The organism is Embleya sp. NPDC055664 (genome assembly GCF_053618075.1).
This window is the reverse complement of sequence record NZ_JBSHGZ010000018.1, coordinates 57,672-173,014: the sequence shown is the minus strand read 5'-3', so window position 1 is coordinate 173,014 and position 115,343 is coordinate 57,672. Positions and strand designations below refer to the sequence as shown.

67 protein-coding genes and 3 pseudogenes (2 of these 70 cut by a window edge) are annotated in these 115,343 nt (G+C 72.2%); 45 read left to right on the top strand and 25 right to left on the bottom strand.

Annotated features, from left to right (window positions below; all coding sequences use genetic code 11):
• Both ACWGR4_RS26950 and ACWGR4_RS26945 read right to left on the bottom strand, forming a co-directional pair.
• Positions 1-282 carry the start of a SagB family peptide dehydrogenase gene (locus ACWGR4_RS26950; protein ID WP_452132084.1) on the bottom strand. 1,185 nt of this gene lie to the left of the window's left edge, so the window shows 282 of its 1,467 coding nt (coding positions 1-282); its start codon is at positions 280-282; the stop codon falls past the left edge of the window.
• Positions 283-463: 181 nt separating this feature from the next.
• Positions 464-2,764, bottom strand: a complete 2,301-nt coding sequence (locus tag ACWGR4_RS26945; protein ID WP_452132083.1) for a TOMM precursor leader peptide-binding protein — start codon at positions 2,762-2,764, stop codon at positions 464-466.
• Between the two features lie 469 nt (positions 2,765-3,233).
• On the opposite strand from ACWGR4_RS26945, the gene ACWGR4_RS26940 reads away from it, so the two are divergent.
• The 10 genes from ACWGR4_RS26940 to ACWGR4_RS26895 all read left to right on the top strand — a co-directional run bounded on the left by ACWGR4_RS26940 (position 3,234) and on the right by ACWGR4_RS26895 (position 11,865).
• Positions 3,234-3,614, top strand: a complete 381-nt coding sequence (locus ACWGR4_RS26940; RefSeq protein WP_380000406.1) for a hypothetical protein — start codon at positions 3,234-3,236, stop codon at positions 3,612-3,614.
• Positions 3,615-3,838: 224 nt separating this feature from the next.
• Positions 3,839-4,198 carry a hypothetical protein gene (locus tag ACWGR4_RS26935; RefSeq protein ID WP_380000404.1) on the top strand — a complete coding sequence of 120 codons (360 nt, stop codon included), beginning with the start codon at positions 3,839-3,841 and terminating at the stop codon, positions 4,196-4,198.
• Positions 4,199-4,265: 67 nt separating this feature from the next.
• Positions 4,266-5,381, top strand: coding sequence for a hypothetical protein (locus ACWGR4_RS26930; RefSeq protein ID WP_452130289.1), 1,116 nt, complete (start codon positions 4,266-4,268; stop codon positions 5,379-5,381).
• A 78-nt stretch (positions 5,382-5,459) separates the two neighbouring features.
• Positions 5,460-7,529, top strand: a complete 2,070-nt coding sequence (locus tag ACWGR4_RS26925) for a radical SAM protein (protein WP_452130288.1) — start codon at positions 5,460-5,462, stop codon at positions 7,527-7,529.
• Positions 7,530-7,538: 9 nt separating this feature from the next.
• Entirely contained in the window at positions 7,539-7,688 is a 150-nt protein-coding gene (locus tag ACWGR4_RS26920) for a hypothetical protein (RefSeq protein WP_380000398.1), read from the top strand.
• A gap of 105 nt (positions 7,689-7,793) precedes the next feature.
• Positions 7,794-8,525, top strand: a complete 732-nt coding sequence (locus tag ACWGR4_RS26915; protein ID WP_380000396.1) for a response regulator transcription factor — start codon at positions 7,794-7,796, stop codon at positions 8,523-8,525.
• A complete protein-coding gene (locus ACWGR4_RS26910) occupies positions 8,522-9,418 on the top strand; it encodes a sensor histidine kinase (protein WP_380000394.1) in 897 nt (298 codons plus the stop codon). Before ACWGR4_RS26915 ends, ACWGR4_RS26910 begins: the two co-directional genes overlap by 4 nt.
• A gap of 141 nt (positions 9,419-9,559) precedes the next feature.
• Complete coding sequence (locus ACWGR4_RS26905; protein ID WP_452130287.1) at positions 9,560-10,093, top strand: DUF3060 domain-containing protein; 534 nt, start codon at positions 9,560-9,562, stop codon at positions 10,091-10,093.
• An 82-nt stretch (positions 10,094-10,175) separates the two neighbouring features.
• Positions 10,176-10,685: a GNAT family N-acetyltransferase gene (locus ACWGR4_RS26900; protein ID WP_452130286.1), complete on the top strand. Its 510-nt coding sequence runs from the start codon at positions 10,176-10,178 to the stop codon at positions 10,683-10,685.
• A 451-nt stretch (positions 10,686-11,136) separates the two neighbouring features.
• Positions 11,137-11,865 (top strand): polysaccharide deacetylase family protein, encoded by a 729-nt coding sequence (locus ACWGR4_RS26895; RefSeq protein ID WP_452130285.1) that lies wholly within the window; start codon positions 11,137-11,139, stop codon positions 11,863-11,865.
• An 87-nt stretch (positions 11,866-11,952) separates the two neighbouring features.
• Here the strand turns inward: ACWGR4_RS26895 and ACWGR4_RS26890 are convergent, their stop codons facing one another.
• Positions 11,953-13,518: an MFS transporter gene (locus ACWGR4_RS26890; RefSeq protein WP_452130284.1), complete on the bottom strand. Its 1,566-nt coding sequence runs from the start codon at positions 13,516-13,518 to the stop codon at positions 11,953-11,955.
• Between the two features lie 53 nt (positions 13,519-13,571).
• Here ACWGR4_RS26890 and ACWGR4_RS26885 point away from each other — a divergent pair, with 53 nt between their 5' ends.
• The gene (locus tag ACWGR4_RS26885) at positions 13,572-14,213 is read left to right on the top strand and encodes a TetR/AcrR family transcriptional regulator (RefSeq protein WP_380000382.1); all 642 of its coding nucleotides are present in this window, start codon (positions 13,572-13,574) and stop codon (positions 14,211-14,213) included.
• 60 nt (positions 14,214-14,273) lie between these two features.
• On the opposite strand, the gene clpX is transcribed toward ACWGR4_RS26885, so the two are convergent.
• Positions 14,274-15,545 carry an ATP-dependent Clp protease ATP-binding subunit ClpX gene (clpX, locus tag ACWGR4_RS26880; RefSeq protein ID WP_452130283.1) on the bottom strand — a complete coding sequence of 424 codons (1,272 nt, stop codon included), beginning with the start codon at positions 15,543-15,545 and terminating at the stop codon, positions 14,274-14,276.
• A 175-nt stretch (positions 15,546-15,720) separates the two neighbouring features.
• On the opposite strand from clpX, the gene ACWGR4_RS26875 reads away from it, so the two are divergent.
• Positions 15,721-16,827 (top strand): TetR/AcrR family transcriptional regulator, encoded by a 1,107-nt coding sequence (locus ACWGR4_RS26875; RefSeq protein WP_452130282.1) that lies wholly within the window; start codon positions 15,721-15,723, stop codon positions 16,825-16,827.
• 36 nt (positions 16,828-16,863) lie between these two features.
• Here ACWGR4_RS26875 and ACWGR4_RS26870 read toward each other — a convergent pair whose 3' ends face one another.
• Entirely contained in the window at positions 16,864-17,883 is a 1,020-nt protein-coding gene (locus tag ACWGR4_RS26870; RefSeq protein ID WP_452130281.1) for a 1-aminocyclopropane-1-carboxylate deaminase/D-cysteine desulfhydrase, read from the bottom strand.
• Between the two features lie 117 nt (positions 17,884-18,000).
• Between ACWGR4_RS26870 and ACWGR4_RS26865 the strand changes: the two genes are divergently transcribed.
• The 4 genes from ACWGR4_RS26865 to ACWGR4_RS26850 are packed head-to-tail and all read left to right on the top strand — an operon-like array spanning position 18,001 to position 22,056.
• Positions 18,001-19,083 (top strand): iron-siderophore ABC transporter substrate-binding protein, encoded by a 1,083-nt coding sequence (locus ACWGR4_RS26865; protein WP_452130280.1) that lies wholly within the window; start codon positions 18,001-18,003, stop codon positions 19,081-19,083.
• 20 nt (positions 19,084-19,103) lie between these two features.
• Complete coding sequence (locus ACWGR4_RS26860) at positions 19,104-20,120, top strand: FecCD family ABC transporter permease (RefSeq protein WP_452130279.1); 1,017 nt, start codon at positions 19,104-19,106, stop codon at positions 20,118-20,120.
• Positions 20,117-21,205, top strand: coding sequence for a FecCD family ABC transporter permease (locus tag ACWGR4_RS26855; RefSeq protein ID WP_452130278.1), 1,089 nt, complete (start codon positions 20,117-20,119; stop codon positions 21,203-21,205). Before ACWGR4_RS26860 ends, ACWGR4_RS26855 begins: the two co-directional genes overlap by 4 nt.
• Positions 21,202-22,056, top strand: coding sequence for an ABC transporter ATP-binding protein (locus tag ACWGR4_RS26850; protein WP_452130277.1), 855 nt, complete (start codon positions 21,202-21,204; stop codon positions 22,054-22,056). The genes ACWGR4_RS26855 and ACWGR4_RS26850 overlap by 4 nt, the downstream gene beginning before the upstream one ends.
• Here ACWGR4_RS26850 and ACWGR4_RS26845 read toward each other — a convergent pair.
• Positions 22,022-22,558, bottom strand: coding sequence for an anthrone oxygenase family protein (locus tag ACWGR4_RS26845; protein WP_452130276.1), 537 nt, complete (start codon positions 22,556-22,558; stop codon positions 22,022-22,024). The genes ACWGR4_RS26850 and ACWGR4_RS26845 overlap by 35 nt on opposite strands.
• A 275-nt stretch (positions 22,559-22,833) precedes the next feature.
• Positions 22,834-24,027, bottom strand: a complete 1,194-nt coding sequence (locus tag ACWGR4_RS26840) for an MFS transporter (RefSeq protein ID WP_380000362.1) — start codon at positions 24,025-24,027, stop codon at positions 22,834-22,836.
• A gap of 215 nt (positions 24,028-24,242) precedes the next feature.
• Here ACWGR4_RS26840 and ACWGR4_RS26835 point away from each other — a divergent pair, with 215 nt between their 5' ends.
• The gene (locus ACWGR4_RS26835; protein WP_380000360.1) at positions 24,243-24,671 is read left to right on the top strand and encodes a helix-turn-helix domain-containing protein; all 429 of its coding nucleotides are present in this window, start codon (positions 24,243-24,245) and stop codon (positions 24,669-24,671) included.
• A gap of 242 nt (positions 24,672-24,913) precedes the next feature.
• Here the strand turns inward: ACWGR4_RS26835 and ACWGR4_RS26830 are convergent, their stop codons facing one another.
• From ACWGR4_RS26830 to ACWGR4_RS26815, 4 genes and pseudogenes are all read right to left on the bottom strand, one after another.
• A complete protein-coding gene (locus tag ACWGR4_RS26830) occupies positions 24,914-25,501 on the bottom strand; it encodes a ClpP family protease (protein WP_380000358.1) in 588 nt (195 codons plus the stop codon).
• The gene (locus ACWGR4_RS26825) at positions 25,498-26,127 is read right to left on the bottom strand and encodes a ClpP family protease (RefSeq protein ID WP_380000356.1); all 630 of its coding nucleotides are present in this window, start codon (positions 26,125-26,127) and stop codon (positions 25,498-25,500) included. Before ACWGR4_RS26825 ends, ACWGR4_RS26830 begins: the two co-directional genes overlap by 4 nt.
• Before the next feature lie 137 nt (positions 26,128-26,264).
• Positions 26,265-26,747 (bottom strand): annotated as a pseudogene (locus tag ACWGR4_RS26820) (sensor histidine kinase); the annotation flags it as partial.
• Between the two features lie 123 nt (positions 26,748-26,870).
• Positions 26,871-28,076: a trypsin-like serine peptidase gene (locus tag ACWGR4_RS26815; RefSeq protein WP_452130275.1), complete on the bottom strand. Its 1,206-nt coding sequence runs from the start codon at positions 28,074-28,076 to the stop codon at positions 26,871-26,873.
• Between ACWGR4_RS26815 and ACWGR4_RS26810 the strand changes: the two genes are divergently transcribed.
• The 16 genes and pseudogenes from ACWGR4_RS26810 to ACWGR4_RS26735 all read left to right on the top strand — a co-directional run.
• Positions 28,075-28,755 (top strand): TetR/AcrR family transcriptional regulator, encoded by a 681-nt coding sequence (locus ACWGR4_RS26810; RefSeq protein ID WP_452130274.1) that lies wholly within the window; start codon positions 28,075-28,077, stop codon positions 28,753-28,755. The two genes, ACWGR4_RS26815 and ACWGR4_RS26810, sit on opposite strands and share 2 nt — an antisense overlap.
• 188 nt (positions 28,756-28,943) lie before the next feature.
• The gene (locus ACWGR4_RS26805) at positions 28,944-29,516 is read left to right on the top strand and encodes a flavin reductase family protein (protein WP_452130273.1); all 573 of its coding nucleotides are present in this window, start codon (positions 28,944-28,946) and stop codon (positions 29,514-29,516) included.
• A 40-nt stretch (positions 29,517-29,556) separates the two neighbouring features.
• Entirely contained in the window at positions 29,557-30,519 is a 963-nt protein-coding gene (locus ACWGR4_RS26800) for a LuxR C-terminal-related transcriptional regulator (RefSeq protein WP_452130272.1), read from the top strand.
• A 546-nt stretch (positions 30,520-31,065) separates the two neighbouring features.
• Positions 31,066-31,926, top strand: coding sequence for a 3-hydroxyacyl-CoA dehydrogenase family protein (locus ACWGR4_RS26795; RefSeq protein WP_452130271.1), 861 nt, complete (start codon positions 31,066-31,068; stop codon positions 31,924-31,926).
• Positions 31,926-32,597: an O-methyltransferase gene (locus tag ACWGR4_RS26790; protein WP_452130270.1), complete on the top strand. Its 672-nt coding sequence runs from the start codon at positions 31,926-31,928 to the stop codon at positions 32,595-32,597. Before ACWGR4_RS26795 ends, ACWGR4_RS26790 begins: the two co-directional genes overlap by 1 nt.
• Before the next feature lie 15 nt (positions 32,598-32,612).
• The gene (locus ACWGR4_RS26785; RefSeq protein ID WP_380000340.1) at positions 32,613-32,936 is read left to right on the top strand and encodes an acyl carrier protein; all 324 of its coding nucleotides are present in this window, start codon (positions 32,613-32,615) and stop codon (positions 32,934-32,936) included.
• Entirely contained in the window at positions 32,929-34,029 is a 1,101-nt protein-coding gene (locus ACWGR4_RS26780; RefSeq protein ID WP_452130269.1) for an acyl-CoA dehydrogenase family protein, read from the top strand. Before ACWGR4_RS26785 ends, ACWGR4_RS26780 begins: the two co-directional genes overlap by 8 nt.
• Before the next feature lie 25 nt (positions 34,030-34,054).
• On the top strand, positions 34,055-35,146 hold the full coding sequence (locus ACWGR4_RS26775; RefSeq protein ID WP_452130268.1) for an HAD-IIIC family phosphatase: 1,092 nt from the start codon (positions 34,055-34,057) through the stop codon (positions 35,144-35,146).
• Positions 35,147-35,289: 143 nt separating this feature from the next.
• On the top strand, positions 35,290-37,278 hold the full coding sequence (locus ACWGR4_RS26770; RefSeq protein ID WP_452130267.1) for a BTAD domain-containing putative transcriptional regulator: 1,989 nt from the start codon (positions 35,290-35,292) through the stop codon (positions 37,276-37,278).
• 7 nt (positions 37,279-37,285) lie between these two features.
• Positions 37,286-43,678, top strand: coding sequence for an SDR family NAD(P)-dependent oxidoreductase (locus ACWGR4_RS26765; protein WP_452130266.1), 6,393 nt, complete (start codon positions 37,286-37,288; stop codon positions 43,676-43,678).
• A 32-nt stretch (positions 43,679-43,710) separates the two neighbouring features.
• Positions 43,711-53,211: an SDR family NAD(P)-dependent oxidoreductase gene (locus ACWGR4_RS26760; protein WP_452134254.1), complete on the top strand. Its 9,501-nt coding sequence runs from the start codon at positions 43,711-43,713 to the stop codon at positions 53,209-53,211.
• Between the two features lie 15 nt (positions 53,212-53,226).
• Positions 53,227-56,127: an aminotransferase class III-fold pyridoxal phosphate-dependent enzyme gene (locus tag ACWGR4_RS26755; RefSeq protein WP_452130264.1), complete on the top strand. Its 2,901-nt coding sequence runs from the start codon at positions 53,227-53,229 to the stop codon at positions 56,125-56,127.
• A 68-nt stretch (positions 56,128-56,195) separates the two neighbouring features.
• Complete coding sequence (locus tag ACWGR4_RS26750) at positions 56,196-57,707, top strand: DHA2 family efflux MFS transporter permease subunit (protein WP_380000328.1); 1,512 nt, start codon at positions 56,196-56,198, stop codon at positions 57,705-57,707.
• A gap of 186 nt (positions 57,708-57,893) precedes the next feature.
• Positions 57,894-59,096 carry an acyl-CoA dehydrogenase family protein gene (locus ACWGR4_RS26745; RefSeq protein ID WP_452130263.1) on the top strand — a complete coding sequence of 401 codons (1,203 nt, stop codon included), beginning with the start codon at positions 57,894-57,896 and terminating at the stop codon, positions 59,094-59,096.
• Between the two features lie 235 nt (positions 59,097-59,331).
• Positions 59,332-67,773 carry a type I polyketide synthase gene (locus ACWGR4_RS26740; protein WP_452134253.1) on the top strand — a complete coding sequence of 2,814 codons (8,442 nt, stop codon included), beginning with the start codon at positions 59,332-59,334 and terminating at the stop codon, positions 67,771-67,773.
• A 56-nt stretch (positions 67,774-67,829) separates the two neighbouring features.
• Positions 67,830-73,265 (top strand): annotated as a pseudogene (locus tag ACWGR4_RS26735) (SDR family NAD(P)-dependent oxidoreductase); the annotation flags it as partial.
• A gap of 84 nt (positions 73,266-73,349) precedes the next feature.
• On the opposite strand, the pseudogene ACWGR4_RS26730 reads toward ACWGR4_RS26735, so the two are convergent.
• From ACWGR4_RS26730 to ACWGR4_RS26720, 3 genes and pseudogenes are all read right to left on the bottom strand, one after another.
• A pseudogene (locus ACWGR4_RS26730) lies at positions 73,350-79,730 on the bottom strand (thioester reductase domain-containing protein); the annotation flags it as partial.
• An 80-nt stretch (positions 79,731-79,810) separates the two neighbouring features.
• Positions 79,811-81,202: a PucR family transcriptional regulator gene (locus tag ACWGR4_RS26725; RefSeq protein WP_452132838.1), complete on the bottom strand. Its 1,392-nt coding sequence runs from the start codon at positions 81,200-81,202 to the stop codon at positions 79,811-79,813.
• A 258-nt stretch (positions 81,203-81,460) separates the two neighbouring features.
• Positions 81,461-82,693, bottom strand: a complete 1,233-nt coding sequence (locus ACWGR4_RS26720) for an acyltransferase family protein (RefSeq protein ID WP_452132839.1) — start codon at positions 82,691-82,693, stop codon at positions 81,461-81,463.
• 352 nt (positions 82,694-83,045) lie between these two features.
• Here ACWGR4_RS26720 and ACWGR4_RS26715 point away from each other — a divergent pair, with 352 nt between their 5' ends.
• Positions 83,046-84,368 (top strand): acyltransferase domain-containing protein, encoded by a 1,323-nt coding sequence (locus tag ACWGR4_RS26715; RefSeq protein WP_452132840.1) that lies wholly within the window; start codon positions 83,046-83,048, stop codon positions 84,366-84,368.
• A gap of 101 nt (positions 84,369-84,469) precedes the next feature.
• Here the strand turns inward: ACWGR4_RS26715 and ACWGR4_RS26710 are convergent, their stop codons facing one another.
• From ACWGR4_RS26710 to ACWGR4_RS26700, 3 genes are all read right to left on the bottom strand, one after another.
• Positions 84,470-84,985, bottom strand: coding sequence for a hypothetical protein (locus ACWGR4_RS26710; protein WP_452132841.1), 516 nt, complete (start codon positions 84,983-84,985; stop codon positions 84,470-84,472).
• The gene (locus ACWGR4_RS26705) at positions 84,982-85,461 is read right to left on the bottom strand and encodes an RNA polymerase sigma factor (RefSeq protein WP_452134252.1); all 480 of its coding nucleotides are present in this window, start codon (positions 85,459-85,461) and stop codon (positions 84,982-84,984) included. The genes ACWGR4_RS26710 and ACWGR4_RS26705 overlap by 4 nt, the downstream gene beginning before the upstream one ends.
• Before the next feature lie 258 nt (positions 85,462-85,719).
• Positions 85,720-86,148, bottom strand: a complete 429-nt coding sequence (locus ACWGR4_RS26700; RefSeq protein ID WP_452134251.1) for an LAETG motif-containing sortase-dependent surface protein — start codon at positions 86,146-86,148, stop codon at positions 85,720-85,722.
• Positions 86,149-86,493: 345 nt separating this feature from the next.
• On the opposite strand from ACWGR4_RS26700, the gene ACWGR4_RS26695 reads away from it, so the two are divergent.
• Positions 86,494-86,925 carry a hypothetical protein gene (locus ACWGR4_RS26695; protein ID WP_452132536.1) on the top strand — a complete coding sequence of 144 codons (432 nt, stop codon included), beginning with the start codon at positions 86,494-86,496 and terminating at the stop codon, positions 86,923-86,925.
• On the opposite strand, the gene ACWGR4_RS26690 is transcribed toward ACWGR4_RS26695, so the two are convergent.
• Positions 86,912-87,670, bottom strand: a complete 759-nt coding sequence (locus ACWGR4_RS26690) for a DUF4328 domain-containing protein (protein ID WP_452132535.1) — start codon at positions 87,668-87,670, stop codon at positions 86,912-86,914. The two genes, ACWGR4_RS26695 and ACWGR4_RS26690, sit on opposite strands and share 14 nt — an antisense overlap.
• Before the next feature lie 697 nt (positions 87,671-88,367).
• Between ACWGR4_RS26690 and ACWGR4_RS26685 the strand changes: the two genes are divergently transcribed.
• Positions 88,368-88,886, top strand: a complete 519-nt coding sequence (locus ACWGR4_RS26685; protein WP_452132534.1) for an RICIN domain-containing protein — start codon at positions 88,368-88,370, stop codon at positions 88,884-88,886.
• 952 nt (positions 88,887-89,838) lie between these two features.
• Positions 89,839-90,270 carry a winged helix-turn-helix domain-containing protein gene (locus ACWGR4_RS26680; protein ID WP_452132533.1) on the top strand — a complete coding sequence of 144 codons (432 nt, stop codon included), beginning with the start codon at positions 89,839-89,841 and terminating at the stop codon, positions 90,268-90,270.
• 105 nt (positions 90,271-90,375) lie between these two features.
• Here ACWGR4_RS26680 and ACWGR4_RS26675 read toward each other — a convergent pair whose 3' ends face one another.
• Genes ACWGR4_RS26675 through ACWGR4_RS26655 form a run of 5 tightly spaced genes read right to left on the bottom strand, consistent with a single transcriptional unit; the run spans position 90,376 to position 100,489 of the window.
• Positions 90,376-91,761, bottom strand: coding sequence for a hypothetical protein (locus ACWGR4_RS26675; protein WP_452132532.1), 1,386 nt, complete (start codon positions 91,759-91,761; stop codon positions 90,376-90,378).
• On the bottom strand, positions 91,758-94,904 hold the full coding sequence (locus ACWGR4_RS26670) for a non-ribosomal peptide synthetase (RefSeq protein ID WP_452132531.1): 3,147 nt from the start codon (positions 94,902-94,904) through the stop codon (positions 91,758-91,760). The genes ACWGR4_RS26675 and ACWGR4_RS26670 overlap by 4 nt, the downstream gene beginning before the upstream one ends.
• Before the next feature lie 13 nt (positions 94,905-94,917).
• On the bottom strand, positions 94,918-98,025 hold the full coding sequence (locus ACWGR4_RS26665) for a phosphopantetheine-binding protein (protein WP_452132530.1): 3,108 nt from the start codon (positions 98,023-98,025) through the stop codon (positions 94,918-94,920).
• Complete coding sequence (locus tag ACWGR4_RS26660; protein WP_452132529.1) at positions 98,022-99,437, bottom strand: condensation domain-containing protein; 1,416 nt, start codon at positions 99,435-99,437, stop codon at positions 98,022-98,024. The genes ACWGR4_RS26665 and ACWGR4_RS26660 overlap by 4 nt, the downstream gene beginning before the upstream one ends.
• The gene (locus ACWGR4_RS26655) at positions 99,434-100,489 is read right to left on the bottom strand and encodes a threonine aldolase family protein (protein ID WP_452132528.1); all 1,056 of its coding nucleotides are present in this window, start codon (positions 100,487-100,489) and stop codon (positions 99,434-99,436) included. The genes ACWGR4_RS26660 and ACWGR4_RS26655 overlap by 4 nt, the downstream gene beginning before the upstream one ends.
• Positions 100,490-100,820: 331 nt before the next feature.
• Here ACWGR4_RS26655 and ACWGR4_RS26650 point away from each other — a divergent pair, with 331 nt between their 5' ends.
• Positions 100,821-101,027, top strand: coding sequence for an MbtH family protein (locus ACWGR4_RS26650; protein ID WP_439673554.1), 207 nt, complete (start codon positions 100,821-100,823; stop codon positions 101,025-101,027).
• Positions 101,028-101,144: 117 nt separating this feature from the next.
• On the top strand, positions 101,145-103,730 hold the full coding sequence (locus ACWGR4_RS26645) for an AMP-binding protein (RefSeq protein ID WP_452132527.1): 2,586 nt from the start codon (positions 101,145-101,147) through the stop codon (positions 103,728-103,730).
• Positions 103,731-103,837: 107 nt separating this feature from the next.
• Here the strand turns inward: ACWGR4_RS26645 and ACWGR4_RS26640 are convergent, their stop codons facing one another.
• Entirely contained in the window at positions 103,838-104,605 is a 768-nt protein-coding gene (locus tag ACWGR4_RS26640; protein WP_380000286.1) for a thioesterase II family protein, read from the bottom strand.
• A 155-nt stretch (positions 104,606-104,760) separates the two neighbouring features.
• Between ACWGR4_RS26640 and ACWGR4_RS26635 the strand changes: the two genes are divergently transcribed.
• The 6 genes from ACWGR4_RS26635 to ACWGR4_RS26610 are packed head-to-tail and all read left to right on the top strand — an operon-like array spanning position 104,761 to position 112,644.
• Positions 104,761-106,089, top strand: coding sequence for a cytochrome P450 (locus ACWGR4_RS26635; protein WP_452132526.1), 1,329 nt, complete (start codon positions 104,761-104,763; stop codon positions 106,087-106,089).
• On the top strand, positions 106,086-109,475 hold the full coding sequence (locus ACWGR4_RS26630; protein ID WP_452132525.1) for a condensation domain-containing protein: 3,390 nt from the start codon (positions 106,086-106,088) through the stop codon (positions 109,473-109,475). Before ACWGR4_RS26635 ends, ACWGR4_RS26630 begins: the two co-directional genes overlap by 4 nt.
• Before the next feature lies 1 nt (position 109,476).
• Positions 109,477-110,490 (top strand): GHMP family kinase ATP-binding protein, encoded by a 1,014-nt coding sequence (locus tag ACWGR4_RS26625; RefSeq protein WP_452132524.1) that lies wholly within the window; start codon positions 109,477-109,479, stop codon positions 110,488-110,490.
• Positions 110,487-110,690: a hypothetical protein gene (locus ACWGR4_RS26620; RefSeq protein ID WP_380000277.1), complete on the top strand. Its 204-nt coding sequence runs from the start codon at positions 110,487-110,489 to the stop codon at positions 110,688-110,690. The genes ACWGR4_RS26625 and ACWGR4_RS26620 overlap by 4 nt, the downstream gene beginning before the upstream one ends.
• Positions 110,687-111,910 carry a thioester reductase domain-containing protein gene (locus tag ACWGR4_RS26615; RefSeq protein ID WP_452132523.1) on the top strand — a complete coding sequence of 408 codons (1,224 nt, stop codon included), beginning with the start codon at positions 110,687-110,689 and terminating at the stop codon, positions 111,908-111,910. Before ACWGR4_RS26620 ends, ACWGR4_RS26615 begins: the two co-directional genes overlap by 4 nt.
• Positions 111,907-112,644, top strand: a complete 738-nt coding sequence (locus ACWGR4_RS26610) for a class I SAM-dependent methyltransferase (RefSeq protein WP_452132522.1) — start codon at positions 111,907-111,909, stop codon at positions 112,642-112,644. Before ACWGR4_RS26615 ends, ACWGR4_RS26610 begins: the two co-directional genes overlap by 4 nt.
• A 75-nt stretch (positions 112,645-112,719) precedes the next feature.
• On the opposite strand, the gene ACWGR4_RS26605 is transcribed toward ACWGR4_RS26610, so the two are convergent.
• Positions 112,720-115,343, bottom strand: the 3' portion of a protein-coding gene (locus ACWGR4_RS26605) for an amino acid adenylation domain-containing protein (protein WP_452133987.1). Its footprint extends 406 nt past the window's final position; the window shows 2,624 of its 3,030 coding nt (coding positions 407-3,030); the start codon falls outside the window, past its right edge — the gene reads right to left on this strand; it ends in the stop codon at positions 112,720-112,722.

Genomic DNA, 115,343 nt, shown 5'->3' with positions numbered 1-115,343 from the left:
CTGGAGCAGCGCGGGCAGTTTCAGCAGGGCGCCCTCGCCGTCGCGGTCGAGCACGGCCCGGTGCAGGTCGTCCTCGCTGCTCGGGCGGTCGGCGAGCAGCGCGACGGCCGCGGCGACCCCCGGGGTCAACACGCCCAGGGACAGTCCGCGCGGCCCGAGGAAGAGCAGGGTGGCGCCGGCGTCGTTGGTGCTCGCCCGCGCGTTCGGATGCAGGGCGATGCGTTCCACCGGCACCGTCGTCGCGGCGCCGGCCGCGTTCGGCGGGATACCGAGGCTGGTCATGGAACCTCCGGGGCAGGTCGGGCCGGGCCGGATCGGTTACGCGGCGGGAGCGGCCCGGACGGAGCGGGCGGAGCAGGCGGTGCGGGCGGAGCGGTGCGGGGCCGGCCCGGCCCGGCCGGGCCGACCGGGCGCGAGCGCGCCGACGGTCGGCCCGGACCCGGGCCATGGGCACGGGAGGTGCTCAGAAGAAGACGCTGTACGGGTTGAGGTCGGCCTCGGGCACCGGCGCGGCCAGCCAGCCCAGCCGCACGGGCGTGTCGTACATCCGTCCCGGACCCAACCGGCGCCAGAAGTGCCGCAGCCCGGGGACCATCACCTTGGCCACGTTCAACTCCAGGTCGGGCAGGGTCTGGTCGAGCACGATCACCTCCAGGTCGACCGCGCGCAACCGCTCCACCGTGCCGCGGATGTCGCGCGCGATGTCGCCGCTGTGCAGGATGCCGTAGCCCTCCAGCGTGGTCTGCGGCAGATGCCGCGCGGGCAGCGCCCACGGCTCCGCCTCGGCGGTGGCGGTGTGCAGCCAGGCCAGGGTGTGCGGGTCGTCCTCCCAGTAGGCGGTGCTGCCGTCCGGATTGCGGTTGATCACCGCGGGCAGGAACTGGTTCACCTCGGTGAGCGCGCGCAACACCGCGATCCGCACGTCCAGGTGGGCGCCGAAGCCGAGGAGGATGTCCTCCACCGGGTGGTCGGTGCGCCGGGAGACCGCGGCGAACGTGGGCACGCCCAGGTCGGTGGTGATGTCGACGACCTCCAGGGTGCGCTGCATCCCGGCGTAGAAGTCGCGCAGGCTGTCCACGTACGGCTCGTGCAGCGAGTCCAGGTCGAAGCCCGGGCGCAGCGCCCGGTTGTACCACCACAGGCCGACCGCGTCCCGCTCGCAACTCTCGAACAGGCCCTGCATGATCGCCTCTTCGAGGGTGTTCCCCGAGGCGTTGCCGTTGCCGTCGCTGAAGCAGTAGAAGTGCTCGTTCAGGTCGGGGTGGCCGAACCAGGAGTAGCCGGCCGGCACCAGGCGGGGCCGGTCCTCGGTCAGCGACCAGGCCCGGGTCCAGTTCAGCCGGCGCTTCTCGTCGAATCGTTCCGGCACGATGTGCAGGCGCCCGGCCGACTCGCGGTTCCACTCCTCGCGCGTCTCGTACTGGGTGTCGGAGTAGAGCAGCAGGTCGTACGGGTGCACGGCCAGGTCGGCGCCCAACTCCTCGAACGAACCCGGCTCGGTCCGGCGGTCGCCGCGCCACACCCCCGAGTAGCGCTCGATCGCCTCACACACCCCGCTGACCCGGGCCTGGACGTCGCTGCGGCCCTTGCCGCCGCTCTGGCCGCGCAGGTTGCGGCGCAACATGCCGATGTTGGGTCCGGGTACGGCGAAGTTGTGGCTGGCCGAGTAGCTGAAGGTGACGCCGTTGTCCACGTCGTTGAGCAGGCGCAGCGCGCTGACCGCGCCGAGCAGTCGGCTGATGTGCTTCTCCAGCCGCTTGAACGTGTCGTCGGGGCGCATCGTACGATGCCCGCCCTCGTCGTCGAACCGCACCGCCTGGTCCACGAGTTCGACCCGCGGGTCGCGGTCCAGGAGCAGCGTGGGATCGCCGCACGCGGGGCACTGCGGCTGCCGGATCAACCGGTGTTGCTCCAGCCGCCGGCTGGGTACGTGCAGCGACACCAGCACACCCTCGTAGCCGGAACGCCCCTCCGCCGCCAGGAGTTCGGCCGCGGCGGCGGCGACCAGGTGCGCGGACAGGCCCACCGACCAGGCGGTGGCGGCCACGGAGGTGCGGATCGGCTCGTCGTCGACGGTGCCGTCGGGGCGCCGCCGCAGGAAGGTCTCCACCTGCTGGTTGCCCGCCAGACGGTGGGCCAGACAGTGCCAACAACCGGTGCGCCCGGGGACCAGGTAGGGGCCGGTCCACACATCCGCCCCGGTCGGCTTCGCCGGCAGCCAGGGCAGCCCGGCGGCCCGCAACCGGGCGTCCATCGCGGCCAGTCGCGGATCGAGGTAGTCGTCGGTGAGCACCACCGTCAGGTCCGGCCCGCCCTCGGCGGGCGCCGCGCCGGTCTCCGCCGCGGTCACCGGGGTCACCGCCGCGCCGATCTCGCGCAGCGCCGCCACCACGGCGGCGGCGTCCACCGCGCCGAGCGCGGCCACCTCGATCCGCGCCCCCCGCAGCCGATGGGCCGCCTCGACCGCGTCCAGGCCCAGGCTCTCCCAGGCCGCGGCCCCGGCCCGGTCGTCGCTCGCCGCGCCGTCCACGAGGTGGCCGAAGCGCTGGAACTTCGAGATCGCGAACACCACTTCGCCCATCGTGAAGCGCTCGGCGAGCTTCTCGGTGATCTCGGCGATGGTGTGCGTGCCGTCGAGATACGGCAACACGGCCGCGACCGCCTTGCCCTGGACGAGGTAGTGGCCCTCCTCGCACAGGAGGAAGACCCGATCCGTACCGAAGGGGCGAGGGACGAGATGTGCCTTGAGTCGAGGCAGGTCCACGAATTCTCTCCCGGCGTAGTCGAATTTCCGGCAGCTTTTCCGGCAGCGGTGCCCTGCGGCCGTCGCCCGGTAATTGTTAGCGGCGTCCCGGGCGCCTGGACAAGGTCGTTCCGGCGAAATTCCGCTGTTTCTCCGGTGTGTTCGTATTGGGCCAGGGGGGTGCCCGGGTGAGCTCTATCGGAGGTGCCCGCCTAACGTTGGGGGGTACCCCGTTTGTCCTGCCGGTAGGCGGTGTTGGGCTACGGGAGGCGGGACGCAGTGCTTGGGGCAGGGGTGCCGAAATCCTGGGATCCGGCAATTAGGAGTTCGGGCATTGACGGTTCCTCGGCGCGCTCCGCATGCTTCCGGTATTGCAGCCGAACCGATCCGGACCCGATCCGAACGTGCCTCGAATCCATTGTGAATCCGAAGGCCGAGCGGGCGGAATTCGCTGCAGATCCCGAAGTCGGACCCAACGAGGGAGACTCAGATGGAGCCCAGGGACAGGGCCGCGTTCGTCAGGTCCTACACGAAGGTGCTCACCGCCGCGTGGTCGGACGACGAGTACGCGAGCCGGCTGGAGAACGACCCGCGCGCCGCGCTCGCCGAACACGGCCTCGAACTGCCCGCCGGCGCCTCGGTGCGCATCATCCGCAACGTCGAGGGTGAGCCCGACCTCGACGGCCAGGTCACCCTGTGGGAGGCCGGCACCGTCTCCGGCACGTACGAGCTGCGCGTGCCCAACTCGCCGCAGATCGAACTGCGCGAACTGTCCGAGGCCGACCTCGAATCGGTCGCCGGCGGCACCATCGAAACGCGCGACGACACCACGTACTGCTGCTGCTGTTCCCCGTGCTGCTGCTGCACCTGACGGCGCGCCGCGGCACGGCTCAGGGCGTGTCTTCACACCCCCGTCGGGCTCCGCGACGCCCGGCACCGCACCTCGCCGCCCCGGAGAAACAGGCGAATGGAACCACTGTGCACCTGCTTCTCCGGCACGCCGATGCACGGCATCCGCCCTTCGGGCTCCTCGCCGCGCTCACGCCGCGGAGCCCGACGGGGGTCTGAAGACACGCCCTAGCGAGAGGACGGCTCATGGAGCCCAGGGAAAGGGCCGCGTTCGTCAGTTTCTACGCCAAGGTGTTGACCGCGGCGTGGTCGGACGACGAGTACGCGGCCCGGTTGGAATCGGACCCGCGAGCCGCCCTCGCGGAGATGGGCTTCGAACTGCCCGCAGGCGCCACGGTGCGCATCACGCGTGAGGCCGGAGGAGAACCCGACCTCGAGGCGCAGGTGCACGCGTGGGCCGAGGGCACGAAGACCGGTCGGTACGAACTGTGGGTCCTGGACTCGCCGTTGCTGGAGACGCGCGAGCTGTCCGAAGCCGATCTCGACTCGGTGGCGGGCGGCGACGCGTACAGCTGCTCCTGCTCACCGTGCTGCACCAGCACCTGATCGACCCGGCCCGGGGACGTCCCGCCACCCCGGAACTCGACCGGCCACTGACCCGAGGTGGAGACCCATGCCCGGACCGACCGCGCCGGACGCGCGCGCACCGCACCCCTTCGGGGCACGCGTGACCCACCCGCCCGTCGGCCCCCGCCGCCGGGCGACTTCGGCCGTTCGCCGCCGGGCGGCCACGCTCGCCTGTGCCCTGCTCGTGGCCGGCGCCGCACTGGCCGGATGCGGGGACGGCACCGCCGACCCCAAACCCGCGGCGCCCCAGGCCGACGCGCCCCCCGTGGGCGTGGAACAGGCCACTCGCCTGCTCCAGGAGTACTCCGCGGCCAACACGCGGATCAACACCGCCCTGGACCCCGCCGGGGTCGACGCGATCGAGATGCCGCCCGCCTCCACCGGCAGCAAGGCGGGCCTGCAGGTGGCCAAGACCCAGGCGGTCGCGGTGCCGACGACGGGATACGTGCATCCGCGCTTCGTCTTCCCGCGCCAGAGCGGATACCCGAAGTTCTTCGTGGCGATCACCCAACTGCTGCAATCCGACACGGTCTCCCCGTCACCCAAATACCTGCTGTTCGTCCAGGAGCGCGACGGCGCGCCGTGGAAGGTCGCCTACTACCCGTTCGTCACCGACCGTTCGGAGATCCCGGACCTGGACCAGGACGCCGCCGGCGGCGCCCCCGCCGTCACCGACGGCGCCGGACTGCTCGCCGACCCCGCGGCCCTCGGCCGCGCCTACCAGGACTACGCCCAGGGCAAACGCGACCCCAAGGTGCCGCTGTCGCCCACCAAGACGCTCACCGGACAACTCACCGGCGGATGGACCGCCGGCGTCCAGGCGCTGCGCGCCAAGGGCGGCATCCTGGAGCGCGCCATTGCGCCCGACGCACCCCAATACCCGACGTATCTGCTGCGCACCCGCGACGGCGGCGTGCTGGCCTTCACCGCCGTCCAGGTCCGGGACACGATGACCTCCTCGGGCGGCAAGGACGGTGTGCCGCTGGACGCGGGCAGCCGGGAGGCGGCGCTGGCCGGCAGCCCCGAAGGAGCCCGGGCGGCGCAGTACGTGATCACCCGCCTGATTGTTTCGCTCAGCCACATCCCACCCGCCTCGGCGCCGGGCACCGGCGTGCAGCTGATCGCCTACGGCGACTACGCCCTGTCGGTCGCGGCCGGCTGAGCCCCGACACGGATCCCGAGCCCCCGTCCCGCACGCCGCAGCGCGCCCCCTTCCACCACGCCGCAGAGAGGACCCCGGATGTCGTCGCCCGCCGCACCGGCCCGCCGCCGTGAGGTCCACCTGGTCGAGCTGACCGTGATGCCGGGCGTGCGCTACAGCGCCGTGCTCGGCCAACTGCACGCGGCGGCCCGGGCGGACCCGGAACTGGCCGCCGCGGTGACCTTCCACAAGCACGTACACCTCCAGCGCGGCGCCGACGATCGGGACCGCGTCGCGCACGCGGTCCTGGACCGGCTCGACGACCCGCTCGTGATCGCCTTCACCGTCTACTTCTGGAACCGGGCGCGCACCCTGGAACTGGCCCACCGGGTCAAGCAACGCTGGCCGCGCTGCCGGGTCGTGGTCGGCGGCAACGACGTCACCCACCAGCAGCGCGCGCTGTTCGCCGAGGCGCCGTGGGTGGACGTACTGGTGCACGGGGAGGGCGAGTTGCGCTTCCGGGACCTGCTTCGGCACTTCGTCGCACACCCCGACGCCCCACTCACCGACCCCGCCCTGCGGGCCGCGCTCGGCGAGGTGCCCGGGATCAGCCTGCGCGGCCCCGACGGCGCGCCGATCGACACCGCCGACGCGCCGCGCGTGAGCGACCTGGACGCGCTGCCGTCGCCGCTGCTCGACCCCGAGGTGTGGTCGGACCGGGATTTGGCCGCCTCGCGGATGATCGTCTACGAGACCAACCGCGGCTGCCCGTACTCCTGCGCGTTCTGCTACTGGGGCGGCGCGACCAACTCCAAGGTGCGCCAATACTCCCTGGACCGCATCCGGGCCGAACTGGAACGGATCGTCACCCACGCCGGCAACGGCACCCAACTGTTCATCGCCGACGCCAACTTCGGCATCCTGCCGCGCGACACCGAAATCGCCCGGCTCCTGGTCGAGTTGTGCGCGAGCCGGCGCAAACGCCTGCTCGTGATGACCAACTGGGCCAAGAACACCAACGGCCGCGTGGTCGAGATCGCCACGATCCTGCACCGCGCCGGCCTGACCGGCGCCATCACGCTGTCGGCGCAGTCCTTCGACGCCGAGGTGCTGCAACTCGCCAACCGGACCAACATCCGGGTGGACAACTACCGGCGCATGCAACGGCAGTTCCGCGATCGCGGGATCCCCACCTACACCGATCTGATCTGGGGCATGCCGGGCGAATCGTTGGCCACTCACCTGGACGGTGTCGAGGAGGCGGTCGCCTCCGGCGGGTCCCCGGTGGTGTATCCGCTCCTGCTGCTGAACAACACCGACTACACCCACGCCCGCTTCCGCGACGAGCATGCGCTGACCACCCGCCGCATGCCGTGCGATCCCGGCAATACCGACCTGATCGCCGACGTCGTCACCGGACACTCCCGGATGGACTTCGCCGACTGGCTGCGCGGCATGGAACTGCGCATCCCGCTCACGCTGTTCCACAAGTGCCTGCTCCGCTGCACGCTGCGGGTGCTGGCCCAAGCCGCCGGCGCCCGCACCGTCGACCTGGTCGCCACGCTCGGCGAACACCTGCGCGCCGGTGGCCCGGACCCGATCGCCGCCTTCTGGTACGCCGACTACACCCGCTCGTGGCGCGAGCCGGACCGCTTCCCGCGCGAGGCGCTGTACGCCGAACTGGGCACCGAGCCGATCCACGAGGAGGTGCACTATCAGGTGATCCTGCACCGGATGGTGCGTACCCCCGAGCGCGCCCGCCGGCACGCGCACGCCGCCGTCGACGTGCTGTACGAACACCTGGGCGCCGCCGCGCTGCCCGACCGGGCCGACCTGGACGCGGTGATCGACCTCGACCTCGCCGCCGCCGCGGTCTTCCGGGCCGGCATCCACCAGGTGGCCGAGACCCACGAGTTCGCGGTGCCCGCCGCGCTGTGGGCGATCCTGCGCGAGTACGGTGACGTGCCCGAGGCGACCGGCGAGGAAGGCGCCGGCGACTTCGGCGCGGCCGTGGTCCGCGGCACCGTCACCGTCCCGGCGTTTCGCACCCACTATCCGTTCAGCCCCTACGCTCTGTCGGTCTGGCACGGCAGCGGACGCCCGATCCACGACTGCACGACCACCGCCGTCGCCACCCCCGCCGAGGCCGTCGAGCCCGCGCGCCACTGAGGGATCGCCATGACCCGCAACGTCCGTGCCGCCCTACCGATGATCTACGCCGTCGCCATCGTGGTCGGCTTCCTGATCGACACCCGGGTCGGGATCGCCGTCTGCATCGTCGGCGGCATGCTCGTCGGCCTCGCCTACACCATGCTGCGCCGCTCCTGAGCCCCTGCGGCCGTCGACCCGGAGTATGTGACCCACGACCGCCGGAATGCCGTCGCCCGCACCGCCGCGTCGCCTATCCTCGTCCCGGATACGGGGGTGGGCGCGGTGACAGTGGACGAGACGAAGCGGCCCGCGGTGCTGCTGGCCGACGACGATGTCGCCATCACCGCGCAACTGGGGCCGCTGTTGGAACGCTCCGGATTCGACGTCCGGATCGTGCACGACGGCGCGGCGGCGCTCACCGCCGCCGGCACCGCACCGGTCCCGGACGTGATCGTCCTGGACGTGCTGATGCCGCTCCTGGACGGGCGCGAGGTGCTGCGCCGCATTCGGCGCTCCGGCGCGTGGATCCCGGTCATCCTGCTGACCCAGGTCGGCGAGTCCACCGAGCGTGCCATGGCCCTGGAGGAAGGGGCCGACGACTACCTCAACAAACCGTTCGACCCGTACGAACTGGTGGCCCGCATGCGGGCGTTGTTGCGCCGCTCCGGACGCGGACTGCCACCCCTCGCCGGCGCGCGCACACTTAGGGCCGGCGCGTTGCGGGTGGACCGGACCGCCCGCCGGGCCTGGCTGGGCGAGCGGGAGCTGACGCTCACCCCCAAGGCCGGTGCGTTGCTGGACTACCTGGTCACCCACCCCGACGAACTGCTCTCCCGCGAACGGCTGATGGAGGTGCTGTGGGGCTGGGAATCGGCCAGCACGACGCGGGCGGTGGACAACCGGGTGGCGGAACTGCGGCGGGTGCTCGGCGACGACACCGCGGCGCCGCGCTGGATCGAGACGGTCACCGGCGAGGGATACCGCTTCGTCGCGCGCGTCGAGGCGGCCGGGTGAGCCGCCGCCGACGGATCGTCCTGCTCGGCGCGGCGGCGGCGGCCTACCTGGCCGCCGTGACGGCCGCCGCCGTCTTCGCCGGTGACCTGCGCGTCTACGTACGCTTCGCCCCCGTCCTGGGCGTGGCCGTGCTCGGTCTGCTCGCCGCCGGCGCCGGCGTGCTGGTGATCGGGGCCCGCCGGCGGGTCGCCGAGGCCGCGGAGCGCGCCCGCGCCGCCGCGGCGGCCGAACACCACCGCTTCCTGCGCCGGTTGGACCACGAACTGAAGAATCCGCTCACCGCGATGCGCCTGGGCCTGGCGAATCTCGCCGCCGACAAGGACACCGGCCCCGACGGTCCGCTCGCCGGCGTGGGGGAGCAGGTCGCCCGGCTCGCCCGGATCACCGGCGACCTGCGCAAGCTCGCCGACATCGAATCCCGCCCACTGGAGCGGGTGGCGGTGGACGTGGCCGTACTCCTCGACGCCGCCGGCGAGACCGGCCGCGACCTGCCCGGCGGCGCCGACCGGCGGATCACCGTCTCGGTACCGCGCGTGCCGTGGCCGCTGCCCACCCTGGCCGGCGACCCCGACCTGCTCGAACTGGCGTTGGAGAACCTGGTCGGCAACGCGGTCAAGTACAGCGACCCGGGCTGCGCGATCGAACTGCGCGCGTTCGAGGAGGACGGCTACGTGGTGGTCGAGGTCGCGGACACCGGACGCGGCATCCGCGCCGACGAACTCCCCAACGTATGGGAGGAGTTGGTCCGAGGCAGCGACGCGCGCGGCACCCCGGGCAGTGGCCTGGGGCTGGCCCTTGTGCAGGCCGTCGTGCTGCGCCACGGTGGTCGTACCGAACTTCGCAGCCTGCCCGAGTCGGGCACCGTGGTGCGCCTTCGGCTGCCCACGTCGTGAGGGTGTATCGGAACCGGGTACCCGTGTCGCAGATCCGGTAGACGGTTGCCACACCGCTGCGACGGACGGTCTCTACCGTAGTGAGCACAGGCCGAACCGGCCCTTCGGAACCGGCCTTTCCACATGGGGGAGAGAACCGAGATGCGTATTCGTACCGTGCTGCCCGCGATCGTGCTGACCGCCGGCGTCGTCGTCGGCGCCATCGCCTGCGAGGCGGGTGTGGAGAAGAAGGACAAGGCCGCGCCGGCCACCACCGCGCAGGGCACCGGGTCGCCGGCGCCGACCTCGGCGAGCGAGCGGCCGAGCACCTCGTCCACGTCGAGCACGCCGGTCGCGCCGCAGACCGGTAGGACCGCCCCCTCGACGCCGGCGGCGCCGGTCACGCCGAAGGGGAACGACACGATCGTGTTCACCGGCAGCGGCGAGAAGCCGACCACCGACTGCACCGGTCGTGACGTGCGGATCGAGGGCTCCACGATCGCGCTCACGCTCACCGGCTTCTGCAAGAGCCTGACGGTCACCGGCGGCGACGGCGACAGCATCGAGGTGGCCTGGTTCGACAAGATCACCGTCTCCGGCACGAACCACCTGGTGATGTACGGCACGAAGCCGGACGGCAGCGTGCCGCAGATCAACGACAACGGGTTGAGCAACCGGATCACCAGCAGGGGATGAGACGACGGGCGGCCGCGACGGTGGGGGACGGCCGCCCGTCCCGGAAGGGGTTCGGCTCGGCGCGTGTGATTCGCTGTTCGTCATGAGCATCACCTGGATCACGCGCGTCGAGACCGACGCCGACATCGCCGCCGTCCGAGCCATCGTGCGGGCCGCGTTCGGGTCACCCGCCGAAGCCGATCTGGTCGATGCGCTGCGAAGCGATCCGGCCTGGATCCCGGGCCTGTCGGTGGTCGCCGTCGACGGCGACAACCGGCCGGTGGCGCATGCGCTGCTCACCCGCTGCCACATCGACGACCGGCCGGCGCTGTGCCTGGCGCCGGTGGCGGTGTCGCCCGAATACCAGAAGTCCGGCGCCGGCTCGGCGGTCGTGCGCGCGGCGCTCGCGGCGGCGAAGGAGCTGGGCGAGCGGCACGTGGTCGTACTGGGGCACCCGGAGTACTACTCGAGGTTCGGGTTCACTCGGGCATCGGAGCACGGCATCGGTCTGACCATCGAGGTCCCGGACGATGCCCTGATGGCGCTGACGTTGGACGCCGACGACCCGCTGCCCGGCGGGACCGTCCACTACGCGGGGCCGTTCGGGATCTGATCGGTCTTCGATCGGTCTTCGATCGGTCTTCGCCGTATTCGGCGCCCTCTCTTCGGAGGGGGCGCCGTTTCGTCTTTTCGGGGGTATTTCGCTTTTTGATTTCCTGGGGAAATGGTGAGGAAACGTTTCTCTTGATGATCGATACAGTCGATTGATGTTCGATCATGCACGATTATGAACGATGCATGATTGCCCGGTCAAGGCTGTGAGCAGGTGGAATACCACACAGTCAGAGATCGAACACATACAGCTACGCTGAATCCAGGCCGCCGGTGTCGGAACCGAAAGGCTCTGCCCTGTGTGTGTTCCGGATGGATTCCGTTCACGGGCGGTTCATTCCGTCGATTCCGCGCCCATGCGGTTCCGCTATTCCGCCGCGGCGATATCCCGGCCGGAAAAAACGTCACTGCTGCACGACGATCCACGCTCCATCGAAAGGAACGACCCCGCGATGCGTAGTCTTCACACCGGTCACCCCCGAGTACGCCGTCGTCGCCTGGCGACCCTCACCGCGTTACTCGTGTGCGTGGCCACCGCCTGGATCGGTTCCCCGGCCGCCACGGCGGCCCCCGCTGCCGGGCCGGTGAGCCCGGCCCTGGTCACCACGACCGCCCACCCCGGCAACCAGGTGGCGCTCACCTTCGACGACGGGCCCAGCCCGCAGTACACCCCCCAACTGCTCCAGGTGCTGAGGAAGCACCAGGTCAAGGCGGTGTTCTGCCTGGTCGGCGAGCAGGTCGAGTGGCAGCAGGCGCAGGTGCGCGCGATCGTCGCCGACGGCCACACCCTGTGCAATCACACCTACCGCCACCGCGACCTCACCACGGTCTCCCCGGCCGAGATCGAGGCGGACATCAAGCAGACCGACGCGCAGATTCGCGCCGCCGTGCCCGGTGTGGAGATCCCGTACTTCCGGGCGCCGTACGGTAATTGGGGCCAGTCGCCGGCCGTCGCCGCGAACCTCGGCCTGCGTCCGCTGAGTTGGACCCTGATGCCCGGCGACTGGGAACTGCCCGGCACCGACGTGCTCCTTCAGCGACTGCGGGACGGCATCACCCCGACCGGGGTGGTCACCCTCCACGACGCGGGCGGCGACCGGCAGCAGACCGTCGACGCGGTGGACCGGCTGATCCCCGAATTCAAGGCCAAGGGCTGGAACTTCGACCTGCCGGCGCGCTGATCGCCACCCCTTCCAAGGCCCGGTCCGGCGTCGAGCGTGAGCGGGCACGCTCGGCGCCGAACCGCCGCCCGCCGCCGATCCGGGCGCTCAACCTGCGGCGCGGTCCGCCGTCGTCCGGATCCGCAGCGCCGTCGGGACGGCGATCAGCGCCAGCAGGGCGGTGAGGCCGAACGTGACGCCGAGGGCGGTACCCAGGCCCGCGCCGTGCGTGTGGGCGAGGGCGACCGCGCCGCCGCCGAGGCCGCTGAGCACGGCGACGGCGAAAGTCTGGGACAACTGCAACGCCGCGCCGGTGCGGCCCTGTTGGTCCGCCGGGGCCTGGGCGAGCACGGCGGCGGAAGACGCGTTGTACGCCACGCCCATGCCGAACCCGCCGATCGCCCAGCCCACTACGGCCACCAGCGGCGGGATCGTGTCCACCAGAACGGCGCACGCCAACAGCGCGATGCCCGCGCACAACACGATGCTGCCCAGCACGGCGTGAGTCGGGCGCAGTCGGGCACCGTGCCGGTCGTCCCAGCGGGCCTGGAGGGCCGATCCGGCGACCCAGGTCAGCGCCCCCGCCGACAGCCCCAGGCCCGCTTCGACGGTGCCAAGCCCGCGCAACTCGGTCAGCCCGAGCGGTAGGAAGGTGTCGGCGCCGAAGTAGGCCCCCGCCAGCAACCAGCGCATGGCGACGCCCGCCGGCAGCCCGCGCCCGGCACGAATGGTCCCCGGCGGGGTGAGGGCGCGATAGGCGAGCACGGCGACGACGGCGCCCAGTACCGCGAGCACGATCACCGGGACCAACGCCGCGAACTCGAACGCCGCGATCATGATCCCGGTCCCGGCCGCGAGCACCAGGCTCAGGGCGAGATCGGGCAGCCGTCGCAATCCGCGCCCCCGCGCCGCGCCGTCGGCCGCACCCGCGGTTTTCGCCGGTTCGTTCCCGGACCCGCCCAACCCGTGCAGCGCGGGCAGGGTGAGCAGCGCCGCGAGCACGACGGGGATCGGCAGCAGCAGGAACAGCGCCCGCCACGAGAGCCGATCGGCCAGCGCGCCGGCCACGACCGGGCCGACCAGCGCGGGCAGCGTCCAGGCGGAGGAGGTCAGGGCGACCATGCGGGCCTGCAGGTGGTCCTCGTAGGCCAGACCGATCACCAGGTACGCCAGACCCATCACGGCGCCGACGCCCAGGCCCTGGACGAATCGGCCGGCGACGAAGACCCACCAGGTGGGCGCGACCCCGGCCAGTACGCAGCCGGCGGCGAGGAGCGCGAGGGCCACCGCCAGGGGACGCCGGGGGCCGAGCCGGTCGCCCGCCCCGCCCGCGACGACCGCGCCCAGCACGCTGGCCAGCATCAATGCGGACAGGCCCCAGCCGTACGACTCCAAACCGTCGAGGCTGCGGGCGATGCGGGGCATGATCGCGACGACGCCCATCGCCTCGAAGGCGACCAGACCCACCGAGATCAGCAGGCCCAGGGACAACGGGCGATGCTCGCGGTCCCAGGCCCCGGCGCGCCCCGGGGGCTTCGGGGGCGGGGCGGCCTCCTCGGGAGGTTCGGGTGTGCGCGCCGCGGCGAGGTCCGCCGGGTGTGGGTCCGTGTGGGGCTGCGGTTCGAGTTCGCGTTGCCGTTCGGCTGCCAAGGTCGGCTCCCGGGTCGATTCCATTTATGTTCCGTTCCGGAACAGAACGATATTAGATCCGATCTATACTCGTGACCATGGCCACCTCCGATGTCCGACCGATCACGACCGGTCGCGGTCGCCCCCGCGACCACCGCATCGACGAGGCGGTCCTTGCGGCCACCATGCGATTGCTCGAAGAGGGCGGCTACGCCGACTTCACCCTCGAAGGCGTCGCCGTGATGGCCGGCACCACCAAGCCGGCGATCCGCCGCCGCTGGCCGTCCCGCCGGCACCTGGTGATCGACGCCTTGGTGACCGCGATGGGCGATGCCCCCACACCCGACACCGGATGCACACACTGCGATCTGATCGTCGGGATCGCCACCCTCACCACGGCCTTCGCCGGACCGGGCACCCGGCGGGTGTGGCCGGCCCTTGTCGCGGACCTGGCCGCCGATCCGGCGCTGGCCCAGACGTTCTTCGCCCGACTGTTCGATCCGCGCCGCGCCGCCACGGCGGCGGCGCTGCGGCGGGGGATCGCGCGCGGCGACATCCGGCCGGACACGGACCTGGACCTGCTCCTGGACCTGCTGGCCTCCACCACCTACTACCGGGCGTTGTTCGGCCACCTGCCGATCACGGACACACTGGCCGAGGACATCGTGATGATCGTGATGTCCGGCGTGGCCACGGACGCCTGGCGGGCGGAACACCGGCCTTCGCACACGCACGGCTGAACACCCGGGCGCGGCGGGCGGTACGGGTGCCGGGTATTCGTGATGGGCGACGAACCGCCGCTACGCGGACTTCTCGTGCGGGGGTTGCCGCAGGACCACGATCGGCTCGACGCCGTCGGTCACCGTGCGCTCGTTGATCACGACCTTGGCCACGTCCGTGCGACCGGGGATGTCGTACATGATCGGACGCAGGACGAGTTCCATGATCGCGCGCAGCCCCCGGGCGCCGGTGCCGCGCAGGAGGGTCCGATCGACGATGGCCTCCAACGCCGAGCGGCTGAACTCCAGTTCGACGTCGTCCATCAGGAACGACTTCCGATACTGCTTCACCAGCGCGTTGCTCGGCTCGGTGAGCGTGCGTAACAACGCGGTCCGGTCCAGGCCGGTCACCCGCGCGACGATCGGCAGTCGGCCGACGAATTCCGGGATGAGGCCGAACGCGATCAGGTCGGCCGGCATGACACCGGCGAACACGTCGCCTTCCGGGACGGCGGACCGGGTGGGTCCGGCGGGCGGTTCGGCGGTGAAGCCCATGCCGCGTTTGCCCACGCGCTCGTCGATGATGCGCTCCAGTCCGGCGAACGCGCCGGCCACGACGAACAGCACGTTCGTCGTGTCGATGTGGATGAACTCCTGGTTGGGGTGCTTGCGTCCGCCCTGGGGCGGCACCGCGGCGACGGTGCCCTCCAGGATCTTCAGCAGCGCCTGCTGCACACCCTCGCCGGAGACGTCGCGGGTGATCGAGGTGTTCTCGCCCTTGCGGGCGATCTTGTCGATCTCGTCGATGTAGACGATGCCGGTCTCGGCGCGCGGGACGTCGTAGTCGGCCGCGCGCAGCAGTTTGAGCAGGATGTTCTCGACATCCTCGCCGACGTAGCCGGCCTCGGTGAGGGTGGTCGCGTCGGCGATGGCGAACGGCACGTCCAGTAACTTCGCCAGGGTCTGGGCGAGGTAGGTCTTGCCGCAACCGGTGGGGCCGAGCAGGAGGACGTTGGACTTGGCCACCTCGACCGCGCCCGCCCGGTGGTCGCCGGCCCGGACCCGCTTGTAGTGGTTGTAGACGGCGACCGCCAATGTGCGCTTGGCGGCCTCCTGTCCGATCACGTAGCGGCCGAGGAAGTGGTGGATCTCGGCCGGGACCGGCAGGTCGCCGCTCCGGGGCGCGTCGTGGTCCGGGACCGGCTCCTCGTCGATCAACTCGTTGCACAGGCCGACACATTCGTCGCAGATGTACAGGCCGGCGGGTCCGGCGACGAGTTTTCGCACCTGCTTTCGGGTCTTCGTGCAGAAAGAGCACTTCATCAAGAATTCACCGTCGCCGATGCGTGCCATGACCTCGGACCCGTCCCCTCCGGCGCGCGGCCGAATGTGCTCCGTGCCGGCGTTCGGACCCGGCCGGCGCACGTCAAGTGGTCGCAACAGATGGTCTCACCATCCGGATAGTACGGTACTTTGACCGTCGGGGAACGGCGGTGCGCCTGGGCGGGGCGTCCGGACAGGGAGAGCGATGGCCCGGCTGAGCAGGGCGGAGACGCAACAGCGCACGCGGGGCCGGGTGTTGGCCGCCGCTCGCGCCGAATTTGCCGAATTCGGCTTCCGCGCCGCCCGGATCGATGCCATCGCCGAACGGGCCGCACTCACCCGAGGCGCCGTCTACTCCAACTTCCCCGGCAAACGTGCGCTCTACCTGGCGGTCCTTGCCGAACTTGCCCAATGTCACGGCGAGTTCGTTTCGGCGCCGCCGGGCACGACGATGCGCGAGGCGTTGGGCGCGCTCGCCCGGGCCTGGGTGGCGCGGCTGCCGCACGCCGACACCGATCCGCACGACCTGGCCCGGCTCGGGTCGGACCTGATCCCCGAGGTGTTGTCCGACGAGCGCATGCGCCTGCCGTATCACCAACTGATGAACCTGGACGCGCTGTTGGTGGCGCTCGCGCTGGAGCGCCTGGACCCGCCCGAGATGGTGCCCGGGGCGCCGCCGGTGCGGCGCGTGCGATTGGCGGAGACGGTGCTCACCGCGCTGCACGGGGCGAGTCAAATGGCCGCCGTGGCACCGGGGTTCGTGGAGCCATTCGACATCGTCACGGCCTGCGAGCGGTTGGCCGGCCTGCGGCTCGGCGACTGGTGGTCGCCGCCGGCCGTGGTCGCGCCCGCGCATCGGGTGGACGAACGTTGGGTGCCGCCACCGGCGTTCGACCTGGTTCGGGCCGAGCCCGCCGATCTGCTCGACGCCGGTCTGGTGGCGATCCTGGGCCTGCATCGACTCGCCGCGGCCGAGCAGGCGGTACGCTCCACGCCGCCCGGCGCGGCGGTGACCCTGGTCATGGTCACCGGGGATCCGCAGGAGTTGACCCCGCTGGCCCGGTTGATCCTCGCCGAGTTGTGCGACTGTCTGCGGCGGGCGTTCCCGCGCGCGGCCTGGCCGCGACTGCGAGTGGTGTGCGACGAATCGGGCGCGGTCGCGGCGGCGGCCGGGGTGTCCGCGGTCAGCGACGCGACCGAGACGGCGATCCGCATCGATGCCGGCCGGATCCTCACCCGAGCCGAGGGGGCCGGCGCCTGCCACGCGGCGGCATCGACCGTGCCCACACCGACACCGTCCGCCACCGGCTAGCGCGGGTCCGGCCGCCACTCGGCGCCCGCCGGAGGGTCAGCGCGGCCCGTGCGTGTGCAGGTACAACACCGTTCCGTCGCCGAGTCCGCCGCGTGCGTTCAGGTCGCGCAGGGCCGCCAACGCCTTCGCGGTGTAGACCGGTTCGAGTTCCGGGCCGCCGATCCTTCGGCTGTCGCGGATCATGCGTTCGCCCTCCGGTGTCGGATGCCCGTAGCCGGCGCCCAACCATTCGCGGGTCATCGTGACGTCCTCGGGACGCAGGCCCTCGACCCTGAAGTCGCCGGTCCGTCTGCGCAGCAGTCGAGCGGTCTTGTTCGCCATCTTGGTGATCCGCTCGGCATCCAGGGGCAGTTGATCGTTGACCACGACCCCCGTCACGCGGGTGCGCAGGCCGGCCAGGCGCAGTCCGACGGCGAGGCCCGCGGCCGTACCTCCGCTGCCGACCGGGAGCACGACGTGCGACGGTTCGGGGAGTTCGCCCGCGTCGACCTGTACGCCGATCTCCAGGCCGCACTCGACGTACCCGAGCATCCCGACCGGTGACGAGCCGCCGGTCGGCAGGACGTACGCGGGCCTGAACCGGCGGCCGACGAACCGTCCGTGACGCAGGATCAGCCACGGCGCGAGCAGCCTGGTGCGGCGCTTGGTGCGGGTGCGGTGGATCGTCGCCCCGGAGGCCTCGAGCCGCTCCGTCTGCAGGCGCACGTGCTCGTCGACCGGCTGGTCCACCAGAGCGAGCGCGACGTCGAGCCCGTGCGCGCGGGCGAACCGCGCCGTCGCCAACCCGTGGTTGGTGCCCAGCGCCCCGAACGTGAGGATGGTCGGCGACCGCCGCCCCAGCGCCTCGGCGATCACCCACTCCAACTTGCGGACCTTGTTGCCGCCCCAAAGATCGCCGAACCCGCTCTCGTCCTTGATCCACACGTCGGCGGTGCCGTCCGCGAGCCCGGGGAGCCGGCCGACCGGGGTCGGGCGCTCGCCGAGCGGGAGGTAATGGAAGAACGGCGCATCGGGCTGATGCGTGGGAAAACGCTCGTGCAGCAGCGGAGTCTTCACGACATCCAGCCTACGGACCATCGGCGCCGAGGGTGCGTGAAGGAAGATCGAGAGGTTAGCTTAGGCTGTCCTAACAAGCCGCGACATTTTCGGGCTGTACGCAGAAAGAGGTCATCGATGTCTCTCCGGTTCGAGGGCAGGGTTCGCCGCCGATTCGTGGCGCCCGTCGCGGCGGTTGTCATGGCGCTCGTGCTGGGTGCCTGTGGATCGAAGGACGACAAGGACGACAAGTCCGCCGGGACCGATCGCCCCGCCGGGTCCGCGGGTGCCCCCGCCGCCGGCGTCCCCGGTACCTTCCCGGTCAGCATCAAAAGTGCCCTCGGCACCGCCACGATCACCAAGAAGCCCGAGCGGGTCGTGACGCTGGGGCAGGGCTCGGCGGAGACCTCGATCGCGCTGGGGCGGGTCCCCGTCGGCATCGAGAGCTACGCGTGGGGCAGCGACGGGTCCGGCTATCTGCCGTGGATCCACGAGGCGGTCACCAAGTCCGGGGGCAAGCTGCCGAAGCAGTTCAAGGGCGGCGAGGAACTCGACATCGAGGCCGTCGCCGCGCTCGACCCGGACGTCATCCTCGCGCCCTGGTCCGGCATCACGCAGAAGCAGTACGACCTGCTGAAGGACATCGCGCCCACGGTCGCGTACCCCGACAAGGCCTGGAGCACCGACTGGGACCAGCAGATCGACATCGTCGGCAAGGCGCTCGGACAGCCGGACAGGGCCAAGGAGTTGACCGCCGGGATCAAGCAGCAGCTGGCGGACGCGGCGGCGAGCCGGCCGAACTACAAGAACGTCACCTTCTCCTACATCTACACGACCGGCCCCGGCACGCTCGGTGTCTTCAAGCCCGAGGAGCAGCGGGTCTCCGTGGTCTCCTCGCTCGGGCTCAAGGTCGACCCGATCGTGCACACCTTCCCGGAGACCGACGGCACCGACTCGGCGGTCATCGGACTGGAGAACGCCGACAAACTCGCCGCCAGTGACGTCGTCTTCACCTTCTACACCGACGACAAGACGCGCCGTGAGATCGAGGCCCAGCCGCTCTACGCGTCGATTCCGGCGGTCAAGCGCGGCGCCGTCGTGGCGAGCAACGACAACCCGTTCGTCACCGCGTCGTCGATGATCAACCCGCTGACCGTGCCGTGGAGTATCCAGCGCTACCTCCCGCAGATCGACGCGGCGGTCGCCAAGGCCGGCAAGTAGCCCCGACCGAACCGACGCGCATGAAAGCCGACAACGAAGTCGCCGACGGCGGGGTGTTGCGGACCACCGCTCTCCTGATCGGGTGCCTCGTCCTGCTGCTCGTCGCGCTCTTCGCGAGCGTGATGTTCGGCAGCAGGACGACGTCCTTCGGGGACGTGGTCGACGTGCTCACCGGCAACGGCGAGCCGTACCTGACCACCGTGGTCGAGAGCCGCTACCCCCGGACCGCGCTCGGGGTACTCGCCGGCGCGAGTCTGGCCGTGGCCGGCACCCTGATGCAGGGCGTCACCCGAAATCCTCTGGCCGACCCGGGACTTCTGGGCATCAACGCGGGTGCGGCGGCCGGCATCGTGACCGGCACCGCCTTCGCCGGCGCCACCGGCGGCTGGGCGGCCATGTGGTGGGCGCTGCCCGGCGCGCTGCTCGCCGGCGGGTTCGTGCACATCCTGGGCGGGGGCGGCGCGGGCGGCGGCACCGTGCGCCTCGTGCTGGCCGGCGCCGTGCTGTCGGCGGTGCTCGGCGCGTACATCCAGGCGGTCGCGCTCAGCAAACCCAAGGTGTTCGACAGCTACCGCTACTGGGTCGTGGGCGCGCTGGGCGGGCGCGGGTGGGACGTGTTCTGGTCGGTGCTGCCGCTCGCCGGGCTCGGTCTGGCCGCCGCGCTGCTGCTCGGCCCCGGGCTGAACGCCCTTGCCCTGGGCGACGACTCGGCCACCGCGCTGGGCGGCAACCCGGCCGTACTGCGTGCCGGCGGTCTGGCCGCGGCCACCGTCGCGAGCGCCGCGGCGACCGCCGCCGTGGGCCCGATCGCCTTCGTCGGCTTGGGAGTTCCGCACATCGTGCGGGCCATGGTCGGCACCGACTTCCGACGCCAGATCGCCTTTGCGGCTCTGCTCGGACCGGCCCTGCTGCTCCTCGCCGACGTGCTGGGCCGGGTCCTGCTCCGCCCCCAGGAGTTGATGGTGGGCGTGGTCACGGCCTTTGTGGGCGCGCCGGCGCTCCTGGTCGCGGTACGGCGCATGCGGCCGGCGACATGAGCACGGTCGAGGCCGAACTCGAAGGCGGTGCGGGTGTGTCGGTCGAGGTGCGTCGGCCGCGCGGCCATCTGCGGATCGGGAACCTGGTTGCGCTGCCCGTACGCGGGGTCACCGTGCTCGCGGCGATCGTCGTACTCGTGCTGACCGTCGCGGCGGCCGTCGCCACGCTGACCCTGGGGCGGCTCGGGATCGCGCCCGGCGACCTGCTGCCGGCGATCTTCGGCGGTGCGGAGGGCAAGGAGAAGTTCGTCCTGAACCGGTTGCGCGGGCCGCGGCTCGTGGTGTGCCTGGGTGCGGGAGCGGCGTTCGGGTTGTCGGGCGCGCTGTTCCAGACGGCCACCCGCAATCCGCTGGCCAGTCCGGACGTGATCGGGCTCGCGAGTGGCGCGGGCGCGGGTGCGGCGATCTTCGCGCTCGCCATGCCCGGCGGCGCGCCCGTGTGGCTGGGCGCGTTGCTCGGGGCGACCGGCGCGATGGGCATCGTGTACCTGGCCACCGGTACCGGGTTCCGTGACCCGGGGCGGCTGGTCGTCGCCGGGATCGGGGTGGCCGCGATCGGGACGGCGATCACCCAGTACGTGGTCTACGTCGTCGAGCGGGACAAGGCGAGCGCGCTGAGCGCGTACGTCAACGGCAGTGTCGCGGCCCGCTCCTGGGACGACGCCACGACCATCGGCCTGGTCCTGCTCGTGGTGGCCGTCCCGGCCGTGGTCCTGTCCCGGCACCTGGATCTCGGCGAGATGGGCGACGAGGTGGCCCGCTCGCTCGGCGGCAACCCGGGCCGGGCCCGAACCTGCGCGGTGGTCCTGGCCATCGTGCTCTCCGCGGGCGCCGTCACCGTGGCCGGTCCGGTGGCCTTCATCGCGCTCACCGCGCCGCAGATCGCCCGCCGGCTGACCCGCGGATCCGGTCCGCACCTGGTGCTCTCCACCCTGGTCGGGATGTTGCTGCTGACCGTCGCCGACCTGGCCGCCCAGCAACTGCCGTACGTCGAACCGCTTCCCGTCGGCATCTACACCCTCGCCTTCGGCGGGGCCTACCTCGGATTCCTACTGACCCGCGAGTGGAGGAGTGGTCGACTGTGACCGCCGAACCGGCCCCGACGTTCGTCGGGCTGAGCGCCCGCGACGTGACCCTGTCGTACGGTCGCATCCCCGTCGTCGAGGGCGTCGACCTCGACCTCCCCGACGGCGGCCTCACCGTGATCGTGGGCCCCAACGGCTGCGGCAAGTCCACGCTGCTCAAGTCGTTCGCCCGGGTGCTGCGTCCCGTCGGCGGCACGATCACCCTCGCCGGTCGGGACGTACACGCATACCGGGGACGGGAGTTCGCCCGCAAGGTGGCGCTGCTGCCGCAGAGCCCGATCGCCCCCGAGGGCATCACGGTGCGCGGCCTGGTCCGCCGCGGCCGATACCCGCACCACACGCTGCTGCGCCAGTGGTCCCCGGACGACGATCGCGCGATCGCCTTCGCCCTCGACCGCACCGGCCTCGCCGACCTGGCGGACACCCCGGTGGGCGACCTGTCCGGCGGGCAGCGGCAACGGGCGTGGATCGCGATGGTGCTCGCCCAGCAGACCCCGGTGATCCTGCTCGACGAGCCGACCACCTTCCTGGATATCGCGCATCAGTACGAACTCCTGGAGCTGTGCGCCGAGTTGAACCACGAGGGCCGCACGATCGCGGCCGTCCTGCACGATCTCGACCAGGCCGCCCGCTTCGCCTCGAACCTGATCGTGATGAAGTCCGGCCGCATCGTCGCCGAGGGCCCACCCGACGCGGTCCTGACCGCCGAACGTGTCCACGACGTCTTCGCCCTCCCCTGCGACATCACCCGGGACCCGATCACCGGAACCCCCAAGGTCATTCCCCATGCCCGCACCCCGCGGAGCGGTTCGGGCGTCATGCCGAGCGGCGGTACAGTCGCACGGCCTTGACCATGGCGACGGCGGCGGCGGTGGACAGCACGGCGCGGATGCCGTTCCAGATGTTCCAGGTGGTCTCGAAGTCGGTGCGGGTCTTGGTGGGGTCGGCGCTGCCGGCGTGGGCGAGCATCTGGTTGAGGGGGACGTTGATGCCCGAGGTGGTCAGGACCGTGGTGGTGTAGAGGGCCAGGGCGGCGAGGGCCCACTTCATGGCGGTGCCGCCGCCGAGCTTGCGGAGCTTCCAGGCGGCGACGGCGGGGGCGGCCATGGCAGCGGTGAAGACCGCGAAGAACAGCGGGTTCTCGATGCCGGTGTTGATGTTCTGCATGGTGGTCACGAAGTCGGCGTCGCTCTTGGTGCCGAGCCAGGGCATCACGCCCGCGGAGAAGACGACGTAGGTGCCGGCCATCAGGGTGTTGGTGACGGCGCCGGCGGTCAGCCAGCGGCCGACGGTCTTGTGGGTGCGGGCCGTGGCGGTCGAGGCGGCGGCGAGCGTGTGGTCGATGGCAGCCATGATGAACTCCCTTGTGACGGTGGGGTGTTGGGTGTCGGAGCGGTGGCTTTCCCTGGTGCTCCGCCGTGCCGTTCTTTCCGACACCTCAAGATTCGCGGGTGCGCCGGCTTCGAACAACGGCGGATCACGCAACCACGATTAACCCTCGTGTTATCCATCCGGCCGCTGTCTTCGCGAGGCGTGGAACGCCGTGTGGCCCGCCGAGGATTTCGGCGGGCCACACGACGTTTCGATGGATGGGCGGGAGGTTGGACCACAACCGCCCTCCCGGGCGTTCAGCTGCGCCTCGTGCGCCACATGGCCAGGGAGGTCAGCGCGGTCAGGACGGCGCCGGCGAGCAGGATGCCGGTGGGGGAGATGGCGTCGACCACGATGCCGCCGAGCAGTGCGCCGAGGGCGATGGCCAGGTTGAACATCGAGGTGTTGAGGGCGGTCGCGGCCTCGGTGTCCTCGGCGGCCGAGGAGCGCAGGATCCAGGTCTGCACGCTCACCGGCACGCCGCCGAAGGCCAGGCCCCACAGCAGGAGCATCACCGCGCCGCTGACCCGGGTGGTGCCCAGGAGCGGGAACAGGGCCAGGACACCGGCCAGTACCGCGCTGATCGCCACGATCGTGCCGCGCAGGTTGCGGGCCGCGGCGGTGCCGGCGAGGAAGTTGCCCGCGATGCCGGCGATGCCGAAGCCGAGCAGCAGGGGGCCGACCATGCCCTTGTCCAGACCGGAGACGTCCTCCAGGACCGGACCGACGAAGGTGAAGGCGGCGAAGTGGCCGCTGACCAGGAGGAAGGTGGCCAGCACGCCGGTACGCACGGCCGGGTTGCGGAACTGGGCGGGCAGGGCGCGCAGTCGCACCGGTTCGCCGGCCGGGATCGGCGGGACCAGGAAGACCAGCGCGGTGATCACGAGCAGGCCGAGCGCGGCGACGGACAGGAAGGCCACACGCCACGTGGCGAGGTTGCCGATCAGGGTTCCGGCGGGCACGCCGAGGACGTTGGCGGCGGTGGCGCCGCCGAAGGTGATCGCCACGGCGCGGGGGATGTGCGCCTCGGGCACGAGGCGGACGGCGAGGCCGGCCGCGAGGGCCCAGAACCCGCCGATGCCGATGCCGACCAGGAACCGGGTGGCCAGCAGGACGGCGAAGTTCGGGGCGAACGCCGAGCCGAGGGTGGCCACGACCATCAGGGTGATCAGCGCGAGGAGGACCAACCGGCGGTCGAGTCGGCCGATCAGGACGGGAAGTATCGGCGCGGTCGCGGCGGCGACCAGGCCCGGGATGGTGACCATGAGGCCGGCCAGGCCCTCGGACACCCCGAGCGATCCGCCTACGGAGGTCAGCAGGCCGACCGGGAGTTGTTCGACAGTCACCACGGAGAACGTGCCGACCGCGAGGGCGATCACGGCGAGCCAGCGCTTGAGCGAAACCGTCGAGGTGGTGTTGGTGGTGGTCGGATCGGATGGGGCGGTGGTCATGACGGGCTCCCTCTGAGCGCCTGGTGTGTCTTAGCGCTAAGAGAAAACCACGAAACTCGGTGAACGTCAACTTAATGAACGTTGAGATAAATCGGCGGCCGGCGCCCCCATGAGCGGCCCGCCGGGGGCAACCGACGGACACCCCGCGCGGCTCGCCGATTTCGCCCGCGGCGGACAACGCGGAAACGGCGCGGGGTCGCGGCCTACGATGAACCATGGCCGAGACCGCTCCACCGCTTTCGCCCCGCACCGACGACAAGGCACGCCTCGCGCCGGCGCCCGCGCACCTCGCGCCCGCGCCCGCCGCGCCCGCGCCGACGGCCGCGCCTCGCCGCCCGGCCCCCGTTCCGGACCGCGAGCCGCTGTGGCGACACGTGCTCGGCGAACACCTGCGATCGTTGCGCCACGAACGCGGCGAAACCCTAGCCGAGACGGCCGGCCGGGCCGGTCTGTCGCCGCAATACCTCTCCGAGGTGGAGCGTGGCATCAAGGAGCCGTCGAGCGAGATGATCGCCGCCCTCGGTGGCGCGCTCGACGTGACCCTCGGCGACCTGACCATCGCCGTCGCCGACATCCTGACGCGCGCCCGCCCGACGGGCCGTTCCGCCCCGGTGTGCCGCGCCGCGTTCGGCCTGGCGGCCTGACCGCACGCCCTTACGGCGCCGGCGCGTGTCTTCAGACCCCTGCCGAGCTCCACGACGCCCGGCACCGCACCTCACCGCCCCGGAGAAACAGGCGAATCAAACCACGATGCACCTGCTTCTCCGGCACGCCGATGCACGGCATCCGCCCTTCGGGCTCCTCGCTGCGCTCACGCCGCAACGCCCGACGGGGGCTGAAGACTCGCGCTGGGGCGCGCCGGGCCGGTTACGTCGGTGTCAGCGCGTCACCGCTCCTCCAGCACCATGTCGATCAGGCCGTACTCCTTCGCGCCCTCGGCGGTGAAGACCCGGTCGTGATCGGTGTCCGCGCGCAGGGTGGCCGTGCTGTTGCCGGTGTGCCGGGACAGGATCTGCTCGATGTCCGCCCGCACCCGCACCACTTCGTCGGCCTGCAGGATCAGATCCGGGATGGTGCCGCGACCCTGCGCGGCGGGCTGGTGCAGCACCACCCGCGCGTGCGGCAGCGCGGCGCGCTTGCCCGGCGCGCCGGCCGCGAGCAACACCGCGCCGACCGCGACCGCCTGGCCGACACACGTGGTGGCGATCTCAGAGCGCACATACCGCATCGTGTCGTAGATCGCCAGCATCGCGCTGGGGTCGCCGCCCTCGCAGTTGATGTAGAACTGGATCTCGCGGTCCTGGTTGTCCGCCTCCAGGAACAACAACTGCGCGACGAGCGCGTTGGCCACGCCCGCGTCGATCGCGGTGCCGAGGTAGACGACGCGCTCCGCCAGCAGATGCGAATACACGTCCATGATGCGCTCGCCGCGCGAGTCGCGGGTGATCACGTTCGGAATGGCGTAGGTGCTCATGACAGGGTCCCCTGGAAGCCGGCGTTGGTGGTGAGGCGGCGCGGGCCGCGCGGCGCGATCTCGGCGAAGTCCGCCACGATCGAGTCGATGAAGCCGTAGTCGAGCGCTTCGCGCGCGGTGTACCAGCGATCGTGGAGCGAGTCCTCGAAGATGCGCTCGGCCGGCTGCCCGGTGTCCTCCGCGATCAGGCCGAGCACCGTGTCGCGGGTGTGCCGAAGGTCGTTGGCCTGCAACTCGATGTCGACGGCCGTGCCGCCGATGCCCGCGGAGCCCTGGTGCATCAGCACCCGGGAGTGCGGGAGCGCCCGGCGTTTGCCGCGGGTGCCCGCCGAGAGCAGGAACTGGCCCGCGCTGTACGCGATTCCGAGCACCAGCGTGGATACGTCGCACGGGATCACCCGCATGACGTCGCGGATCGCGAGCATCGCCGGCACCGAGCCACCGGGCGAATGGATCCACAGCGCGATGTCGGCCTTCGGGTCCTCTGCCGCCAGGGTCAGCAACTGCGTGGTGAGCAGCGTGCCGTTGTCGTCGTCCAACGGTCCGTCGAGCAGCAGCACGCGCTGCGTGTACAGGTCGCGTCGGGTGTGTTCGAGGAGGATGGGGCTCTTCGGGTCGTCGCTCATGTCTCCACCCTGAGCCCTCGGGTCGGGTGGCGACGACCGGATCTGCCGTGAGCGGATCTGCTCATAGCAGATGCCCGAGGCTCGCCCGCGCACGACCCGAACGCGCCTACCGCGTCCGCCGATTCGACCGCGCCGCGCTAGCGCGGCAGTCGGATGGTGAACGTCGAGCCCTCGCCGAGGGTGCTGTGGGCGGTGACCTCGCCGTCGTGTGCCCGGGTGAGGCGCTGGACGATCGCCAGGCCCAGGCCGGTGCCGCCGGTGCGGCGGTTGCGGGACTTGTCCGCGCGCCAGAACCGATCGAACACGTGCGGCAGGTCGTCTCGCGCGATGCCCGTCCCGGTGTCCGTCACCTCGAACACGACCGCCGACCCGTCCTCGCGGGCATGCACCGTCACCCGTCCGCCCGCCGGCGTGTGGCGTACCGCGTTGGACACCAGATTGCCCACCATCTGCCGCAGCCGCACCGGGTCGGCGCGCAGTACCGCCCCCGGCTCGCCCCGCACCACCAACGCGACGCCGGCCGCCGTGGCCCGGGCCGGATGCGCCGCGACCACCTGCTCCGCAACCTCGTACGGCGACACCGATTCCAGCCGCAACCCGAGCCGGCCCGCGTCGGCCTCGTCATCGGCACCCCATGGCGGTGGAGGCGCTGGGCCGGTCGGCTGACCCCGACGGAAGCCCTGTCCGGTGCCTGAACCCGACGTGCCCCCGGCCGCGTGGCCGGGGGCAGGCCGGTGTGCGGGTCAGACGGTCGCGTTCCGTGCGACGTTGTACATCGCCTGGGTCAGGTCACCGAAGCCGTTGGACATCAGGTACGGGCCGTAGGCCCAGTTCGGGGTGCCGCCGTGCACGATCGCCCAGGCCGCGTCCCACCAGGGGGAGGTGCCGGTGGGGTCGGTGAACCGTGAGGTGACCGCGATCTGGGTGCCGTTACCGGTGGCCGGGTCGAAGTTCATCAGCCACGGGCCGCCGCTGGAGCCGGGTGACATCGCCGAGGCCATGTCGTGCGCGAGGCCGACGGTCGAGTCGGCGATGGTGTCGCCGTGCGCGTACATCAGGGTCCGGCCGTCGAATCCGCGTCGCAGTGAGGGGGCGACGCCGAAGTCGGCGGCGGTGCTGCCGTCGCTGTTCTTCGACCAGTACCAGTTGCGGTTGTTGTCGGTCGGGTAGCCGAACTGGTGCAGCGTCAGCGGGTTGGCGGCCACGCCGAACGCGATGTTCTGGCCGCCGGTGATCTGCTGGATCGGGGTGGGGTCGCCGGGTCGTTCGACGGTGGCCATGGCCACGTCGCCGCCGGACCGGAAGGTGCTGTCACCGTCCCAGGTGGGGGTGATCCAGGCGCGCGTGACACCCCAGACGCCGTACGGGGCGACATCCGTGCCGGGCGGGGGCGCGGTGGAGTCGTCGGTGCCGGTGAAGCGGGGCACGTTCGCGCCGTTGAAGCCGGGGATGAACACCGCGTTGACCACGACGTCGTCGCCGAGCGCGCCCCGCAGATTGGCCGTCACCTTGAAGCAGTGGCCCGCGGTGACGATGGTGCTCCGGTTGGCGGCGGTGATCACGTTGGCCGAGCACGCGGAGGGCACGTACTGGCTCGGGTCGAAAGAATTGCGGTACACCATCAGCAACTTGCCGGTGGTCCGCGACACCGTGCCCTGCCCGGCCCACGGTCGGCTGAGGTCGTCCCAGCCGCCCGGCGGCGGGAACGCGTCGGCGCCGTCGGCATTGAGGCCGTACTCGGCGATCCGCGCCAGGTTCCACCAGTTCACCTCGGTCTGCAACATGCCCGCGTGATTGGCCGGGTCGCCGGTGACCAGGCGCGGCAGTTCGACCGGGGCGGTGTCGTCGGCGCGGGCCGTTGTCGGAGCCGCGAACAACGCGGCGGCGGTGAGCCCGAGTACGCCAACGAGTGTGGTGAACCTGTTGCGTAACGTGCGTCGTAGATACATGAAGTGCTCCACATCCTTTCGAACAGGTGGAAAAACAAAGCCTGTTGCTTTCATGACCGGGCGGTCGGTCATAAGGTGGGCGCGACGGGTCCAACTGTCAAGACGACCAGCCGGTTCGGCCGTCGGGAAGTCGAGGTGGGCGATGGCGCGGCCGGCCGGACCGGGACGCGAGGCGTTGTTGCGCGCTGGGCTCGAAGTCGCAGACACATGCGGACTGTCCAGGATGTCGGTGAACGCCGTGGTGGCCGCGGCCGGCATGGCCAAGGGCAGCTTCTACCAGCACTTCGCGGATCGTCGCGGCTATCTCGTGGCGTTGCACCGCAGATACCACGGCGAGATGGAGGAGCGGGTGCTCGCCGCCGTGGCCGGACTCGCACCCGGCCCCGAACGGGTGATCGCCGGCGTGCACGGCTACCTGGACGCCGGTCTGGCCACGACCGGCACCCGTGCACTGCTGGTCCAGGCCCGCACCGACCCCGACCTGTTCGAGGAGACGCGGGCCCGCAACGCCCGTACCCGGGAGCTGCTCCGGCCCGAACTCGCCGCGCTGGGTTGGGATCCACCGGACGCGATGGCCCACCTGCTCGTCGCGATGGTCTTCGACATCAGCCTCGAGGAATTGTTCGCCGGTCGCCGCGACGACCTGCGCGAGGCATTGCTGGCACTGGTCGTGCGCTGATTTCGGCCGCGCCGATCGGCCGCGGGCGCATCACGATTCGACGTTTGCGGCGAGGCGAAAAACCTCCGCGGGCCGGGAGGCAACTGCGCCCGGGGCCAAAGCCGGCCGGAGGTCTTGGTGGCTCGTGCCAACGCCGCTTTCGGGCCGCTCATTATGCTTCGAGGTGTGGCCAATCGAGGAGTTCGGTGATGGTTGTCCCGTTCGACATGACGGAATTCCGACGCACACTCGGACATCTGCCGACCGGCGTCACGGTGATCACCACCACCGGACCGTTCGGTGGTCCCGTCGGAATGGCGTGCAATTCCTTCGCTTCGGTGTCGTTGACGCCCCCGCTGGTGATGTTCTGCGTGGGCAACGAGTCGTCGACACTGATCGACCTCCGACGCAGCGGCACGTTCTGCGTCAACGTCCTCGGCAGCGACCAGGGACGGTTGTGCCGGCAGTTCGCGGTCAAGGACATCGATCGGTTCGCCGATGTGGGCTGGGCCGAGGCGGCGGCCGGACCGGAACTGTCGGACGCGCTCGCCTGGTTGGCGTGCACGATCGACGTCGAGCACGCCGCCGGTGATCACGTGATCATCGTCGGCAGAGTGAACGCACTACGGGCGAACCGCGACGAGCCCGCGCCGTTGGTGTTCCACCGGGGCAGGTTCGGGTCGTTCCATGAGACGGTGGAACCGCTTGCGGCAACCGGGGTCCCGCCCCGGTCGGGGGCCGGTACCAACGGTCGGACCCCGTCGTCCGTACGGAATACATAGTTCACATGGAGTGCCCTTGTTTCCCGAACCGGATGCCGGATTGTTCGAAGTCTACGAATGGAGCCTGAGCCGGGACGGATTCGCGGTCGACGACATCGCCCACGCATTCGGCTTCACGGACCCCGACGCGAGTGAGGCGATCGTCGCCACACTCCTGGGACTCCAGCTCATTCGACCGTCCCACGACCGGGACGCCTGGTTCGTTCCCGCGGATCCGAGCATCGCCTCCGCGAACCTCCTGACCAGGAGCGAACTGGAACTGCTGGAACGGAAACAGGCGACGGGGCGGTTGCGCAACGACCTGGCGCGGCTTTCGTTGTTGTTCCGATCGAGCAAGTTCGGCAGCCAGTACACGAATTCGTTCGACATCGTGCAAGTACCCGAGACCATCGAGCTGTTGTTGTCCGAATCGGCGGCGAACAGCTCGGACGAAATCGTCTGCATGCAACCCCGGAGCGAGTGGCCGGCCGAGAATCTGGTCGAGGCTCGGGCCCGGGACTTCCACCGGCCCGACACGGGCGTGCCCATGCGCGTCCTGTACCAGCACGCCGCCCGATTCGACACACCGACCCGCGAACACGCGGGAAGGCTGGTCGAATCCGGCGTGGAGGTACGCACGGCCGGGGCGTTGTTCGGCACGATGTTCATCTTCGACCGCACCGCCGCGTACATCCTGGCGAACGGCGAGGACGGCGGTGCCCTGGTGGTGCAGGAACGTTCGCTGATCGACTTCCTGTACTCGTGTTTCGAGCATGTCTGGGCGACGGCGAAGGAGTTCGACACCGGGCGTGCGGAAACCGACCTGATCAGCAACGACATGAAAAAGGAGATCGTCAGGATGTTGATCTCCGGTGCCAAGGACGAGGCCATCGCCCGACGCCTCGGTGTGTCGGTGCGCACGTGCCGCAAACACATCGGTCAGGTCATGCAGATGTTCGGTGCGACGAGCCGCTTCCAGTTCGGCTACCTGGTGAAGGAGGCCAACCTCGCGGAGGACGTATAGCCCCCGACCTGCGCGTTCGCATCACGAGTGGGCTTCGTCGAGTGGCGGCGGGAGAGCTTCATCAAGTGGAAGTGCAGCTTGATGAGCGGGTCGCGGGCTGGAGTCCGCCGGTCCTGCGGCACAGACTTGTAAGCCGTGAGAACGATGCGATCGCGGAGGTTCGCGTGGAACCACCAGGGGGCGATATTCCGAACTCCGGTGGCGCGGTGGGCCGCGCCTGACCGGATCGCACGCACCGCTTCCGGGCCGTCGTCCCGGAAGCGGATTTCGTAACAGTCATCGCAGGGAACGGCCTTGCAGTCGGCGTCGCGGCGATGCGACTCGGTCGACCCGACGATCCATGCCCGTATTCGGCGTGCGCTTTTGCGCGCGCTTCTTCCTTCCCTTTTCCCTTCCTTCTCGACTTCGGACAACCTTCCTCCGGAAAAGCTTCCGCACGCACAACGCACAAGCTGGGGTGATGATGAGCGGGTCTGTCGTTCGTGACATCGGCCGGGGATCGCCCGGGCCTCGCGCCGTCGTGGCACGGTCGGAAGTGGTCGGCCGATGACCGGCAACGGGCGCGCGCCGCGGCTCGCGGTGTTCGGCGCCGGCGTGATGGGCATCGGCATCGCCACCCTCGCCGTCGCGCGGGGCGTGGCGGTCACGCTCGTGGACGTGGATCGGGCACGGCTGGACACGGCACACGCGCGGTTACGCCACGAACTCCGGCTCGCGCGGATGATGGGAGCGCTCTCCCCGGGTGCGACGATCGGCGACCTGCACCTCGCCGACGCGGCGACGGCGGCCGCGGACGCGACCTGGGTGATCGAGGCGATCACCGAACTCGCCGGGCTCAAGGCCGACGTGCACAAGGAGATCGCCGCCGTGGTCGCGCCCGGCACCCTCCGCGTCACCAACACCTCGTCGATCCCCGTCGACGAACTCGCCGACCAGGTCCCGTCCCCCGAGGACCTCGTCGGCATCCACTTCATGAATCCGCCGTACCTGATCGGCACGTTGGAGATCGTGCGCGGACCGCGCACCGGCGAGCGGGCGATGTCGGCCGTACGGGATCTGCTGTCCACCCTGGACCGCAAGGGCATTGTGGTCGGCGACGGCCCCGGCTTCGTCACCAGCCGGCTGCTGCACCGCATGATCAACGACGCGGCGAACCTCGTCGAGGAGGGCCGGGCCAGCGTCGAGGACGTCGACGCGCTGATGGAGGGCTGCCTGGGACACCCGACCGGACCGTTGCGCACGGCCGACCTGATCGGCATCGACAACCTCGTCGACTCGTTGTGGGTGCTGCACGAACGCACCGGCGACGAGGGATGCCGCCCCAGCGAACTGCTGCTGCGCAAGGTCGCCGAGGGCGAGCACGGCCGCAAGACCGGGCGTGGCTTCTACCAGTACGGAGCGTCGTGATGGCCGGCCAGGTGGAGTTGGACGAGCGCCTGCTCGCGTACGTGCGCTCGGTGTCCCTGCGCGACGACGACATCCTGCGCGACCTGGTCGCCGAGACCGCGTCCATGCCCATGCTGGATGCCATGGTCACCATGCCCGAGGAGGGGCAACTCCTGGCCCTGCTCGTGGGGTTGACCGGTGCCCATCGGGTGTTGGAAGTCGGCACGTTCACCGGCTACGGCACGCTGTGCATGGCCCGGGCGCTGCCGCCCGACGGACGCATCGTCACCTGCGACATCAACGAGCGCTGGACCCGGATCGCCCGGCGCTACTGGGACCGTGCCGGCGTTTCGGACCGGATCGAACTCCGACTCGGGGACGGCACGGAGACCATGGCGGCCCTGCTCGGCGAGCACGGCCCCGAAACCTACGACCTGGTGTTCATCGACGCCGACAAGACCGGCTACGCGCGTTACTACGAGGACGCGCTGACCCACCTGCGGCCCGGCGGCCTGATCGTGCTCGACAACACCCTCTACTTCGGCCGGGTCGCCGACCCGGAGGCGGACGACCCGGACACCAGGGCGATCCGCGAACTCAACGCGGCGCTGTTCGCCGACGCCCGGGTGGAGCTGTCGATGCTCGTCATGGCGGACGGGATCACGCTCGCCCGCAAGAACAAGGTGCGATGAGAAAGGGACTCTCCCATGACGGACTCGACAACACGCTCGACGACGGACTCGACCACGTTCGAGCCGGCCGACTCGACCACGGATCTGCCGGTCGCCGCCATCGAGGAGCGCATCGGCGCGTTCCTGACGGCCAAGACCAAGACGACCTGGGAGCGGGAGGTGGACCTGTTCGCCTCGGGCGCGGTGTCCTCGCTCTTCGCGATGGAACTGGTGGTGTTCGTGGAGAGCACCTTCGACATCGAGGTGGAGGGCCCCGACCTCGCCCTGGACAACTTCCGCACCCTGCGCTCGATGAGCGCGCTGGTGCTTCGACTGCGCGGCGGGGGCGACGGTGCCTGACCACCTGAACGCGCTGGTGACCGAGACGGTCGCCGACGCCGCGAGCGGGTGGGACGTGGCGGGCGAGATCCCGATCGCCGTCCTGCGCGCACTCGGCGCCAAGGGCGTGTTGTGCGCCGAGACCGAGCAAAGGTTCGGCGGCCTGGGCCTGTCCTGTACCGACAACGGCGAACTCACCGCGCACACCGGCGCGTTGTGCAGCTCGCTGCGCAGCGTGATGACCTCCCAGGGCATGGCCGCGTGGACGATTCGACGCTTCGGGGACCGGGCACAGCGCGAGGAACACCTGGCGCGACTGACCGGCGGCGAACTGGCCGCGGTCGCGTTCAGCGAACCGGCCGCCGGGAGCGACCTGGCCGCGATGAGCACCGGGATCCGGCGCGACGGCGCCGACATCGTCGTCCACGGCACCAAGACGTGGATCACGGCCGCCGACTACGCCGACTGGATCGTGGTGTTCGGCCGGTACGAGGGCGGCGGCGCGGTTGCCGTGGTGCCGGCGACGGCGCCCGGAGTGCGGGTGACCCGGGTGGCCCACCCGATGGGCTGCCGCGCGGCCGGACACGCCACGGTGGAACTCGACCACGTACGGCTGCCCGCGGAGCACCTGCTCGCCGTGGCCGGTCAGCCGATCGTCATGCTCACCACCATCGCGCTGACCTACGGCCGGTTGTCGGTGGCCTGGGGTTGCGTCGGCATCCTGCGCGCGTGCCTGACCGCGGTCGCCCGACACGCCGCGACCCGCGAGCAGTTCGGCAAACCCCTCCTCCAACACCAACTCGTCGCCCGTCACCTGGCCGAGCTGTACGCCGCGGAACGCACCGCGACGTTCGCCTGCGAGCGGGCGAGCGGCAGCCGCGACGAGGGATCGCCCGAACAGGTGCCCGCGTCGGTCCTGGCCAAGCACGTCGCGGCCGGCCATGCCACACGCGGCGCGGCGTCCGCGCTCCAGGTGCTCGCCTCCGCGGGGGCGGCGAGCGGACACGTGGTCGAACGCGCTTACCGGGACGCGAAGTTGATGGAAGTCATCGAAGGCAGCAACGAGATCTGCCAGCTGATCCTCGCCGAGCACGCGGCGTCGTCGGCGGGCTGAACCGTCGTACGAAACGGGAGCTGACATGTCCGAAGCACAACCGGTCGTGAAGTGCCTGATCTGGGACCTCGACAACACGCTGTGGCGCGGCACACTGATCGAGGACGGCCACGTCGAGGTGGACGAGGCCGTACGCAAGGTCGTGGTGGAACTCGACGCGCGTGGAGTATTGCAGGCCGTCTCCAGCCGCAACGACCACGACGAGGCATGGGCACGGCTCGAGGAACTGGGCCTGGCCGAATACTTTGTTCTGCCCCAGATCGGCTGGGGCCCGAAGTCGGAATCGGTGCGCCGGATCGCCGAGCGGCTGAACTTCGCGACCAGGACGATCGCGTTCATCGACGACCTGCCGACCGAGCGCGCCGAGGTCGCCTACCACCTGCCCGACGTACGGTGCTACCCGGCCGAGCAGGCCGAGGCGCTGCTCGACCTGCCCGAGTTCAGCCCGCCGGTGGTCACCGTCGACGCGCGTCGCCGCCGGATGATGTACCGGGCCGGGTTCGAGCGGGACCGGGAGCGGGAGCAATACAGCGGCGCCGACGAGGAGTTCCTGCGCTCGCTCGACCTGGTGATGCGGATCGCCGAGGCCCGGGACGAGGAGATCACCCGGGTCGAGGAACTGACCCTGCGCACCAGCCAGATGAATGCCACCGGCGTGCACTACTCGGACGCCGCGCTGCGCGCCCTGGCCCACGACGAGGACCACGACGTGCTGGTGGTCTCGATGAGCGACCGCTTCGGTCCGCACGGGGCGGTCGGGGTGATGCTGATCGAGAAGACGCCGCAGACCTGGCACATCAAACTGCTGGCGACCTCCTGCCGGGTCGTCTCCTTCGGCGCGGGCGCGGTACTGCTGCGCTGGCTCACCGACGCCGCAGCCCGGGCCCGGGTGCACCTGGCCGCCGACTTCCGGCGTACCGAGCGCAACCGAATGATGGAAGTTGCCTACCGGTTCGCGGGATTCGCCGACGCGGACTGCACCTGCCTCGCCTCCTTCCCGCCCACCGAAGGCACCGAGGTCCTGCATCTGGAACCGGTCCGCCAGGAGCCGCCGACGACCATGCGGGTCACCGCCCCCGACCCGCAGGCCGGCGGCCGGGAAGCGGAATGGGCGTAGGGCGTTGCCTCAAGCCCTGACCGCGCATCGATCCGAAGTCGCGTATCGATCCGAAGGCGCGTATCGATCCGACGGATGACGCAGAGCACGAACGATCTACGGGGGATCTCTTGCAATTCATGGTGCTTGGCCCGTTAAAACTGATGGACGACGAGAAACCGATCGCGCTCGGCGGCGACCGGCGGCGGGCGACGCTCGGCCTGCTGCTGCTCAACGCCAACCGCGAGGTGGCGACCAGCAAACTCCTCGAGGGCCTGTGGGACACCGAGGAGACGCCGCCGACCGCACGCAAGATCCTGCAGAACGCGGTGCGCGGCCTGCGGGTGATGTTCGCCGAGCACACACGCGGCGACACCCGCCCACCCGCACTGCTGACCTGCTCGCACGGATACCAGTTGCAGGTCGACCCCGAACGGGTCGACATGTTCCGCTTCCACCGCCTCGCCCAAGTCGGTCGCGCGGAACTGGCGGTCGGCCGTCCCGCCGCCGCCGCGGACATCCTGCGCGAGGTGCTGGAGCTGTGGCGCGGACCGGCCCTGGCCGACCTGGTCGAGGCCGGACACTCCTGGACGGAGCTGACCGCACTGCAAAACGCTCGCCTCGACGTGATGGAGGACTACTACGAGGCCGAGTTGGCCAACCGACACCACCAGAGCGTGCTCGGCGAGTTGGAGGCCATGGTCGAGGCCGAGCCGCTGCGCGAGCGGGCGTGTCACCAGCTGATGCTCGCGCTGTACCGCAGCGGCCGTCAGGCCGACGCACTTGCGGTCTACCGCCGTGCCCGGCTGCGCCTCGCCGAGCAGTTCGGCCTCGAACCCGGCCGGGAACTGCGGATGTTGCAACACGCGATCCTCGTGCACGACCCGTCCCTCGCCACGCCCGCCGGTCCGGCCCGACCCGTGGTGCTCGCCGCGCCCACGTCGGAGCCGGAACAGCCCGAATACCCGCTCGCCCGCACCGCCCCGGCCGCCGTGCCGCAGACCGCCGGGGCTCGGAGCCGGGTCAGCGCCGTACTGATCCGCGCCGACTTCGGCACGGGCTCCCGGGTTGCCGACGTCGGCGAGGCACTGGAGCGCACCGCGACGACCGTACGCGAGGAGGTCGAACGCTTCGGCGGCCTCGTCGCCGGCTCGACCGGCTCGGTCACCCTGGCCGTGTTCCGCCCCGACACCCGGGACGACGACAACGACCGGGTCGCCGAACGCGCCGTGCACGCCGCCATCTCCCTGCGCCGGCGCATCTGCTTCGACGTCCCCGACGGCGAACGACCCGCCCTGCGGGTGGCCGTGTCGACGGGCGAGATCCCGGTGCGGCCCGCCGAACGATTCCTGGAACCGCTGCCGGTCAACGGTGCGTTGCTCGTCGACTGTGAGTCCCTGCTTCAGTTCGCCGAGGACACCGAGATCGTGGTGTGCGACCACACCAACCTCCTGACCGGCGCGGCGATCCGCTACGGCCGCGAGGGCGGACCGCGCCCACGATGGACCGTCCGGGGACCCTGTCCGGACTCACCGCTCACGCCCGAAGCAGTCGATCGTGAACCGGAGTTGGATGTACTGAGCAGCCTGCTCGAACGGGTCCGCCGGCGGGCCCGGCCACACCTGGTGCTGGTCCTCGGCGGGCCCGGGATCGGCAAGTCGCGGTTGCTCGCGGCGTTCGAGAGACGGGTCCGGAACGCCGCGACGATCCGGCTCGACCCGCACGGCCCGGCGACCACCCCCAATGTGGCCGAACTCGCCGAGTACCGCCCACTCGTGGTGTTCGCCGACGACCTGCACCTGGCCGACAGCACGGTCTTGGCCGTCGTCGAGGACCTGCTCGATCAGCCGGAGCCGACCCCGCTCCTGGTGGTCGCCGCCGCCCGCCCGGAATTGTTCCGCCGCCGCCCGGGATGGGGCGACGGTCGCCGGCACGCGAGCCGGATGACCCTGGAGCCGGTCGCACCCGAGGCACCCGCCCGGGTGCCGGAGGAGCGCGACGCACCCAGGCTCTGCCACGTCCCCGGGCGGGTTCGTCCCCGCTCTTTGGTCCGGGGAGCCAGATTCGCCGCCCGGTCCGGGCTTCCGGAACCGGGTTGCCCGCCGCTCTCGCAGGGTTCACTGGCCCCGTTGAGTACTCGGCCGGAGGAGTGACGAGACCATGGAGAACGAAGGCAGGCTACGGAACTACCTCAAGCAGGCGGTCGGCGAGCTCCAGGAAACCCGCGAACGGTTGCGGGAACTGGAGCAGGCCGCCGCCGAGCCGATCGCCATCGTCGGCATGGCCTGCCGCTTCCCCGGCGGGGTCGAATCACCCGACGGACTCTGGGAGTTGGTGGCCGAAGGGCGGGACGCGATCGACGCGTTCCCGACCGACCGCGGCTGGGACGTCGACGGCCGCTACGACCCCAACCCCGGTGTGCCGGGCAGCTACTACGCGCGCGGCGGGGGATTCCTGTACGACGCCGCCGAGTTCGACGCCGACTTCTTCGGGATCTCGCCGCGCGAGGCGTTGGCCATGGACCCGCAGCAGCGGCTGCTCCTGGAGACCGCGTGGGAGGCACTGGAACGCACCGGGACGGACCCGCAGACGTTGCGGGGCAGCGACACCGGGGTGTTCGTCGGTCTGATGGGCCACGGCGGACAGCGGTACGGGCTCGGTGCGGAGGAGGCCGGTCAGGGCGGCGACGGCTTCGGTGGGACCGGCAGCGCGGCCAGCGTCGCCTCCGGGCGGATCGCGTACCTGCTCGGTCTGGAGGGTCCGGCCCTGACCGTCGACACGGCGTGCTCGTCGTCACTGGTGTCGATGCACCTGGCGAGTCGGGCATTGCGCAAGGGCGAATGCTCGCTGGCACTGGTCGGCGGCGCCTCGGTGATGGCGACGCTGGACACCTTCGTCGACTTCTCCCGGCAGCGGGGGCTGGCCGAGGATGGCCGCTGCAAGGCGTTCGCGGCCACGGCGGACGGCACGGGGTGGTCCGAGGGCGTGGGCATGGTGGTCTTGGCCCGGCTGTCCGATGCCCGGCGGCTGGGATACCCCGTGAACGCGGTGATCCGGGGGAGTGCGGTCAACTCCGACGGCGCCTCCAACGGCCTGACCGCGCCGAACGGCCCGTCCCAGCAGCGGGTCATCCGCCAGGCACTGGCCGACGCGGGCCTGACCGCCGCCGACGTCGACGTGGTGGACGCGCACGGCACCGGCACCCGACTGGGCGACCCGATCGAGGCACAGGCCCTGCTGGCGACCTATGGCCGGGAACGTCCCGAGGACCGGCCGCTGTGGCTGGGGTCGCTGAAATCCAACATCGGCCACACCCAGGCCGCGGCCGGCGTCGGTGGCGTGATCAAGATGGTGCAGGCGCTGCGACACGGCCTGCTGCCCAAAACGCTGCACGTGGACGAGCCGACCCCCGCCGTGGACTGGGCGTCGGGCGCGGTCGAACTGCTGACCGCGGCGCGCGCCTGGCCCGAGACGGGCCGGGCCCGTCGGGCGGCGGTATCGGCCTTCGGGATCAGCGGAACCAATGCGCACGTGATCCTCGAGGAGGCCCCGACGCCGGCGGAGCCGGAGCCGGACCCGGAGTCGGTGTTGGAACCGGGTCCGGAACGGGGCTTGGAGCCGGAGCCGGAGTCGGTGTTGGAACCGGGTCCGGAACGGGGCTTGGAGCCGGAGCCGGAGTCCGAGCCCCCCGTGGTGCCGCTGCTGCTGTCCGCCGCCTCGGCCCCGGCGCTCGCCGCTCGGGCGCGCCAACTGCACGAGTTCACGGCAGCCGACCCGGCCGCCCCCGTGGCCGCCGCCCTGGCCACCCGGGCCCCACGACTGTCGCACCGCGCGGCCGTGCTCGGCACCGACCCGGCGGCGGGACTGCGCGCCCTCGCCGAGGGCCGGTCGTCCCCGGACGTCCTCCTCGGCACCGCCCGCCCGCGCGGGAAAACCGTGTTCGTCTTCCCCGGCCAGGGCTCGCAATGGTCCGGCATGGCCCTCGACCTGTACCGCGAATCCGCGGTGTTCCGCGCGCAATTGGACCGCTGCGCCGACGCCCTCGAACCGCACGTCGACTGGCTACTCCTCGATGCGCTCGCCGGACCGCTCGACCGCGTCGACGTGGTGCAGCCGGCGCTGTGGGCGGTGATGATCTCGATCGCCGCGCTGTGGGAAAGCCACGGCCTCGCTCCCGATGCGGTACTGGGCCACTCCCAGGGCGAGATCGCCGCCGCGTACGTCGCCGGCGCTCTCTCCCTCGCCGACTCGGCCACCGTCGTCGCCGCCCGCAGCAAGGCCATCGTGCGCCTGGCCGGTACCGGCGGCATGGCCTCCGTGCAACTCGCCACGGCCGACACCGCGCACCGGATCGAGCGCTACGCCGGAGCGGTCGAGATCGCCGCGATCAACGGACCCGGCAGTACGGTCGTCTCGGGTACCCCCGCCGCCCTGACCGACCTCGTCGAGTCCTGCGAGGCCGACGGGATCCGGGCGCGGCTCATCCCGGTGGACTACGCCTCCCATTCGGCGCACGTCGAGGCCCTGCGAGACGACATCCTCGGCACGCTCGCCGGCATCCGACCCCGCCCGACCCGAGTCCCGTTCCACTCCACGGTCACCAACGAGATCCTGGCCGGCCCGGAACTGGACGCCGAGTACTGGTTCCGCAATCTGCGCCACACCGTCGGCTTCGCCGCCGGCACCCGGGCGTTGCTCGACCGGGGACACCGAGTGTTCGTCGAGGTCAGCGCACACCCCGTGCTGACCACCGCGATCGGCGAGACGATCGAGGAAGCCGAAACACCCGACACGGTCGTCCTGGAGTCGCTGCGCCGGGACGAGGGCGGGTCGACGCGCTTCGCCGCCGGACTGGCCAGGGCGTATGTCCACGGCATCGAGGTCGACTGGCAACTACCGGCGACCGCCCTGGAGTTGCCGACCCACCCATTCCAACGCCGGCGCTACTGGCTCGAAGAGCCCGCCGCGATCGGCGACATCACCGCCCTCGGCCTGCACCGCGCCGACCACCCGATGCTGGGCGCGGCGCTGCGCACCGCCGACGCGCAGACGCTGGTCCTCACCGGCCGGTTGTCCCGTACCGCGCAACCGTGGCTGTCCGACCACGGGATCGGCGCATCGGTGCTGCTGCCCGGCGCGGCGCTGGTCGAACTCGCCCTCCAGGCCGGCGACCGGGTCGGCCGCGCGCATCTGGCCGAACTGACCATGCAGGCACCGGTGGTCGTCGACGCCGACCTCGATCTCCAGGTGCTGATCGGCCCGGAGGTCGACGCCGGTCGGCCGGTGGCGGTGTACACCAGCCCGAGCGGGCGCGACGAGTGGACCCGGCACGCACAGGGTGTGCTGACCGCCGAGGAGCCACCGGCGGCCGGCGAATCGACCTCCTGGCCGCCGCCGGGGGCGGTGGCCGTGCCGGTGGACGGGCTCTACGAGGACCTGGCCGAGCGCGGCTACGTCTACGGCCCGGCCTTTCGCGGCGTGCGGGCGGCGTGGCGCGACGGCGACGTGATCCACGCAGCGGTCGCGCTGCCCGACGAGCTGGACGTCTCCGGTTTCGGGCTGCACCCCGCCCTGTTGGACGCGTCGCTGCACGCGGTCGGTCTCGCCGAGGCCGACGACCTGCGCCTGCCGTTCGGCTGGACCGACGTACACGTGTACGCGAGCGGCGCCCGGACCGTCCGGGTACGCCTGTCCCCGGCCGGGCCGGACACGATCGCCGTACTCGTCACCGACGAGGCGGGGCAACCGGTCGCTTCGGTGGGCCAGTTGTCGCTGCGCCCGGTGGACGCGGGCACGTTCGGTCGGGCCCGGGTGGACGCGTCGGCGCTGTTCGGCGTCGACCTCGTGCCGATCGACCTCCCCGAAGCGTCCCCCGAGCACCCGTGGTTCACCCTTTCGCCGGCAGGCCACGACCGTCCGATCCCTCCGTCTTCCGCACCCGCCGCGCTGTGGACCTGCCCGAGCGGCGAGCTGGAGGACGTCGTCGCCCGGACGCTGGAGGTGGTCCGGGACTGGCTCGCCGACGCGGACCTCGCCGGCGTCCCGCTCGTCGTGCTCACCCGCGCGGACGAGCCCGCACACCGCGCCGTGGCCGGCCTGCTTCGCACCGCCCGGAGCGAACACCCGCGCCGACTCCGGCACATCGACGTCGACGACCACCCGCGCACCCGGCACGCACTGCCCGCCGCGATGGCCGTCGACCACCCCGAACTGGTGATCCGCGCCGGGATCGGCGCGGTCCCGCGCCTGGTCCGCGCGTCCGCGTCGCCCGCCCTGCCCGAGCCGAAGGATCGGCCGTGGCGGCTGGCCCCGACCCATCGCGGCGATCTCGACGGGTTGTCGCTCGCCGCGTGTCCCGAGGTGCTGCGTCCGTTGGCGGCCGGCGAGGTGCGGGTCGCGCTGCGGGCGGGCGGGCTGAACTTCAAGGCCGTGCTCCTCGAACTGGGCATGGTGGCGCGGGACGAGTGGTCCTCGCTGGGCGAGGGCGCCGGAGTCGTCCTGGAGGTCGGCGCGGATGTCACCGGACTGGCCCCGGGGGACCGGGTGATGGGCTTGTTCACCAGCGGTCTGGGTACGGCCGGCATCTCGGATCACCGGCTGGTCGTGCCGATGCCGAAACATCTGTCGTTCGCGCAGGCCGCCGGGGTCCCCGTGGTGTATCTCACCGCCTACTACGGCCTCGCGGACCTGGCCGGGTTGCGATCCGGCGAATCGCTGCTGCTGCACGCCGCGACCGGCGGGGTGGGCTTCGCGGCCCTGCAACTGGCCCGGCACTGGGGCGCCGAGGTGTTCGGCACCGCGAGCGCCGGCAAACGCGACATGCTGCACGCGTGGGGCTTCGACGACGACCACCTCGCCGACTCGCGCAGCCTCGGCTACGCCGAGCGGTTCGGCCGGACCACCGGTGGCCGCGGCGTGGATGTCGTGCTCAACGCGTTGGCCCACGAGCACGTCGAGGAGTCGCTGGCCCTGCTGTCGAGCGGCGGACGCTTCGTGGAGATGGGCAAGACCGACATCCGCGACCCCGAGGAGATCGCGAAGACGCATCCCGGGGTGCGTTATCGGGCGTTCGACGTGATGGAGGCCGGCTTCGACCGCCTCGGCGAGATGCTGGAGGCGATCCGCGTCCTGTTCGACGAGGGCGCGCTGCGACCGATGCCGCTGACCACGTTCGAGGTACAGCGGGCCCCGGAGGCGTTCCGGTACCTCCGCCAGGCCCGACACGTGGGCAAGATCGTGCTGACCGTACCCGCACCGCTCGACCCCGACGGCACGGTGCTGATCACCGGCGGGACGGGTGTGCTCGGCGGGGTGATCGCCCGGCACCTGGTCGCCGAACACGGCGTACGGCGACTGCTGTTGACGAGCCGCCGCGGCCCGGCCGCGGAGGGCGCGGGCGCGTTGGTCGAGGACCTGCGCGCGGCGGGCGCCGACGTGGACGTGGTGGCGTGCGACGTCACCGACCGCAAGTCCCTTGCCGAGCTGATCGGCTCGACGCATCGACTGACCGGGGTGGTACATGCCGCCGGGGTGCTCTCCGACGGCGTTCTGGAGGCGCTGACCCGCGACGACCTCGACGCCGTACTGCGGGCCAAGGCCCGCTCGGCATGGGATCTGCACGAGCTGACCCGGGATCACGACCTGTCCCTGTTCGTGCTGTTCTCCTCGGCCGCCGGCGTGCTGGGCAACGCGGGCCAGGGCGGATACGCCGCGGCCAACGCCTTCCTCGACGGCCTCGCGGAACATCGGCGCGGGCTCGGCCTGCCGGGGTTGTCGATCGCGTGGGGCCTGTGGGCCCGGGAAAGCGCGATGACGGGCCACATGAGCGACACCGACCGGGACCGCCTGTCCCGGATGGGGCTGGGCGCGATCACCGACGAGCAGGGCGCGGCCCTGTTCGACGCCGCCCTCGCCCTGCGCCGCCCGGTCGCGGTGGCGGTACCGATCGACGTGGCCGGCCTGCGCAAGAGCGGCCGACCGTGTCCCGACGTGTTGTCGGCCCTGGACCCGAGCGGCCCGACCCGGCGCCGCGTCGCGGCCCGGGCGGCCGACACCTCGCGCGCGGACCGGCTCCTCGAACTGCCCGAACGCCAACGCCGCCGGGAACTGCTCGAACTGGTCCGGGAGTCCGCGGCGCTCGTGCTCGGGCACGACACGGCCGCCGCGGTCGACGCGGACAGCGCGTTCAAGGAACTCGGGTTCGACTCGCTGACGGCGGTGGAACTGCGCAACCGACTGGGCAACGGCACGGGCCTGCGCCTGCCCCCGACGGTCGTGTTCGACCACCCGACGCCGGTCGAACTGGCGGGCTTCCTGGACGAACTGCTCGTGCCCGCCGAGGAGACCGGGGTGCGGTCCGTCGTCACGGAACTCGATCGACTCGCCGTGGCGGATCTCGACGACGAGGAACGCGACCTGCTTGCCAAGGGACTCCAGGAGGTGCTGCGCCGACTCGCCGCACCGACCGACGGAGGCGGCGAGGAAAGGGACTTCACCGCCGCCTCCGACGACGAACTCTTCGACTTCATCGACGGCGAACTCGACATCGCATGACTTCGCGTCCGTACGGAAGGGGGCTGCCCGGGATGTCCAACGAGCAGAAGCTGCGCGAGTATCTGAGGCGCGTCACGACGGACCTCCAGCGCGCCCAGCGGGAGCTGCGCGACGCCGAGGCCGCCGCCCGGGAGCCGATCGCGATCGTCGGCATGGCGGCCCGGTTCCCCGGTGCCGCCAACGCGCCCGAGGAGCTGTGGGAACTGATCCGTGGCGGTGGGGAAGCCCTCACGGATTTCCCGAGCGACCGAGGGTGGGATCTCGATCGGCTGTCGGACCCCGACCCCGACACACCCGGAACCACCTACCTCACCCGGGGCGGCTTCCTGGCCGGCGCGGGGCGGTTCGATGCCGAGTTCTTCGGGATCTCACCGCGTGAGGCGGCGGCGATGGACCCGCAGCAGCGGGTGTTGTTGGAAACCTCGTGGGAGGCGTTGGAGAGCGCCCGCATCGACCCGGCGTCGATGCGGGGCAGCTCCACCGGCGTCTTCGTCGGGGTGATCCCGCAGGAGTACATGCCGCGCGCGGGAGAGACGCCCGAGGACCTGGAGGGCTTCGTCCTCACCGGCGGCACCACCAGTGTCGCGTCGGGCCGGATCGCCTATGTGCTCGGCTTGTTGGGACCGGCGGTGACGCTGGACACGGCGTGCTCGTCGTCGCTGGTGTCGATGCACCTGGCGGAGCAGTCGCTGCGCAGCGGGGAGTGCGACCTCGCGCTGGCGGGCGGCGCCACCGTGATGTCCGGGCCGAGTGTGTTCGTGGAGTTCTCCCGACAGCGCGGGTTGGCGCCGGACGGCCGCTGCAAGGCGTTCGCCGCGGGGGCGGACGGCACCGGATTCTCCGAGGGCGTCGGGGTGTTGGTCCTGGCCCGACTGTCCGAGGCGCGACGGCGCGGGTTGCCGGTATTGGCGCTGGTGCGGGGCAGTGCGGTGAACTCCGACGGTGCGTCCAACGGCCTGACCGCGCCGAACGGGCCGTCCCAGCAGCGGGTGATCCGGCAGGCACTGGCCAACGCCGGTCTGTCCCCCGCCGAAGTGGATGTGGTGGAGGGGCATGGCACGGGAACACGGCTGGGCGACCCGATCGAGGCGGACGCGCTGCTGGCCACGTACGGACGGGCACGTACGCCGGGCTCCGACGAACAGGCGTTGCTGCTGGGCTCGGTGAAGTCGAACATCGGCCACACCCAGGCCGCGGCGGGCGTGGCCGGGGTGATCAAGATGGTCATGGCCATGCGGGACGGGGTGGTGCCCAAGACACTGCACGTGGACGAGCCGACACCCGCGGTGGACTGGTCCGCCGGGACGGTCGAGGTGGTGACCGAGTCCCGGCCGTGGCCGACGACGGGTCGGCCGAGGCGGTCGGCGGTGTCGTCGTTCGGGATCAGCGGGACCAACGCGCACGTGATTCTCGAACAGGCCCCGTTGGACGAGCCGGTGGCGGCGACGGAGCCGGCCGAGGCACCGGGGACGGCGTTGCCGGTGGTTCCGGTGGTGGTGTCGGCGCGGTCGGCCGAGGCGTTGCGGGCGCAGGCGGAGCGGCTGGTGCCCGTGGTCGCGGGCGGCGTGTCGCCGGCGGATGCGGGTTTGTCGGCGGCGGTGTCGCGGTCGACGTTCGAGCACCGTGGGGTGGTGCTGGCGGCCGACGTTGATGAACTTACGGCCGGTTTGCGGGCGTTGGCTGCGGGTGAGTCGGCCGCGAGCTTGGTGTCCGGGGTCGCCGCCGAGGGACTCACGGCATTCCTGTTCACCGGTCAGGGCGCGCAGCGCGTGGGCATGGGTCGGGAGTTGTATGAGACCTTCCCGCTGTTCGCGGCGGCGTTCGACGAGGTTTGTGGTCACTTCGACACGCTGTTGTCCGGGTCGTTGCGAGACGTCGTGTTCGGGGACGGCGAGGGGTTGGACCGGACCGGGTGGACGCAGCCGGCGTTGTTCGCGGTCGAGGTGGCGATGTTCCGGCTGCTGGAATCGTGGGGTGTACGACCCGACTTCGTGACCGGGCACTCGATCGGGGAGTTGGCCGCCGCGCATGTCGCGGGTGTGCTGGGCCTGGGCGACGCGTGCCGGGTCGTCGCCGCTCGTGGGCGGTTGATGCAGGCGTTGCCGGCCGGCGGGGCGATGGTCGCGGTGCGGGCCGGCGAGGCCGAGGTGCGCGAACTGCTGCGCGGGCATGAGGACCGGGCCGGGATCGCGGCGGTCAACGGGCCGACGTCGGTGGTGGTTTCCGGCGCCGAGGACGTCGTCCTCGCGGTCGCGGACGCTCTGCGCGAGCGCGGCCACAAGACGAACCGGCTCACCGTGAGCCACGCCTTCCACTCGCCCCTGATGGACCCCGTCCTCGACGCGTTCGCCACGGTCCTCGACGGTGTGGAGTTGGCCGAGCCGTTGATTCCGATGGCCGCCGACACCGCCGATGTGCGCTCGGCGCGGTATTGGGTCGACCACGTCCGCGAGCCGGTGCGCTTCGCCGAGCACATCGCCCGCCTGCGGGAGCAGGGCGTCACGCGGTTCCTGGAGGTCGGCCCCGACGGCGTACTCACCGCGCTGGGCCCGGAGACCGCACCCGACGCGAGGTTTGTCGCCTTCCAACACCGCGACCGCCCCCAGACCCGTACCGCGCTCACCGCACTCGCGCACCTGCACACCCACGGCCTCACCGTCGACTGGCGACACCTGTTCGCCGACACCGACGCCACCCTCGTCGACCTCCCCACCTACCCCTTCCAACAGCGCCACTACTGGCTGCCGGAGTTGTCCGCGGGCGACGTCGTGTCGGCCGGGCAGGTGGCCGCCGGCCATGCGATGTTGGAAGCCGTGGTGCGGGTCGCCGGTGCCGACGAGGTGGTGTTCACCGGGCGGCTGTCCGTACGGACGCATCCCTGGGTCGCCGAACACGAGCTGGGCGGACGGGCGTTGGTGCCCGGAACCGCGTTGCTCGACATGGCGATCCGGGCCGGGGACGAGGTCGGCTGCGCCGGCGTGGCCGAGATGGTGGTCACCGCGCCGCTGACCCTCCCCGAGTCGGGTGGAGTGCGGGTGCAACTCGTGGTGAACGAGGCGCGGGACGGCGGGGAGCGGCCGTTCGCGATCCACTCCTGCCCGGAGGACGCGTCCGGCGAGGAATGGACCTGCCACGCCATCGGCCTGCTGGCCGCCACGGCGCCCGAGCCGGACTTCGAGTTGAGTGAATGGCCGCCGACCGGGGCTCGACCCGTGCCGGTGGACGGGTTCTACGAGCGGTTCGCGGAGCACGGCTACGTCTACGGCCCGCTGTTCCGCGGGCTGCACACGCTGTGGCGCCGCGACGGGAGCGCCGGGGCCGAGTTCTTCGCCGAGGTCGCGCTGCCGGAACACGCCGAAACGGCCGGGTTCGGGATCCATCCCGCCCTGTTCGACGCGGCGATCCATCCCCGGGTCGTGGCCGCGATCGCCGACGCGGGTGAGGACTTCACGCTCCTGCTGCCGTTCGTGTGGAACGGGATCAGCCTCTACGCCACGGGCGCGACCGCGTTGCGGGTACGGGTCCTGATCGACGACCCGACCGAGGGGACGTCGTGCCGAGTGCAACTCGCCGACCAGGCCGGACAACCGGTCGCCGAGGTGCGCTCGGTCGAGGCCCGTCCGGTGTCGACCGACCGGTCGGCCGCGCGGAACGAGACCGCCGGCTCCCTCTTCGAGGTGGAATGGGTTCCGGTCGAGCCGACCCCGACGGAGCCGACCGGGCGCTGGGTTCTGCTCGGTGCGGCCGACGGCGTCATCGAGGACGCGCTGCCCGTCGAGCGCCACGAGACGTTGCGGGAGGCGGCCGGGGCCGACGTGGTGGTCGCCGCGTACACCGCACCCTCGGGCGACGGCGACGGCGACGGCGACGGCGACGGCGAAGGCGACGTCGTCGCGTCGGTGCACGACACGACGGTCCGGGTCTTGGATCTCCTCCGGGAATGGTCGGCCGACGACGCGTTCCTGTCGAGCCGCTTGGTCGTGGTCACCCGGGGTGCGGTGGCGACCGATGCCGCGCCGGACCTGATGGGCGCCGCAGTGTGGGGCCTGTTGCGGTCCGCGCGGGCGGAACATCCCGACCGGATCTTGCTGGTGGACGTCGACGACGACCCGGCCTCGCTCGCGGCCCTGCCCGCCGTGTTGGCGGCCGGCCACGACGAGGTCGCGCTGCGCGCCGGCGCGGTGACGGTACCCCGCCTGGTGCCGCAGCCCGCGCCGGCGGACGGGTCCCGGCCGGTGCCCGCGCCCGACGGCACCGTCCTGGTGACCGGTGGGACCGGGGCGCTGGGCGCGTTGTTCGCCCGGCACCTGGTCACCGAGTACGGCGTCCGGCACCTGGTCCTCACCAGCCGCCGGGGGCAAGCCGCGCCGGGCGCAGGCGAGTTGGTCGAGGCGCTCACCGAACTCGGGGCCACCGTACGGATCGCCGCATGTGACGTGGCCGACCGGGACGCACTCGCGGCGATCCTCGACACCATCCCCGCCGAACACCCGCTCACCGGTGTCGTGCACACCGCCGGCGTGATCGACGACGGCATCCTCACCGCCCTCACCCCCGAGCGTGTCGACGCGGTGCTTCGGCCCAAGGTCGACGCCGCGTGGTACCTGCACGAGCTGACCCGCGAGCACCCGCTGACGATGTTCGTGCTGTTCTCCTCGCTGGCCGGCACGCTGGGCAACGCCGGACAGGCCAACTACTCGGCGGCCAACCACTTTCTCGACGCGCTCGCGCACCACCGCCGGGCCCACGATCTGCCCGCGGTCTCGCTGGGCTGGGGGTTGTGGGACACCGAGGGCGGCATGCAGACCGGCGACGCCGACCAGGTGCGACGGAGCGGCCTGCGGGCGATCACGCCGGAGACCGGGCGGGCGTTGTTCGACCGGGCCCTGGCGGCGAACCGCCCGGTGACCCTGCCCGCCCGATTCGACCTGCGCACGTTGCGGGCCGGGTCGGCGCCGATCGTGTCGATGTTGCGGAGCCTGGTCGGGCGTCCGGCACGCCGGGTGGTGCGGCCGGGCGCGGCCGACCAACGGGCCCTGGCCGAACGGCTGGTCGCATTGCCGCTCCGGGAGCGGCAGGAGCAGGTCGCCGACCTGGTCCGGACCGAGGTGGCCGCGGTGCTCGGGTTCGGCGCGGGCGAACGGGTCGGCGAGAGCGTGCCGTTCCGGGATCTGGGCTTCGACTCGCTGACCGCCGTCGAGTTGCGCAACCGGCTGTCCGCGACCACGGGACTGCGCCTGTCGCCCGGGGTGGTGTTCGACTATCCGACGGTCGCGACGCTCGCGGAGCACGTGGTGTCCGAGCTGAGCGGCGATGTGCCCGCTGCGACCACGGCCGTCGCCGCGTCGGTTCCCGGGCCCGGCGGCGCGGACGAACCGATCGCGATCGTCGGCATGGCGTGCCGCTTCCCCGGCGGGGCCGGCACGCCCGAGGAGTTGTGGCGGCTGGTCGTGGACGGCGTGGACGCGATGTCGGACATACCGGATGATCGGGGTTGGGACGTCGCACGGTTGTGGGATCCGGATCCGGACAAGCCCGGCACGTTCTATCCGCGCGCCGGCGGATTCATCGACGAACCCGCCGGGTTCGACGCCGGCTTCTTCGGCATCTCGCCGCGCGAGGCGCTGGCGATGGACCCGCAGCAGCGGTTGTTGCTGGAGACCTCCTGGGAGGCCTTGGAAAGCGGCGGCATCGACCCGCAGTCGTTGCGCGGCAGCGGTACGGGTGTCTACACCGGCCTGACCGCACAGCAGTACGAGGCGGGCGCCGGGACGGTCGAGGAGGGCGTCGAAGGGTATCGGCTGACCGGCTCGACCACGTCCTTCGGATCCGGCCGAATCTCCTACGTCCTGGGCCTGGAGGGCCCGACGATGTCGATCGACACGGCGTGCTCGTCGGTGTTGGTTTCCCTGCACCTCGCCGCCAACGCGGTGCGCAGCGGCGAGTGTGCACTCGCCCTGGCGGGCGGTGCGACGGTGATGGCGCAGCCCATCGGCTTCATCGAGTTCTCCCGGCAGCGCACGTTGTCCCCCGACGGCCGGGCCAAGGCGTTCGCCGAGTCCGCCGACGGCACCGGATGGTCCGAGGGCGTGGGCATGTTCGTCCTGGAACGCCTGTCCGACGCCCGCCGCAACGGGCACCCGGTGCTCGCGCTGATCCGGGGCAGCGCGGTGAACTCCGACGGCGCGTCCAACGGCCTGACCGCGCCCAACGGCCCGTCGCAACAGCGGGTGATTCGGCAGGCGTTGGCGAACGCCGGCCTCGCCGGGTCCGACGTGGACCTGTTGGAGGCTCACGGGACGGGTACCAGGCTCGGCGACCCGATCGAGGCCCAGGCCCTGTTGGCCACCTACGGCCGGGACCGGCCGGCGGATCGGCCCCTGTGGCTGGGTTCGGTCAAATCCAACATCGGGCACACCCAACACGCCGCCGGAGCCGGTGGGTTGATCAAGGCGATCCTGGCCATGCGCGATGGCCTGATGCCGAAGACGCTGCACGTGGACGAGCCGACGTCGGCGGTGGACTGGTCGTCCGGGGCGATGCGCTTGTTGACCGAGGCGCGCCCGTGGCCGGACGTGGACGGACCGCGTCGGGCCGCGGTGTCGGCGTTCGGGATGAGCGGTACGAACGCGCATGTCGTGCTGGAGCAGGCCCCCGAGGAACCGGCCCCGGCGGAGGCCGGGGTGTCCCTGCCGGCGGTGCCGTGGGTGTTGTCGGCCAAGTCGCCGCAGGCGCTGCGGGCGCTGGCCGATCGGCTGTCGTCGCTGTTGCACGCCACGGATGACACCGACGACGCCGCGCCGAGTCCGCTCGACGTCGGCTTCTCGCTGGCGGCCCGGTCCGGGTTCGAGTACCGCGCGGTGCTCGTGGTCGGGGAGGTCGCGGAGGCACGGGCCGGACTGCGGGCGATCGCCGAGCCCCGGCACGAAAACGGGCCCGAACCCGGGCGGGACGTGCCCGCCGCCGCGGACGGGCGCACGGCGTACCTCTTCACCGACCGCCCCGCGCCCGGTCCGGATCGGGACCTGTACGAGACATGGCCGGTGTACGCCCGGGCGTTCGACGCCGCGCTCGCCGAGGTCGAGGGTGAGGACCGGTTCGCCGCCGAGGTGGCGCTGTTCCGCCTGGTCGAGTCCTGGGGCATGAGCTTCGGCTGCGTCGCCGGGACCGGCGTCGGCGAGCTTGCCGCGGCGTACGTCGCCGGGGCGCTCTCGACGACCGACGTGCGCCGGTTGTTGGTCGATGGGCAACGGGCCGAGGTGACCTTCGGGGAGCCGCGCATCCCGGTGGTGTCGTTGCGCACCGGCATGCCGCCGGCCGCCGACGACGCGCCGGGAGCGCCCGGAACCGAGGGTGCCGCCGCCGCCGAGCGGTGGATGGCCGAGCAGCGCGTGACCCGCCTCGTCGAATCGGGCGGCGCCGGACGGTTGTTCCGGCGCTCGGTGGCGCTGCTCCCGGACGATCGGCCGCAGGTGCGCGCCGTGCTCGACGGGATCGGCGAACTGTTCGTGGCCGGCGCGCCCGTCGACTGGTCGGCCGTGTTCGCCGGCACCGGCGCGCGCCGCATTGCCTTGCCCACCTACCCGTTCCGGCACGAGCGGTACTGGCCGGCCGCGCCCGAACCCGCCGAGGGCACCGACGCCGGCACCGCCTCGCTGTTCGAACTGCGCTGGACCCCGGTCGCGGTGCCGGCGGACGACGAGCCGGAGAGCCTGCTCGCCCTGCTCGGCGACGACCCCGCCGGCCTGGCCGCGATGGCGCCGCTGCGCTTCGGCGACGTCGAGGAGGCCGCGACGGCGTTCACCCCGTGGGACGTACTGCTGGTGCAGCCGTCGACCCCGGAGGATCCCGCCGCCGACGGCCCGGCCGAGGTGCACCGTGCGGTGGCCCGGGCGCTCGACGTGGCGCAGTCCTGGCTGGCCCGGGAGAACCTGCCGGACAACCGCCTGATCGTGGTGACCCGGGGCGCGATGGCCGTCGAGGCCGGGGAGGACGTGCCCGACCCGGCCGGCGCCGCCGTGTGGGGCCTGCTGCGCTCGGCCCAGGCGGAGCACCCGGATCGGATCGTGCTGGTCGACCTGGACGACGACCCGGCCTCGACCGACCTGCTGTTCGTGGCGGCCCAGACCGGGGAACCCCAACTCGCGGTGCGCGCCGGGCGGTTGCTCACCCCGCGCCTGGTGCCGTCGACGCCCCTGCCGGATGTGGTCCCGCCGACACCGGTGGCGGGCGGCACCGTGCTGGTCACCGGCGCCGGCGGGCCGCTGGGCGCGCTGTTCGCCCGACACCTGGTCACCGCGTACGGGGTGGAACACCTGGTGCTCGCCGACCCGAACGGCCCCGATTCGCCCGCCGGCCGACTGCGGGACGAACTGGCCACGCTCGGCGCCGCGGCCACCGTGGTCGCCTGCGACCCGGCCGACCGCGAGGCGGTCCGCACGATGCTCGCGGACATCCCGGCCGCGCACCCGCTGACCGGGATCGTGCACACCGAAAACGTGCTGGACGACGGCGTGTTCACCGCGCTGACCCCGGCGCGCGTGGCGGCCGTGTCGCGGCCCAAGGTGGACGGCGCCCGGCATCTGCACGAGCTGACCGTAGACGCCCCGCCCGCGCTGTTCGTGCTGTGCTCGTCGGTGGTCGGCATGCTCGGCAGCCCGGGTCAGGCCAACTTCGCCTCGGCGAACGCCTACCTGGACGCGCTGGCGACCCGCCGCCGGGCCGCCGGACTGCCCGCCGTGTCGCTCGCGTGGGGCCGGATGGTGGCGAGCGCGCAATCCGGCCTGCGGGTGATCGGTGAGGACGAGGCGTGCGCGCTGTTCGACGCCGCGCTCGCCGACGGGCACACCGTGCTCGCCCCCGCCCCACTCGACCTTCCCGCGCTGCGCCGCGACGGTGCGCAGGTCCCGGCGGTGTTGCGGCACCTGGTGCCGCACGACGAGCGCCGGACGGCGAGCACCGAGCCGCCGGCCGACCGGTTCGCCGCGATGAGCCGGGCCGAGGCCGCGGCGTTCCTGCGGGACCTGGTGCGCACCGAGGCCGCGGCCGTGCTCGGTCACGCGGCGCCGGACCGATTGCAGTGGGAGGTGTCCTTCCGGGACTCCGGCTTCGACTCGTTGTCCGCCGTGCAGTTCCGCAACCGGCTGGGGGAGCGCACCGGCCTGTCGCTGCCGACCACGCTGGTCTTCGACTACGCCTCACCGGGCGTACTCGTGGACCACCTCCTCGAACGGCTCGCCGTCACCGACGGAGCGGACCACCGCGCGGCACTGGCCGAACTGGACCGCCTGGAGGCGGTGTTGATGGCCGTGCCGGTCGAGCCGACGGACGACGAGGACGCCGGGAACACCGAGATCGCCGCCCGCCTGAACACCATCCTCGCCCGCTGGAACAGGGCCCGGGCCGACGCCCGTGCACACGCCCCCGGCGGCGTGATCGACCCGGCCACCGCGATCGAGACCGCGACCGAGAACGAGATCTTCGACTTCATCGACCGGGAACTGGGCCGCTCCGCCGCCAACCCGCAACGCTGACCACAAGGAGACACGGTGAACGCACCCACCCGCTACGCCGAGGCCCTGCTGACCGGAATGCTCGGCACCTTCGGTCTGGACGTCCAGTACGTCCGGGCGGAGCGCAACTCGCTGTACTACCTGGACGACACCGGCACCGAGGTGCCCGTGCTCGACCTGATCGGGGGCTGGGGCTCGCTGATGCTCGGGCACAACCATCCGGAGATCGTGGCGTACGCGAAGGAACTCCTGGACACCGGTTGGCCGGTGCACTCCCAGCACTCCGCGCACCCGGTCGCCGACCAGGTCGGCGCGGTGCTCAACGGCATCCTGGGCCGCGAATTCCCCGGCGCCGAGCCGTATTCGATCGGCTTCGCGAACAGCGGTGCGGAGGCGGTCGAAGCGGCGGTCAAACACTGTGAGTTCGACCGGGTGTTGCGGATACAGAGCCTGGTCCAGGAGATCGAGTGGCACGCCGACGTCGCGCTTCGCGCGGTGAGCGACGGAAGCGCGGCGCTACCCGACGACACGTCGCTGCTGCCCGGCGACGTGCCGGTGCCCACCACCGTCGAGGAGCTCGCCGGAGTGCTCGGTGCGATGGCCGCGCACAACCTCTCGCGCGCGGGTACCGGCCCGGTGTTCTTCGCCCTGGAGCGGGCCTTCCACGGAAAGCTGATGGGCAGCACCCAGTTCACCTACAACCCGCTGTTCCGGGCGGCGTTCGCGGCACTCGGCTCGACGGTGACCTTCGTGCCGCCCAACGACGCGGCGGCGTTCGAGAAGGCCGTCGCCGAGCACCGGGTCACCGTGCTCGACGTGGAGGTGGTGCACGGTCGGGTCACCCTCGTCGAGCGGGCCTTCCCGGTGATCGCCGGACTGATCGTCGAGCCGATCCAGGGCGAGGGCGGAATCCACGAGCTGACCGAGGAGTTCGTCGCCCGCGTACGCCGGATCTGCGACGAGGTCGAGTGCCCGATCGTGGTCGACGAGATCCAGACCGGGATGGGGCGCACCGGCCGGTTCTTCGCGAGCAGCCACATCGGACTGCTGGGCGACTACTATGTGTTGGGCAAGTCGCTCGGCGGCGGCATTGCCAAATCCTCCGCGTTCCTCGTGCGACAGTCGCGCTACCGGCCCGAGTTCGAGCTGGTGCACAGCTCCACGTTCGCCAAGGACGGCTTCTCCACGGCGCTCGCGCTGCGCACCCTCGACCTCCTGGAGGCCGACGGCGGGGCCGCGTACGAACGGGCCGCCGAGCGCGGCGAGCGCATCCTGGGCATGCTGCGCGAACTGGCCGCCGAATTCCCCGACGTGGTGGCCGACGTGCGCGGACGCGGGCTGCTGATCGGGCTGGAGTTCGCCGACCAGAGCAACGCGTCGTCCGCGATCATCCGGGGCAAGGCACAGGCCGGGCTGCTCGTCTTCCAGCTGGGCAGCTACCTCCAGGCGGTGCACCGCATCCGCACCGGCCCCACGGCCAGCGTGCCGACCATGTTGCGGATCGAGCCCTCGATCCACATCAGCGACGAGGAGATCGATCGGCTGCGGACCGGCCTCACCCAGGTCTGCCTGATCCTGCGCAACCAGGACGCACTGCCCCTGGTGCACCCGCTGACCGGCGCCGGCGGCCGGCCGCCGCGCGTGGAAAGCGCGGACTTCCGGCCGCGGCGGGGCGATTCGGCCGTGCAGGCCGAGTCGGGCGTACAGGCCACGCCGACCGAGCCGGCCGACCGTCGCGTCGCGCTGATCGGCTACCCGCTGACCCCGGACCTGCTGCGGGAGGTCGACCCCTCGCTCGCGGACCTGGACGACGAACACCTGCTCGGCTACTCCCGACGGTCCGAACTGCTCAAGGACCTACCGGCATTCGCGCCGATCCGCTTCGACTCGCCGCAGGGCACGTCGGTGGACCTCACCGTCTACCCGCTGCTGGTGTCCTCGCAGCAGTTGCGGGAGTACCAGGTCTCCGGGCAGACCTTCCTGATCGGCCTGGATCTCGACCGCCGGGTGCGCGCGGCGAAGGCGGACGGCTGCGACACCGTCGGCCTCGGATTCGGCCTCGGCGCGGTCGCCGGCCACGGTCGCGCGCTGCGTGTTCCCGGAATCACGGTGACCGCCGGCAGCGCGCTGGCGGTCGGCTCGGCGCTGGCCGCCGTCCGACACGCCGCGACGGAGCGGCTGGGCGGGTTCGCCGGAGCGACGGTGGCGGTCGTCGGCGCCGGCGGCCGGATCGGCTCGGCACTCGCCGTACTGAGTGCACGCGAGGCCGCCGTGATCGTGCTCGTGGGCAGCGGCCGATCCGGCTCTGCCGATCGACTCCGGGCCACGGAGCAGTGGATCTACCAGGAGGCGTGGGCGCGGATCGCCACCGGCGACGCGTCGACGGGTCTGGCGGCGGCGCTGTCCGCGGAGCCGCTGATCACCGGCTGGCTGGCCGAGGGACGCGCCGCCGACGAGCCGAGCGGGGCCGCCATCGCCGCCCACCTCGCCGAAACGCACGACGTGAACCCGTACGTCGTGGTCACCGACGATCTGCCGGCGGTGCGCCGGGCCCAGGTGGTCTTCGCGGCGCATTCGAGCCCGGTCCCCGTGCTCGACGGAAAACACCTCGCGGACGGCGCCGTGCTCGGCGACGTGTCCTTCTTCGGCACCGGCGCCGAATGCGCCGCGACGGTCGGCCGCGACGACCTGCGATACGTACGCGCCGGCGTGCTCTCCGTATCCGACGGGGCCGAAGTGCCGCGCGCCCTGGGCATCTCGCCGAACACCGGTGAGCTGCTCGCGGGCGTGGCCGAGGCCATCACGCTCGCGTTGTCCGGCGACGGCGGACCCGCGGGCGACGGCGGACGGAGCGGCGCCGGCGCCCTCACCGGTGAGCGGGTGCAGGCCGTGATCGACCTCGCGCGGCGACACGGCTTCGAGACCGTCACCCCCTGAGAACCGCCGGATACGGCTCGCCGGACCATCGGCCGATGGTCCGGCCCGATCAACAGAAGGTACGCGGAATGTCAGAGTCAGCAGATTCCGAGTCGAAAGTGGCGGCGGAGGGCACGCCGGATCTCCACTACACCAACCGCTGGTTGATCCTGGCGGTGATCGGTCTCGCCCAGATGACGATCTTCCTGGACACGACGGTCGTCAACATCGCGCTGCCGTCGGCGCAGGCGGATCTGGGCTTCGCCGACGGGGACCGCCAGTGGGTCGTCACGGCCTACGCGCTCGCCTTCGGCAGCCTGCTCCTGCTCGGCGGCCGACTGGTCGACCTCGTGGGGGCCAAACGCTCGCTGATGATCTCGATCGTCGGCTTCGGCGTGATGTCGGTGCTGGGCGGCGCCGCCAACGGCTTCGCGATGCTGGTGACCGCGCGCGCGTTGCAGGGGGCGTTCGCCGCGCTCGTGGCGCCGGCGGCGCTGTCCTTTCTGCTGACCGTGTTCAAGGATCCGAAGGAACGGGTCACCGCGTTCGGGGTCTACGGCGCACTGGGCAGCGGCGGGCTCGCGCTGGGGCTGATCCTGGGCGGCGCGTTGACCGACTGGCTGGACTGGCGCTGGTGCCTGTACGTCAACGTGATCCTGACCGCGGTCGTCTTCGTGGGCGCGCTGCTGACGATGCAGAACCGGCAGGCCGCGCAGCGCCCGGAACGGCTCGACCTGCCCGGCACGGTGACCGCCTCGGTCGGCCTGTTCTGCCTCGCCTACGGTCTGTCCAACGCCGCCGACGGCGAATGGGGCGGCGCCGATGTGTGGGGCTACCTGGTCGGGAGCGGGATCCTGCTCGTCGCGTTCGTCGTGTTCGAACTGCGCTCGCGCACCCCGCTGTTGCCGATCCGGATCGTGCTGCACCGCAACCGGGGCAGCGCCTACCTGGCGATGTTCCTGCTCGGTGTCGGGTTGTTCGTGCAGTTCCTGTTCCTGACCTACTACCTGCAATTGATCCTGAAGTTCACCGCGATCGAGAGCGGCCTTGCGTTCCTGCCGATGATCTTCGGCATCGCGATCGGCGCGACCACCGTCCCGCCGGTGCTCGAACCCAAGCTCGGCGCGCGCATCCTGATCCCGGCGGGCCTGCTCCTGGCCGCCGTCGGGTCGTTTTGGCTCAGCCGGCTGAGCACGGACAGCTCGTACGCCGCCGGCGTGCTCGCCCCGTCCTTCATCGCCGGCATCGGCTTCGGCCTGGTGGTCTCGCTCGGTGCGGCGGTGGCCACGGTCGGGGTCGAACCGCAGGACGCCGGCGCCGCGTCGGCACTGGTGAACACCGTGCAGCAGGTGGGTGGTTCGATCGGAACCGCGCTGCTGAGCACGCTGGCAATCACCGCGGCGGACTCGTTCGTCGAGGGCAAGGAGAAGACCGCGAAACTGGCCGCGGAGGCGTCCGTGGAGAGTTATACGACCGCCTTCTTCTGGGGCGCGATGGTCTTTCTCGGGGGGGCGATCGTCTGCGGCCTGCTGTTCGACCGCTTTGTGACGGCGCAGACCGACCCGGAGATCGAGGAGCCGGCCACTCCGGTCGGCGCCTGATCGGTTTCGCCGCACCGGTCGTCCTGCGGTACTGGTTCCCAGTACCAGCGGGGCGACCGGTTTTTGGTTTCGGGGCGCTGGGATCGGCCGGCCGCAGGGGATTGACTCGACTGTGAGACGCGGTGCGTGAGCCCGCCCCGATCGGGGCCCGGGCCCGCCGGCGACCCCCGATCGCAGGAGGATTTCATGACAACCGTGACCAGTGAGCGGGCGGAGGAGACGGCCGCGCCCGCGGTCGACCCGGCCGAACTCGTGACCCGTGCCCGCGAACTCGCCCCCCTGATCCGCGAGCACGCGGCGAAGACCGAGGAGGATCGTCGGCTCGCCGAGGAGGTCGTCGTCGCGCTGCGCAACGCCGGGCTGTTCCGGCTCACCACGCCGACCCGGTTCGGCGGCTACGACCTGCGCATGCCGGACCTGCTGACGATCGTCGCCGAGGTCGGCCGGGCGTGCGGCTCGGCCGGCTGGAACCTGTCCATCGACACCGCCTCCACCCGGTTCGCGCTGAACGGGATGCCGGAGACCGCGCTGTCCGACATGTTCGAGGGCAACCCCGACGCGTACGTGATCTCCACGGCCCACCTGAGTACCACCAAGGCGTGGAAGACCGACGGCGGGTGGCGGATCACCGGCACCTTCCCGTGGAGCTCGGGCTGTGAGATCGCCGACTGGGCCTACATCCCGGTCGTGCACGTGTACGACGGTGACGAGCAGACCGCGGACCTGGTCGGCGGCGTCGTGCCGATGAGCGACCTGAGGATCGAGCGCACCTGGCACTCGGCCGGCCTGGGCGGCTCCGGCACGCATACGGTCCTCGCCGAGGACGTGTTCCTCCCGGAGCGGCACGCCGCCGCGTTCAGCCTCACCGACCTCGTCGGCGAGGACGAGCGGGACAGCATGCTCGTCCAGGGCAGCGCGCAGTCGCTCGCCGCGATCGTGGGCGCGGCACGGGGCGCTCTCGAGGTCACCCGGGGCGCCCTGGACAAGAAGCGGCCGATCACCTACGTGAACTACGAGGCGGCCATGGACGCGCCGTCGGTGCAGATGTGGTTCGGCGAGGCCACCCACCTGGTGGAGACCGCCGAGTTGCACCTGCGCGAGATCGGCCGCTCGCTCGACGGGATCCCGGAGACCGCGCCGATGCCATGGGCCGAGCGGGCCCGGCTGCGCATGCACCAGCGCTCCGCCCAGGAGAAGTCGCGCGCGGCCGTGGAGCGCATGCTCGACGTGGTCGGCGGCAGCTCGTTCGCCCTGTCGAACCCGCTCCAGCGGCTGTGGCGGGACATCTCGGTGATGAGCCGGCACACCGCGCTCAACGCGCCGATCATCCTGGAGGACTACAGCCGCGCGGCGCTGGACATCCACCCGGCGGTCACCCTCCTCTACTGAGGGATGCGTCGAGGGATTTCGGCGAGGGATTCGGATTCCATCGAAGTAGATATCGAATGCGTCGGTATTGCTCGGCGACCGGGAGGGTCCGGTGGCCGTCGGGCAATACCGACGTTGTTTTTGGGAGTGCGGTCCGCCCGGAATTCCCCTGTTGGTTTCGCTCACCAGATTCGCCGGCGCACTTTGGGCCGGAGGAACAAGCCGTTCCGCGGGCACACGGCGTTGACTGGGGAATATGAGACGGATCGCCGTGGTCGGGTTGGCTTGTCGGTTGCCTGGGGCCGGCGACGGCCGCGCTTTCTGGCGGTTGTTGCGGGACGGGACGGACGCGATACGGGAGGCCCCCGAGGACCGCCTGCGCGGCGTGGAACCTGCGCACCGCATCGGCGGGTTCGTGGCCGACATCGACCGCTTCGATGCCGCCTTCTTCGGCATCTCGCCGCGCGAGGCGGCGGCGATGGACCCGCAGCAGCGGCTGATGTTGGAACTGGCCTGGGAGGCCCTGGAGGACGCGCGGATCGTGCCCGCGCACCTGGCCGGCGGCGACACCGGGGTGTTCGTCGGCGTCATGTGGGACGACTACGCGGCACTGCAGGACCGGCTCGGCGCGGCCGGGATCGACCGGCACACGATGACCGGCACCCGCCGCTCCATCATCGCCAACCGCGTCTCCCACCACCTGGGCCTGCGCGGCCCGAGCCTGGCCGTGGACACCGCGCAATCCTCCTCGCTGGTGGCGGTACACCTGGCCTGCGAGAGCCTGCGGCGCGGCGAGTGCACGACGGCCGTCGCCGGCGGGGTGAACCTGAACATCCTGACCGAGACCACACTCGGCGCGGCGCGGTTCGGCGGCCTGTCCCCCGACGGCCGGTGTCACACCTTCGACGCCCGCGCCAACGGCTTCGTCCGCGGCGAGGGCGGCGGCGCGGTGGTGCTCAAACCGCTGGACGCCGCGCTCGCCGACGGCGACGACATCTACTGCGTCGTCTCCGGCGGCGCGATGAACAACGACGGGGCGGGCGAGGGCGAACACACCGGCCTCACCGTGCCGAGCCGGTCCGCCCAGGAGGAGGTCGTGCGCCAGGCGTATCGGCGGGCCGGCATCACCCGGCGCGCCGTGCAGTACGTGGAACTGCACGGCAGCGGTACGAAGGTGGGCGACCCGATCGAGGCCGCCGCGCTCGGCGCCGCACTGGGCGGCCGGGTCCGCCGGTCCGGCGCGCCGCTGCGGGTGGGTTCGGTCAAGACCAACATCGGCCACCTGGAGGGCGCGGGCGGGATCGCCGGGCTGCTCAAGGTGGCATTGAGCATCCGGCATCGGATGTTGCCGCCGAGCCTGCACTTCGTCGCGCCGCCCCCGGAGATCCCCCTCGACGAGCTGGGCCTGCGGGTGCAGACCGCGCCGACGCCGTGGCCGCAGCCGGACCGGCCGCTGGTGGCGGGGGTCAGCTCGTTCGGGATGGGTGGCACCAACTGCCATCTGGTGCTGACGGAAGCACCGCTCCCGGTCTCGAAGGTCGGTTTCTCGATCGGCCGGCCGGTGGAGGCGGGCGCGGTGGCGTGGCCGGTCGCGGGCCGTACCGCCGCGGCGCTTCGGGGTCAGGCCGACCGGCTGTCCACGTTCCTCGCCGAGGAGGTGTCGTGCGCCGCAGACATCGGCCGCTCGCTGGCCACCACCCGGACCGCCTTCCGGCACCGCGCGGTCGTGGTCGGCGCCGACCCGGCGGAACTGCGGCGTCGCCTGGCCGAGTTCGCCGCCGGCGCGGCCGTCGCGGGGGTGGTCGAGGGGCAGGCCGCGGCGACCGGGAAGGTCGTGTTCGTCTTCCCCGGGCAGGGCGCGCAATGGGCCGGGATGGCGCTCGAACTCATCGAATCCGTTCCGGAGTTCGCCGCCTCGATGCGGGACTGCGAGCGGGCGTTCGCGCCGTACGTCGACTGGTCGCTCCGCGAGGTGTTGGGCGATCCGACCGCGCTGGAACGGGTGGACGTGGTCCAGCCCGCGTTGTTCGCGGTGATGGTGTCGCTGGCCCGGCTGTGGCGCTCGTGCGGGGTCGAGCCGGCCGCCGTGGTCGGACACAGCCAGGGCGAGATCGCCGCCGCGTGTGTGGCCGGAGCGCTCTCGCTCGACGACGCCGCTCGGGTGGTGACATTGCGCAGCCGGGCCCTGTGCGGGCTCTCCGGCGGCGGTGCGATGGTGTCGGTGCTGCGGTCGGCCGACGCGGTGCGCGAGCGGATCGCAGAGTACGGCGGCACGGTGTCGATCGCGGCGGCGAACGGCCCGTCGTCGGTGGTGCTTTCCGGCGATCCCGACGCGCTGGACGCGCTGATCGCGCGGTGGACCGAGGAGGGCATGGAGACTCGACGGATCGCGGTCGACTACGCGTCCCACTCGGCGCAGGTCGAGCAGATCCGCGAGCGGCTGCACACCGTTCTCGACGGGATCCGGCCGATGCCCTCGTCGGTGCCGTTCTACTCGACGGTGACCGGCGACCTGCTGGACACCACCGAACTGGACGCCGCGTACTGGTACCGCAACCTGCGGCGGACCGTGGAGCTGGAACGGGCGTCCCGGGCGCTGATCCGGGACGGACACGGCGTGTTCGTCGAATGCAGCCCGCACCCCGTGCTGCTGCCCGCGCTGCGGGACACCATGGAGCAGGGCGGGACCGGCTCCGGGGTGGTCGCCGGCTCGCTGCGCCGGGGTGAGGGCGGGCCGGCGCGATTCCTCACCTCGCTCGCCGAGGTGCACGTGCGCGGGGTCGAGGTGGACTGGCCCCGCGTGTTCGCGCTGCGCGACGCGCGTACGGTGGCCCTGCCCACCTACGCCTTCCAGCGCGAGCGCCACTGGCTCACCGAGTCCGCGGTTCGGGCCGTCGCACCCGACGCGGAGCCTGCGGTGACCGGTCCGGCCGGGGTCACGGCCGTGACCCCGGCCGGACCGGAAATGCTCGGTCTGGTGCGGTCGATCGTCGCGGTCGTGCTCGGTTACTCGGGCGGCGACGCGGTGGATCCGGACAGTACGTTCAAGGACCTCGGGGTCGACTCGTTGTCCTCCGTGGAACTGCGGGACCGGTTGGGCGCGGCGACCGGGCTCGTGCTGCCGGCGGGGTTGTTGTTCGGGTATCCGACGCCCGCCGAACTCGCCGCGCACCTGCGGACGCCGGCCTCCGGCGGCGAGCGGTCGAGCGATGCCGGTGAAACCGTGTCCGACGGCGACGAGCCGATCGCCATCGTCGGGATGGCCTGCCGGCTGCCCGGCAAAGTCGCGTCGCCGGAGGACCTGTGGCGGCTGGTGACGGAAGGGACAGACGCCGTCACGGAGTTCCCCGACAACCGGGGCTGGGACCTCGACCGGCTCCACGCCGCCGACCCGGACCGGGCGGGCACCTCCTACACCCGGCACGGCGGATTCCTGCACGACGCGGACCTGTTCGACCCGGAGTTCTTCGGCATCTCGCCGAGGGAGGCGCTGGCGATGGATCCACAGCAGCGCCTGCTCCTGGAGACGTCCTGGGAGGCGCTGGAGCGGGCCGGCATCGACCCCGTCGGCCGGCGCGGCACGTCCGTGGGGGTCTTCGTCGGGGCGATGGCGCAGGACTACGGCCCGCCGCTGCACGCCGCGCATGCCGAGTCGGACGGGTACCGGCTCACCGGCAGCACGATCAGCGTCGCGTCCGGCCGGATCGCCTACACGCTGGGCCTGCAGGGGCCGGCGGTCACCGTGGACACCGCGTGCTCCTCGTCGTTGGTGGCGCTGCACCTGGCGGCGCAGGCGTTGCGGGCGGGGGAGTGCTCGTTGGCGCTGGCCGGTGGGGTCGCGGTGATGTCCGGTCCCGGGATGTTCGTGGAGTTCAGTCGGCAGCGCGGGTTGGCCGAGGACGGCCGATGCAAGGCGTTCGCGGCCGGCGCGGACGGTACCGGGTGGGCCGAGGGCGCCGGGATCGTGGTGCTGCAGCGGCTGTCGGACGCGCGGCGCGACGGGCACCGGGTGTTGGCCGTGGTCCGGGGCAGCGCGATCAATCAGGACGGTGCGTCGAACGGGCTGACCGCGCCGAACGGGCGCGCCCAGGAGCGGGTGATCCGCCGGGCGCTGGCCGGCGCGGGGATGGCCGCGACGGACGTCGACGTGGTCGAGGCACACGGGACCGGGACGACCCTCGGCGACCCCATCGAGGCCGAGGCGCTCGCGGCCACGTACGGGCGCGGTCGGGCCGCGGACCGCCCGCTGCTCCTGGGCTCGCTGAAGTCCAACATCGGCCATGCCCAGGCCGCCGCCGGGGTGGCGGGCGTGATCAAGACGGTGCAGGCGCTGAGGTACGGCGTGGTGCCGAGGACGCTGCACGTCGACGAGCCGAGTCCGCACGTGGACTGGGCCGGCGGGGGACTGGAGTTGGCGACCGAGACGCGCGAGTGGCCGTCGACCGGACGGCCGCGCCGAGCCGCGGTGTCGTCGTTCGGGATCAGCGGGACCAACGCCCACGTGATCCTCGAACAGGGCGAGTCGGCGGGGGGATCGGGGCCGGAGGCCGAGTCGGCGCGTGCGCCGGAGGGTACGCGGGCCGCGAGGAGCGGGCGCGCGCCGGAAGCCGGGCGCGCTGCGGCGCAACCCGGGCGCGATGCGGCGGAGCCTGTGTGCGACGGGCCGGAAGCCGGGCGCACTGCGCCGGAGCCCGGGCGCGATGTGCCGGAAGCCGGGCGTGCCGCGTCGGAACCCGGGTGCGCCGCGCCGGGTGGCTCCCGTGTGCCCGTGCTCTCGTGGGTTCTCTCCGCGAGCAGCGAGGACGCGCTGGCGGCGCAGGCCGATGCGCTGTTGTCCTTCCTGGACGCCAATCCCGACGCGAACCCGGCGGACGTCGGCTTCTCCCTGGCCGGCGCCCGCGCCGGCCTGCCCTACCGTGCCGCCGTGATCACCGCCGATCCGGCCGCGCGCCGCCGAGGCGTGAGCGCCCTGGCCACCGGCGCGGACGCACCGACCCTCGTACGCGGCAGCGCGCAGGCGTCGGGCGGCGTGGTGTTCGTCTTCCCCGGCCAAGGCTCCCAATGGGTCGGCATGGCCACCGAACTCATCGACGAGGCACCCGTGTTCGCCCGGTCGATGCGAGCCTGCTCGGAGGCGCTCGCGCCCCACGTGGACTGGAACCTGTTCGACGTGTTGCGCGATCCCGCCGCGCTGGAACGGGTGGACGTGGTCCAGCCCGTGTTGTTCGCGGTGATGGTGTCGCTGGCCGCGCTCTGGCGCTCGTACGGGATCGAACCGGCCGCCGTGGTGGGCCATTCGCAGGGCGAGATCGCCGCCGCCTGCGTAGCCGGTGCGCTGGACCTGGCGGACGCGGCCAGGGTCGTCGCGCTGCGCAGCAGGGCCATCCTGGCGCTGTCCGGCGCGGGCGGCATGGTCTCGGTCGCGCTGTCCGAGGACGAGGTGGCCGAACGCCTGCGCCGCCACGCCGGTCGGCTCTCGACGGCGGTGGTCAACGGCCCGGGATCGGTCGTGGTCTCCGGCGACGTGGACGCGCTGGAGGAGCTGATCGCCGAGTGCGAGGCCGCCGAGGTGCGGGTCAAACGACTGCCGGTGGACTATGCGTCCCATTCCGCGCAAGTAGCGGCAATAGCCGATGAATTGGCCACGGTGCTGGCCGATACCACGCCGCACCCGTCCGCGATCCCCTTCTACTCGACGGTGACCGCCGGCCCGCTGGAGACCACCGCCCTCGATGCCGGCTACTGGTATCGCAATCTCCGCGAACAGGTTCGCTTCGCCGAGACGGTCGAGGTGCTGGCCGAGCGCGGGCACTCGTTGTTCGTCGAGGTCGGCCCGCACCCGGTACTCACGGCGGCGATCGAGGACGTGGCGGAACACGCGCCGGCAGTCGGCTCGTTGCGCCGCGACGAGGGCGGAATCGCGCGTTTCCTGACCTCGCTGGCCGAGGCGTACGTACGCGGAGCGGCCCCCGACTGGCGGGCCGTCTTCCCCGACGCACGGCGGATCGACGTGCCGACCACGGTGTTCCGTCGGCGCCGGTTCTGGCTCGAACCGACGCCCGACGGCGACGCGGCGGGCGTCGCGGCGGCCGGACTGGCCGCCGCAGGGCACCCGTTCCTCGGCGCCGTGATCGAACTGCCGGAATCCGGCGGCGTCCTGCTTACGGGGCAGCTCTCCCGCCGGGCCCACCCCTGGCTGGTCGACCACGGCCTCGGCGACACGGTCCTGCTGCCCGGCACCGCGTTCGTCGAACTGGCGATCCGCGCGGGCGACGAGGTCGGGTGCGAGCGCCTGGCCGAACTCACCTGCGAGGTCCCACTGGTGCTGCCGGCGCACGGCGGGGTGGACCTCCGGGTCACAGTCGCCGAGCCCGACGGGTCCGGACGCCGGCCGTTGGCCGTCCACGCCCGCCCGGCCGACGGTTCCGGCGACTGGACCCGGCACGCGAGCGGGCTGCTCGACCACGGCCCGGCCGAGGAGTTCGACCTCACCGCATGGCCGCCGCCCGGCGCGGTCGCCGTCGACTGGGACGGCGACCACGCGCGTTGGACCGCGCTGGGTTACCACTACGGCCCGGCGTTCCAGGGCCTGCGCGCCTGGTGGCGACGCGGTACGGAGATCTTCGCCGAGGTCGCGCTGCCGCCGGGAATCGAGGCGGACGCGGGCCGGTTCGCGCTGCACCCGGCCCTGCTGGACGCCGCGCTGCACGCCGTCGTCGGCGACGCCCCCGACACCCGCCTGCCGTTCTCCTGGCAGGGCGTGTCGCTGCGGGCCGGCGGCGCGGCGGCCCTGCGGGTGTGGATCACGCCCGACGGCGAGGACACGGTCACGCTACGCCTCGCCGACGCCACCGGAGCGCCGGTGGCCTCGGTGGAATCCCTGGCCCTGCGGCCGATCCCGGCCGGTACGCCGATCACCGGACCGGCCGACGCGCTGTTCCGCGTGGACTGGATCGAGGCCCGCCTGCCGGAAGCCGCCCCCGAGACCGGCCCGTGGGCGCTGATCGGCGCCGACGACTTCGGGCTCGGCGGACCCACCCACCCCGACCTGGACACGCTGGCCGCCGCCGGGCCCGTCCCGGACCTGGTGCTCGCACCGCTGACCGGCGAGCCCACCGCGGCCGGTGCGCATGCCGTGACCGGCCGCGCGCTGCGCCTGATCCAGGACTGGCTCGCCGACGAACGTTGCGCCGCGTCGAGGCTGGTCCTGCTCACCCGCGACGCGATGGTCGTGGAGTCCGCCGAGGCGGGCGCGGCGGGGATGGCGGGCGCCGGCGTGTGGGGCCTGGTGCGCGCGGCCCAGCGCGAACACCCGGACCGCTTCGTCGTCGTCGACCTGGACGGCCACGAGGCATCGACCACCGCCCTGCCCCTGGCCCTGGCCGGCGCGGAGCCGCAACTGGCCCTGCGCAAGGGGCGTTCGCTGATCCCTCGGCTGGCCCGAGTCAGCGGGACGGCCGCGCCGCGCCCCGACCTTGCGGCGGGCACCGTACTGATCACCGGCGGCACCGGCACGCTCGGCGCCCTGTTCGCCCGCCACCTGGTCGCCCACTACGGCGTGACCCGCCTCCTGCTGGCGGGCCGACGCGGGCCGAACACCCCCGGCACCGCCGAACTCGTCGCCGAATTGGCCGAGTCGGGCGCCACAGCCACCGTGGTCGGCTGCGACATCGCCGACCGGGACGCGCTTGCCGCACTGCTGGCGTCGATCCCCGCCGAACACCCGCTGACCGGCGTCGTGCACGCCGCCGGCCTGCTCGACGACAGCGTGATCGAGGCCATGCGCCCCGAGCAACTGGCCCGCGTACTGCGACCGAAGGTCGACGCCGCGCTGAACCTGCACGAACTGACCCGTGGACTCGACCTGTCCATGTTCGTGCTGTTCTCCTCGATCGCCGGCATTCTCGGACTGCCCGGACAGGCCAACTACGCCGCCGCCAACACCTTCCTGGACACCCTCGCCCAACACCGCGCCGCCCACGGCCTGCCCGCCCTCTCGCTCGCCTGGGGGCTGTGGGCGCAACCCGGCGGGATGACCGGCCGCCTCGCCGACACCGACCTGAGCCGGCTGCGCCGTGCCGGCGTGGCCCCGCTGATCTCGACCGACGGCCTGGCCCTGTTCGACGCCGCGATCTCCTCCGGCGCCGCCCTGCTCGTCCCGGCCCGGATCGACCAGGCCGCGATCCACGCGCAAGGCCCGGTGCCGGCGCTGCTGCGCGGCGTGATCCGCGCACGGGTCCGGCGGGCGGAGGCGGCCGGCGGCACGACCGCCGAAGTCGCCTCCCTGGCCGACCGCCTGGCGGGAATGCCCGACGCGGACCGCGCCGAGGCGCTGCTCGATCTCGTTCGCGAACACACCGCCACCGTGCTGGCCCACGGCACCCCGGGCACGATCGTCCCCGGCCGCACCTTCAAGGAACTCGGATTCGACTCGCTGACGGCGGTGGACCTGCGCAACCGACTCGGTGCGGCCACCGGACTGCGGCTGCGCGCCACGCTGGTCTTCGACTACCCGACCCCATCGGCCCTCGCCGGCCACCTCGGCACGGCACTCGCCCCGGCGCAGCCGGCCGCGCGACCCGGGCGACCCCGGCAACCCGAACCGCCCGAGCAACCCACGCAGCCCGTAACCGAGTTGAGCGGGCTGGAGCTCGACGAACTGTTCGACCTCATCGACGGCGAACTCGGCCTGTCCTGAGAACTCGGCCCGTCCCGAACGGAGCGCTTGTGAGCAACGAAGAGAAATTGGTGGAATACCTCAAGCGGGTCACGGCCGAGTTGCAGCAGACCAGGCAGCGGCTGCGCGACGCCGAACAGGCGACCCGCGAGCCGATCGCCGTGGTCGGCATGGCCTGCCGATTCCCCGGCGACATCGGATCCCCCGAGGACCTGTGGCGGCTGCTCGACGCCGGCGGCGACGCGATCGGCGAATTCCCCGCCGACCGGGGCTGGGACCTGGACGCGCTCTACGACCCGAACCCGGACACCCCCGGCCGCACCTACACGCGGCACGGCGGATTCCTGCGCGGCGCCACCGAGTTCGACCCCGAGTTCTTCGGCATCTCGCCCCGCGAGGCGACGGCCATGGACCCACAGCAGCGCCTGCTCCTGGAAACCTCCTGGGAGGCGCTGGAGCGCGCCGGGATTCGCCCCGCATCGCTGCGCGGCGCCGGAGTGGGGGTGTTCGCCGGAGCGATGGCCCCGGACTACGGCCCCCGGCTGCACCAGGCCGTCGACGGCGCGGAGGCGCACCTGCTCACCGGCACCGCCAACAGCGCCGCGTCCGGTCGGATCGCCTACACCCTCGGATTCGAGGGTCCCGCCGTCACCGTCGACACCGCGTGCTCGTCGTCCCTGGTCGCCCTGCACCTGGCGATGCGCTCCCTGCGCCGGGGCGAGTGCACCATGGCTCTGGCCGGCGGCGCCACCGTGATGTCCACGCCGGGCATGCTCGTCGCGTTCAGCCGACACCGCGGCCTGGCCGCCGACGGGCGATGCAAGTCGTTCGCCGACGCGGCCGACGGCACGGGCTGGGCCGAGGGCGTCGGGATGCTTCTGGTGGAACGCCTCTCCGACGCCCGGCGGCTCGGGCATCCGGTGCTGGCCGTGCTCCGCGGCAGCGCGGTCAACCAGGACGGCGCCTCGAACGGACTGACCGCCCCGAACGGCCCGGCCCAACAACGGGTGATCCGCCAGGCGCTCGACGACGCCGACCTGTCGCCGTCCGACGTGGACGCGGTCGAGGCACACGGCACCGGTACCGGCCTGGGCGACCCGATCGAGGCCCAGGCCGTCCTGGACACCTACGGCCTCGACCGCGAACGCCCCCTGTGGCTGGGCTCGTTGAAGTCCAACATCGGCCACACCCAGGCCGCCGCCGGGATCGGCGGCGTGATCAAGATGGTGCTCGCGCTGCGCCACGGCGTGCTCCCGAGGACGCTGCACGTGGACACCCCGTCCTCGCACGTCGACTGGTCGACGGGCACGGTACGGCTGCTGACGGAGCGTCGGGAATGGCCGGTGACGGGCGCGCCGAGACGGGCCGCGGTGTCCTCGTTCGGGATCAGCGGCACCAACGCACACGTGATCTTGGAGCAGGCCCCGGAGCCCGAACCGGCCGCGCCGCCGACCCGGGCCGCGCTGCCGCTCGTCCCGCTGATCCTCTCCGGCCCCACCCCCGAAGCGCTCGCCCGCCAGGCCGCGCGACTGCTGTCCACGGCCGACGCCATCGACCCGCTCGACGCCGGCTTCTCGCTGGCCACCACCCGGACGGCGTTCGAGTATCGGGCCGCGCTCGTGGCCGGGGATCGCGACGACATGCGATCCGCTCTCCGAGAGATCGCCGTCGGCGGATCCGGTCCCGGCGTCCTGCGGGGTGTCGCCCACCCCGGCCGTACCGCGTTCGTGTTCGCCGGCCAGGGCACCCAACGGCCGGGCATGGGTCGCGAGTTGTACACGGCCTTCCCGGCCTTTGCGACAGCCCTGGACGAGGTGTGTACCGGGTTCGACGGCCTGCTCGACCGCCCGCTGCGCGAACTCCTCGTCGAACCACCGGAGCACGCGGCGGAGTTGCTGGACCGCACCGGCTGGGCGCAACCCGCGCTGTTCGCGATCGAGGTCGCGCTGACCCGGCTGCTCGGCTCGTGGGGCGTACGCCCGGAGGTCCTGGCCGGACACTCCGTCGGCGAACTGTCCGCGGCCTTCGTCGCGGGCCTGTGGACGCTTGAGGACGCCTGCCGCGTCGTTGCGGCTCGCGGACTGCTGATGGAACGGCTGCCCGAGGGCGGCGCGATGGTGTCCATCCAGGCCACGGAGGACGAGGTCGCAGCGGCCTCGGCGGACGGCCCGGCCGGCATCGCCGCCGTGAACGGACCCGAGTCGGTGGTCGTCTCCGGCGAGTGGGACGCCGTACTGCGCCTCACCGAACACTTCGCCTCCCTCGGACGCCGCACCAGGCGCCTGCGGGTCAGCCACGCCTTCCACTCGCCCCTGATGGACCCGATGTTGGCGTCCTACCGAAAGGTTCTCGCCGAAGTCACCTACCACGAACCCGTGTTGCCGATCGTGTCGACCGTCACCGGCGAGCCGTTGGCGGCGGAGACGGTGTGCGCGCCCGAGTACTGGGTGCGCCAGGTCCGCGAGCCGGTGCGATTCGCCGCAGCGATCCGCCGATTGCAGCACGACGGCGTCACCCGCTTCGTCGGCATCGGCCCGGACGCCGCGGTGAGCACGATGGCCGAGGGCTGCTTCACCACGTCCCCCGAACGGGACGCGACCCCCTTCGCGGTGCCGCTGCTGCGCGCCGACCGCCCGGAACCCCACACCGCGCTGACCGCGCTGGCGACGGCACACGTGCACGGCGTGGAGGTGGACTGGCACCGGGTGTTCGCCGGCACCGGCGCGACCACCGTGACCCTGCCGACCTACGCCTTCGGGCACGACCGCTACTGGATGGACGCCCCCGCCTCGCCGGGCGACCTGCGGGCGGTCGGCCTGTCCGCCAGCGAACACCCGCTGCTCGGAGCGGTGTTGGCCCGCCCGGAGGCCGGCGGTGCGGTTTTGACCGGCCGACTGTCCCTGGCTACCCACCCCTGGCTGGCCGACCACGCGGTCCTCGGCCGGGTGATCGTACCCGGTGCGGCGTTCGTGGAGATGGCGCTGCGCGCCGCCCGCGAGGTGCACTGCGACCTGCTCGACGAACTGACCCTGCACACCCCGCTGGTCCTGGGCGAGCGGGGCGGGGTGCAGGTCCAGGTCGTGGTCGAGGACGCCGACGAGTCGGGGCGACGGGCGGTGTCGGTGCACGCCCGGCACGAGGACGGCGGCGAGTGGGTCCGGCACGCCGCCGGTTCGCTGGTCGAGCGGGCCGAACCGGCGGTGTTCGACGCGGCCGAGTGGCCGCCGGAGAGCGCGGAGGAGGTCGCGATCGGCGATGTCTACGCGGACCTCGCCGCACGCGGCTACGACTACGGTCCGGCGTTCCGGGGGCTTGCGGCGGTGTGGCGGCGCGAGGACGAGGTGTTCGCCGAGATCGCCCCACCGGCGGAGTCGATGGTGGACGCGGAGCGATTCGGCCTGCATCCGGCGCTGCTCGACGCGGCGCTGCACGCGGTCTGGTACGGCTCGTTCCTGGCCGGCATGGACGGCGCCGTGCTCCCCTTCGCCTGGTCCGGCGTGTCCCTGTCGGCGGTCGGCGCGTCCGCGCTGCGCCTGCGGATGTCGGCGGCCGGCCCGGACACGGTCTCGATCGTGCTTGCCGACCCGACCGGCGCGCCGGTGGCGTCGGTCGAGGGGCTGCGCTTTCGGCGGATGCCGGCCGGCGGCCGGGGTACGCCCGCGGAGTCGATGTTCCGGGTGGACTGGTCGCCGGCGCCGACGCAGCCGACGCCATCGACGCGGCCCGCCCGGTGGACGCTCGTTTCCGCACTGGCGGAGGTGCCCGCCGACCCGGGCGTGGTGTTCCTGCGCTGTCCGGTCGGACCGGACGCCCGGGAGGTCACCGGCGCGGTGCTGGCGGTCATGCAGGAGTGGCTGGCCGACGAGCGGTACGCCTCCGGGACACTCGTCCCGGTGACCCGGGGAGCGGTGGGCACCGATGCGAAGGATCCGGTCGACGGGCTCGCCCAGGCAGGCGTGTGGGGTCTCGTACGGTCCGCGCAGACCGAAAACCCGGGCCGATTCGCCCTGCTCGACGTCGACGTCGACGCGGTCACGGACACTGACGCGGACACGGACTCCGAGTCGCCGCCGTGGGACACCCTCGCCGCGCTGATCCCGCAGGAGCCACAACTGGCCGTGCGGTCCGGCCGCGTCCTGGTACCCAGGCTCGTTCGCGCGGATGTCGGCTCCGGCACCGCACCGGCAACGGCGTACGGGTCCGGGACGGTGCTCGTCACCGGCGGGACCGGCACGCTCGGCGTGATCGTCGCCCGCCACCTGGTCGCCACGCACGGGGTTCGGCGGTTGGTGCTGGTCAGCCGCGCCGGCGCGGACTCCCCGAGAGGTGCGGAACTCGCGGCCGAACTGACCGCGGCGGGCGCCGAGGTCGTGCTGGCCGCCTGTGACACGACCGACCGCGCCGCGCTGTCCCGGGTCCTGGCCGACATCCCGGCCGAGGCCCCGCTGACCGCGGTCGTGCACGCGGCCGGCGTCCTGGACGACGGGATCCTCACCGAACTGACCCCGCAGCGGCTCGACGCGGCACTGAACCCCAAGATCGTCGCCGCCCGGAACCTGCACGAGGCGACCCGCGACCTCGACCTGTCCGCGTTCGTGCTGTTCTCCTCGATGTCCGGCCTGATCGGCCCCGCCGGCCAGGCGAACTACGCGGCGGGCAACACCTACCTGGACGCCCTCGCGCAACACCGACGGGCCCGGGGACTGCCCGCGGTGTCCCTGGCCTGGGGCATGTGGGCCGAGCGCAGCACGATGACCGAGCGACTGACCGACATCGACCTGGCCCGGCTGGCCCGGCTCGGGGTGACCCTGTCCTCCTCGGCGGAGGGCGTCGCGCTGCTGGACGCCGCGCTGGGCCTGGACGAGCCGACGCTGGTCCCGGTCGCCCTCGACCTGGCCCAGGTACGCGCCCAGGCGGACGTACCGCCGCTGCTGCGCCGCCTGGCCGGGCGCGAGGCCGTGGCCCGAACACCGCGACGGGCACCGGCCGGGTCGGGCCCCGTTCCGCTGTCGGACCGCCTGGCCGGCCTGCCGGAGGACGCCCGGTACGAGGTGCTGCTCGACCTGGTGTGCACCCGGATGGCCGAGGTGTTGCAGTACGCGCCCGGCCGCACGGTCGACCCCGACCGGGCCTTCGCCGACCTCGGCGTCGACTCGGTGTCCGCCGTCGAGTTCCGCAACCGGCTCGGCGCCGAGACGGGCCTTCGGCCGGCCCAGACGCTGGTGTTCGACCACCCCACGGCCGCCGCGGTGGCCCGCGAGCTGGTCCGTACCCTGGCGATCCGCGGCCAGGCGCCGGCGGGGTCGGTACTGGTCGAGCTGGACCGGGTCGAATCGGCGCTCACCATGGACTCGGCGACCGGTCCCGACGGCGACGAGATCGCCGAACGCATCGAGGGCCTGCTCCTGAAGCTGCGTACGTTCCGCGACTACGCCGACCGCCCCGACGCCAAGCTGGACGTCACCGCCGCGACGGACGAGGAACTCTTCCAGTTCCTCGACGGCCGCCACTAGTACCGAACGGCCAAGGGTCCGCCGGGGCTTCGATGCCCCGGCGGACCCTTCGGCTTGCGCGCCGCAGCCCGCGGCCCGACCGCCCTATCCGACCCGCGCCGGGGTCGGGAAGTAGCCGACTCCGGCGAAGAACTCCGCGTACCTGCCGAACAGTTCCGCGTCGATCTCCGGGCAGGAGATGCCGGTACCGGCCAACGCGGCCTCCGTCGCGGCCACATCCATCCGCATGTACAGCGCCTCGCCCGCCGTCATGTAGCTCCGGAAGATGTCGATCGTCGGGAAGAGCGCGTTGTCCCGATCGGCACGCACACCGGCGACGAACTCGTCCCAGGACACCTCGTCCAGGACATGGCCGGACTCGCGCAACCGCCCCACCATGTCGGCGAATTCGATCGCCACGGGATTGAACAGGTGGAACGTGCGCCCGGTCGTCGTGCGGGACAGGGCCAGCACGGCCGCGGCGACGTAGTCCACCGGCACCATCGGGAACAGTGCGTTCGCCCCCACCGGCACCGCCCGGGCCTGGAGGCTGCCCTTCAGGCTCAACCAGACGAAGTCGCGGGTCTGGCACGCGCCGTTGGTCTGCGCGCCCGAGACGACGTCGGCGCGATAGATCGACACGGGCAGGCCGCGGTCCCGGGCCAGTTCGATCGCCTTCTCGGCGACGTACTTGCTCTGTCGGTACCCGTTGGTCAACTCCTCCGGCGGCCCGGTGGGATCCTGCGGGGTCAACCCGGCGCCGCCGGGTGCCGGCCGGGCGAAGACGCCCGTGCTGGACACGTAGTGCAGCGGCACCGTGCGATACAGCGCCGCGAGCCGCAGCGCCTCCTCCGTACCGGTCACGTTGGCCGCCTTCAACGACGTGTACGGGTGCAGCCAGTTCACCGTCGCGCCCGCGTGGTACACCACGTCGACCTCGCGGGCCAGGCGCTCGTACCGCTCGGCATCCAGCCCGAAGCGCGGCTCGGCGAGGTCGCCGGTGACCACCGACAGCCGGTCCCGGTCGATCTCGTCCCAGATGCCGTACCAGCTCAGATTCGCCCGCAGCCGCTCCAGCGCAGTCGCCTTGTCGGCACCGCGGACCAGGCAGTGCACGACGGTCCGCGTCTCGCGCATCAGGTCCCGGAGCAGGAAGGCGCCGACGAACCCGGTCGCGCCGGTGAGGAACACCCGCTGCGGATCGGCGACCACGTCGACGACCTCCGCGGCCGGGACCACATCCTCGGCCAGCCGCACCTCGGCCGCGAAGTCCACGGCGGAGCGCGCCGGAGAATCGGCACGGCTGGAGAGTTCGGCGAGAAGGAAATCGATCAGCGCCGCCGGGGTGTTGTGGTCGAACAGCAGGGTCGGCGGCAGGCGAAGCCCCGTCTCGCCCTCCAGCCGGTTGCGCAACTCGACCGCGGTCAGCGAGTCGAAACCCAACTCGGTGAAGACGACTCCGGGGTCAATGTGGTCGGTGCCGCGGTGACCCAGGATCGAGGCCACGGCCACGTGCACCAGATCGAGAAGGAGTTCGCGCCGACCGGCGTCGTCGAGCGGGGCCAGGCGCTCCGCGAGGTGCCCGGTGTCCCGGGTCGTCGCGGTGATCATCCGCCGAGCCGACGTGCGCACCAGGCCGCGCAACACGGGCATGACCGAGCCGGGTTGCCGCTCGATCCGGGCGATGTCGAGATGCATCGGCACCGTCGTCGGGTGCACGGCCACCAGCGCCGCGTCGAACAGGTCGGGGCCCTCCGCGGGTTCGATCGGCCGCAGCCCGGCCTGCGTCGCGCGACTGCGGTCCACCTCGGACAACCGGGACGCCATGCCGTGCTCCTGCGCCCATGCCGCCCAGGCGAGCGCGTGCGCCGGCAGCCCATTGGCCCGACGGTGCTGCGCGAGTGCGTCCAGGAACTGGTTGGCGGCCGAGTAGTTCGCCTGCCCCGGCGACCCGACCACGCCGGCGACGGAGGAGAACAGCACGAACATGGCCAGGTCGTCGTCGAGGGTCGCCTCGTGCAGATGCAGAGCGGCGTCGACCTTGGGCCGCAGTACGGAGGCGACACGTTCGCGCGTGAGCGCGGTGACGATGCCGTCGTCGATGACCCCGGCGGTGTGCACGATGCCGGTCAGCGCGTGCTCCGCGGGGATCGCGGCGAGCAGCCGGTCCACGGCGTCGCGGTCGGTGATGTCGGCCGCGACGACGGTGACCCGGGCGCCGAGCGCGGCGAGTTCGTCCCGCAACTCCCGGGCCCCGGGCGCGTCCGGCCCCCGTCGACTGGTCAGGACCAGGTTCCGCACGCCGTACTCGGTGACCAGGTGGCGGGCGAACAGCGCGCCCAGCGCGCCCGTTCCGCCGGTGACCAGGACCGTGCCGTCGGGCCTCAACTCCGGCCCGGCCACGGCCTCCGGGCACACCCTGGCCAGCCGGGGAGTACTCGCGTGCCCGCCGCGGATGGCCACCTGCTCGTGCCCGGACACGATCGCCGCGCCGAGGCGCGCGGCGCTGGCCGGGCTGTCGTCGACGTCGATCAGCGTGATCCGCCCCGGGTTCTCCGCCTGGGCCGACCTGACCAGACCCCAGACCGGGGCCGAGCCGAGTTCGACGTCCGCGTATTCGTGCGTGGCGACCGCGTTGCGCGTGACCACCACGAGGCGGGAGGTGCCGAACGCCAGGCCCTCCTGGACCAGTTCCAGCGCGCGCACGGTGGCCCGGTGCGCCGCGTCCGCGAGATCGGTCCCGGCCGGTTCGTCGATCATCGCGACGAGGACGTCCCCGGCGGCCTCCGCGACCCGCCCGACGCGTCGGGCGTGCCCGACGGGCGGCGAATCCCCGAGCACGGCCCAGCCGGTGGGGTCGAGGTCGTCCGGGTCGGGGAGGGTGATCGGCGACCAGGCCGTATGGAACAGGGAGTTCGCCATCACCCGGTCGTGCCGGCCGGTGACGGGAGCCCGCCGACGCCGCAACGCACGCACCTCGGCGACCGGTTCACCCACCTCGTCGGCCAGCCACACCCGGAACCCGTCCCGCTCCCCGGGCCTGATCCGAACCCTGAGCGCACGCGGACCGGCGGCATACAGGTCGAACCCGCGCCACGACAGCTCGGCGGCGTCCTGCCCCACCGCAAGCAACGTGTGCAGCGCGGCGTCGAGCAGCGCCGGATGGATCCCGAACGTGTCCGGGTCCGTGTCGTCGGGAAGCCGCACCTCGGCGAACAGATCCGCCCCCTGCCGCCACAGCGCCCGCAGCCCCCGGAAGACCGGCCCGTACGCGCGACCCTTCCCGTCGAGCCGCGCGTAGAGGTCGTCGAGCCCGATCGGGACCGCGTCGGGCGGGGGCCAGGCGGCCAGGGAGATCAGCGGCGCCGGCGCCGGCTCGGTGAGCAGCCCGCCGGCGTGCACGAGCCACACCGCGCCCGGCTCGTCCCGATCCGGGCGAGAGCCGATCGTGATCGGTCGACAACCGTCCTCGTCGGGCGGACCCAGGGTCACCTGGATCTGCACGCCGCCGCTGTCCGGGACGGCCAGGGGAACATGCATCGTCAGATCCGCGACGCCGGAGCAGCCGACCTCGTCGCCGGCCCGGACCGCCAACTCCACCAGGGCCGCCGGGGGCAGCGTCACGGTGTCGTCGACGCGGTGATCGGCGAGCCAGGGATGGGTGTGCAGGGAGATCCGACCGGTGAGCACGAGCCCGGCGCCGCCCGCGAGTTCGATGGCGGTCGTCAGCAGCGGGTGCTCCGGCGTGATCGGCCCGAGGCCGGTGGTCCGGCGTCCGCCGGGGGAGGTGCCGTCCAGCCAGTACGGCCGGTGCTCGAAGGGGTAGGTGGGCAGATCGACGAGCGAGGCGTTCGTGTCGGCGAACAGGCGTCGCCAATCGATGGTGTGCCCGTGGATGTGCAGGCGCGCGAGCGCGATGAGAGCCGTACGGGCCTGGGGGCGGTCGCGGTGCTGGAGGGCGACGAACAACCCGTCCGGCGCGGACTCCGCGCCCAGTGCCGTGAGCACACCGTCGGGGCCGATCTCCAGGAACCGCGTGACGCCCCGCTCCCGCAGACGGGCGATGTGCTCCACGAAGCGCACCGGCTCGCGGACGTGGTCGACCCAGTACCGCGCCGAGCGCACATCGGCCGTGTCGGCCGCCATGGGAATGCCGGGCTCGCCGAGTTCGACCGTATCCAGGACACCGGCGAACTCGTCGAGGATCGCATCCATCGCCGGCGAATGGAAGGCGTGGCTCACGGTGAGCCGGTTCGTCTTGTGGCCGCGCTCGCGCAGAGCGTCCGCGACCGCGAGGACGACGTCCTCGGCGCCGGAGATCACCACCGACGTCGGCCCGTTGACCGCCGCGATCCCGGCCCGGTCCTCATGCCCGCGCAGCAGTTCGCGCACCTCGGCCTCGCCGGCCCGCACCGCGACCATCGCCCCGCCGGCCGGCAACGCCTGCATCAACCGCCCACGAGCGGCGACGACCCGGCACGCGTCGCCCAGGCCCAGCACACCCGCGACATGCGCGGCGGCCAACTCCCCGATCGAGTGCCCGGTCACGAAGTCGGGTCGTACACCCCACGATTCCAGCAGCCGGAACATCGCCACCTCGACCGCGAACAACGCCGGCTGGGTCCACCCGGTCTGATCCAGCCCCTCGCCGTCCCCGAAGACGACGTCCTTCACCGTCCCGGGCAACCCGGCGTCGAAGTGACCACAGACCTCGTCGAACGCCGCCGCGAACACCGGGAAGGCGTCGTACAACTCCCGTCCCATGCCGACACGTTGTGCCCCCTGGCCGGTGAACAGGAACGCCAGACGCCCCTCGCCCACCGGCCCGGACACCAGCCCCGCCGACGACTCACCGGCGGCCAACGCCCGCAACCCCGAGACGAGTTCGTCCCGATCCCCGGCCACCACGACCGCACGGTGCTCGAACATCGACCGCGACACCGCCGCCGACAAGCCCACATCCGGCAACGACACACCGTCGACGCCGTCCACCACCGACACCAACCGCTCCGCCTGCGCCCGCAACGCGCCGACAGACCGCGCCGACAACACCACCGGAACCACCGGCAACACCGACCCGGCCACCGGCTCCACCGGTTCCGGGTCGTCGACCGGCGCCTGCTCGACGACAAGATGCGCGTTCGTCCCGCTCACCCCGAACGACGACACCGCCGCCCGCCGCGGCCGTCCGGTCGAAGGCCACGCGCGCCGCTCCGTGACCAGCTCGATCGCCCCGGACGACCAGTCGACCGCGGGTGTCGGCTCGTCCACGTGCAGCGTCTTGGGCACCACGCCGTGGCGCATGGCCATGACCATCTTGATCACCCCGGCCACCCCCGCAGCGGCCTGCGTGTGTCCGATGTTCGACTTCAACGAGCCCAACAACAGCGGCTCGCCCGCCGGCCGCGACTGCCCGTACGTCGCCAACAGCGCCTGGGCCTCGATCGGATCGCCGAGCATCGTGCCCGTGCCGTGCGCATCGATGACGTCGACCTCGGCGGGGGAGAGTCCGGCGTTCGCCAGTGCGCGACGGATCACCCGCTGCTGCGCCGGACCGCTCGGCGCGGTCAGGCCGTTGGACGCGCCGTCGGAGTTCACCGCGCTGCCGCGGATCACCGCGAGCACCGGATGGCCGAGCCGCCGTGCGTCGGACAGCCGGGCCAGCACCAGCATCCCGACACCTTCGGAGAACCCGGTGCCGTCCGCCGCCGCCGCGAATGCCTTGCAGCGGCCGTCGGGTGCGAGTCCGCGCTGCCGGGAGAACTCGACGAAGCCGTCCGGCACCGGGATCACCATCGCGCCGCCCGTGAGCGCCAGCGAGCACTCGCCGTTGCGCAGCGCGGTGACGGCGTGGTGGATGGACACCAGGGACGACGAGCAGGCCGTGTCCATGCTGACCGTCGGCCCCTCCAGGCCCAGGACGTAGGAGAGCCGGCCGGACGCGACGCTGGTCAACATGCCGGTCATCGCGTAGCCCTCGATGCCGGTCGCCGACGCGCTGACCGTCGAGGCGTAGCCGGTGTACATCACACCGACGAACACCCCGGTGTCGGTGCCGCGCAGGGACCGCGGGTCCATCCGGGCCCGTTCGACGGCCTCCCAGGTGGTCTCCAGGAGCAGCCGCTGCTGGGGGTCCATCGCCAGTGCCTCGCGCGGCGAGATGCCGAAGAAGGCCGCGTCGAATCCCTTTACGTCGTCGAGGAATCCGCCTTCCCGAGCGTAGAACTTGCCCATGGCGTCGGGATCCGGGTCGTAACCGCCCTCGACGTCCCAGTCGCGGTCGGTGGGAAAACCCGAGATCGCATCGACGCCGTCGGCGGCCAGGCGCCACAACTCCTCGGGCGTGGACACGTTCCCGGGGTAGCGGCAGCCCATGCCCACGATGGCGATGGGTTCGGTTCGGCTCGACTCCAACTCCTCGACCCGGCTTCGGGCCTTGTGCAGGTCGGTGGTGACCCACTTGAGATAGTCGAGCAGCTTCTCGTCCTTGTTCATGTCCCGACCGCCGTTCGTCCCCCGACCGCCGTCCGTCTCCCGACCACCGTTCATCCCACGCCCACCACCGCTCATGAGGACACCGCCCGAATCGAGTGCTCCAGTCCCGTCGCAGGGCCCTGTTTGGCCAGTACGGACGAGCCGAGCCGCTCCGCCAGATACAGTGCGAAGTGCAGGCGCAGGTGGTCCTCGCGCAACGACCGCCCGAGCAACTGCTCCGCTTTCTTGACCCGATACACCACGGTGTTCTTCGCGATGTGCAGGTGTTTGGCCGTGGTCGCCACGCCCCGCTCGTTGTCCAGCAGGCACCGCACGGTCTCGCGCAACGCGGCCATGGTGCGGTTGTCGGCGGCGAGCGGTCCGAGTTCGCGACGTACGAAGTCGGCGGCGGCACCGGCATCGTTCCCGAGCAGGATGACCAGTTCCAGGTCGCCGTAGTCGCACAACCTCGACGGGCCGGGCTCGGTGATGCGGCCGACCCGCTCGGCGGTGATCGCCTGCTGGTGCGAGCGCCGGAAACCCGCGATGCCGTCGCCGGGCAGCCCCGAGGCGACATGCACGTGTGCGGGCAGATCCATCGGTTTGGCGGAGCGTCGCAGTTCGCCCGGATGGTCGGTGGCGCGCCCACCCCATGCCCACAGGCGTCCCGGGCCCGCCGGGAGCAGCAACATCGAAGAGCAGCCCACCTGGTCGAGCAGGCGCAGCGCGGTGGTCTCCAGGTCGCGTCTGCTGTCCGGGGTGATTTCGTCCTGCCACAGGATCAGCGCGACGTGATGCAGGGTCAGGTCGTAGCGCAGCTGGTGCAGCGCCTTGCGGGTGTCGATCGGCTTGCCCTTGAGGATCGCGGAGACCAACTCGAAGCGCTCGCCGACGGATCCGGCGAACCAGCGATTGCGTTCGGCGGCGAACTTCTCCGTCACCGAGGCGGACAGGGTCTCCATGCCCTCGAACAGGTCGGCCGAGATGGAGCGCATCATGGCCGGCTGATCCTCGGCGGGGATCATCGTCTCGCGGAACTCGAACAACTCGCGGGTGAAGTTCGCGTGAGTGGCCCGGACGTAGCGGAGCAGGAGGTCGACGGTCGTATTGTCGGCTATCCGTTCCCGGATGGCGTTGGTGAGTTCGGCGGAAAGCAGGCCGGTGATGGCCCGCACGCCGCTGAGTCGCAGGACGACCCACAGCGCGATCGCCTCGACCAACCGGGTTTCGCTGCACGACTTGCGATCGAAGCGGGCGAACGGTTCCTCGGCCAACTCGGCCAGTAACAACCGACTGTTCTCGATGGCCCAACCGGTCGCCCCGGAGCCGACGCGGGCGACGACCTCCTCGATCAGCTGCGGGTTCGTCGCCGGTAAGTGGAGTACGGAATCGTCGACGGGTTGCAGTAGGTGGAGCAGGGAATAGGTGGACGTTATCTGTCGTGGCGCGGGAATGGTGGCCTGCGATATCGAATAGCCCGACAACGAGTTGCCTCCGTACCGGAAAGCGGACGCGACTGGGTGTCGGCAGCCTGGCACGGTTTCTTGCGCCGGGGGTAATCATCCGGTAACCGCACGCTCGGAACAGGATTACCGATCGGTGGGCGGAAGCGGTCGACGTGCGTGGTGTGGTGTGATTCGCCGCCGGGGAACGGGCGGAGACGGTAGGCCACCGCCTCCGCCGCAGTGCGCGAAACCCGGGAAACAACGGTTGTTCGGATCGTATGGAAGACGGAGCGTTCCCTATTTCGTCACGCCGAGACCGTCCGTACTCAGCGGCGTCGTCACTCGGGAGGAAAATCCGGCGGCCTTGCCGGAATTGGCCCGGTGCCGCCCGAAGCGCCGCACCAGCGGCATCTCCACGAAGCGATAGAGGACGAAGGAACACGCGAGCGCCACCAGGAACAGCGGGACGATCAGCAGCGCGCCGGTGGTCGACGAGAAGGTACGGGTGGGCCCTATCCAGTCGGCGGCCGCGCCGATGACGATCCAGTGGACCATGTAGAAGGCGAAGGAGAGTTCGCCCAGCAGGACCATCGTCGGTCTGCGGAACACCGAGGCGGTGCGCCGGCGGTCCGCGACCGCGGCGGAGGCGATCAGCGGCGCGGTCCAGACCGTCGCGACCCCGGCGGTGCCCGCCAGATACGGTTCGTACCGGCCGATCACGTAGCCGGCGACGGCGATCGCGAACGCCGGCACGAGGCCGATATTCGGCCACCGCCCCGCGGCCACGATCCGGGCCAGCAGGATGCCCAGGACGAATTCGAGCGCGCGGACGGGCGGGAAGAAGTACACGAACCACAGCTGGTCGAACGACACTTCACCGGACACGGCGAAGGCGGCGAGGCGCGGCTGGTCGTCCACCACGAAGGTGGCGACCAGGAACGCCCCCACGATCAACGCGAGTACGGCGGCCAGCGCCGGCCACAACCACGCCTCGCGGATGCGGCGCAGGAGGGGATACAGGAGCGGGAAGGCGAGGTAGAAGAAGAACTCGCAACACAGCGACCAGGTCACGCCGTTGACCGCCGACACGGACCGGATGTCCGGAATCCACGCCTGCTGCATGCTCAGGGCGGCGAACCAGTCGACTCCGCGGGTCGGCCGATCGGTGTGCAGCACGAGCAGGGCGGCCAGCCCGAAGGTGACCAGGTGCATCGGGCCGATCTTGACCATACGGCGGCGCCAGAACGACCGGGTCGTGTCGCCCGCGCTCGCGGTCCAGGTCAGCACGAAGCCGCTGAGGATGAAGAAGAAACCGACGCCGTACGAGCCCGCCAGGGCGAAGGTCTTGCGGAGGTGGTCCCCGGTGTCGCCCGGGACCAACTGAGGGGTGTACCAGAGGACATGCGTGGTGAAGACCAGCAGCGCCGCCACGAAGCGCAGTCCCGTCAACGACGGCAGTCGCGAGGGTTCGGGATCCGTGGAGGCGTTGGCCCGGCCGGCGGTGCTCGGGCCGGTCTCCCGGGTCACCATGTCGGCGTCGCGGGTCGCGGTGTGTGCTCGGGTGCATGCTTCGGACTGCGCCGCGAAGTGTGCTGCGAAGTGTGCTTCGGTGTGTACACGAGGGAGTGCGCGGATGTGCGCGCGGATGTCTGCGCAGGATTAGTCGCCTGCGATATCGGATTGCCCGACACGGATAGCCTCCGTACTGGAAAGCCGGCGCGGCTGGGGCTCGGCAGCCTTCCACGATTTCACGCGTGTTCGGTAATCCGTCGGTAATCGTGCCCGGGCGGCCCGATTACCGCACGGTGGGCCGAAGACGCGGCCTCGTGGATATCTTGCGAGGCACGCACAGTCCACCGTTCGGCACCGACGAGGAGTGCTCGTGAGCAAGCCGGCCATTCAAGACGTTCGGATCGGTGCCGCGGCCGGCACCGTGCCGTGGGTGTTGTCCGGGCGCAGCGCGGCGGGCCTGCGCGGCCAGGCCGCCCGCCTGCTGTCCAGACTGGAATCCGACGCGGCGCGCGACGTCGCCGCCGATGTCGCCGAAGTCGGCCGATCCCTGGTGGCGGCCGGCGCGACCCACGAGCACCGGGCCGTCGTGCTGGGCGGCGACCGGACAGAACTGGTCGCCGGGGTACGGGCGCTCGTCGACGAACGGGCCGTGCCGAACGTGTTCACCGGGCAGGCGACCCGGCAGGCCCAGGCGGATTCCCGGCCGGTGTTCGTTTTCCCCGGCCAGGGCACCCAGTGGGTCGGCATGGCGGTGGAACTCCTGGACAACTGCCCCGAGTTCGCCCGCGAGATCCGGGCCTGCGGGGAGGCGCTGGCGCCGCACGTGGACTGGTCCCTGGAGGACGTTCTGCGGGGCGCCCCGGACACTCCGCCGCTGGATCGGGTGGATGTCGTGCAACCCGTGCTGTTCTCGATGATGGTGTCGCTGGCCCGCCTGTGGTGCCGCTTCGGTGTGCGACCGGCCGCGACCGTCGGCCACTCCCAGGGCGAGATCGTCGCCGCGCACATCGCCGGAGCGTTGTCCCTGGCGGACGCGGCGCGGATCGTGGCGTTGCGCAGTCGGGCCCTGACCGCGATTCGGGGCCGCGGCGAGATGTTGACCGTGCTGGCCCCCAACGACCGCGTGCGGACGATGCTGGCCGACCGGGGCGGCGTGTTGGCGGTCGCCGCGGTGAACGGTCCGGCCACCATGACGGTCTCGGGCGACGTGGCGGCGATGAAGGAGTTCGGCGCCGCGTTGTCCGCGGCGCGGATGATGCGCTGGCGGGTGCCCGGCGTGGACTTCGCGGCACACTCCCCGCACGTGGAGGATCTGCGCGAGACGCTGCTCGACCTGGCGGCCGGGATCGAACCGGCGTGCAGCGACGTGCCGTTCTACTCGACGGTGACCGGAGGGCCGGTGGAGACCGACGAGTTGACCGCGGAGTACTGGTACCGCAACCTGCGCCAGACGGTGCGCTTCGACGACGCGGTTCGCGCGCTGGTCGCCGACGGCCACCGGCTCTTCGTCGAGTGCAGCGCGCAACCGGTGCTCTCGGTCGGGATCCAGGACACCGCCGAAGAGTTGGGCCGCCCGGCCGTGTTGCTGGCCACGCTCCGCAACGAGGACGGCGGGATGGGCCGGTTCCTGGCCGCACTGGCCGAGGCGTACGTACACGGCGTCACGGTCGACTGGACGGCGGCCTTCGCCTGAGGGACGGCGCGGTGCCGCCCGGTCGGGTCGGCTCCGCGCGGGACGGACGAGGTCGCCGTCCGGGAGCCGGCGACCTCGTCACGTTCACCCGAGCGCACGGTTCAGCCGGTACGCCGACCACCCGCGGGGGCGGAGGGCGGTGTGGTGCGTGGGGGTTGGTTCTCCGGGGGAGCGGTCCGGCGGTCGGACCCGGGGATCGTCTCCGGGGGCGTCGGGGTGTTCGACCCGGTTGCTCTCGTCGGCGGCGTCGTGGTGGCCGTGGACGGGCTCGGCGCGCCGGTGCCCGGCGCAGTCTCGACGGGCGGCGCACCTGTGGGTGGCGCGGGCACGGCCGGCGGTACGGTCACCGGGTGCGGGCCGTCCGGCGTCGAGGTCGACCCGATCACCATCCAACCCGCCGTGGCCACCGCGATCGCCGCCACCGCCACCGCCGGCCGCAACGGAACACGCAGCCGACGCACCGGCGCGGCCGGCAGCGGTACCTCGCGCGCACGCAGCGTCGCGGGTGTCACCGCATCGGTCCGTCGGACCATCCAGTCCCGCAACTCCGTTTCCAGAGCCGCATGTTCCGGCGTCCCCGAGCGCAGGGGTTCGCCACGGTCACGGCGTCGGTTCACGTGTCCTCCTCCCTCAGCAGCCGATGCAGCGCGGTCAGCCCGCGACTCGCGGTGGATTTCACGGTGCCGGACGGTATGCCCAGCGTGCCGGCGATCTCGCTCTCGCTCAGGTTCTCCCAATAGCGCAACACCAGTACCTCGCGCTGCCGCCGGGTGAGTTGTCCCAACGCCTGCCGCAGTCGCCGATCGCGCTCCGCGCGAAGCGCGTCGTCCTCGGGCGAGGCCGCCGGCGGCAGCACCGGCGGCACCCAGGCCCGGGCCGTACGCCGCCGGCGCAACACCGATCGTGCGCCGTTGACCACACAACGCCGCAGATACGCGGGCGGATCGTCCAGCTCGCCCAGCCGCGCGCCGTACCGGCGAAAGGCGGCGGTGAACGCCTCCTGGACGACGTCCTCCGCCGTCTCCTGGTCGTCCACCAGCAACGTGGCCAGGCGCACCAACCGGATCCGATGCGCGTGATAGAGCTGCGTCATGGTCGGCGGCGGCTCGCCCGCCTCCCGAGTCCGGCGCCGGAACAGGCCGAAGGCCCGCCGCCGGGGCGACGGGGCCTCGGCGGGCGGTACCCGAGAGGGCGGGGTCGGGTCGTATCGGACCCTGATGTGGGATTCCTGGATGGCCGTGAACTCCTCGGACGCGAACCGATGAACCACCGGCGCCATACGGCACCGGGCGCCCGGCCGGTGCACCGGGGACAAGGACATCCCCGGCGCACCGGCCGGTTCCCGCGCCGATCAGGCCGCGGTCCGCCCGCGCCGCCGGCCGGCCACCACGGCCCCGCCACCGAGCAGCAGCAGGCCGCCCGCGCCGCCGATGTACCAGACGGTCTTGTCGTCACCCCCGGTTTCCGCCAGCCGAGGCGGCACCGTCGTCGGCGGAGTGGACGGCACACCTTCGCGCCCACCCGAGACCGCGCCCGACGGCGTCGGGGCAACGGTCGACCGCTCGCCTCGGGGCGACGAGCCGGGCGGTACGGCGCTCGGCGCCCTGGTCGCCGGCGGGGCGGTGGCGGGCGGGGCGGCGGTCGGCGGGGCGGTGGCCGGCGGAACCCGCCCCGCCGACCCACGCGCCGCGCCCTCGTCGGCCACGGCCACCCCCTGCGCCAACACCACAGCGGAGGCCGCCGCCAACAAGCCGGCCCCGAGCACCCGACCGACCCGCACCCGACCTCGACGACCACCCGGCAAGGAGCCGATCACGGAACCCGAAACACGCGGCGAACGAATAGTCACCATTCTCCTCAAGGACCATCAACCACCCGGATCCCCGTGCCAGGAACACACGGAGCCGAGGCCGCCACCATCCGGCGACAGCCATCCAGACGCCCGACGGCCCCCGGGGTTCCCACTCCCACCAAACTTTTTTCCGAAGCCACCGAGCCACCGAGTCGTCGAGCAGGCGGCCCCGATGACCCGCCCCCGAACGACAATCTCGGACGCGGGTGCTGCCAGGATCAACGGGCCCGACCATTCCGCAGCGCAGCCCAGGTCACCCGAGAGGTACGAACGGTGCACTCCACCTTGTTACGAGCCGTGGTCGCTTCCGGGATGGCGCTCACCCTCGGGGCCTGCACGGCCTCCGCCCCCGAAACCGTGTGCACCGCCGATTGGCGGGTGCCGGTGACCATCGACATCGCCTCCGAAGTGGCCGATCGGGTCACCGACATCTCGATACGGCTGTGTCGGGCCGGATCGTGCCAGGAGCCCCAGGTGACCCTGTCGCCTGTCCGAGAGGGCTCCGCCCGGGTCGGGAGCGTCTTCGACGCGGGTCTGACGGCGGACCCGATGGAGGCCACCGTGCAGGTGAGCACGGCGTCAGCCGCCACGCGTGTCTCACGCCTGAGCGTGACGCCGCAGACGACCCGTCGCGGTGCGAACTGCGGCGTCGAGCACCACGTCCGGCTTCGTGTTTCCGCCGACGCGGGCGTTACCCAAGCCTGAGCGGGGGCGGTGTGTTGGGGGCGCCGGGGAGGACGGGGCCTCCTGCCGTCGCGTGTGCGACGGCGTACGGTGCGAAGGTCGGGGCCGGTGCGCCGAACGCGGGCGAGGGCAATGTCGCTTCGCGCTTTTTCTGCAACGTCGTGATGTGGGCGATCACGGCCACCGCGAGAGCGGTGGCGACGATTTGCACGACGAAGAGGCCGGCCTTGACCAGGCTCACCGTCCGGGCGGCCTCGGCGTCGGCGACGGTGTCGACCAGGAGGGAGGAGATTTCCGGGTCGGCATCGGGGCCGAGGTAGCGCACGCCCAGTGGGATCGTCATCGCAGCGACGAAGGTGATCCACCAACCCCATACCAGAACGAGGCCACCCCGCGTGATGCCGCCGCCGTGCTGTGCGCGGGGGTCACTGGCCCGCCACACGTCCACCGTGATCCGCGGCGGGAACCACAGGTTGACCACCGGACAGAACCAGCCGCCGATCGCCCAGCCGGAGGAGAGTGTTCGCCGTGCCTGCCCCGGGTAGGTGTCGATGTTGCGGCGAGCACGATGGAACCAGATCAGGAACACCACCATCAGGGCGAGTTGTACGAACGAGTAGGGCCGCCAGAACAGGGCGAGGGAGTCGTTGAACTCGTTCGGTTCCCGAGCTGGGCGGCGCCCGTGGGCGATGTCGTCCCACAATCCCGCCCGGTAGACCAGGGTGACGACCGCGAACGCCGATACCAGCGCCGAGATTCCCATCATGACGTAGAGCGCGACGGCGAGCCCGCGCAACGGGCGTGGCCGCGGCGGGTGGTAGGCGAACGGGTGTGGTGGACTCGGGGGGAAGCCCGAGTACGCCTGCCCACCGCACGCACCGCAGGGTCCGGGAACGACGGGTCGTCCACCACAGAACGGGCACAGCACGAAGCAGGTTCTCCTGTCGATGAGTTCGGACCGCCCGCATCGTGTGCCGGCGCCGATCCGCGTCGGCCGCACGGGTTCGGCGGGGCGTCCGAGGCATCATCCCGTGCCGATCGATCCACGTCACGAGGTTTGTCCGCGCCGTCGATGTGAGCCGCATCTCGAACGTACGGCCGCGGTATCACGAACAACCATGCCCTGTCGATCTGTTGACCATCGGGCCCATTCCGGGTCGAAGGCAGGCATCGCGTCGCAGTTCCCGTGATATGGGAGGTTCCCGTGGCGTGGGGATTGTCCTGAACCCTTCTGGTGACGGTGATCGGGATCCGCCTACGGTGCCAGAGGCCGTCAACGAACCCGAGGGAGGCAATCTCCGTGTGTCCGGCATCTGCCGGTGGGTGAGGGAAATGCGGCTCGGTCGGGCCCGGTTCGCGCCGGACGGGCAGGACCACATCGTGTACCCGCACAACGCCCACGGTGTGCCCTCGGTCGCCGCGACGGCCCGTACCGAGAACCGAACCACCACCAAGAGGCGGAAATGAGCAAAGCCAGCAAGTTCGTCACCACGGCAGCGGTTTGCGCGACCTCCTTCGCTGCCCTGGTACTTTCCGGCGCGACGGCCTCCGCGGTCGGATCGAGCCCGAACGGCGGGGCCACCCCGCTCGCCGGCACCGGTCCGATCGTGCACTGGGTCAGCGGCAAGTGCATGGACGTCGCCGGTGCAGGCGACATCGACGGCACCCCCGTACGGCTCGATGCCTGTAGCTCCGGCTCCGCGGCACAACAGTGGACCATCGCCAACGGCACCATCGTGGCCAAGGCCAAATGTCTCGACGGCGGCAATCTGCTGCCCGGGACGCAACTCGCCATTCGGGACTGCACCGGCGGTGCCAACCAGGAGTGGCGTCGCCTCAACTTCGACCGGCTGTACAACCCTGCGTCCGCCCTCTGCATCAACGTTCCCAACGGCAACGCGACCAACGGTGCCCGACTCGACATCGAACCCTGCGCTCGTACGGGCAACATGGTCTGGACCGTGCCCGCCGGCAGCTTCTGAGCCCAGGGCCTGTGGATAGTTCGGCTCCGTTTCACAACCTGTCGTAACGGAGCATGATTTCGGTCAGGCGCAATCCGCTGTCGGACCCGCCTGAGGCCGGCCCCGCCACACATCCCGCCATACGAGACGTCCGGTTCCCATGCGGACGCCTTCGACCCGGCGACCGTGGCGGGGCCGGTGCCGTTCACGGCGAGCGCATGAATTCGGGAGTGCCGGCGGCGGCCGACGGAGGGCAATCGGTTCTCTCTACCCCCGTGGTGTCCGGCCTAACATATCGGCCCGTCTCGACGTCCTCGGATGCTTCGAGGATATCGCTGAGTAACCCGGTGGAGGACGCCGTGTGATCGGTCGCGCATTTTTGGATGGAATGGCTTCCGATCCGGCCGCGGAGGGTTGCGTCGAACGAATTGTGTTTAGCATCATGGCATCGGGACAGGTTGTGCACAGAGCCGACGAGTAACACGGTGTCGGCCGTACGACATGATCGGCGGGACGACGAATCCGGGTCGCGACCGGGTCTCGGGGCCCAGGAAAAACGGTTGGCCTCGGCAGTGAACTGGGCTCGGCAGTCTGGGAGTTGGTCGTACCGGCCGAGTCGAGGGCGCGGAGCGATACGACACGAGACAGATACGAGCAGCAGGCTCGCGTGGTGGGGCCGGGCGCACGACAGGTGGGGCGTATTCGTTGATTGCGAATTGCGGTCCGATATGCGGAACTGCCCGGGTTCAGGCGCGTCGACGTGGGTGGAATGTTTGCCGACGGCTCTCCATGAATTGTCGGTGAATGCGGTGCGGGCGCACCTCGATTCTTCGCGGGCCTGAATTTTCCATGAGCATTCTGGAATGAGGATCGCGTGGAAGTCAAAATTTTACGGTGGCCGTCCGAGGCGGAAAAGCGAGCGGTGTGCAGGTCACGGGGATTGCCCTGCCTGCTGGTCCTGGAGGGTCACGGCGTGTCGGCGCCCACGGGCCTGAACGTCCTGGAGGACTGGGTCAGGCCGCCGATCAGTCGAGCGGATTTCGGCGCGCGCCGAGCCGCGCTCGCGGCCAGGGCCCAGGCGGGTGCGTTGCCCTGCATCGATCGTGAGGGTGTACTGCGCTTCGGCGGTCGCAGACTCTCGCTGTCTCCGGCGGAGGCGGATCTGATGCGCGTCCTGGTCGAGTCGTTCCAGGAGGTGGTGTCCCGGGAGAGCCTGGTCCGGCGGGTGTGGCCGGGCGATTGCGCGCAGCGGCGCAATGCCCTGGACCTGCGCATACTGCGACTTCGTCGGCGGATCGGCTGCCTGCACCTGTCCATTCGCACGGCGTGGGGGCGCGGATATCTGCTCGACCTGCACGACCCGAGGGAGGACGACCTCGCCTGGTCGGGTGTCGGCGGGCACTGAGCCGCCGGGGGTGGCGCGGGGACGCGGAGGCGTCGCGGGCGGGTGACCGGATCCGGGCGGGATGGGGGCGCCCGGCCCGCTCGCCCGCGCCCGCCGGCACACCGCTCAACCGCCGACCCGGGACAGCGCCGTCAGCCGGGCGTGGAGCATGGCGGCCAACTCCGTTGCGCGCTCGTGGGGTACGTCCGTCGGTCGATGGGCGAGAGCGCCCGCCAACCCGCCGTCGGACCCAACGGCCAGTTCCAGGCTCAGCGACGCCTTGGCGTAGCCGAAGTCCACGTCCTCGACACCGAGGCAACCGGGCAACTCCGCCACCCCGTCCGCCTCGTCCAGGGTCAATCGCACCCTGATGTCCTCGTCCCGGACCGGCCCGTCCACGTGCGCGTCGCGGCCGGTGAGGGCGGCGAAGACCCGCTCGAAGGGGGCGTCGCCGTCGCCCAGCGCGGCGGTCAGCTCGTCCCGGGGCCCGCGGAGCGCATCGGCCTGGTCCGGCCGCGGTCGGGCCGCGACCTGGACCACCATCGTGTTGGCCAAGTCGGCCAGCACGCCGCCCAGTTCCGGGCGGTGGCGACCCGAGGTGCAGCAGCCCACGAGCGTGTCCGCGCGGTCGTGAGCCTCGGCCACCACCGACCCCCAGGCGGCCAACAACACGGCGAACAGGCTCGATCCGCTCGACCGGGCGAGCCGGTCGAGGCCCCGTGTCGTCGCGGCGTCGATCCGCACCGGCAGCCGGGCCCCCTTCCGGTTGCCGAGGTCGGGCAGGGCGAGCGGTACGCCCGGAGCCAACCGTGCTACACGGCGCGCGAGTTGTTGCCGAACCACGCCCGCCTCCAGGCTGCGGCGCTGCCAGTGCGCCACGTCGCGCGGGCGCAGGCAGCCCGACGCCGGCGCCCCGCACAGCTGCGGCAGGAGGATCGTGCGCAGCCCGTACCGGTCGCACGCGATGTCGTGCGCCACCACGCTCAGCAGCACCGCCGCCGGCCGCGCGTCCGTCACCCGGAATCGCACCGGCGGCCGATCCAATCGAAACGTCAACCTCCCATCTCGCACAGCCAGTTCCCGGGCCCTGCGCCAGGCCCCCGCCCGATCGGTCGAGGCCGCGACGGTGTGCTCCACCGGCACGTCGTCGACGTCGTGTCCGCGCAACCGGACACCGCCTCGCCCGCCCGGGTGGTACGAGCAGCGCAGCGCCTCGTGCCGCGCGACGGCCTCGCGCACGGCCCGCGCGACGTCCTCGGGCGTACGGTCCGGCGCGAAGCCGCAGACCAGGCCGACGTGGTGGAAGTCGCCGTCGTCGCCGCCCCGATGGGCCCGCCACAACGCCTCCTGCTTGACGGTGACCTCGTCCGGCTCGCCCTCGACCGGCTCCGGGCCGCCGTCCAGGTAGTGCAGGAGCCCCCGTTCGGCCAGCCGCGCGGTCAGCAGTTCGCGCTTGGCCGGAGACAACGCCCGCAGCCGCGCCCGTAGTTCCGCGCCGGTGTTAGTGCTCATCGTCCCGGCTCCCGCACCTCGTCCTCCGGCAGGCCGGCCACCTCGGCGACCAGCGCCGCCACGCTCTCCTCCTCGTCGCGGCATCGGTCGATCGCGGCGGCCAGGTCCGCGACGGCGCTGGACTCCAACCATGTGCGCAGCGGCAGCCGTACCCCGAACCGGCTGCGCACGGCCGCGATCACTCGGGTAGCCAGCAACGAGTTGCCGCCCACGGCGAAGAAGTCGTCGAGCACGCCGACGCTCGGAACACGCAACACCTCCTGCCAGATCCGGGCGACCTCGTGTTCCGTGTCGGTGCGCGGTGCCACCCCGTCGGTCAGCCGCTCGTCGATCACGCCGCGCGGCGCGGGCAACGCCTTGCGGTCGATCTTGCCGGTGTGCCCGAGGGGGAAGGCGGACAACGTGGCGATCGAGGTCGGCACCATGTAGCCGGGCATCCGCGCGGCGAGGAAGGTCCGCAGTCCGGCCACGTCCAAGTCGTCGCCTCGCGGCACGACATAGGCCGCCAGGCTGCGTTCGCTGCCGTCGCCCCACGGCACGACCAGGCACTCCCGGACCTCGGGATGTTCGGCGATCTCCGCCTCGACCTCGTGCGGTTCGATCCGGATGCCGCGCACCTTCACCTGATGGTCGCTGCGGCCCAGGAAGTGCAGATTCCCGTCCGGCAGCAGTGTCGCCACGTCCCCGGTGCGGTACAGCCGGGCCCCGCCGCCCGCGAACGGGTCCGGGACGAACCGGTCGGCGGTCAGGCCCGGACGCCCGTGGTAGCCGCGCGTGACACTCTCCCCGCCGATGTACACCTCTCCGCGCGCGCCGAACGGCACCGGTTCCAGATGCCGGTCCAGCACGTAGGTGGTCTCGTTGTTCATCGGCCGACCCGACGGCACGAACGGCAGCCCGACCTCGCGGGGCAACACGTGGAACGTGGTGTCGATGGAGACCTCGGTGACGCCGTACAGATTGATCAGATCCGCGTCGAGCGTCTTGTGGAATCGCTCGGCCAGGGTGGGTGGAATCGGCTCGCCGCTGGCGAAGACGAAACGCAACGACGTGCAGGAACCGGCCTCCTCGGCGGTGAGGAAGGTCTGCAACATCGCCGGGACGAAGTGCAACGTGGCGACCCGTTCGGTACGGATCAACTCGGTGAAACGATCCAGGTCCAGGTGCAGCCTCGGCGGCGCCAGTACGGCGCGCGCGCCGACGAACAGCGGCCAGAACAACTCCCATACAGCGGCGTCGAAGCTGTACGCGGTCCACTGCAACGCGGCCTCTTCCGCCTGCAGTTCGTACAGTCGACTGATCCACCACACGAAGTTGACCGCGCCACCGTGCTGCACCAATACGCCCTTGGGGCGGCCCGTGGACCCGGAGGTATACATCACATAGGCGAGATTGTCCGGGGCCACCCCGGTGTCCGGCCGATCACCCGGGCGGTCCGCCCACGCCTCGGGTTCGTCCAGGACCACCAAGTGGCGCGGCTTCGGGAGAAGTTCGACGAACCGGCGCGATACGAGGACCACCTCGCAGTCCAGGTCCCGGGCCAGGTAGTGCAGCCGGTCGGGTGGGAAGGACGGATCCAGCGGGGCATAGGCGCCGCCCGCCTTGAGGATGGCCAGGATGGCCACGTTCAGCTCGAACCCGGGCTCCGAGCACAGGCCCACGATGGTGTCGGGCCTTACACCGAGGTCGATCAGGTGGTGGGCCAGGCGGTTCGCGGCGAGGTCGAGTTCGGCGTAGCTCATGGCGGCGCCCTCGTGGACCAGGGCGGGGCGATCCGGCGTGCGGTCCACCTGGTCCTCGACGTGCTGGTGCAGGCACCTGTCGCGGGGGTGGTCCACCGCCGTGTCGTTGTGCGCGTTCAGCGCCGCCGCCTCGGCCGCGTCGATCAGGGGGAGCCGGCTCATCGGGGTGTCCGGCGTGGCCGCCGCCCCGGTGAGCACCGCCGCCGTGCAGCGCAGCAGCCGTTCGACCCGCTCCGCGTCGGCGACCTCCGGGGCGTACCGGGCCACCAGGGTCAGCGTCGCGCCGTCGTCCTCGACACCGACGGCCAGCGGTGGGCCCGCGGCCTCCGGCGCCGGCACCGCCGCGTCGTCGCGCGCGTCGACCACCGAGTCGTACAGCGCCACGCCGCGTTCCGCGCCGGAGAGTTCGTGCAGCACCGCGCCCGGGAGTCGGCCGTACGCGCGGGCCTGTTCCATCCACCGCGACAGCGCGGCGATCCACGCCGCGGCGGGGGTGTCGTCCAGTCGGACGGGGGTGGGCAGGGTGCGTTCGAAGGGGCTCAGGCACGCCCGCAGCGCGGGGGGCCGGGTGTCGACGGACAGGCCGATCACCGCGAGCGATTCGCCGCGGAACCTGGCCACCACGGACGCCCACGCGGCGGCGACCACGCGCAACTTGCACGAGTTGGCGGTCGCGGCCAACTCCCGGACCGCGTCGGTCGCGGGAGCGGACAGCGTGACGCGTACCGTCCCCGGCTCCCGACCGGCGCGGGCGGCGGGTTCGGGGAACAGCGGTGTCGCGCCGTCGACGTCCGCGAGCGAACGCCGCCAGAACGCGGTCGCCTCGGCCTGCTCGGCCGAATCCGGACGGACCGGTCGGTCGTTCGGCCGATCCACCGGTCGTTCACCGCGCAGCAGGGCGGCGAGGTCGCTCAGGAGCAGGTGCGCGCCCAAGTCGTCGACGAGCAGCGGGTGGTAGGTGAACACCGCCTCGTGGGTCGTGTCCGACCACAGGAGACGGCCGAGCGCGGTGTCCAGCTCCGGCGGGAAGCCGCGCCGCAACTCCTCGACCGCCGCCCGTTCGTGGGCCGCACGGTCGGGTGAAGTGCCGTCGCACGTAGCCCCGTCGGGCGCCGTCGGGGTGTCCTCGGTGCGGCGGAAGGGCAGCGCGACGCCGGTGCGCACGAGCGTCGGGCGAGCCTGGGACCAGTCGACCCCGACCGCCAACTCCGGGCGCAGTCGCATGAGTTCCGCCCAGGCGTGCGCTACGTCGGCGGTCGTGGTATCGGCCAGGGTGAGGCGGATCTGGCGGGCGAGGCCGCGGACCGAGCCGTCCAGCGCCGCCGCGACGAGGATGTCCTGCCGGGCGGGAGAGAGGGGGATACGGTCGGGAACGGGCGGTTCGTCTGCGGGGGTGACCATTGCCACGGTGACCTCACGAGAGTCGGGTCGGGTCGGTCGGGGCGTCGTCGAGGGCGTCTTCGACGGTGGTGAGCAGTTCGTCGATGGTGTCCAGGTCCCGGGACTCGACGGCGCGTGCGTGGTCGAGCGATTCGGCGAGCCGACGCAACGTGGGCGCCGCGAATACGTCGGCCAACGCGACGTCCACGCCATGGGCCGCGTGTACCCGGGCCAGGACCTGGATCAACTGGAGCGAGGTGCCGCCGAGTCCGAAGAAGTTGTCGTCGCGGCCCACGCGGGCAACGCCCAGGACCGGTACGAGTACGTCGCGCGCCAGGGCACGCTCGGTGTCGGTCGCGGGCGGCGTGTACGGGCGCGCGTCGAGCCGGGCGGCGCGTTCGGCGGCGGATCGGGCGGCACGGGCGAGGGTGGCGGTGTGGGTCGGCTCGGTACGGCCGGCGATCTCGGTGTTTTCGATGACGAACACGGTCTCGGGAACGGCGGCGCCCGGCACGAGGCGGCGCAGCCGATCGGGCAGGTCCTCCGACGTCGGGGTCCGGTCTCCGCCTGCGCCGATCGCCGCGTACGGGCGCTCGGCCCGGCCCCAGCCGAGTGGTTGCGCACCCGCCACCGCCGGCCGGCCGGTCTCCTGGGCGAGTGTCGCGGTGAGGTCCGCGAGCAGGATCGAGCGACCGCGTACGCAGACCCGGTCGTCGGGCGGGCGGACCAGACGCAGCGTGCCGTCGGCGCCGACCCGGACCAGCGCGCGGGTGTTCGCGATGCGACCGCCTCCGCCGACCGGATCGGGACGGAAGTCGGCGGCGCAGACCGCCGGTTCGTCGAGGTAGCCGGTGCCGGGTTCGACGGTCGCCCACAGGGTCCCGGTACCGCCGACGGGTACCGGCAGCAGGTCGTCGTTGAGTACGTGGTAGGGCGTCGCGCACGTCGAGGCGTGTGGATCAGGGCCGGTGAGGAGGGCGTCCGGGACGGCGGGGGCCCACCAGCGCCGCCGCGGTGCGGCGTCCCGCCCCTCGCCGGGCGAGGCGGGCTCGGTGAGTCGGCGATACGCGGCGCGCAGCTCCAGCAGGTGCACCGGGACGGATTCGGCAAAGGAGAAAGGCAGTTCGGCGACGGTGGCACCGGCCTCGGACAGCGCGTCGAAGCGCGCGTCGGCCGGCTCGGCACCGGCGGGCAGCAGCAGCGTGGCGCCGGCGCGGGCGGCGGCGAGTACGCAGATCGCGGCGTCCTCGCCACCCCAGGCGAAGTCGGGCGCGAACACGTCCGAGACGGCCGTCCCCAAGGCGTCCGCGAGCCGATCGGCGGCGCGCAGCAGGGCGCTCGACGGGATGCGCAGGACGCGCGGCGTCGGCCGGGCCCGCAGGCCGACCAGGAGCGCGCCGGGCGGGTCGTGAGGGGCGTCGGCGTCGTCGCCCGTCGACGCCTCGGCGGTGCGCGCGCACGGCGCCGACTCCGGCCGCTGCGCGACGTGGTCGACCGTGCCGTCCGGGAGCAGTTCGAACCGGGCGTGTGCGGCGGTCGCCACCGCGTCCGACCAGGCCGCCGGGTCGTCGGCGTTGCGGACCAGTACGTCCGCCCCGAAATCGAGGGCGCCGAGCAGCGCGGCGGCGCTGTCGGCGGAGTCGTCGGCGGCCAGCACGACGGTGTCCCCGTCGCGCGCGCCGGCTTCGGCCAGCGCCGCGCGGATCGCGCGTACGGCCGCCACGACCCGCGCACCCGCCAGCTCCCCGCGCCGTGTGGTGATCAGCACGTCGTCCGTCGGCCTGGCGGCCCAGCCGGTGAGGAGGCCGGTGTCGCCGAGGGCACGCTCGCGGGGAATCGCGGGCGCGGTGAGCGGCGTCGGGGTGCCGCTCGCCGCCGGGTCCAGGAAGTGGGCGACCAGGGTCGCCAGCGCGTCGATGGTGGTCGGGTCGAACAGGTCGGGGTCGTATTCGGTGAGCAGTTCCGACTCGTCCCCGTCGACCGCCAACACGAACTCCAGGCCGTACATCGGGACGGGCGAGGGCAGCAGCCGGATCCGCGCCGGGCCGTCGCCCGGGTGCGGCACGGGCAGGGACACGGTGTCCAGGCCCACCGGGAGCAGCGGTTCGGCCTCCCAGGTCTGCGGCCGCAGATCGGCGAGCGCGGCCAGTGGCAACGGCGCGCGTTCGCATGCCGCGATCGCCTCCCGGGCACGTGGGGTCAGCGCGGCCGCGTCCACGCCGCCGTCGATCCGCAACGGCAGGACGCCGACCGTGCCGAGCCGGCCCACCAGTTCGGCGGTCTGCGGGGTGTGCCGGCCGGGATCGTCCAAACCGAGCCGCAGCGGCGACGCCGCGCCGAACCTGCGCAGCGCCGCTCCGACGGCGGCCAACAGCGCCACCCGGGGCTCGGCGGGCGCGGGCACCCGGCGGCTCAGCGAGGCACCGGCGGCGGACGCGGGCCCGACGACGGGCGGGCGGTCGTACGGCAACAACGAGGGCCGCGCCGGGCCCAGCCGCTCGGCCGCCGTCGGCAGCAGTTCGGCCAGGCGCTCGGGGGAGAAGCGACGGCGGTGCCAGTACGCGTGATCCGCGACGCCGAACCCGCCCGTCGGCGGCACCGTGCCGTCGCGGTAGGCGTCCGCGACGGCGGCCAGGAGCAGTCCCATCGACGTGCGGTCGATCGAATGCCGCGCGACGGCGAGCGTCAGCGCGCAGCCGGTGTCGGACGAGCCGATCGCGGCCCGGCACAGCGGACCGTGCCGAGGGTCGAACGGCGCGCTCCACGCGGGCTCGTCCGGTGTGTCGTGCCAGCGCACCCGCGTGCCCGAGCCCGGCACCTGGACGAGGGTGCCGCCACGCTCCTCGACCAGCAGGCCCAGCGCGGGAGTTGCGGCCGCGACCGTCTCGACCGCGTCGCGCAGCCGGGCATGGTCGGGCCGGTGCTCGGTCTCCAGGCGGCCCGTGACCGCCATCCCGGCCAGGTCCGGCACGGCCGACGCGGCCGTGTACAGCCACTCCTGGTCCAGCGTGAGCGGAACGTCGGCGCCCTCGGGGCGGGGCTCGGTGAACTCCCGCCCCCGCGCCTCGCGATCGATGCGGCGCAGTACGGATCGCAGTGCCCGGCGGCGGGCCTGCGGTGCCGGGCTTTTCGGGCCGGTCATGCGAGATCGCCTCCGTTCAGGGTCTCCAGGACCCGGCGCCGCTCACCGGGCGTCATCCAGGCCACGTCGCGCACGGCACGCTCGGGCCGGCTCACCGCCCAGTCCAGGAAGACGCCGAGTCGCCGGGCCAGGTCCGCTCCGGTGGTGTCGTCGAACAGGGTCTTGCTGTAGTCGAGTTGCACCGTCGGCCGTGGGCCGCCGAGCAGAAACGTGGCGTTCAGGTCGAATCGACTCGACGTGCCGGCCGGAGCCACGAACTCGCAGTCGAGCCCGTCGAGTTCGAACGAGGGTGGAGCATCCACGCCGGAGCAGAAGGCGCGGAAGAGCGGATTACGATCGGCGCGCCGATCCGGGCCCAGGGCGCGGACCAACTCCTCGAAGGGCAAAGCCTGATGGGCCATCGCGTCGGCCAGCGTCAGATGGGTACGCCGCACCGACTCGACGAACGACTCACCCGGGCGCAGCGCGGACCGCAGGCACAGCGTGTTGACGAAGCAGCCGATCAACGGTTCCAGGGCCAGATCCGTACGCCCGCCGACCGGCATGCCGACCACGAAGTCGCGCTGTCCGCCGTAGCGGCCGAGCACCGCGAACCACGCGGCAAGCGCGACGGCGAAGGTGCTCGTGCCCGCCTGCGCGGCCACCGCGCGGATCCGCTCCATGGTCGAAGCGGACAGCTCGTGGCGCACGGTACCCATCGGCCCGCCCACCCCGTGGCCCGGCCGGTCGGTGGGCAGTTCCAACTCCCGCACACCGTCGAGCGCACCGCGCCAGTAGCGCAGCAGCGCCTCCCGGTCGTGGTCCAGGGTCCGCCGCTCCCACCAGGCGTAGTCGCTGTAGGAGATCTCGGGCGCGGGCAACGCGGGCTCGCCGCGTCGGCGGTAGTCCTCGGCGAGTTCGCGCAGCAGGATCGCGGTGGACCAGCCGTCGAAGGCGAGGTGATGCAGGGTCAGTACGAGCACGACGGTGTCGCCCGCGTCGTCGAGCGGGGCCAGTCGCACCCGCAGCGGGGGTTGGCGCTCCAAGTCGAAGACGTGGGCGAGTTCGCCGGAAGCGGTCGCGACGGCGCGGGCCATGGCGTCGGCGCCGGGCGCGGCCGGTCGGTGGTCCACGGCGGGCGGATCGGCCAGGACGCGCTGGACCGGCGGGCCGTCCGGGCGCGGCTCGACCACGGTGCGCAGCGGTTCGTGACGCCGCACCAGGCGGTGGATCGCGCCGACGAGCGCGTCGAGGTCCGGTTTCCCGCGCAGCAGCAGCGCCACCTGCAGGTTGTACTCGGCGGTCGGCGGTCGGCTGGTGTGCACGAACCACAGCCGGGCCTGCGCGGTGGACAGCGGCGCGGGGCGCTCCGCGACGGGCACCACGGGGGCGCGGGCCGGCGCGCGCGGGAGGGCGGCTTCGGAGGTGCTCACGCGGGCACCACCGCCTCGGCCAGCGTGCTCGCGGCGTGGGCGGCGGCGGTCACGGCCCGCTCCACGCCCGCGTCCGAGACGTCCCGATGGGTGACGAACCGGACCAGGCCCGGGAGCACCTCGGTGACCAGGACGCCGTGTTCGGCCAGCGCCGCCACGAACGGGGCCGCCGCGCGGCCGATCGGCATCGTCACGATGTTGGTGCGCGGCGGATCCGGGGCGGCCCATGCGGGCAACACCTCGCGCAGGCCGCGCCCCAGTTCGGCCGCGCGCCGATGGTCGGCGGCGAGGTCGTCGATCCCGTCCAACGCGATCGAGCCCGCCGCGGCCACCACACCGACCTGACGCAGCGTCGCGCCGAGCCGACGCCGGATCTCGGCGGCGCGCACACGCACCTCGGCGGTGCAGCACAGCAGCGAACCCATCGGCGCGCCGAGGCCCTTGTACAGCGAGAACGTCACGGTGTCGCACAACGCGCCCACGTCGGCAGCCGAATAGCCGCCGGCCACACAGGCGTTGAACAGGCGGGCGCCGTCGCAGTGCAGCGGGACACCCGCCGCGCGACAGGCCGTCGACAACTCGCGCAGGTCGGCCAGGTCCCACAGCGCGCCGCCGCTCGCGCCGTGGGTGTTCTCCACCGCGACCATGCCGGTACGCGGGGCCCGCCAGTCGTCGCGGGCGAGCAGATCGGCGACGTCCGCCGGGCCGAACACGCCCCGGATTCCGTGGATCGGGGCGAGTTGTACGCCGGCGAGGCCGGAGGTGGAATGCGATTCCCAGCGCACCAGGTCGGAGTCGGCCTCCGCGAGCACCTCGTGGCCGGGTGGGACCAGCGCCATCACCGCGGCCAGATTGGCCATCGTCCCGCTCACCACGAACAGCGCGGCCTCGGTGCCGGTCAGCGCCGCGGCGCGCTCCTCGAGGGCGCGCACGGTGGGGTCCTCGCCATAGAAGTCGTCGCCGACCCGTGCCGAGGCCATCGCCTCGCGCATCCGCTCGGTCGGTACCGTCACCGTGTCCGAACGCAGGTCCACGGGTGCGGAATCGCTCACCGGAAAGCCTCCTCGGGTCGCCCGCGGCGGTGGTCACCGTCGTGCCGGTGCTCGTCTTCGTGCTCGTGTTTCGTTCTCGTTCCGGCACGACGGACACGGGGCACGGGGACGCGGCGCCGGACGAGGGCACGCGTCGCCCCGAACCGGCATCGTGCGCCGGAATCGATGGCGGCGCCGATTGTCTTTCAGGAACCCGTCGGCCCTTTCCGGAGTATTTCCCGGCCGCTTCCGCGATGCCGTCCCGGTGGGTAATTGTGGGCACGATGGAATTCATTCCCGTCGTCGGCGCATCGGAGCCGACGACAACCCACCCGACACCAAGGGGACTTCGATGGAGGAGCAGGCGGACGACCGCGTCTACAACGTCGTGGTGAACGACGAGGAGCAATATTCCATCTGGTTCGCCGACCGCGCACTGCCGGACGGATGGCGCGCGGAGGGCACCACCGGCACCCGGCAGGAGTGCCTCGACCACATCGAGCGGGTGTGGACCGACATGCGACCGCGCAGTGTTCGGGAGCGGTTGGCGGCGGGCTGAACCCGGTACGAATCGCGAGCCTGCCCGGAGTCGCGGCCGAGACCGTGCGGGGCGGAACGATCGAGCCATCCCGCTCCGGCCGGACGCGGGATGCCACGGCGGGAGGAGAGAGCACCCATGGGCGACAGCCCCGACCACACGCTGCCCGTCGAGGACCAAACCCGGGGCGCCCCGATCACTCTGCTCGACCTGCCCATGGCGGCGGCCAGAGGCAACGGCCCCGTGCGGCGCACCCACACGCACGTGGTCGACGGCCGCGCGAGCGCGCCGACCGGGCGGCCGACGCCGGCGACCGTACTCGCCGCCTACCTCGCCGTCCTGCACCGCTACACCGGGACCCGGGACCTCGTGGTCATGGTGGACGCGGAGGCCCGCGACGCGGCGGGCGGGGCGCCCGGCGAGAAGGGCGCCGTCCCGCCCGACGGCGCGACGGTGCGGGTCGTACACGGCCCGCGCCACCGCCCCATCCGCTTCGCCTGGGACCCGCGCGATATCGGTGCCGCGCTGGCCGCCGAGGTGGACCGACAACTGCGCGCCGGCACCGAAGCCGAAGCCGCGACCGACCCGCCCACGCGCCACTTCGCCGCCTTTCGGGTCCGACGGGCGCACCTCGGCCCGCCCCACCCGTCCGGCGCGTCGCAGGCCGCTCCACCCGACGCCTCGGGCCTGGAGCCCGCCGAACTCACGCTCACCCTCGTCGAGAACCCCGAGCCCGACGCCGCGCACCTGGAGATCACCCACGACGCGGACCTGATCGACGTCGCCACCGCCGAGCGGTTCGGCCGGCACGTGCTGCGGATGCTCGACGGCATCACCGGCCGGCCCGACACACCCGTCGCCGACCTGGACCCGCTCGGCCCGGACGACCACGCGCTGCTGCGCGCCTGGGGGTCCACCCCGGACATCCCCGACGCCCCGCACACGATCCCGCGCCTGCTCGCCGACCGGGCGGCGGCCACCCCCGACGCGGTGGCCCTCGAGTATCGGGGCGAGACCCTGACCCACGCCGAACTCGACGCGCGCGCCGCTGCCTTGGCACATCGACTCGTGGCACAGGGATCCTCGTCGGGCACGGTGGTCGGGCTGTGCATGCCGCGCTGCCCCGAACTGGTCGTGGCGATGCTCGCCGTGCACCGGGCGGGCGCCGCCGCGCTGATGCTCGATCCCAAGGCACCCGACGCGTACCTGGGCCGCTTCCTCGCCCAGGCCGACGCCCGGCTCGTACTCACCACCAGCCGCTTCGAACGCACCCTGCCACCGCAGGCCAAGGACGCCCTGGTCCTCGCGCCGACGGGCCGCGTGCCCGGTCCGGCGGCCCCCGAACGCCCGCTGCCCGAGCCGGCCCCGGACGATCCGGCCTTCCTGGTGCAGACCTCCGGATCCACCGGCACGCCCAAACTGGTCGTGGTCACCCACCGCGCCGCGACACACTCCGCGCGGGCGCAGATCCGGGCGCACGGTGTGGCGGCGGGGGAACGCGGCGGCTGGACCTTCCCGCCACAGACCAACGTGTCGGTGACCGTGGTGGTGTGGGCGTACCTGATCGCCGGCGCGCCGCTGCACATCGCCGCCGACGAGGACCTGTCCGCGCCGGAACACCTGCGCGACTGGTTGTTGTCCCGAGCGGTCACCCAGGTCTTCGTGGTGGCCCCGCTCGCCGAGGCGCTGGTCGCGATCGACTGGCCCGCCCGTACACCGCTGCGCACCCTGTTGACCGGGAGCGACCGGGTGCGCCGCTGGGCCCCCGAGGAACTGCCGTTCGAGGTGGGCAACTGGTACGGCGCGAACGAGGTCAACATCGTCACCTCGCCGCTGATCCCCCGGGAGCGCCCGATCACCTCGCATACCGCGACCGCGCGGGAGCGCACCCTGCCGCCGCCGATCGGACGCCCGTGGCCCGGCGCCCGGCTGTACGTCCTGGACGGCGACCTGCGGCTCGTCCCGCCCGGCGTGGTGGGCGAGTTGGCGGTATCCGGGCCCGAACAGGCGCGTGGATACCTCACCGCCCGCCAGACGGCCGAGCGCTTCGTACCGGACCCCTTCGGCGACGCGCCGGGTGGTCGGCTCTACCTCACCGGCGACCTGGTCCGCTTCCGGACCGACGGGGTCCTGGAACACCGGGGCCGGGCGGACCACCAGCTCAAGATCGCCGGTCTGCGGGTCGAAGTGGGCGAGGTCGAACAGGCGTTGCTGGCCGTCGACGGCGTGCGAGAGGCGGCGGTCACGGCGCCCGAGGACCCTCGGGGCATTCGACGGCTGGTCGCCTGCCTGGTCACGGACGACGACCTCGACGTACCCGCGCTGCGCCGCGAACTCGCGCGTGCGGTCCCGGACCACATGGTGCCGCAGGTGTTCCTGCGGCTGGACGCGCTGCCGCTCAACTCCGGCGACAAGATCGACCGCAACGCCCTGCCGATACCCGACTGGGGGCGCGCGACCGGCTCCGCCGACGGCCGCGATCGTGCCCCGGCCGAGGAGCGCACGGCGGTGGAGGAGACGTTGGTGCGGGTGTGGGAGGAAATACTCGACCGGGAACACCTGGGCTTACACGACGACTTCTTCCTGCTCGGCGGCGAATCCCTGAGCGCCCAACGGGCGGTGCGCCTGATCGGCGAACGCCTCGGCGTCCCGCTCAAGGTCCGCGCCCTGATGCTCAACCCGACACCGGCCGAACTGGCCCGCGAACTCGCCCTGCCGGCCTGAGTGGCGCCTCGGCAGCCTTTCAACGAGACAACGAGACGAGGGACGGTCCGCGACCCGGGCATCATCCCGGCCGTGAACCGTCCCTCGCGCCGCTCGGACGCGCGCATTCAGTCGGAGGGCGCCCCGCCGCCCGCCAGGTCCCGCGTCACCACCTCGACGAGGGCCGGCGGACAGCGCAGGAAATCCAGATGCCTGCCCGCCAGCGCCTCCACCCGCACGTCCGCGCACTCCGCCCAGCCCGGCGGTACCGTCTCCGGCGGCACCACGTCGTCCTCCGACCACGAGATCACCGTCACCGGACACGGCAGCCTGCGGGCGACGTCGTAGCGGTAGGGCCGCTGCACCTCCAGGTCCTCGCGCAGGACCCGGGCGCCGAGTTCGGCCATCTCCTCCGGCGGTTCGCCCTGCCCGGACTGGCGGTAGCGCTGCCGCACCTCCTCCGCCAGATCGGCGGTGTCCAGGTCGACGAAGTTCAGCTCGCCGTACAGCCCCCGGTGCGGCGCACCCCAACTGGACGCGAACAGCCTTTCGGGCAGCGGCAGTCCCCGATCGTCCAGGGTCAGGATCGTCTCCAGTGCGAACGGCACCGCGCCGCAGTGCCCGATGAAGGCGAACGGCCGGTCCAGCAGCGGCGCGAGCTGCGCGACGAGGTCCGCGGCGAAGCCGGCGTGGTCGGTCGGCGCGGGTTCGCGATAACGATTCTCCCGACCGGGCGGCTGGAGCGCGCACACGGCGATGCCGTCGGGCAGGGACTGCGGCCACTGCCGGTACGAGGAGGCGCCAACCCCCGCGTACGGGAAGCAGAACAACAGTGTCGCACTGTCTTCCGGCGGCTTTCGAAGCAACCATTTCCCGCTCTTCACAGGTGTATTCACCCCGGACACGGTAGTCGGCCGAGGACGCGGCGAAAAGGAATCGGGGATTTATCGAAAGACTTCGGAAAGAAGTCCGCGGACGCCTTCCGGCGATTCCTTTCGGGACCGAGAAAGAATCTTTGCCGGGCCTCTCCCACCGATATACGTTCCGAACCGTGCGTGCGCTGCACCGAGTGCGCCTGGACGCAGGACGGGAGAACTCCGCGATGCTCATGACCGGCCCCGGGACCGATGAGCGAGTGCCGCTCGACTCGATCGATCTCTACGATCCACGCCGATTCCAGACCCATCCTCAACACGTCGCGCTCGCGACGCTGCGCGAGGTGGCACCCGTGTGGGCGCAACACACCCCCACCGGCGCCCGGTTCTGGTCCGTCACGCGCTACGACGACGTCGTGCGCGTGCTCAAGGACGCGCGTCGCTTCAGCTCCGAGCACGGCACCATCCTCGACGTCACCGGCGGGGACAGCGCCGGCGGCAAGACGATCAACCTGATGGACCGCCCTCGGCACACGGCGGTACGCACACCCGCGTTCCACACCATGACCACGAACATCCTCGCCCAGCGCACCGAACGCATCCGCGAACACGTGCTGCGGATCATCGAACCGCTCGAAGCGGGCGGCGAACACGACTTCGCCCGGACGATGTTCGACCTGCCGATGGCCGCCGTCGGCGAGATCCTGGGCATTCCCCGGCAATACTGGGCCGACATCCCGCACTGGACGATGGCCGGAGTGGCGCCCGACGACCCGGAGTTCGCCAAGGGACGGACCGACCGGACGCTGCGCGAGGCACACCACGACCTGTTCGCGATGTTCAGCGAACTGATCGCCGACCGCCGTCGCGAACCCCGCGACGATCTGGTCACCCGGCTCGCGCACGTGGAGATCGACGGCGCGCCGATGGACGACAGCCTGGTCCTGCTCAACTGTTACAGCTTCGTCATGGGCGCCACCACCACGACGCCGCACACCGGTACCCACATGCTGCTCGCGCTGATCGAACGCCCCGAGGTGTGGCGGCGGATCCAGGAGGACCCGCAGTGCGCGGCGGCGGCCGTGCAGGAGGCGCTGCGCTGGTCCACGCCGACCAACCACCTGATGCGCCGCACCCTGACCGACGTCGAGATCGCCGGAACCCGGATCGACGCGGGCGAACTCGTGGTGGCCTGGGTCGCGTCCGCGAACCGCGACGAGCGAGTGTTCCACGACCCCTACTCGTTCCTGATCGACCGCACGCCCAACCCGCACATCGCCTTCGGTATCGGCCCGCACTACTGCGTCGGCGGCCCCGCCGCCCGAGTCGCGCTGACCGTGCTGCTGGAGGAACTGGTGCGCCGCTTCGACCGATTCGAGTCGGCCGGCGACCCGGTGCACCTGCGCTCGAACTTCATCAACGGACTCACCCGGCTGCCGATCACGGCCCACCCGCGAGCCGGGGCGGTCGCGGCGGCCGGGGCGAAGGAGGTGACCCGGTCGTGACGGCCACCCCGACCGAAGCACTGCCCGCGACACCGGTACAGGAACAGATGTGGCTCGTCGACGAGATGGACCGCGAGGCCGCCGTCTACAACGAGCACCTGGCGTTCCGGCTGACCGGCCCGCTGTCGGTGCCCGCCCTCGAAGCCGGTTTCGACCTGCTCGTCGAGCGGCACGCGGCGCTGCGCACGATCCTGCCGGTGGACAAGGGCCGATTGCGCCAGACGGTGGTGGACCCGTGGTCGGTACGCCTGGACGCGCCGCCCGACTTCACCGGCCGTCCCGACGACGCGCTCGACTGGGCCCGGCGGTTGGTGGAGGAGCCGTACCGGCCCTCGCTGAACCCGCCGGTACGGTTCGGCCTGGCCCGGCTCGGCCCGGACGAACACCTGCTCGTGCTCGCCTTCCACCACGAGGTGATGGACGCCGGCGCCGCCGCGCAACTGCTCGACGAACTCTCCCTCGCGTATACCGCGCACCGGGGCGGCCGTCGCCCCGAACTGCCACCGGTCCGCGCCGACTACCGCGATTTCACCCGCTGGCACGGCGAACTCCTGGACAGCGGCGCCCTGGACGCCGAGCGCGCCGCGTGGATCGCCGAACTGGCGGACGCCCCGCACGTGTTGCGAATGCCCGAGGACGCCCCGCGGCCGCCCACCAAACGAAACCGCGGCGCGCTGGCGATCCACCCCTTCCCGGCGGGCCTGGTGCCCCGACTGCGCCGGTTCTCCGCCGGCCATCGGGTCACTCCGTTCCATACGCTGCTCGCGGCGTTCACGACCGTGCTGCACCGGCACACACGCGCCGAGGACATGGTGGTCGGGATCTGCGGGGACGGCCGGCCGGAAAAGTACCGGGACGTGGTCGGACCGCTGTCCTGCATGATCCCGGTGCGCATGCGCACGCCGGGCGACCTGCCGTTCGCCGACCTGCTCGCCGCCGCCCGCGACGCCACGCTCACCGCGTACGACCGGCAGTTCATCCCCTTCCGCCAGGTGGTGCAGGAGAGCCTGGTCGGCCGCGACCCCGGCTACTCCCCGCTGGTCCAGGTGGTCTTCAACGCGCCGCCGCTGCACTTTCGCCCGGACACCTTCCCGGGCCTGACCATGAGCGTCGTCCATGTGCCGCGCGGCCGTTGCCGATTCGACCTGCTGTTCAACCTCGAATGGCACGGGGACGACGTCGTGGCCACCGTCGAGTACGACACCGCGATCTTCGCGGCGGCCGGCGTCGAACAGCTCGTGGACCACGTCGCGACGGCCGTGGAGTCGGCGATGACCGACCCCGACGCGACCCTGGACACCCTGGAACTGGGGCCCGCCCCGGCCGACTCGGCGCCCCCGCCCACACCGGCCGCCGACGGCGACGGGCACACCGTGCCCACCCCGTCCGGGCCGGTCGTGCTGCGCGTGGATCCGGCCTGGCCCGGCGGCGACCGCGGCGAGGTGACGGCCGTTCCGGGCCGCGCCGAGGTGCGTGAACCCACCGGCCGGCCCGCCCCCTGCGGCCTTGAGGGTGTGCTGCACGTCGACGCGGCCCCGGTGTCCGCGCCGGACGGCGGCGCACTTCGGGTGCGCCGGATGGAGAACGGTCGCCTGCTGTGGCGGATGGTCGACCCACCCCGCGAGGACCGGCCGGCGCCGGTCGGCCCCGCCCCGGCGCGGGCACGGCGCGCCCCGGCCGTGGAGCGGCGCGTCGTCGCGCTGTGCCGCGAACTCCTCGACGACGACACGATCACCGGCGAGGACGACTTCTTCGCGGTGGGCGGCCACTCGATGATCGCCTCGCGGATGACCCAGACGCTCGCCGAGGAGTTCGGGGCCGACGTCCCGCTGCTCTTCGTCTTCGAGCACCCCGAACTGCACACGTTCGCTGCCGCGATCGCCGCCCGGCACCCCGATGTCGCCGCCGCCCTGGCCGAGTTGGAGACGCTGACCGACGACGAGATCGAGGCACTGGCGGACGAGTCGGACGAAGCCGCGCCGAACGTGTCCACGCCGCTCGTCCCGCCCGTGCCCAGGGAGCGCACGAACGCACTGGGCGCCGCCGAGGAACCGTTCTGGCTGATGGAGCAGTTCGTCCCGGGCAGCGCGGTGAACACCCTCACCCTGTCGCTGCGCGTCGAGGGCCCACTCGACGAGGGCGCGCTGGAATGGGCGTTCGCCCAGGCGATCGACCGCGAGGAGATTCTGCGCACCACCTACCACCTGGGCGAGGGGGACGCCGCCCCGAGCCGACGGGTGCACGACGAACACCCGTTCACGATCGAGGTGGTGGACCTGCGCCGAACCCCCGCCGAGGAGCGCGAGCAGGCCGCCGCGCGGGTGGCCGCCGAGCGGGCCGACCGCGGCTTCGACGTGTCCGAACTGCCGCTGATCCGGCTGACCGTGGTCCGTCTGGACACCGGCACCCGCGACCTGCTGCTGACCTGCCACCACCTGGTGATGGACTACTGGGCGGTGACCAAGGTGCTGTTCCCGCAGATCGCCGCCTACTACCACCGGCGCACCACCGGCGAGGGCGAGTTGCCCGTGTCGCGCACCACGACCTTCCGCGACGTCGTCGCGGCCGAACGCCGCCGCGCGGCGACCGGCGGCGCGGAGGAGCAGCGTCGCTACTGGCATCGCCGCCTTGCCGGCCTGCGCGAATTGGGCCTGCCCACCGACCACCCCCGCCCGCAGACGCCGTCCTTCGACGGGGACGTGGTCTACCGCCTGGCGCCGCCGGCCGTGCGCGACGCGGTGTACACCTTCGCCGCCCGCGAACGGGTCACCCCGTTCATCGTGGTGGCCGCCGCGCTGTCCGCGGTCCTGCGGCAGTGGTCCGGGCAGGACGATGTACAGCTGCTCACCCCGTGCGAGAACCGCCTCGACCTCGACGCGGCGGACGTGATGGGGGCGTTCGTCAACCTGCTCGTGTTGCGCTTCGACGACTTCGCCCCGGACACCACCTGGCGCGAACACCTGACCCGGACCCGGGCCGTGGTGGCCGGCGCCTACGCCAACCAGTCCTGCCCCGCCGGTGACGCACTGCGGGCCGCGGGAGCGGACTCGCTCGTGGTCGGCGGGCGCGGATCGTACGTGACGCTCAACGTGTTCCAGGCCGAATCCGGCTTCACCCTGACGGGCTGCCGGGTGCACCCGGGGCGCATCGTGGCGAACACGAAGGCCAGTACCGACCTGGAGGTGTCCACGCTGATCGTCGAGGACGGGCTGCTGTTCGACGTCAAGTACCGCACGGCGCTGTGGGAACGCGCCTCGGTCGAGCGCTTCGCGGCGGCCTGCGAGGCCGCGCTGCGCGCGCTGGTCGAGAACCCGGACGCCGCCCTGTGCGCGCCGGTCGAGGACCCGGACGCACCCATGCCCGGTCGTCCCACGGGACACGCCTGACATGGCGGCCACCATCGATCCCGCCGCCTTCGACCGGGGCCGGGCGGGCCGGCTCACCGTGGTGGGGCCGCCCGCGCGACCCCGCGTGGCCCTGGGCAGCGCGATGGCCCATCACGGCGAGATCCTCCAGGGCGTCTTCGAACGCGACGACGGCCGACTCACACACGCCGTCGTCTCGCTGCCCCTGCCCGCACTGCATGCCCGCGCCACCTTCGTCCCCGAGCGCGCCTTCGGCGTCACGGTCAGCCCGGTGTGGAAGACCAAGGCCGCCGGCGCCGCCGAGGAGACCCTGCGCCGACTGGGCGTTCGTGGGGGCGGCCGGCTGAGCGTACACAGCTCGATTCCCGTCGAACGCGGCATGGGCTCCTCCACCGCCGACGTGGTCAGTACGATCCGCGCGGTGGCCCGCGCATACGGCCGCGTGCCGACCGAGGCGGAGGTCGCGGCCCTGGCCGTGCGGGCCGAAGGCGCCTCGGACGGCGTGATGTTCGGACACCGCGCCGTGTTGTACGCCAACCGGGACGGTTACGTCCTGGAGGACCTCGGCGGCCCGCTGCCGGCCCTGGAGGTGCTCGGCTTCGATGTGGGCGGACCGGATGTGGACACCATCGCCCAGCCGCCGCGCGTGTACCACCCGCACGAGATCGAGCACCTGCGGCAGTTGCGGACGATGCTGCGCCGCGCGGTGACCGAGGCGGACTGCGCGCTGCTGGCCCGCACCGCCACCGCCAGCGCCCGGCTCAACCAGCGCTTCCTGCCCCAGGCCGCGCTGCCGCTCGCCGAGCGCATCTGCCGCGCGGACGACGGCATCGGCGTCCAGGTCGCGCACAGCGGCCGGGTCCTGGCCGTGCTGTTCGACCCGGCCGCCCCCGAGCTGGCGGCCCGGGTGGCCGACGCCCGGCGGCGACTGCGGGCCGCCGGAGTACGACGCGTGTGGTCGTTTCGCACCGCGTCCGCAGCGACCGGGACACCGGTCGGGCCGTGCGACGCGGACAACCGTGAGGAACTGTGGTGAGGACGTCGATCCCGATCCTGCTGACCCAGGACGACCTACGGATCCTGGCCCCGGACCGGCCCGAACAACCGGACACGGGCCGGGCCGGCCCCGCACCCGCCGAACCCGGCGCGGCGGACCCGGTGACCGACCCCGGCCGGCCCGCCGAGGGCGACGGTTGGGACGACGACGGGCCCTCGCCGCTGTGGAGTTGGCGATGAACACCGTCGAACAGGACCGACTGCTGCCCGCCGACGTCGTGCCGCGCAACACCCCCGGCGGCTCCGACCGACCCGGCGCCGTCCTGGTGACCGGTGCGACCGGCTTCCTCGGCGCCGCCGTGGTCGCCGAACTCGCCGAGCACACCGACCGACGGATCCACTGCCTGGTCCGCCCCCGGGACGGCACCGCACAGGAGCGCCTGGAAGCGGCGCTGCGCGACTTCGACCTGTGGAGCGACGCGTGGTCCGGCCGGGTGACCGCGCTCGCGGGCGACCTGGCCCGGCCCGGCTGCGGCCTGTCCGACGTCGACCGGCGCGTGGTGCTCGACGACGTCGACACGATCCACCACTGCGGCGCGGGCGTGAACGTCAGCTACCCGTACGAGGCGCTGCGTGCCGCCAACGTCACCGGCACAGTGGAGGTACTGCGCCTGGTGTGCGAGGGCCGACCCAAACGGCTCGCGCACGTGTCCACGGTCTCGGTGCTCTACGGACGAGCGCCCGGCGATCGGGAAACCCCGGATGTCGTACCGGACTTCGCCGAACTCGGGCCCGCCGGCGCGCTCGGCGGCTACGGACTGAGCAAGTGGGTGGCCGAGGACCTCGTCGCCCGGGCCCGCGAACGCGGCGTGGACGCCCTGGTGTTCCGCCCGGGCGCGCTGGCCGGGCACACCCGCACCGGGGTGTCCAACCCCAACGACTACGCGTGGCTGTTCCTGCGTACCTGCGCCGCGATGGGCGCGGCCCCGTTGGCCGGCGCGCCGCTGTGGTGGGCGCCGGTCGACCACGCGGCGCGGGCCGTCGTACGGCTGACCGACGCGAGCGTGGCAGCGGCGCCGCCCGCCTACCACCTGATCGCGCCCGAACCCACCCGCTACACCACGCTGTTCTCCTGGCTGCGCCGCTTCGGCCACCGGCTGCGCCCCGTCGACTTCGCCCTGTGGCGGGGACGGTTGCTCGACGCGGCCGTCGCCTCGGACCGGGACGAGGTGCGGCGGATCGCGGCCACGCTGCCCGGCTCGTCGGCGGGCGGCGCCGCCACGATCCCGGATGTCGCCTCGGACCGCACCGACGCCGCGCTGGCCGAACTCGACGTGCGCTGCCCGGTCCTGAACGAGCCGCTGGCCCGCAGGTACTTCGAAGTCGGCGTCGCCCGCGCGGAGTTGGCCGCCCCCGAAACGATCGCCACGGCACCACGAACGTCGAGGAGAGGACCATGACCGGATCGAACGCCGCGGCGTACAACGCCGTCGCCGAGGTGTACGACGAGTGGACCGGCCCATTGCCCGACACCCCCGCCACGGTGGAGTTCCTGGCCGGACGCGCGGGCAAGGGCGCGGTCCTCGAACTGGGCGTCGGCACCGGTCGGGTGGCCCTGCCGCTGGCCGCCACGGGCCTGGAGGTGATCGGCATCGAGGGCGCCGACAAGATGATCGACAAGCTCCGACAGCGACCCGGCGGCGACACGTTCCCGGTGATCCTCGGGGACATGGCCGACGTCGCGGTCGACCGTACGTTCTCCCTGGTCTACATCGTCTTCAACACCTTCCTGTGCCTGCTCGACCAGCGCGACCAGGTGCGCTGTCTGCGCAACGCGGCCGAGCGCTTGGAGCCGGACGGCACCCTGGTCACCGAGATGCACGTCCCGGACCTGACACGCACCGACGCCGACGGGCAACGCCTGGCCACCGGCAGCGTCGAGCGCGACCGGGTGTTCCTGGAGGCGACCATGCACGACCCGGTGCGCCAGCGGATCCGGACCCAGGTGGTCGTGGTGAGCGAGCGCGGCATCCGGCTGTATCCCAATCAGGTCCGGTACGTCTGGCCCGCCGAACTGGACCTGATGGCGCAACTGGCCGGGCTCGAACCGGTCGACCGGTACGGGGGTTGGACGGGCGAGCCGTTCACGGCCAAGAGCACGCGGCACGTGTCGGTGTTCCGCAAGGCGGCGTGACCCCGCCGCACACCCCCACGAACGGCGCGGCCCCGCCCCTCTCGGGCGAGGCCGCGCCGTCGTTTCGTGGTGCCCTCACGTGCGGGCCGGCCACCGCCGCTCCTGTGCGACGGTCTCGGCGAAGCGCGCGGCGAGTTCGTGCGCCGCGTCCGGGGCGAGCAGGTCGACGCGGTGCTGCAGCAGGCCGACGAGATCGTCGCCGTCCGCCCACAGGTCCACCGACACCGGCAGCGCGGTGCGCTGGGCGCCCTCGCTCGGGGCGGCCTCCGGCTGCGGCGACACCGGCTCCAGCCACACCCCGGGGCCGATCTCGCGCGGCGCGGGCAGGGGCTCGCGCAGGGTCAGGGCCGACCAGGGCAGGGCCCGGCGCAGCTCCGGCATGCCGCCGAGGCCGTCCTCGTCCAGGAGGGCCTGCGCGGGCACCGTCGACGCGGCCGACGCCGGGACCGGATCGCCGCCCGACGGCCGATCCCACGTCGACAACGTCAGGGTGGCCAGCGGCGCGACCAGATCACCGGTATCCGCCGAACGCCCCGACTCGACCCGGGCGACCACCATCGACGACCCCCACTCCGGGGGCAACACGCGCAGCAGCGCCCGCGTCAACACACTCTCCCGGACCGGGCCGGCTGCCGCCGCCGCGTCCAGCCGGACCGGCACCAGGCCGGTGTCGTAGCCACCCTCGGGGACCGGCACGAAAGCGTCCGCCGCGGCGCGGAACGCGGCGACCGCGTCGGCCAGGGCCGTCCCGGACGCGGCCTCGCGGCGAGCCCGGGCCAGTGGGGCGAACCGCGCGGCGTCGTCGGGTTCGGCGGCGGGATCGCCCGCGTACGCGTCCGCGAACTGCGACACGATCACCCCCAGCGACGCGACGTCCGCCACCGCGTCGTGCACGCGGATCTCCAACTCGAAACGCTCGTCCGCGAACTGCCGCAGCGCCGCCCGCAACAGCGGCCCGTGGGCCAGGTCGAACGGGGCATCCATCGTCTCGTTCGACCAGCCCGCGTCTACTCGCGCGTTTGCCGGCGCGTCCCGCAGATCCTCCTCGAACACGTCGAACTCCACGTAGGGCGAGACGAGTTGCCTGCCGTCCCGGGCGACCGGTGCGAACCGGGTACGCAGGCACTCCTGGCGTCGCACCACCGCCGCCAGCGCCTCGACCACCCGCCCGGTGTCCACGGCGCCGGTCAGCGTGGCCCGCACCGCCAGGCCGGGGGAGGTGATCCCGGGCACCAGCCGCTCCGCCCTGCACAGCGCCCGCTGCTCCGGCGACAGCTCCGCCTCGCGCTCCCGCGTCTCGGCGTCGTCGGCGGGCAGCGCGGACGCACGATCGATGACCTCGGCCCACGCGCGCACGGTCGGCTCGGCGAACAACTCCCAGACCGGCAGCTCCAGCGCGTACTCGGTGCGCAGCCGGGAGACCACCTCCATGGCGAGCAGCGAGTGACCGCCCAGGTCGAAGAAGCCGGCCCGGGCGTCGACCTCGGCCAGCCCGAGCACCTCGCCCCAGACCGCGGCCACCGCCTTCTCGGTCGGGCCGCCGGGCGCTCCGTCGGGGTCGGGCCCGGCCGGGTCCGGCGCGGCCTCGGCCGGCTCCTGCCACGCGAGCAGCGCCGCGTGGTCGACCTTCCCGTTGGCCGTGATCGGCAGCGCGGGCAGGAACGACAGCCGATCGGGCACCATCGCCTCGGGCAGCAGGCGGCGCGCGTGCGCGCGTACGTCGGCGGCTGTCGGTGCGTGCCCCGGCTCGGCCACCAGATAGCCGGCGAGCGTATCCCGGTGCGCAAGTACCGCCGCCTGGCGGATCGCGGGCGACTTCTCCAGCGCCGCGACCACCTCGCCGGGCTCGACACGATGGCCGCGGATCTTGACCTGGTCGTCGGTACGCCCGATGAAGTGCAGGTCGCCGCCGGAGGTCAGCCGGACCACGTCGCCGGTGCGATACATCCGCGCGCCGCGCACTCCCGAGAACGGGTCCGGGACGAACTTCTCGGCGGTCAGCGCCGGTCGCCGATGATAGCCGGAGGACACCTGGAGGCCGCCCACGTAGAGCTCACCGCGCGGGCCCGGCGGCAACAACTCCCCGTCCGGATCCAGGACATAGAGCCGCGTGCCCGGGATCGGACCGCCCAGCGGCAGTCGGTTCGGATCCGAGATCGGCGCGAACGTCGCGTAGACCGTGGTCTCCGTCGGGCCGTAGCCGTTGTGCAACGACTCGGTCCGCGCCAGGAGTTCGCGGGCCAGCCGCTCGGTCAGCTTCTCCCCGCCGCCGAATGCCCGCACCCGGCGCCGACCGTGGGTCCCCAGTCCCGCGAGCACCAACATGCGCCACAACGACGGCGTGGCCAGGACGGTGGTGACCCGATGCCGGTCGATCAGATCCAGCAGCAGGTCGGGGTCACGCGTACGCTCGTCGGGCGGCAGCACGACCGACGCGCCCGCCGCCAAGGGCACGAAGATGTCCGTGACCGACATGTCGAACGCGATCGAGGCCACCGACAACACCACGTCGCCCTCGGCGAGCGCCGGACCCCGCGCGCGCAACGCCCGGACCAGGGTGGCCAGGCCGCCGTGCGTGGCCACCACACCCTTGGGTGTGCCGGTCGAGCCGGACGTGTAGATCACATACGCCGGGTCCGAGGGGAACAGACGTGTGGGGCCGGCCGGTTCGTCCGGCGGTTCCGCGTCCAGGCGCAGTG

What these genes read in the sequence shown, in the direction of transcription:
- ACWGR4_RS26940 (WP_380000406.1), top strand. Translation starts at nt 3,234, where the DNA reads ATGGAGCCCAGGGACAGGGCCGCGTTCGTCAGGTCCTACACGAAGGTG.
- ACWGR4_RS26935 (WP_380000404.1), top strand. Translation starts at nt 3,839, where the DNA reads ATGGAGCCCAGGGAAAGGGCCGCGTTCGTCAGTTTCTACGCCAAGGTG.
- ACWGR4_RS26930 (WP_452130289.1), top strand. Translation starts at nt 4,266, where the DNA reads ATGCCCGGACCGACCGCGCCGGACGCGCGCGCACCGCACCCCTTCGGG.
- ACWGR4_RS26925 (WP_452130288.1), top strand. Translation starts at nt 5,460, where the DNA reads ATGTCGTCGCCCGCCGCACCGGCCCGCCGCCGTGAGGTCCACCTGGTC.
- ACWGR4_RS26920 (WP_380000398.1), top strand. Translation starts at nt 7,539, where the DNA reads ATGACCCGCAACGTCCGTGCCGCCCTACCGATGATCTACGCCGTCGCC.
- ACWGR4_RS26905 (WP_452130287.1), top strand. Translation starts at nt 9,560, where the DNA reads ATGCGTATTCGTACCGTGCTGCCCGCGATCGTGCTGACCGCCGGCGTC.
- ACWGR4_RS26900 (WP_452130286.1), top strand. Translation starts at nt 10,176, where the DNA reads ATGAGCATCACCTGGATCACGCGCGTCGAGACCGACGCCGACATCGCC.
- ACWGR4_RS26895 (WP_452130285.1), top strand. Translation starts at nt 11,137, where the DNA reads ATGCGTAGTCTTCACACCGGTCACCCCCGAGTACGCCGTCGTCGCCTG.
- ACWGR4_RS26890 (WP_452130284.1), bottom strand. Translation starts at nt 13,518, where the DNA reads ATGGAATCGACCCGGGAGCCGACCTTGGCAGCCGAACGGCAACGCGAA.
- ACWGR4_RS26885 (WP_380000382.1), top strand. Translation starts at nt 13,572, where the DNA reads ATGGCCACCTCCGATGTCCGACCGATCACGACCGGTCGCGGTCGCCCC.
- clpX (WP_452130283.1), bottom strand. Translation starts at nt 15,545, where the DNA reads ATGGCACGCATCGGCGACGGTGAATTCTTGATGAAGTGCTCTTTCTGC.
- ACWGR4_RS26875 (WP_452130282.1), top strand. Translation starts at nt 15,721, where the DNA reads ATGGCCCGGCTGAGCAGGGCGGAGACGCAACAGCGCACGCGGGGCCGG.
- ACWGR4_RS26865 (WP_452130280.1), top strand. Translation starts at nt 18,001, where the DNA reads ATGTCTCTCCGGTTCGAGGGCAGGGTTCGCCGCCGATTCGTGGCGCCC.
- ACWGR4_RS26860 (WP_452130279.1), top strand. Translation starts at nt 19,104, where the DNA reads ATGAAAGCCGACAACGAAGTCGCCGACGGCGGGGTGTTGCGGACCACC.
- ACWGR4_RS26855 (WP_452130278.1), top strand. Translation starts at nt 20,117, where the DNA reads ATGAGCACGGTCGAGGCCGAACTCGAAGGCGGTGCGGGTGTGTCGGTC.
- ACWGR4_RS26845 (WP_452130276.1), bottom strand. Translation starts at nt 22,558, where the DNA reads ATGGCTGCCATCGACCACACGCTCGCCGCCGCCTCGACCGCCACGGCC.
- ACWGR4_RS26840 (WP_380000362.1), bottom strand. Translation starts at nt 24,027, where the DNA reads ATGACCACCGCCCCATCCGATCCGACCACCACCAACACCACCTCGACG.
- ACWGR4_RS26835 (WP_380000360.1), top strand. Translation starts at nt 24,243, where the DNA reads ATGGCCGAGACCGCTCCACCGCTTTCGCCCCGCACCGACGACAAGGCA.
- ACWGR4_RS26830 (WP_380000358.1), bottom strand. Translation starts at nt 25,501, where the DNA reads ATGAGCACCTACGCCATTCCGAACGTGATCACCCGCGACTCGCGCGGC.
- ACWGR4_RS26825 (WP_380000356.1), bottom strand. Translation starts at nt 26,127, where the DNA reads ATGAGCGACGACCCGAAGAGCCCCATCCTCCTCGAACACACCCGACGC.
- ACWGR4_RS26810 (WP_452130274.1), top strand. Translation starts at nt 28,075, where the DNA reads ATGAAGTGCTCCACATCCTTTCGAACAGGTGGAAAAACAAAGCCTGTT.
- ACWGR4_RS26815 (WP_452130275.1), bottom strand. Translation starts at nt 28,076, where the DNA reads ATGTATCTACGACGCACGTTACGCAACAGGTTCACCACACTCGTTGGC.
- ACWGR4_RS26805 (WP_452130273.1), top strand. Translation starts at nt 28,944, where the DNA reads ATGGTTGTCCCGTTCGACATGACGGAATTCCGACGCACACTCGGACAT.
- ACWGR4_RS26795 (WP_452130271.1), top strand. Translation starts at nt 31,066, where the DNA reads ATGACCGGCAACGGGCGCGCGCCGCGGCTCGCGGTGTTCGGCGCCGGC.
- ACWGR4_RS26790 (WP_452130270.1), top strand. Translation starts at nt 31,926, where the DNA reads ATGGCCGGCCAGGTGGAGTTGGACGAGCGCCTGCTCGCGTACGTGCGC.
- ACWGR4_RS26785 (WP_380000340.1), top strand. Translation starts at nt 32,613, where the DNA reads ATGACGGACTCGACAACACGCTCGACGACGGACTCGACCACGTTCGAG.
- ACWGR4_RS26775 (WP_452130268.1), top strand. Translation starts at nt 34,055, where the DNA reads ATGTCCGAAGCACAACCGGTCGTGAAGTGCCTGATCTGGGACCTCGAC.
- ACWGR4_RS26770 (WP_452130267.1), top strand. Translation starts at nt 35,290, where the DNA reads ATGGACGACGAGAAACCGATCGCGCTCGGCGGCGACCGGCGGCGGGCG.
- ACWGR4_RS26765 (WP_452130266.1), top strand. Translation starts at nt 37,286, where the DNA reads ATGGAGAACGAAGGCAGGCTACGGAACTACCTCAAGCAGGCGGTCGGC.
- ACWGR4_RS26760 (WP_452134254.1), top strand. Translation starts at nt 43,711, where the DNA reads ATGTCCAACGAGCAGAAGCTGCGCGAGTATCTGAGGCGCGTCACGACG.
- ACWGR4_RS26750 (WP_380000328.1), top strand. Translation starts at nt 56,196, where the DNA reads ATGTCAGAGTCAGCAGATTCCGAGTCGAAAGTGGCGGCGGAGGGCACG.
- ACWGR4_RS26745 (WP_452130263.1), top strand. Translation starts at nt 57,894, where the DNA reads ATGACAACCGTGACCAGTGAGCGGGCGGAGGAGACGGCCGCGCCCGCG.
- ACWGR4_RS26740 (WP_452134253.1), top strand. Translation starts at nt 59,332, where the DNA reads ATGAGACGGATCGCCGTGGTCGGGTTGGCTTGTCGGTTGCCTGGGGCC.
- ACWGR4_RS26720 (WP_452132839.1), bottom strand. Translation starts at nt 82,693, where the DNA reads ATGGTGACCCGGGAGACCGGCCCGAGCACCGCCGGCCGGGCCAACGCC.
- ACWGR4_RS26705 (WP_452134252.1), bottom strand. Translation starts at nt 85,461, where the DNA reads ATGACGCAGCTCTATCACGCGCATCGGATCCGGTTGGTGCGCCTGGCC.
- ACWGR4_RS26690 (WP_452132535.1), bottom strand. Translation starts at nt 87,670, where the DNA reads ATGATGGGAATCTCGGCGCTGGTATCGGCGTTCGCGGTCGTCACCCTG.
- ACWGR4_RS26685 (WP_452132534.1), top strand. Translation starts at nt 88,368, where the DNA reads ATGAGCAAAGCCAGCAAGTTCGTCACCACGGCAGCGGTTTGCGCGACC.
- ACWGR4_RS26675 (WP_452132532.1), bottom strand. Translation starts at nt 91,761, where the DNA reads ATGAGCACTAACACCGGCGCGGAACTACGGGCGCGGCTGCGGGCGTTG.
- ACWGR4_RS26670 (WP_452132531.1), bottom strand. Translation starts at nt 94,904, where the DNA reads ATGGTCACCCCCGCAGACGAACCGCCCGTTCCCGACCGTATCCCCCTC.
- ACWGR4_RS26665 (WP_452132530.1), bottom strand. Translation starts at nt 98,025, where the DNA reads ATGACCGGCCCGAAAAGCCCGGCACCGCAGGCCCGCCGCCGGGCACTG.
- ACWGR4_RS26650 (WP_439673554.1), top strand. Translation starts at nt 100,821, where the DNA reads ATGGAGGAGCAGGCGGACGACCGCGTCTACAACGTCGTGGTGAACGAC.
- ACWGR4_RS26645 (WP_452132527.1), top strand. Translation starts at nt 101,145, where the DNA reads ATGGGCGACAGCCCCGACCACACGCTGCCCGTCGAGGACCAAACCCGG.
- ACWGR4_RS26625 (WP_452132524.1), top strand. Translation starts at nt 109,477, where the DNA reads ATGGCGGCCACCATCGATCCCGCCGCCTTCGACCGGGGCCGGGCGGGC.
- ACWGR4_RS26615 (WP_452132523.1), top strand. Translation starts at nt 110,687, where the DNA reads ATGAACACCGTCGAACAGGACCGACTGCTGCCCGCCGACGTCGTGCCG.
- ACWGR4_RS26610 (WP_452132522.1), top strand. Translation starts at nt 111,907, where the DNA reads ATGACCGGATCGAACGCCGCGGCGTACAACGCCGTCGCCGAGGTGTAC.